We start from the raw sequence: 115,343 nt of genomic DNA, 5'->3' as shown, positions 1-115,343 counted from the left end.
TCCGGGCGGTTGCGATAGACCTGGTCGAGCATCGAGCCTGAGTCGAAGCCGTGGTCGACGCCGACCTTGAGACTGTTCGATAGCCTTGCGCCTTGCTGCAGCGCCTTGCGCAGCAGCTGCCAGTAGCCCTGCTTGATCCCGCTCTTGGGCAGCGGTCGAGCGAGGGCCTCCGCCTCGTCGCAGCCGTTGCCGCCGAGGTCGGCGTCCAGCCGGCCAAGGGCCGGGGAAGGGCGGCTGAACTGGCGGCGAATGAAGCGCTGCATCGGCGCCAGGGCCAAGTGGCGATCCCGCTCACCCAGGGTATCGTGGAAGAACCCCTCGAAGCGGTGACACTCCTTGTCCGGATGGGGCAGGCGAGCGAAGAAGCATTGTTGAACCCTGCGCTCGACCACCACATCGCGACCCGACAGCAGCAGTTGGATCGGGGTGTCGATGGTGGCGGCATCGGCGACCAGGCGATCGGAGGTGTCGCGCAGCCCGATCAGGATGCGTGCCGAAATCTGGCGGCTGATCAGGGGATCACTGTCGTAGCCTCGGCGACGTTCCAGATCGTGGGTAAGCAGGCCTGAGCGAACATAGCTCTTGACGAAAACGCTGTCGCGAAAGCGGGTCGCCAGGCGCAGCGCGGGAAGCGCCAGGGGCACATACAGCTTCACCCGGAAGGCGGGGGCTGCGAGGATCGCGCCGCGCACCGGGGGAGCGTAGTCGTGCAGCCAGCAGGTGGCGACCACCGCGCCCACGCTCTGGGCGACCACCAGCAGATCGGCCACCGGGGTGCCGTGCTGGTCCTCGATATGCTCGACCAGGCTCTGCACATCTCGTGCGTAGGTAGCAAAGTCGGGGGCGTCGCCCCGCTCGCCATCGGACAGGCCGTGACCGCGGGCGTCCCAGGCAAAGAACGCCAGATCCGGCAGGTCGAGCTCCTCGACCAGGTGTGCCATACGCCCGCCGTGCTCGTGGCCCCTGTGAAACAGCAGCACCGCACCCTTGGACACGTCCCCGGTCGCCGGCCAATGGCGGTAGGCGATGCGCTGGCCATCATGGGCGACAAAGGCATGGGACTGTGCGGTGCGGCTCATTGGGCATCACCTTGACGGTCATCGCCTTTACGAGCATCGCCCTGACAGTCATCTGCCGGACGCTTATCAGTTTTGCCGGCGTTTGCCTCGGCGATTCCGCGGCGCACCCGGTGTCTGAGCGATACCAGCATCAGCGCGCTCATCAGCCAGAACACCGTAGCCACCACCCAGGGGGAGGTGAGCCCCAGGGCGATGGCCAGGGCAAGCAGGCCGATGACCAGCGCGCGATCACTCTTGCCCATGGGGCCATCGTAGCGGCGGCTGGCGCCCACCAGCGGCCCCATGACACCGGCGTATTCCACGATCAGGGCCATCACCAGGGCCACCAGCACCGGCAGCGGATGGGCGTTGGGGAGAAGGGCGAAGGGGACGAACAGGGCGGCGTCGGAGACAACATCACAGAGCTCGTTGAGGTAGGCTCCCAGGCGCGTCTGCTGGTGGTGTTCCCGGGCCAGCATGCCGTCCACCGCGTTGAAGGCCATGCGCAGCGGCAGCCATAGCGCGATCAGCAGGAACCAGCCCCGCGAGGCGTCAGGCTCCGCCGCCGTCAGGGCGACCGCGCCCGCCACCAGCAGCGACAGCAGGGCGGCGGCTAACGTCACCTGGTTGGCGCTGACGCCGCGACTCTGCAAGCGGCGTACCAGCGGGCGCAGGAGCCCCTGAAAGCGGGGCTTCAAATCGTAGACCGAGGCCATGTCAAAGATCCTTTTGACGAAGCGGTGCTACCGGGTTTGGCAGCGTGCCGCGACCGCTTGCCAGCTTAGCATGGAGAGGCCTGGCCAGGGCCGGGGCATGTGCTCAGTCTAGCGGGGGAGGTTCCTGATCGCTGCCCAGTACGCTGTCGCCCGGCTGGATGCCAAGGGCGTCAGCGGTGCCGGCCAGCACTGCCTGGGCTGCACGGAAGGCGGCGTGGGGCTTGCGTGCTCGAATCGCTTCCATCAATTCGCGGTGACGCTCCAGGCTGGCCTCAGGGTCGCTGGCACTCTCGTTGGAGGATTCGATCAGCAGGTAGATCGATGGCCGCAGGATGTGCGACAGCTGGGACCATACGATATTGCGGGTGGCCTTGAAGATGGCCACGTGGAAGGCGATGTCATGGTCGCTGTGCAGCCGTTTGGCATCACCTTCCGCGGCGTTCATGGCCCGTTCCATGCCCTCGAAGGCCTCCTCGATCGCGACCAGATCCCGGGCAGTGGCGCGCTTGGCCGCGGTCATCGCCACATAGGGCTCCACGTCCAGGCGGAAGCTCAGGATCTCGCGCTGGATCTCGGGGCTTGGCGAGGCGTAGCGGGTCATCCAGTCGGTAACCAGCGGATCAAGGATGTTCCACTCCTCGACGCTACGCACCTTGGAACCGTGACCCGAGATGCGCTCGATGATGCCGACGTCGACCAGCTGACGAATATCGCTGCGAACCGCTGAGCGGTTCAAGGCGAACTGCTCGGCCAGATCGACTTCCTTGGGCACGAAATCTCCGGGTCGATACTGGCCCGAGAAAATCGCTTCGGCCAGGTAGTCTGCCACGCTGGGGCGCTTGGGGGTGGTGCGGGATGTGACGGCCACAGGGTGACTCCTGGCAAATGTGCTGCTGATCCTAGCGAATGTACAACATAGTGACAATGTCGACGAAGGGCGGAGGGGCTTCTCCGTGCCTAGAATCCGCTCTCGCGAATCGCCACCGCCGCAAGCCAGGTGAAGAACTGGCCGGCCAGGCTCTCTCGTTCGGCGTCGACGTGGACCTGAGCCCGGCTGCGCCTGGCCTCGGGCCAGGGAGACAGCAGGCGCACCTTTACCGCCACCCGGCCATCGGCCAGGCGCAGGGTGTCCTGGGTCTGGTCAGTGGCGGGTTGAGTGCTCAGCGGTCCCCCATGGCGGGCCGCCAGGGACGGATGGGCGAGTTCCGTGGCGCGGGTTGCCCCGACACTGACCAGCTCTCCCTCGAGGGGCGTGAGCTGTCCTTCGGCAAAGATCCGCACCTTGGCGCCAGGGGTCAGCCTGTGGGCGTCATCCTGGGGCAGGTAGGCATCGACGAGCCAGCGGGAAGGGTCCAGCAGCAGGCCCAGCGGCTGCTGGGGGGCGACCCACTGTCCCGGCGCCTGTTCGAGGTCGTGGCGTTGCCACACGCCGCTGAACGGTGCCCGCAGGGTGAGGCGAGACAGCTCCTGGCTGGCGGCTGCCTGATGACTCTCGTTGACGCGGCGCTGGGCCAGGGTTGCGGCGTCGCGGTCGAGCCCGTCGTCGGCGGCGAGCAGTCCGGCCAGTTCGGCATCCAGCCAGGCCATGGCCTGTTCACTGGAGCGTAGCTGGTGCTGGATATCCGGCTCCACCAGGCTGGCCAGGGCAGTGCCCTGGCTGACAGCACCTTCCGTCATAAGGCGCTCCAGGCGAGCGGGAAAGGGGGAATACACGGTCAGTTCGTGCTCGGCGTGAAGCAGTCCGGGACCGCTGACGCGAGTCTGCCAGGGCAGGCAAACCAGCACGACGGCCAGCGCCAGCGCCAACAGCCAGCCGAGGCGATGTCGGCGAGGGACGGCGCGGCGAGACGCCCACCAGTGAGAGAGTTCGCGAGACACGGGCATCAGGATAAACCAGGCAATTTCCACGGCGAAAAGGGCAATGCCCAGGGCCTTGAAGAACAGATGATAGACCGCCAGCGCAATCCCCAGGAACAGCAGCAGACGATAGATCCAGGTGGCGAAGGCGAACAGGATCAGGGCGCGGCGCTGGTGGGGCATGAACGGCTCCGGCCAGTCTTCGGACAGACCCAGCAGGCGGCGTCGTAGCCAGGTCCTGGCCTGGCCTCCGGCGCGCTCGTGCAAGTTGGGAAAGTCGAGCAGGTCGGACAGTACGAAATATCCGTCGAAGCGCATGAACGGGCTGGCGTTGATCGCCAGTGACAGCACCCAGCTGGTGGTCGCCAGATATAGCAGCGCGCTGTTGAGTGGGCCGGGCTCGGTCAGCACCCAGCCTAGGGTGGCAACACCGGCCAGGCCAAGTTCCACCAGCATGCCCGCCGATGAGATCGCCAGACGCGAGCGACTGCGCCTGAGCTTCCAGCTCTCGCCGGTATCGGTATAGAGCATCGGCCAAAGCACAATGAAGGCGACCCCCATATGCGCCACCCTGACCCCCAAGCGGGTCGCGACCAGGGCGTGGCCGAGCTCGTGGCAGGCCTTGGCCACCACCAGGGCCAGGGCGAAGCTGACGATACCGGAGAAGGAAAAGGCGTCCATCACCGCGTGGGTGAACAGGTCCCAGCGCTTGATTACCAGGATCAGCCCGATCAGGCTCAGGATAAGCACGGCGCCGACCATGGCTCGGGTGAACAGCCACGGCAGCCGTCTTACCATGGCCTCCAGGAAATGCTGTGGGCGCACCAGCGGCAGGCGAAAGAACAGGTAATGATGCAGCCACCAGGACAGGCTTTGCCAGGCGGCGCCACGTTGCGCCTGCTGGGCGAGGCGTTGGCTGACCTCCGCCGTCGCCCGCAGTAAACGATGGTGATCCAGGAAATCGACCAGCGCCAGGATATCGCCTACCTCGGGCGAGAGCGCGGTGGCGGCGTCGATCTCATCGCAGAGACGACGAGGGCTGTGGCCCCAGCGAGTCAGGCATTCGAACTCCAGCCAACCGATGCGATAGAAGCGATTGGTGACGGGGTCCTGGATCGACCACTGTGGCTCGCCCTGGGCGTCTCGGCCAGCGTCGTGCAGCTGCAGATCGTCGCGCAGGGGTGGCACCGGCTGGTGCTCGCGAGGATCTGCAGCCGTCATGCCCGGCGCGGTGGTGTCTAGCGTCACCGCTGCGGCCGAGGGCGTTCCGGCTGGGGCGGCTCCGCTGAAGGGCGGCGATGGGTGCATGATTACCACCCGGTCCAGGCCCGCAGGGTGGCCAGCGGCCGCCGCAGCAGGTAGTAACCCAGGCTGACGCGTTCACCATAGACCTTGGCCGTGCCGTGCAAGCCCAGGCGCGCCGGTGTGGTGTCGGCGTCGTCGAGTCGCGCCAGCAGTCGGTAGGCATCGATGCCGTCGGCGTCCGGCTGGGTGGCGTAGCTGGTGCGTGTCAGCGTCGCCTTGAGCGGTGTCAGCGGCTGGGCACTCAGGAATACGGTGACCTCGGCACCCGGTGCCAGCGCGATGGCATCGGCCGCCGCCAGCTGGATCTCTACCGCCGGCTGAGCGGGGTCTGCCAGACGCAAGATGCGCTCGCCGGTGGTGACCGGGCGTCCCTCCCAATCGTCGCGGTCAGAGTAGACGGCGACTCCCGCTGCGGGGGCAACGACAAGGGTGCGTTCGAGGCGGGCCTCGATAGCTGTCAGCTCGGCCTGGCGCTGAGCCTGTTGCCCGCGTAAACGGGTCATGTCAGCCAGTCGGCTCCGATCATCGAAGGCCAGGTTGCCGGCGGCATCGAGCTCGGCCCTGGCGACGTCAAGCTGGCGCTTGAGCACTTCTGCGCGACTCTCCAGCTCGCTGCGGTCCAGGCGCAGCAGTGGCGTGCCGGCGTCGACGGCCTGGTTGGGCTCCACCAGCATGTCAGCGACCACCCCATCCAGCGGACTGGTAATGGCGGTACTGTCGAGGGAGATGATCTCGGCCGGTGCCAGCGCGGACAGGCGTACCGGCAGCAGCAGGATGGCCACCACCGCCAGCAGTACCAGCCACCACAGACGTCGTCTTGGCAGGCGCAGCGCCCGTCGGCGCGGTGCCAATGCTTGCCAGCAGTAGCGCCAGCTGTGGGCGAGCCCGGCCAGCTGCGGCCGCAGCGGTTCAGGCGGGGCCTGCTCGAGCAGAAACAGCGCCCAGGCGCGACCTGCAGGTCCTCGCGAGGTGGCAGGGTCGGTGGGGCTCAATGGCACCAGCCACAGCACCTCAGGCCACCACTGGGCCCAGCCCTCTGCCAGCGATGGAGGAAGGTCCAGCTGCTCGCGCAGCAGCAGCCTGGCCTCACTGGGCGAATAATGCTGGTCGAGCCACACGCCCAGTGTCTCGACCCAGTTGAGAAAAGGCGTGCGCTCCTTGGGTGTGGCCAGCCCCGATACGCAATGGACTTGTACCTTGCTGGCGCTGCGCCGCTCCACCACCAGGGCCTGGCGAAAGCGCAGCAGGGGGTAGCTGTCGTTGGCGATGGAAAAGGCTAACTCCGTGCGCGTCGCGGCGGTCATGGCGCGGTCGCGCAGGGCCAGGACCAATGCCGGAAGCGACGCAGGTCGAGGCGTCTCGCTGGCACTCATGGGTTGTCCTGTGGCTCGGGAGTGGTGCTTTCCTGGGTGCTCTGGTCGAGGGTGCTCTGGTCGGGGGCGTCCAGCAGGGCTCGCCCGGTCATGCCCGCCACCAGTTCCGGGTGGGCCTGGTCAAGCTCGGCTTCCAGCTCGACGGTCTGGGCGACAGCATCGATCCGGGCATTGATGGCGCTGAGAGTGGCGGCGTAGTGCTTGCCGGTCTCGCTGATGTTGAGGGTCAACGGCTGGCCGACGCTGAGCGAGGCCAAACTCGAGGACGGAGCGTTGAGGCGTACCTTGAGCGGCCCGTCGGCGACCAGGTCCAGAATCGGTGTGCCTGCCGACATGGTCTGAAACGGCTTCACATGCACCGCCGCGATGCGACCGCTGAACGGCGCGGTCAAGGTGCAGCGATCGCGCTGTGCGGCGGCCAGGTTGAGGGTGCTCTGGGCCTTCTCGACCTCGGCGCGGGCCAGCGCCACCTCGAGATCACCCACCGCGTCCAGTCGCCGCAGGCGGTCCTTGGCCTGGCTGTTGAGCCGGGCCACGCCCAGCTCGGTATTGGCCACGTTGACTCTGGCCTGCTCAATCCGACAGTCAAAGCGGGCCAGGGTATCGCCCTTCGCGACCTGGACGCCCAGGCTAACCGGCAGCTCAGACAGGGTACCCTCCATCTGGCTGGACAGGGTGGCATCGGTGTGGGGCGCGAGCAGGGCGCGCATGGCGCCCTGATTGTCACTGGACTGGGCCCAGGCGCCGCTGATGGTGGTACCCGCCAACAGGGCCGTGGTGATGAGCGCTGACAGCCGCGAGGGATGTCGTCTATACCGCATCGTTGGCACCTCCCTGGCCGTCGACAGCGGGCACCGGACGCGGCTCAAGGGTCGGCCCCGGGGTGGTCGCCGCGGGTTGTCCTGGATGAGGCGCAATGATGCCCTGGCGCTCATGGGTGGTCATGGTGTTCTCGATCTCGCGCGCCAGGGTCTGAATGTCATGCTGGGCGATGGTCTCGGGCATCACGTCCAGTCCTACCGAATTGAACAACCGTCCCCAGGCCGCCTGGGCACGGGAATAGGCGGCTTCACGCTGGTACTGGGACAGCAGGTAGCGGCTCTCGGCGCGGATTACCTCCAGTTCGGAGCCGATGGATGAGCTGGCGGCTGCCTTGGCGTAGGCCAGCAGATCCTCGTCTACCTCAAGGCTTTCATCGCTGTACTGGAGTTCCTCGCGGGCCAGGTGGTAGCGCAGGGCGCCAACGCGAACCTGGGTCAGCACGGCCATGGACAGCGCGGTACGCCTGAGATCATCGACACCGCCCTGGGTTTGCTGGGCATTGTCCAGATCCGGGTAGGACAACAGCTTCAACAGATTCAGCGAGACGTTGACGCCGGTCTCGGTCCAGTCGTTGTTGTACAGGTAGTCGTTGGAATCGTACTGCACCCCAGCACTGACGGTGATATTGGGCCACAGGCGCAGCTTGGCCGCCTCCAGATCGTTCTGGTTGACCCGCTTGCGATACCACTCTTCCATGATCTCAGGACGGTGCTGCAGCGCCAGTTGCTCGAGACGCTCGATGTCGGTGACCTCGGGAGGCAGCGGCATCTCTGGCTCGTCGGCCAGGATCAGGCGAGTGCCGGGAGGCAGCGACATCAGCGCCGCCAGCTCGGTCTTGGCCAGCTCCAGGTCCTGGCGGCGTGCGGTCAGCAGGGTGGTGGAATCGAGCAGCGCTCGCTGGTAGGCCAGCACCTCCTGGCGGGGCAGCAGCCCCTGCCGCTGGGCTTCGCGGGCGGCGTCCAGAGCCACCTCGGTGCGCGCCAGCAGGACGTTCAACTGGGGAATCAGACGCTGGGCGGCCAGCGCTCGCCAGTAGGCGTTGCGCACGTCGCGCAGCACATTCTGGGCGACCTTGCGGCGACGCTCTTCGGCCATCAGCATCTGATCGGCCTTCTGCTGATTCTCGTAATAGGCCAGGCCGAAATCCAGCAGGCTCCAGGACAAGCCGAGACCCGCGGTGGAGCGGTAGCGCTCCTCGGAGGTCGAGGGGCGCAAGCTTTCTTCGCCATCCTCGATACCGATGGAGGTGCCCCCTGAATCGTTGCTGCGGTCGCTGTACCCGGCTTCGGCAACGATCTGCGGCAGCAGCTCGTGGCGCGATACGTCCCGCAGGTTCGACGCCAGCGCACTCTCCATCAGCTTGAGGCGATAGTCCAGGTTGTACTTCAGCGCGCGGGCGGCGGCTTCATAGAAGGTGACCGGCTGGTTCAGCGGCTCCTGCAAGCGATACATCTGAGCCTGATCGCTGATCGCCCGCTGGCGGATCTGATCGGCGTCGTAGGGCTGTGGCTCCAGGTTTGCACAGGCGCTGAGACCCAGGCCGGCGGTGACCGCCAGCGCCGGGAGGGTGAGTCGGTACATGCCGTTTCCTTGTCGTGACACTGTCATTGTTACGGGTCTCCGCGCAGTGGCGCAGTGGTGTCCGCCATGGCCAGCAGCTGCTGGCGGAAGCCACTGGCGGTCGCCGGTGCGGCGTCCTGCCGCTTGTCGGTGGCGTCGCTGGGGTCGCTATCCAGGGGAGTGTCGGCCAGCCATTGTGCTCCCTCGGGCAACGGCGGGCGACCGTCGAAGCGCTGTTGTTCGGTGGCTTGCGTGGGCGCTTGCTGTGCGTCCCCGGTGGCAGAGGAAGTGGCCGTGGTAGAGGGAGTGGCCGTGGCAGAGGAAGCGTCGGCATTGCCCAGTAGCTGCTCTCGCGTGGGGGCATACAGCGAGGGATCGGCCAGCAGTCCATCGGCGGTGAGGTCGGTACGGCCGTGCCGGCCCAGCAGCTTGATCTGGTCGAGCTCGGCGAAGGCCCGACTGAGCGCCACGCCATAGGACACGTACTGGCCTTGAACCTGACCCAGGCCTTCTGCCAAGGACGCAATACGCGTTTCGAAGGGACGTACCAGCAGCGGTTGGCCACCATGGGACAGCCGCAGGTAGTCGGTGACCTCGCGGTTGTTGCGCTCGACCTCTGGGGTGACAAAGACTACCGGATCGAGGTCACCGAGCCCCTGGGTGCTGGGGGTGAGGCCTTCGCGATGTTGAAAATGGGGCCCGATATCGCCGCTCTTGATCGGGATGTAGGGGGCCGCAATGTCCAGGGTCAGCGTCAGGGTCGCGGTGTCGGTGGCTCCGGCGCGGTCCACCAGGGTGTAGACAAACGCCTCTTCAAGCACCGGGCCAAGGCCGCTGGCCCGCAGCACCTCGGGGTTGGTGCGATCAATGAAGTAGCGATAGCTGCCATCGGCCTCGATGATCAGGGTGCCGTAGCGACCCTGCAGCGGCTCGCCGGCCTGGGCCGATACGCCTTGCTGGGAGACCGAGGCGACACGCTGGGTTTCGCCGTTCGCCGTGGCGTCAGGGTCGCTGTCGTTGGGCAGCACATTGCCGACGGCATCAGGTCGGCCAGCCCCACCTCCGGTATCGATGGCCTGACCGGCGTCATCGCGGGCGGTGGGGTCGTCATTGCGACCGTCGATTGTGATGGTCAAGGTGGCACTGCTGGCGCCTCCCCAGCGATCCGTCAGGGCGTAGGTGAAGCTTTCGCTCAAGGTCTGGCCGCTGACACGCAGGGCCTGGACCCGTGGATCATCGTCGTCGACCGCATAGCGATAGCTGCCGTCGGCATTCATGATCAGACTGCCGTAACGTCCCTTGAGGGCGTTACCCAGGCTGCCCGCGGTGCCGTCGCCCGTCGCCACACCAGTGACGCTAAGGTTGGGGCCCAGCAGGTCGATGCCCAGATTGATATCACCGTCCACGTCGATATCGTTGGTCAGCACGTTGCCCACCGCATCCTGACCGGCCGTGGCGTTGTCGCGACCGCCGGCTTCCACCGCCAGGCCGTTGTCGTTGACCGGGTCCGGTGCCTGATTCTGGCCGCGGACGAAGACGGTCAGCTCTGCCAGGTCGGTCAGGCCAGCCAGGTCGCGGGCCTGATAGGTGAAGATATCGCGACGGAACTCCAGCGGGCCGAGACCGAGGATCTCGGCGTTGTTCTGGTCCACCTCGTACAGGTAGCTGCCATCCCGGTTCAGGGTCAGGGTGCCGTATTGGCCCACCAGTACCACGCTGCCCCCGCTCAAGGTCGCCAGGCTGCCGCCGGACGCCTCGCTACCAGGGCGGCCGCCGCTGACCGCCAGCCGGTCGCCGGCATCGATATCGCTGTCATTGGTCAGCACATTGCCGCTGGGGTTGCGCGCGCTGCCGTCCTCGTTGCGGGCCACCGCCAGGGCGATGTTATTCGATGCCACCGGGGCGTCGTCGCGGCCCTCGATGGTGATGGTCAAGCGGGCCGAGGTGGTCGCGCCGAGCGGATCGACCGCACGGTAGATGAACACGTCGGTGAGGGTATCGTTGGCGGTCCTGAGGGCCTCCACCTGCGGATTGCTGTTGTCGACGACGTAGGTGTAACTGCCGTCGCTATTGAGCGTCAGCGTACCGAAGCGACCCGCCAGCGCCTGCCCGGCAGACACCGTTGTGGTAGCGAAGCGCACCTGATCGACCGTGATGGCCTGGCCGTCGACATCACTGTCGTTGGTCAGCACGTTGCCGCTGGGGTCGGTGCCCAGGGTGCCATTGGCGGTGCCGCCGGCTTCTACCGCAACGGCCTTGTCGGCGACCAGGGTGGGCGGGTCGTTGGCACCCACCACGGTGACTACCAGCTCTGCCAGGTCGGTATTGCCCGCACTGTCACGAACCTGATAGGTGAAGATCTCATTCAGGGTGTCGCCCACGGCCAGAGCCTGGACAGCGGTGTTGCCGCCATCGACCACGTAGCGATAGCCGCCATCAGCGGTAACGATCAAGCGACCGTACATGCCGTTCACGCTGGCACCGGCGCTGCCGACGACGCTGAGGCTACCGCCAGCGCTCTCGCTGCCCGCGCGAATCCCGGCCACGCGCAGGGCGCCCTGGTCGACCGTGTCCACGTCGCTGTCGATGCCGTCGCCGTCATTGTCAGTGATCAGGTTGCCGCGGCCGTCCACCGCCGCGGTCGACCCGTCGGTGGATGGCGCTTGAGCGCTGGTGCTGTTGTCGGTGGCGATGGGGGTGTCCTGAGCGCCGCGAATGGTGATGGTCAGCACCGCGGCGCCATCCAGGCCCAGGGCATCGGTGACCCGGTAGGTGAAGGTCTCCGACAGGGTGTCGCCGCTTGCCAGCGCCTCGACATCATCAAGGCTATCTTTGATGACATAGATGTAGGTACCGTCAGGGTTGATGGTCAGGATGCCGTACTCACCCTCGATGTCGGTCGCGCCGCCGACGTCCACGAAGGAGCCCAGGATATCGTCGCCTTCACGGATACCGGTGACGACTTTCGTCTCACCGAAGGCGTCCACGTCGGTATCGTTGTCGAGCACATTGCCAGTGCCATCCTGCCCGCCGGTGGCATTGGCGACGCCGCCTTTTTCGACGGCCACGGCGTTATCATCGACACCCACGGGAGCGTCATTGGCGCCCTTAATGGTGATGGTGACCGTGGCCTGGGATGACACGCCAGCACTGTCGTTGATCACATAGTCGAACTGCTCCAGCAGGGTATTGTTGCTCTGGCGGAGGGCTTCGACGGTCGCATTGTCATTGTCCAGCAGGTACTCCGCCGAACCATCGGCCCCGATCACCAGGGTGCCGTAGCTGCCCTGGATGCGGGTGGGCTGGGTCGGATCGTCGTTGACCGCTTGCAGGGCACCGCCACTGACGCCTGCCTGAACCACCGTCAGCACGTCGGGGTCGGCATCGTTGAGGTCCACGTCGGTGTCGTTGGCGACCACAAAGCCGTTGGGATTTACCCCATTGGTATTGAAGCGTCCCCCGGCCTCGATGGCGATGGCGGTATCATCGTTGGCGGTTGGCTTGTCATTGACCGCCAGCACCCTCAGGGACAGGCGGTCGGTGATAGTGAGGGCGTCTTCGGGGTCCTCGCCCGGGGTGCCGTTGGGACTGTCGGGGCTGTCTCCGGTGTTGGCGTTGTCGTCTGTGGTAATGGTTAGCGTCACATCACCGTTGGCGTTGGTGGCGCTCTGATAGCGCAAGGTGGCAAGGGCTGCGTTGATATCAGCCAGGGTGCCCTCGATAGTGATCGTGGTGCCGCCACTGCCGCTGATCGTGGCGGCTCCGCCGCCCTGGTCCAGGGTCAGAGTGCCAGCGGGTACGCTCAGGGTCGTGGTCAGTACGCTGGCGGCGAGGGCGTCCGGGTCGCTGACGCTGATACCAGGGATGGCAAAGGATTCATCCTCATTACCTTCGACCGGTGCGCTCGGCAGGGTATGCACAGGACCGTCGTTAAGGCTGACGTAGCCGATATCCGCAGCGCGATTGTTGCTGCCACCGGCGCTGACGCTGACGTCGACCCGGGACAGAGTGCCGTCGCCAAAGCTGCCGCCGTCGGAGTCGATACGTGCCCGCAGTCCGCCCAGGTCGTCGTCGGTCAAGCTCTCGCTGGCCGAGATGCGATAGTTGCCCGAGGGCAGCACCCCGAAGGAGTAGTTGCCGTTTGCGTCTGTCAGGGTGGTAAAGGTGAGGTCATCGACGTCGTCGAAGTCGCCGTCGTTGTTGCCATCCCAGGTCAGGGTGACGGTGACACCGTCAAGGCCTGCACCATCCGGGCTGGCATCGCTGGTAGCCGTAAGCGTGTCATCCCACAGGGTGCCGCTGATCACGCCTAGGCTGGCGCTGGCGGACAACACGTAGTCATTGAGGCCTCCGTTGCCGTCTTCGCCGGTGCGCTCGCCATCTGCCTCGCTGTCGGTACCCACGCTGCTTCCGCCAAAGTCGGTAAAGGCGCCGCCGTCCGCCTCGGCGGCGTCGGGTAGGCTCGACCAGAGCAGCTGTGCCTGGGCGTCGACGACCACCGTGTTATTGGGTACCTCGACACGATAGACGACGCTGACCTCGGTGCCGGGATCGAGCTGGGCAAAGGTCACGTTGATGCCTGACCCTGAGGCGGTGGCGGTGACGCCATCCGGCAGGTCGGACAGGGAATAGGTCTGGCCGTCGATGACGATGCGGTCGATGACGTAGTTGCTGCCCGAAGGAAAGGCGTCGGTCAGCACCACGTCGTAGGCCGGCATGCCGCCGTCCTGCTCGAAACTGACCTGAACGGTCGCAGAGCCATCACCGCCGCCAATGCTGGGGTTGAACGCCTCCACGGTCTTGGCCATGTCGCTAAAGGAAGGTTCGGCGATCACCTGGGTCAAGGTCTGGGAGCCGAAGGCTGTGCCATTGCGGTTCTCGGTGACGGTCAGACCAAGTTCCGTACCTGCCTGGTTGGTACTGACGTTGTCGACGCGGACATTAAACTCCAGCGAGATGCCTTCCCTGTCGTCATCATTGTCGGCGTTGGTGATGGTGCCCAGGTTGATGGTCAGAGTTCTGCCATCGCTGCTGATGGTGTAGCGGTCCGAGTTGAGCTCGCCGGTAGGACCGCCGGTGAGCCCAGGATTGATTAACCCGGCTTCGGAGGACTGGCCATTACCGGTGACGACGTTTGCCCCGGTGACAAGATCACTGCTAAGCCCGCCTTGATTGCTGATGACCGCCATCAGTATCTGATTGGCGGTCTCCGGGAGAATCGTCAAGCCCTCATCGACCTCAATAACGAGCTGATAGTCGGTGAAGGTGCCTTCCGGCAGCAGGGCTACGACCCGATAGCGGATGATCTCACCTACCGCGACATCTTCGAACTCGGCGTTGGTGGGATCCGCGGCATCTGTGCCCTGCATACCGCCAACCCGGGACACCTCCAAGGTCTGAGCCACCGGCACCTGCAAGCGATCGTTGTACTGATAGTCGTTGAGATCGCCGCCGTAGAGAGCACCATCTGCACCGGTGCGCTCCTCACCGGCGCTGGTGGTGGTCTGGTCGTCGAGACTGGTCCAGGTGACTTGAGCGTTGGAGGTCAGGTTGCGCACGTCGGCGGCACTGGCGCTGACGGTGGCGCTGATGGTCAGGGTGATCGACTCGCCGGAGCGCAGGTCCAGCGTGGTGTTGGTCAGGCGAATGGTATTGCCGTCGATCTCGAAATCCCCGATGACCGCTCCCGAACTGCCGACCACGGTCACTGAGTCAAGGGAGATTCCCGTCAGCTCGCTCGGCAGGCTAAACTCGAAGCCCAGGTCGAAGCCTGCCAGAACCGACGAGTTATCGAGGACGACCTCGTACACCAGCGCATCCCCTTCATCGACCCCAAGCCCCGGGTCGGCGGGGGAGACCAGACGTTGCTCGACGGTAATGGTGGGTTCCTTGATGGTCGTCACCGGGCCGTCGCCGGTCTGGGCGACGTCCCGGTCTACCGCAGTGCTGCCGTTGACCTCGTCGCCGTCGCTATCTTGATAGCTCAGGCTGGACGTGTGTTCGTGGGTGAAATTGGGGTCGCTGTTGTTAGCGTTGTCCTGGTTGTTAAGGGTGTTCGTGGCAATCAGCCGCACGCGCAGCACAAAGGTATTGTTGCCGGCATCGTTATCGGCGCTGGCACTGGCGGCGGTGAAGGTAAACAGACCATCGATACCTTCATTACCCAGGGTTCCGCCGTCACCGGTGAACCCGCTGATGGTCAGGGTGCCGGCAAAGTCGGCGCTGAGATTGCCGCTGCCGGCGGCGTCGGTGATCAGCAGATAGCCGGCGTCGCCATTGAAGGTGGTGTCCAGCGCCATGCCCGGCGGGATCAGGTCCGAGATGCGCAGGTTCTGGGTACCGCCTTCCGGCAAGGTGACGACGATGTCGTAGAGCATGGACTCGCCAACCACCAGGTTGGCGCCGCCGGTGTGGGACTCGCTGGAATCGTCGGCGGTGGCGCTGCCGCCGTCGGCAAAGGTGGTGGTGATGGTCGGTGCCGCCACCTGCTGGGTAGCGACGTCACTCAGATCGGTGGCGGTGAAGTCGGGACCGCCATTGGTGCTGGCGTAGTAGTTCAGGGTGGCGGTGGTGCCGAGGGTACGGCTGGCGGCCACCGCCGAGGCCACGATCACATCGTAGGTGATGACGATGATGTTGCGGCCGGCGTCGTCGCTGGCGCTACCAGCGCGCCCCGCCTGGAGCGTTGCCTGTTCTCCGGCGTCCAGCAAGGTTATGGTGGTGCCACTGACGCTGTAGTCCGTGCCTTCGGTGAGCAGTGTGCCGTCGCCCAGGGTCAGGATCAGATTGGCGGAGGCCAGGCTGCCGCCCACGAATGCCAGGTCGGCGGGGAGCTCGATCGAGGTCGCCACATCGAAGGCGCCGCCGCCGCCGGTGTTTTCCAGCAGGGTGGCCAGACGCAGGGTGTCACCGGCGTCGATGTCGGTGACGTCGCCGTCCACCGCCGCGGGATCAGTGATGCTGCCGGTGAACGGCGCCCCCGAGGTGCCCGGGGCATTCCAGCTACCGCTGGTCCCGCTGACGCTGCCGTTGGTCGAGGACACCACTCCGTGGGTGATGGAGACGACCGGCTCGGCCACCGACTGCACCTTGACCACGTCCTGGGAGATCAGTTCGGTCTTGTCGATTGTGGTGGTCTGGCGCGATTCGGCCAGCACATCCAGCGAGCGGCCATCGGCGAAGGGCTGGTTACCTACCGTCATGGTAAAGCTGACGGCGATGGTGCTGGCCTGGGTGGCGCTGATATCCTCGAAGGTGAAGATGATCGAGTTGCCGGGCCCGCTGGTGACGCTTACTACGGTGCCCGGCCACGTATTATCGCCCGCGAAGGACCAGCTGCCAGCTCCACCGCCCTGGGACCAGCTGATGCCACTGGTGTCCAGCAGCGGTAGTGGCAGGTAGGCGATAAGCTGGAATCCCTCGTGGTCGCCGGTGACCAGGTCATAGCTAAGGGTGAAGGTGACCTCATCGCCGGGGGCCAGCTCGGTCACGCCTCCTTCAATGGCGATATCCACGTCGCTGACCGGAACGGTCAGGTTGGTGCTGGAATTATCGGCTTCACTGAAGCCTGTCAGGTTATTGGCATCGTAGAGCAGGGTGGCATTCACCTGCGCCGAATTGCCGATGCTGTCGCCTTCGTTGATATCTGGGTGGTCAGCGACGCCGACGTAGGCCTGATCCACCACCGCCCGATAGCCGATGACGGCCCGGGTGGCACCGGCATCGATCACATTGTCGAAGGCCGCGTCGCCCGCCAGCCAAGCCTGGTCGGCCAGGGCGTCCTGGATCGACTGGGCGATGTCGAAGACCAGGGTGGTGGTGCCGTCAGCGTTGGTGGTGGAGGTCACGACCAGGTCGATGGTGGTGGCATTGGTGCCGTTGTATAGCGTCAGGGTCGGAGCACCGGTCAGCGTCTGTCCGTTACCGAGCGAGTCGGTCACGATAAACTGACCTTCCAGCTGGGTGTCCTTGCCGAAGGCGAAGTAGTCCGACAGCGCCACCTCCAGCTGGTATTCCAGGGTATCGCCAGGCGTCAGACCGCTGGATCCGGTATCCACCACCACTGACGCGCTCTTCTCGACGGTCAGCGACTTGGCGACAAAGGTGATCTCATCGCCGGTACCCGCAAAGCTGACCTTGCCGTCAGGATCGTTGGGGTCCCTGTCTCGGCTATCCAGGGGAAGCCAGACACCGGCGCCGCTGGGGGCGTCGAAGGTGATGGTCTCTTCATTGCCGTTGGCCGGATCCAGGATGGCGTTACCGTCGGCATCGTACTCCGGCACAAAGAAGTCCACCCGACTGGACTGGGCCTCGGTGAGACTGTCATAGGTCACGGTGTAGGAGGTGATAAAGGCATCGCCATCGATGGCCCGTTGGATCAGGTCAGGACGCACCAGCGTCAGTCCACTCGCCAGGGTGATCGAGGTCAGGGTGCCAGCGCCGGGGTCGATGGCGGTGACTTGCACATTGGTCGGGATCGGCTGGGTGATGACCACGTCGGTCAGGGTCTGAGCGGTAATACCGGCGCCGGCCGGCCGCACCGTGGTGACCAGGCTGTGAGGATAGTTTTCACCGGTGGTGGTATCGCCCTCGCTCATGTTGAGGGTCTGCTCCACCGCGATCACCGTGGGGGTGATGGTGAAGGCGACCGCGCTGCCAAGCAGGGTGGGATCCTGCTCGGGGTTCGACTGGGCATCATTGCCAAGCTCGAAGCCAGCCAGGGCCTGGATCACCAGATCCGGACTGCCATTGGTCTGGGCGGTGTCGGCCAGGGCGCTCAAGCGGCCGGTAAAGGTCACCTCGATATTAGGCTGCTCGGCGGTCAGACTGGCAAAGGGAAGGGCGACGACGATAAGGGTATCGCCGGCGCGAGCACCGAAGTCTGCCGCATTGATGACCAGTGGCTGGCCGTCACTGCCGCGGGCCAGAGGATGCTCTGCCTGGCCGTTGGCGTCGAAGGTGACGCTCAACAGATCCAGCTGGCCTCCCAGGTAACTCGCTGAGGTGATGGTGATACCGTCATCCACCGCGGCGCCAGCGCCGTCCTTGCCGGTGGCTGGTACCACCAGCTGAACGAAGGGCGCGTAGCCTTCCTGGGCACTGGAGGCGTTGGATACATTGACGCTGAACTCGAAGGTTTCGCCGAGGGGCACCTGAGCGCTGGAGGTCGGCAGGCTGGCCACCGGCTGCGCATCTGCCAGCAGGCCATCGAGGCTTGCGAGGGCCGCGACCGCCACCCCACGGTCGTCGTCTAGTTCGCCCAGCTGACGCTCGAGGACCCAGTCGCCTCCCTCCAGCGTACTGCCGGTATTGTCGCTGGAGGCGCCGACGTCCATGCCGGTGGCCTCGGACAGATTCTCGAGAAAGGCCACGCCATGGTCGCTGGCCGCGACCCGACAGCCGTACAGCAGAAGGTCAGCGTCGGCGCTGAGGGCATCGCGCCATTGGCCAAGCTGTTGGTTGAATTCCGACAGGGTCTGGCTGCTGATCAGGGTATTGCCAAGCTGGAACTGGCCATCGCTTCCGTGACTGAAGATCTCGATGCTCTGCACCTGATCCATACCGGCCAGGGCGGAGGTGATGGCGGCCACGCCGTTCTCATCGCTATCTACCACTATCCATTCGGCGTCATCGGCAAGGCCGTCGCGAATCGCCTGGCGCTGCTGATCGCTAAGACGGGCATCCAATACCACCAGATGTCGCGCACTCGTGCTGCGTGCTCCCTCGCCCTCGCTTTGACTCGCAGGAGTGACGGCGACCTTGTCCTTGTCGCCAGTGTCCTGCTGCTGGTCGCTGTCAGCCTGATCGGCGCTGGCGGCCATGGCGCCGTCGAACAGCAGGCGTGGCTCCAGCGCGATACGTCGTGTACGAGATCCCTTCATACGGTCTCCTGCCGTCTTGGCTGGTCATCTTGCACACTAAAGATGACCATTATGGTGCAGTGCGGATTTATTATGCCGCATTTGGCAGTAAACATAGCGTGATTCGATAGTTCTTTGCCACAACATGCATATGTCGCGAAAGTTATCGGGTGAATGAGCGCTATAGTAGTGCCGTTGCTGTGCCTGCCATGTAGCGCAAATGAGGGAGAGATGGCACCGTGAAGTAGGTAGGCTGCTGCGCTGAGTTCTGCACACTTTGAGAGGCTCAGGATACCTTGAAGGGGCCCATGATGGTTCGCAAGGAAAGCGTCTCGGCCACAGCACCTTGGCAGAGATGTGAGTCGTAAGAGAACAGAGTAAATAAATGTGCAGCAGAGGGAGCCAACCGCAAAGAACAGTCGCCCGCGCTGAGTCTAAAAACAGTATGAGTTTTGCACAATAAAACTGACGCGCTGGATAAATCCGTCAAACCGGTGTACGCCCAGCCTACCGTTTATGATGCAGCCGCCAGCGGCAGCCGTATTTTTGCGTTTGATGTCACGCTGGCTACCACGCTTTATTTCTCCCCCATGGCGGGGTGAGTGATCTGGGGTGACTGTTAGTAGAAGCGTCGGCGGAAGCGGGCCCGGTGATATGGCATATGGGCAACGTTGCCGGAGCGCTGTCTCCCGTAGTGAACATGCAGGGGCCCAGTCGTCGTGCTCAGGCTGTCCTTAGCCATTGTCTAAGCCATTGTCCGAGCCGCTGTCTGAGCCCCGCTTGGGTCTTACCCGTGTCTTGCCTGTGCCCACCAGCGAAAGCGTCGACGCTGTGGCTGCACGCCGGGGAAATGACGTTCCAGCTGCTGCAATACCAGAGTCAGATTGATGGTCAGCAGCAGGTAGATGGCCGCGATGAGCAGTAGCGGCTCGTAGGTCAAGAACGTTTCGTCACGGATGATATTGGCGGCCTGCAGCAGGTCCATCATGGCGATGGTCGAGACCAGCGGTATCGATTTCAGCAGAAGAATCATCTCGCCGGTCAGGGTGGGTAGGCACAGCTGCACGGCTCTGGGTAGCCATAGGTGGACGAATACCTGCCATGGAGTAAAACCATAGGCACGTCCCGCTTCCCGCTCGCCCGGCGGCACGTTGAGCAGCGCGCCACGCAGGATTTCGCCGCTGTAGGCACCCACCGACAGGGTAAAGGTCAAGGTGGCGTAGAAGAAGGGGTCGCGCAACAGGCCCCAGAAGATGCTGTCCTGGATGCCGGGGATGCCTTCCAGCAGGCGACCCACGCCGTAATAGAAGAAGAACAGTTGCACCAGCAGTGGCGTGCCGCGAATCACCGCCGTGACGCCTGTGGCCAGCCAGGCAAGGGGGCGCGGACCCTTGATACGCGCCATGGCCATCGCCACCGCCAGGATCAGGCCTGCCACAGCCGATACCAGAAGTAGCCATAGCGTGTTGATCAGCCCTTCTACCAGATATTCCTGATAGAAGGGATCGCTCAGCCAGCTGAAATCCATGTCAGTGCTCCTGAAGCTGGGGGAGGCCGCGCCGTGCACGCCGCTCAACGACGGCAAAAAGCCAGTTGGACGTCAGCGTCATGGCCAGGTAAAGCGCCCCTGCCGCGGCATAGAACAGGAAGTGGGCTCGGGTGCTGGCGGCTGCTTGTTGAATGGTGAAGAACAGCTCGCTATAGCCGATCACGCTGATCAGCGCGGTGTCCTTGATCAGAATCAGCCATAGGTTGGACATGCCGGGCAGGGCATTGGGCAGCATGGCCGGCAGGGTGACTCGGCGAAAGCGTGCCCAGGGGGAGAAGCCAAAGGCATCGGCGGCCTCAAGCTGACCGCGAGGTATGGCGCTGATGGCACCGCGAAAGACCTCGGTCATGTAAGCGCCTTGAACGAAGGCCAGCACGCCCACGGCGGTCACGAAGCCGTTGATGGCGACCTGGCCGGAGAGTCCCAGCGCATGAGCCGCGGCGGTCAATGCCTGGGAGCCGGCGTAGTACAGCAAAATGATCAGCAACAGCTCCGGCACTGCCCTGACGCCGGTGGAATAGCCTGCGCCAATGCCGCGCAGCCAGGCTTGCCGGGAGAGCCGGCAGGCGGCGCCGACAAGGCCGAGCAGGACGCCTATGGCATAGGCCAGCAGCGCAATCTCCAGGGTGGTGAGGGCTCCTTCAAGGATCGGACCCGCCCAATCGACGAGGCCCTCCTGGGAGGCGATAGACATGAAAAGACTCCTTGGCGTGGCCAGTTTTACAGCCTTGCGGCGGTCCCTGCGTCGCAGCAGGGACCGCCCGGGCCATTGACGTCAGCTGACGCAGACGTCAGTGCCGAAGTACTTCTCGGACAGCTCGGTGCAGGTACCGTCCTGATTGACCTGCTCAATGGCGGCGTTGACGGCCTCGGTAAGGGCATCGTCCTGCTGGCGCAGCCCGATGCCGACGCCTTCGCCGTAGGCCGCATGGTGAGGCGCCGTGGCCTTGATCTCGAAGTCGCCAGCTTCATCACGCTCGGTCAGTTCCACCATGGCGATCTCGTCGGCCAGAATGACGTCCAGGCGGCCTGACAGCAGATCCCGGTTCACCTGTTCTGCCTGGTCGTACAGGCGGATGTCGACGCCGGTGTCCCTTAGCGCCCGACGGGCATAGGTGGCGTTGGTGGTGGCGCTCTGTACGCCCAGGACCAGACCATCGAGGCCCTCGGGGGGATCCAGCTCCAGCGAGCGGGCGGCGACATAGGCGCCAGGGGTGTAGTAGTAGGGGGCGCTGAAATCGATGACCTGAAGACGTTTTTCGGTGATCGACATGGAGTTCATGATCATGTCGATACGGCCTGACTTGAGCGAGGGAATAATGCCGCTCCAGCCGGTCGGGGTGATCTCGCATTCCCGAGCCATCTGTTCGCAGATCGCTGCGGCCAGCTCTATCTCGAAACCGGTCCAGTCACCGTCTGAGGAGGTGTAGGTAAAAGGCGGGTAAGGTTCTGCCGAGATGCCGATCTTGAGGGGCTCGCCCGCGGAGGGGGTGTCCGTCTGGTCGGTCGCATGGGCGCTGCCGATGGCGGCGGCACCGAGGGTCGTGGCCAGCGCGACGCCCAGGCCAAGGCGGCGAGCGAGATCGACTGACGGGCGCAGGGAAGGGAAGACGGTCATGGAAACTCCTGGTTGTTGTGGGACGGGCAGTCAGGCGGCAGGGGCGATGAAGCGCCGGCAGCGTTCGTTGTCGCTTTGTTCGAAGATGCGCTCGGGAGAGCCGGCAGCGCCGACCACTCCACGGTCGAGAAACACGATCTGGTCGGACACGTCGCGGGCGAATGCCATTTCATGGGTGACCATCAGCATGGTGCGCCCTTCATCGGCCAGCCCGCGGATGACGCCGAGCACTTCATTGACCCGCTCTGGGTCGAGCGCCGAGGTGGGTTCATCGAACAGCAGGATCTGTGGCTCCATGGCCAGTGCGCGGGCAATCGCCACACGCTGCTGCTGTCCGCCGGACAGAAAGGCGGGATAGGCGTCCGCACGTTCGGCCATGCCGACACGCTCGAGATAGTGCATGGCCAGGGCGTTGGCCTTGCGTCGACTGATCCCCTTGACCCGCACGGGCGGCTCGCTGACGTTGCCCAGCACGGTCATGTGAGGCCACAGGTTGAACTGCTGAAAGACCATCGCCACCTTGGCGCGCAGGCGCTGCAGCTGGTGGCGGCTGATGGGCATGTCGGTGTGGCCGCTGCGGGGACCTTGTGCGGTGAAGCGCATAGACTCGTCGGCGATGGTCAACTGACCCTGCTGCGGGCGTTCCAGCAGGTTCATGCATCTGAGCAGGGTGCTCTTGCCGGAGCCGCTGGCGCCGATAATGGTGGTCACAGTGCCTTCGGCGACGGATAGGGACACGTCGCGCAGCACGTCAACGTCGCCATAGCGCTTGACCAGGTGCCGGGCCTCGACCACGGCGGAAGATGGCGGGGTATCGTTACAGTCTGAGGAAGATGGCGTCATAGGCGGCTCATGGGTGGGTGGCAAGACAGGCGTCGGCGAACTCACGAAGCCGTTGCGCGGCATCGGCCAGGGTGTCGGCCTGGTGGGTGAGTCCCAGCCGAATGAAGCCAGCGGCCGAGGGGCCGAAGGCCTCGCCAGACAGTACCGAGATGCCGCATTGATCCAGCAGGCGATCAGCAAACTGTGCCGATGACAGGCCGGTGGCGCGAATGTCGACCATCACGAACATCCCGGCGTCGGGACATACGGCTTTGGCGGCCTGACTGCCCGCGAGAGCGGCACACACGCTGTCGCGCCGAGCTTGGTAGGCGGCGTGCATGGTCGCCAGATCGTCGCCAAGCTGACCCTGCTCGCCCGCGAGAGCGGTGATGGCGGCGTCCTGAACGAAATCCGGGCAGCCGTACAACATGCACAGGGCCAGATGGCTGAGGTGCTCGATCAGCATCGGCGGGGCGATCACCCAGCCGAGTCGCCATCCGGTCATGGCATGTGACTTGGACAGACTCGAGATCACCACGCTGCGCTCGGCCATCTCCGGCAGCGCCAGCGGGCAGGTATGGGTGCCATCGAACATCAGCTCGGCGTAGACCTCGTCGGAGATCAACCACAGATCGTGCTGCTGACAGAGTGCCGCCACCTGCTCCCATTGTTCGCGGGTCAGCGACTGTCCCGTGGGATTGTGGGGACTGTTGATCAGGATCGCCTTGGTGCGGTGGGTGATGGCCGCCGCCACATCATCCACATTCAGCCGAAAGCCCCGGTCCGCCTGCAGTGGCACGCGGGAGAGTGTGGCGCCGGTGGCCTGGATCACCGCTTCGTAGGTGACGTAGCTGGGTTCGGGCACGATGACCTCATCACCGGGATCGAGGAGGCATTGGGCCGCTGCATACAGGCCGCATTGGGCCCCTGCCATCACGATCAGGCGATCCGGCGTCAACTCGACGTGGCCAAGACGCTGGCTGCGACGGTAGTGGGAGACGATGGCCTCACGCAGCGCCAGCTTGCCCTGTACGTCGGCGTAGTGGGTGGCGCCCTGGTCCAGGCTGTGCTTGGCGGCCTCGACGATACTGCGCGGCGTGGTGAAGTCGGGGTCGCCCACCGACAATACCGTGATGTCCTCGCCATTGGCCTGGCGCGCCAAGGCTCGACTGTGGATATCCCAGGCGGCGGCGCCTTCGCCGGCGATTCGCTGGGTGAGACGGGAGACGCGAGTCATGGGCTGTCCTCGAGCGCGGGAGCATGTAGGCCCAGGCGACGCAGCTCGGCGCGCCAGGCGAGATCGGTGCCTTGTGGGCTGGCGGCCCAGGCGTCGTACTGTCGGGCGACCTTGTCGCACAGGGCATGCGAGGCGCTGACCAGGGGCCGCCCGGTGGACTGAGCGGCCAGCTGTGCCTGGCAGGATCGTTCCAGGTCGCGCATACGCAGGAAGGCATCGCCGACGCTGGTGCCAACCACCAGCACACCGTGCTGGCGCAGGATCATGCTCATATGTGGGCCGAGGTCGTCCACCAGGCGCTGGCGCTCGTCCAGATCCAGCGCGATACCCTCGTAGTCGTGGTAGCCGATGCGCTGATAGAACTGCATGGCCCATTGGTTAAGCGGCAGCAGACCCTCTTCGAGGCAGGAGACGGCCACGCCCGCGACGGTATGAGCATGCAGCACGCACAATGCGTCGCTGCGGGCTCCATGGATGGCGCTGTGTATCGTGAAACCCGCGGGGTTGATGCCAAGCCCTGTAGGGTCATCCAGCACATTGCCTTGCTCGTCCACGCTGATCAGGCTGTCGGCGGTGACTTCTTCGAAACGCAGGCCGAACGGGTTGAGCAGAAACCTGTTGGCGTCAACCCGTACCGAGATATGCGTGGAGATACCGTCGTCCATGCCATCCAGCGCCATCAGTCGATAGGCGGCCGCCAGATCCTGGCGCAGCTGTTGCTGTCGATGGTCCATCAGCGCGTGTCCTTGAAGCTTGCCAGGGCCTCGCCGCCATCGCGGCTGGTGACGCCGTCAAGAAAGGCGGACACCTTTTCCGGGTGCGAGGCAAGCCATTCGCTGGCGACCTGCTCAAGGTCTTGCTGCTCCAGGCTATACGCCTTGATGAAGTCGCTTTGCTGCTGGGCGCTGAACACCACCTGATCGAGCAGTCGCGTGAGGTTGGGGTTAGCCTCGGCGAACTCCTTGGCGACGACGGTCTTGACATCACTGCTGCCGTTGTCGGGCCCAAACACGTTCTCACTGTCGTCCAGGATGCGCACATCGTATTCGGGAATCATCCAGTGCGGGGTCCAACCGTAGAAGGCGATCCAGCGTCCCTCGTCCACCGCCGCCTTGACTTCACTCAGCATGCCCGGCGTGGAGGAAGACATGACCTCCCAGTCGCCAAGACCATGGGTATCGGCTTCCACGGCGGCGTCGATGAAATCGGTGACGGTAGAGCCGCTTTCGATGGAATAGAAGGTGCGCTCAAAGCGCTCGGCGTTGGCGGCGTCCCCGAGCTGAGCGGCGTCGGTGATGCCGGCGTCCGCCACGTAGCCAGGCACGGCAAAGCCCATGCGAGCGCCGGTGACATTGTTGCCGAGGTCGATGATGGCGTCCGCTTGCATGGCAGCGTCATAGCTTTCCTGCTGGGCCGGCAGCCAGCCTGCCAGGAAGGCATCACTGTCGCCGCTGGTCAGGGTCTTGTAGCCCACCGTGGAGCTGACCTCCAGGCGCTCGACCTGGTAGCCGAGGGGTTCGGCAAGCTGGGCCAGGATCTCGCTCTTGACGGTGACCCCAGGCCAGGGCGGGACCACCAGGCGAAGACGCTCGTCCCGATCTTCCGCCAGGGCGATAGAGGAGGTGGACAGGGTCGCGACCAGCAGCGCTCCGGCCAGCCACGGTGGCAGTGAGCCGGCAGGGATTCCGGGGCGACGCGTCGGCAGCAGCAGGGATGTCGTGTGGTGGGTTCGGGTCACGGGGAACTCCTTCGTTATTATCAGGGTTTGCTGTCCCGGCCAGCTCAGGACTGGCTAGGCGCTGATCGTCTCTGTAGCGGGGCCGTTGTCGCCGCCTTGACGTGTGTCTATAGCGCGCCGCGGCCACCGCACCGGCACGCCAAGGGTTTTCCTCTGTCTCCTCGACACGTCTCCTCAACAGCCGGTGGCAGGCTGCTCCAGTGATGCTTGCCAGGCAAGGGCGTCGACCTCGATGACCAGCGGCGAGGCGGCTTGGTCCAGTGTTGTCAGGGCTTCTCGTAGCGCTTCTGGTGCGTTGACGCTGATGTATCGGCAGGCGAAGGCATCACATAGGGGAGCGAAGGACGGCGGCTGCAGGTTGACGCCGATGTGAGCGACGCCATCAGCACTCATGTAGCGACGGATTTCGTCGTAACCGTCATTGTTCCAGATGATCAGCACCAGGGGCTGGACCTTGTCGGAGGCATCAGGAGCTTGAGCAAGATCGCGCGCGGTGGCGAGTTCGCCGAGCACGAACTGCAGACCACCGTCGCCGACCAGGGCAACGACGGGAAGCTGAGGCTTGGCCAGGGCGGCTCCCAGCGCGGCGGGCAGGCCATAGCCCAAGGTGCCGAACCCGGTGGCGGCATTGAACCAGCGGCGAGGCGCCGAGCGTCGAGCGATGACGTTGCCGGCGTACACGGGCCCCGTGGAGTCACCGACGATGATGGCCTCGGGCAAGGCGTTATCGAGGATATCGAACAGGGGCAGATAGGGCTTCAGCTCCGGGTCTTCGTACAGCGCCAGGTCACGACGAATCGCGCGGCAGCGCTCGGCACCCGCGCGTAACTGCTCAGCACACTCGGAGCGTGACGGACGACCAGGCGCCGCTGATTCGCTCAGAGCGCCGAGCAGCGCGTCTGCGGCGAGACCGACGTCGGCGACCATCGCCAGCTCTGCGGAGCGGTTACGGGCAAGCTGCTCGACGTCCAGGTCAACACGAATCACGCGGCCCTGAAGGGCGAAGCCATCGTTGAAGACCAGGTCGTAGTCGGTTTCGCCAAGCTCGGTACCCAGGGCAAGCACGACATCGGCGTCACGCGCCAGATGGCGTACCGGTGCCAGGCTGGCGGTGGTGCCAAGATCCAGGGGGTGATGACTGCCGAGCACACCACGTGCATTGACCGTGGTCAGCACGGGAGCACCCAGGCGCTCGACCAGGGCCTTGACGGACGCTGCGGCGGAGCAGGCACCACCACCCACCAGGACCAGCGGCCGTTGGGCTTGGTCAAGCCAGCGGGCGGCCTCATGCACGGCCTGCGGAGCTGGCGCCGGCGGGAAGACACGGATCGGCCGGCCTGGCGCGCGGCTTACTGGCGCATCAAACAGGTCGATGGGAATCTCGATGTGAACGGGCCCGGGCCGGGCGCCCTGGAAGATGGCGAAGGCCCGCGCCAGCACTTCTGGCAGGGCCTCAGGGTCGAGCAGGGTATGGCTGAAGCGCGCGACACCGGCAAGCGTCGCGCTCTGCTGAGGCATCTCGTGCAGTCGGCCCTGGCCCCGGCCCAGGGTCGCCACGCGATTGACGCTGGATATCACCAGCATCGGCACCGAGTCTGCCAGGGCCTGGCCCATGGCAGTGGCGATATTGGTCATACCGGGGCCGGTAATGATAAAGCAAGCCGCGGGCTTGCCGCTGGCTCTGGCGTAGCCATCGGCCATGAATCCTGCCCCTTGCTCATGGCGGGGTGTAACATGGCGCAGGCGGGCCCCCTCGAGACCACGGTATAGCTCGACGGTGTGCACGCCGGGAATGCCGAACACGGTATCGACGCCATAGTCTTCCAGCAGCGTGATCAGGGTCTGGGCGCAGGTCCTCATGAGCGCTCCTGTGGATCATCCACGACGTCAGGCAGGCCGCCAAAGGGAGGGCGTTGCATGACCCGCTGAATCATCGGCAGAAACGCTGACAAGGGCAGGGTGTCATAGTCGGGATCGAAGCTGGTCTGGTCCCACTCATCGCAGAACCTGACGGTGCGAGCGTAGGCTGGATGGTCGCGATAGGCCTCACGGGCGTGTCGGTCCTGGCCAAAGAAATGGCGGTAGTGGTAGCCCTGAAACAGCTCATGATGCCGAATCATCCACACGTTGAGAGGATCGACGAAGGGTTCAAGGATCGCAGCCGCAATCTCGGCGTGGTTGGCCGGGGCCAGGTCGTCGCCGATATCGTGAAGCAGCGCACACACGACCATCTCTTCATCGGCACCGTCGCGCAGGGCGCGGGTGGCGGTCTGCAGGCAGTGTTCGTAGCGATCTACCGGATAGCCGTGGGTATCGCCCTTCAATCGCGCCAGATGATCGAGCACGCGGCGGCAGGCGTCATCCTGGTAGGCGCGGAAATGCTGGTCGATCAGCCGCCACTCGGCGGCGGTGCTCTCATCGAAGCGGGCAAACGTGGCTTGCTCTGTTTGCTTGGCTTGCTCGGCTTGCTTGGCTTGGCTGGAGAGGGTGCTGTCGGTCGCTGTCATGAGGTGACTCCTGCGAGGTGACGGCTCAACACCAGGCGGCGGCTGGCGGTGCTGTCCCGATCGACGTAGCCCTGGCGCAGATGGCGCACGCCACCGTCAAGGGTGAACGAGGTGCGGCCATGCAACAGGCGGTAGTTGTCCATGATCAGCATCTCGCCTGGCGACAGCTTAAGGCGCAGGGTAAGCGCCTCGCTGCGGATCAGATCGTAGAAGGCCTTGCGTGCGGCGTAGTAGCGTCGCAACTCCTGGCTCTCCATGGCATCGACCCGTTCGGTGCGATTGGAGTAGCGCACTCTTACCACCTCGCCATGGGGGTCACATTCGATCAGCGGCCCGCGGCTTTCCAGGTGGGTGGCGTCGTCCTGATAGCGAAAGCGGGGGCTTACCCGGGTGAGGCAGTCGAAGGCCTCGGGGTCTTGCTGTCGCAGGCGGCGTGCCGCCTCGAAACCGTCTACCAGCGTGCTGTCGCCTCCCTCGGCGGCGTTGGTCAGGCAGTGCAGCCAGATATAGCCGGGAATCGGGTCACGATAGGGATTGTCGGTGTGTGGCTCGAGTCCGCGTTGGGTCATGGTCAGGTCATAGGCGTTGGCCACCGACTTGACGTCGGCAATGCCGCCCCAGTTGGTGCGTCGCAGAGGGCCGATGCGATCGATCAACGGCTGCATGGCGTCGGTGTCGTCCGGCAGCCCTGACACGTGAACAAAGCCAAAGCGCTCCAGCTTGAGCAGCAGGGTCAGCAGCGCCGCGTCGCTGGTGAGCGCCTCGCTGAAGTCGACGCTGGGAGGGACCTCTAGGGCAGCATCCCACAGCTCGCGGGGCGGTGTGTCTGCGCGGCCAGTGCTGGCTGACCTGGCCAGCTCCGCAAGAGGGAAGCGCCCCTGCTGACCGTCGGAGAACGCCAGTGCCAGTTCGCCTTCCTCAGCGCTGGCAGCGGTCAGCGCCAGGTCCAGGGGCAGCTCGGCGGCCTCGATCAGCCGCTGACCGGTCTGGGGGTCGAGCGTATCCGCCTGTGGCAGGCGCTCGCGTAGCCATAGCGCATCGAGATGAAGCTGGCCGTTGGACAGGAACAGCTGTAGCTGGCGTCCATTGTCGGCAAGGGCAGGGGGCGTCTGCAGGATCATGGAAAACCGTCTCCGAGGGCCGTCGAACGTGCCGAGTCAGCGCCACCGAAGGGCCTGGCTCAGCGGTTTGTTCAGAGTTTTCCTTAGGTTACTGTGCGGGTTCGGTTATCATTTGATGAAATTCGCCATCTTGTTGATAAAATTCGCCCCATGACGTCCACCGACTGGCCTTCCAGCCATCCCTATCCCCGGCCTGACTCACCCCCGCTGCTCAGCCCTGCTCAGGCCGAGCACACGCTGGACGTGTGGCTGGTGCCCAAGTTCTCGATGTTGACGCTGGTGTGCCTGCTTGAGCCGCTGCGAGTGGCCAATCGGTTTGGCCGGGATCTGTTTGCCTGGCGGCTGTTGTCCAGCGATGGCGAGCCGGTCATGGCCAGCAATGGCGTGCGCATTGATGTGGACGGGCGCCTGGCTGAGGTCACCGAGGCTGACTGGTATCAGGGCATCGCCTCCAGCGGCCGCCTGATGGTGGTGTCGTCCTATGAGCCTGAAGCGATGGTGACCGTGGATGACCTGCTATTGCTGAAACGCCTGTCGGCCTATGGGGTGTGGTTGGGTGGGCTGGATACGGCGCCCTTCATTCTGGCACGAGCGGGGGTCATGGAGGGCTATCCGGTGGCGCTGCACTGGGAGAGTGTGCCGGCATTTCGTGAGGAGTTTCCTGGCCTGGAGGTGCGCCCCGACAGCTATGTGTGGGAAGGGGCAAGACTGACCGGATCCGGAGGCTCAGCCAGTATCGACATGATGCTGGAGTGGGTGACGACCCTTTACGGTCCTGCACTGGCAGAGGCGGTTGGAAGACAGATCATGCACTCCCGCCCCCAGGGCGACGGCCACTCTGCAGGCCACATCGATCCCGTCGACAACCCCGCTGTGGGCGGCGGATTGCCGCGCCCGGTGTTGAAGGCCCTGGCGGTGATGGAGGCCAATCTGACCCAGGCGTTGTCGATTCCCGATGTGTGTCGGTTGGCAGGCCTGTCCCAGCGGCAGCTGACCCGCCGGTTCATGGCAGAGTTTGGCGAAACGCCCAAGCAGTGCTACCTCAACATGCGTCTGGATCAGGCTCAGCGGATGCTCGCGGACAGTCGCATGACCGTTACGGCGGCAGCCGTCGCCGTGGGCTTTACGCATCTGGCGCACTTCTCACGGGCCTACCGTCGGCGTTTTGGGGAAGCGCCCAGTGTGACCGCCCGGCGTGGCTTGGGACCGGGCGGCAGGCAGGACAGCTAGGCGCTTGCTAAAGGGCGTCAGGCGTCGCTGAGGCTGCGCTCTCGTTGACGACGCTGGAGCATACGATAACGGGAGCGGACCTCATCACGTTCGAGGTAGCAGCCCTGTAGCCAGCGATGCCCGGAGTCGCCCTCGAAGGCGTCGCGGGCGTGCAGCAGACGCCGGTTGTCGAAGATCACCAGGTCTCCCGGTGCATAGGTAAAGCGCAGCGCGAAGCGGGACTGACGCAATAGCCCCTGCAGCGCCATCAGGGCGCGATAGGCCTCTTCGACCAGGTCGAAGTCTGTCATCAGCGGCCCTCGCAGGAAGTCGGCAATGCGCACTTCGCTGAGCTGGCCCTGATCATCCAGCACGATCATCGGCGAATGCCAGACATAGTCCGTGGTCTTGGCGGTGTTGGCGTAGCGCCAATGTACCTGGGTCAAGGTGGAGAAAGCCTCAGGGTCTTCCTGGCGCAGGGCGTCCGCCACCGCAAAGCCATCGAGCATGACCGCCTGTCCACCGGCGACGCTGTTTTCGAGGCAGTGCAGGCACTGCAGGCCAGGATGGTATTCCCGCGTGGGCAGATCCACGTGGGGAGGAAGCGCAATCGAGGTATAAGCGTTGGAGTCGGGGTCAGGCTTGGCGCGCACGTCGAACAGGGTGCCGAAGTTGGTGGCTCTTACCGGGCCGATACGCTCGGCAACGCTGGCTAGTGTCCCAGGCTCCGTGGGCAGGCCGCGCAGGCGCACCAGGCCCTTGCGCAGCAGTGACTCCAGTGCCGGCTCCAGCGTCGAGGCTTCTTCCGGGCTATCGATGGCGGTGGTGGTGAAGGTGCTGGCGTCCAAGGTGTCAGGCGCCGCGTCCGCTCCTCCCAGCCAGGTCTCCACGGCGACCAGTGGAGCCAGTGGATCCTTGCAGTTGTCATAGTCGTGGGCGCGCAGCCAGCCCGGATGAAAGCGCAGTGTGCGCTGTTCAGGACTCATGATCAGTTCCACGGCTCCGCTGTCATCGAGCCGCGCAGCCGCTATCTGCGGCCAAGCCTCCAGGCACGACAGGTCGAGAATGCGCTCTCGTGTGGCGGGATTGATGGTGCTGTCATCGGCGGCATTTTCTCTCAGCCAGATGCTGTGGTAGCGGCTGACGCGGCCATCCTGCCAGGTCACGGTCAGTACCCGAGAGTCGCTAGTCACCTCGGCGATGGCCACCTCTACTGGCCAGCTATCGTAGTCGGGCGTCGGTGGCAGCGCTGACGGCGGTGTGGCGGCGGAGGATGCGGTGGTGAAAACAGAGGAAGTAGAGGAGTTAGCGGACGGTCGAGACGTCTGCGCGTGCATGGAGCCTCCTTGAGCTAGCCTGGACGAGTCGTCGGAAAGCGACGTGTGGGTGACGCAACTCAGCAGGCAGGCATTCAGCCAGCCCCCTGCAGTGGGTCACGACGATGGCCACAGCATGGCGCCGGTGGGGCTGAGGCATCGTGCAGAAATCGACAATTATCGTGCAGAATCCGACATCGGAGGGGTGGGCTGACGTCGCAAGGCGCTAGGCGAGGCACCGTGGTGTTGGCGAAAGGCGCGGGTGAAGCTCGAAGCTGAGGCAAAGCCGCTGGCCAGCGCGATATCCATGACACTGTGTCGGGTACTGGTGACCAGTTGATGGGCGAGGCTCAGACGCCGCTCCAGGTACAGCTGCCCTGGGGTGCGGGACAGATGCTGCTGGCACTCCCGCTCGACCTGGCGCTCCGATAGTCCGATGGCGGAAGCCAGCTGGGGAATGGATAGGGGGGATTCCAGGTGGGCATCCATGATCCCGATAAGGGTGGCCAGGCGCTGTGGCAGTCGCTCCTGGTAGCGAACGTCACGCTGTCGGCTGGCCGGCAGCCGCCGATGGTCATGCACCAGCTGCTCCTTGACGCGGCGGGTCAAGGCGTCGCCGTGGCGGCGTCGAATGGTGTCCAGTGCCAGGTCGATGGAGGCGCTGGCCCCAGCCCCGAAAAAGCCGCTGGGTGTCACTTCGTAAAGCGACTCCACCGCTTCTATATGGGGGTGCTGGCGCCTGAATTCGGGCAGGCTCTCCCAGTGCAAGGTGACGGTGTCGTCGATCAGTCCGGCGGACGCAAGGCAGAAAGCCCCCGTATCCAGCGCCCCCAGGCAGGTGCGCTGCTCGCGACGTTGCGTCAGCCAGGTGGTCAGGCTGTCATCGACGGCGGCCATGGGCTCAAAGCTGGCGCAGACGGCAAGGCTGGGCAGCCATGGGGTGTCCTCCAGTGCGTGCTCGACCGCCAGGGGAATGCCGTTGCTGGCATGGACCGGCAGCCCATCCCTGCTGATCAGGTGCCAGCGAAATAGCGTCTCACCGGACAGTCGGTTGGCAATGCGCAGAGGATCGATGGCGGAGAACAGCGCCACCATGGAAAAACGAGGCAACAGCAAAAAGCCGATGGCTTCCGGACTCGGTCCCTGGTAGGTCAGGCGCACGACGGCTTCCTCCGCATCGCCTGGGCCTGGGCATGAGCCTGATGCCGACGGGGCGACGAGTCGTGAGAATGGGAGTGGAGCATGGCGCGCCGCCAGGGCCTCTCGATAGGATGGCGTAAAAGCATGACAGCGCAGGCGACCCGGCTCAAGCCCGGCCCTCGCCTTGGGGCTGCGCGCTATGCTGGGGCTTGTACGTAAAGTGTCTGCGCTTGGTGATACGGTGTTAAACATCGGCTGGTACGCCAGCCCGGTTAAAATGCTCAGTTACACCTCGTAAACTGCGCTTTCTCACCGATTTCTGCCTTGTCTAACCTTCGCTCGTCGACGTTTCGGACAACGCCTAGGCTTGGCGATCGGTCGCACACAGTAGAAAGCGTAAAGGAAGATAGCCATGCAGACTTGGCCAGGCCAGGGGCAGATCCACATGGAGGCTAGCGATCAGCCCCATGGGCGGGGCAAGGACGGCCACCCTGATGAGGGCCAGGGGCGTCATCCTCACGCTGACACCACCGCTGACACCACCGCTGATGGCTCAGGCGACAACGAACCCATGTTCTCGGCATCGACCACCAGCGAACGCATGGGTTTTCTGTTATTGCCCCAGTTTTCGATGATGGCGTTCTTCTCGGCGGTAGAGCCCTTGCGCATCGCTAACCGGATTGCCGGTCGTCCGCTCTACGAGTGGACGGTGATCGGGCTATCTGGTGATCCTGTCACCGCCAGCAATGGCATGACGCTGATGGTGGACCATGCTATCGACCAGGTGCGCCACTTGCCGTCGTTGGCGGTGTGCAGCGGGTTTGATCCAGAGCAGTGGATCGGTCGTGGTCTGAGTGCCTGGCTCAACCGCCTGGACCAAGGAGGCTGTCGTATCGGGGCCCTCGACACCGGTGCGGTGGTGCTGGCCGAGGCCGGGTTGCTGGCCGGAGAGACCGTTACGCTGCATTGGGAGACGCTACCGGCCTTCAACGAGCGTTATCCCACCATTCGCACCTGCGATGAGCTCTTCCTGCTCGGCCAACGACGTTTTTTCTGTGCTGGTGGGGCTGCTGCCATGGACATGACCCTGGAGATGATCGCCAGACAGCATGGGATGGGGCTGGCGGTAGACGTGTCGGAACAGCTGATTCACGACCGTTTGCGGTCCCGTACCGACCAGCAGCGCATGAGCCTGGTGCGTCGATTGGGGACCCACCAGCCACGCTTGATCGATGCCGTGTCACTGATGGAGAGTCATCTAGAGGCACCCCTTGAGCTTGCCGAGATTGCGCGGCGCAGTCAGATCTCGTTGCGTCAGCTGCAGCGCCTGTTCGCCGACGAGTTAGGGGAGTCGCCCACCGGCTACTATCTGGGACTGCGGCTGAACCGTGCCGCGTCACTGCTCAAGGACACCGATCTGGACGTGCTCGCCATCGGGCTAAGCTGCGGCTTTGGCTCCGCCTCGAGTTTCAGCCGTGCCTTTCGGCGCCACTATGGTTGTTCACCCCTGAGCTATCGACGCCAGGACGAGAGCAGCTGACGCCAGTGGATGGGGCTTAGCCCTGGTGCAGGGGATCAGATGTCGGCCCACATGCGCAGCAGGTTGGCCAGGCTCTTGGAAATGGCGTCAAAGTCAGCGGTCTTGCCATCGCGTTCAAATATCTGGCGCCGGGTCGTGTCCAGGTCAAACAGGATCTCCCGTTGCTCCGGCTGACGCACCTGGCTTTGCAGCCATCCCACCGCGGCCAGTCGCTCACCCCGGGTCACAGGGTCCACCCGGTGCAGGGTCGACGACGGATAGAGGATCATGGAGCCCGCCGGTAACTTGTAGCGCTGCTCACCCTGGGGGGTGTCCATGATCAACTCACCCCCATCGTAGTGGGCTGGCTCCTCCAGAAAGAGGGTGAAGGACAGGTCGGTACGCATGGGCCCCTGGGGCGTGGGCATGACCGCATCATCGACATGGTTGCCGTAGGTCATGCCCTGCTGATAACGACTGAACATCACCGGCTTCATGCGTCGGGGCCTGGCGGCGATCTGAAACAGCGTGTGGTTGGCCAACGTCTTCATGACATCGTCGCGCAGGCTGGCGATGGCAGGGTCCTGGCCGCTCGCCTGCTGATTCTGTTTCACCGTGCGTGCGTGCCAGCCCGCTGTTTCCTTGCCGTCGCGGAAACGGGCTTCGCCCAGGGTCTGGCGAATGCGTGCCAGCAGCTCGTTGGAGAGCACTTGGTCGATACATAGAATCATCGTTGCCCCTCGCAAATGGTGAATTGTACCCTAGTGTTAATCATTTGCATTACACTTGGTCACATGTCGCGTCCAGGATAGTCATGGACCATTGGCGGAACCTGCCGCCACCCTTAGCGCGCGTAGCCCCCTAGATGGCAACAGGCGCGTAAAACCGACAGCAGCCACAACGAGGATGTTCATCATGACCCAAGAGACCCGCACCAAACTGTGGATCGGTGTAGGCACCAGCCTTTTGCTCGGAACCGGCACCGCCTGGGCCGATCATCATGGCGACGAGGAAATGACGCAAGACGGCGTTGTGCACGAAGCGGGGCAAGCTGGCCACGGCGGCGAAGGTGGTGAAGGCGGAGAGCACGGCCACGGTGGTGAAGGTGGTGAAGGTGGCGAGCACGGCCACGGTGGTGAAGGCGGCGAAGGTGGTGAAGGCGGAGAGCACGGCCACGGTGGTGAAGGTGGCGAAGGTGGAGAGCACGGCCACGGCGGTGAAGGTGGTGAAGGCGGTGAAGGTGGCGAGCACGGCCACGGCGGTGAAGGCGGCGAAGGTGGTGAAGGTGGAGAACACGGCCACGGCGGTGAAGGTGGTGAAGGTGGTGAAGGTGGCGAGCACGGCCACGGCGGCGAAGGTGGCGAAGGCGGCGAAGGCGGCGAGCACGGCTCCTTGGCTAGCGACCCCTACGCGGTATTTGCCTATTTAACTGCTACTGCCGGCGGTGAAGGCGGTGAAGGTGGTGAAGGCGGTGAAGGCGGTGAAGGTGGTGAAGGCGGTGAAGGCGGCGAAGGCGGCGAAGGTGGTGAAGGCGGCGAAGGTGGCGAAGGTGGTGAAGGCGGCGAGCATGGCCACGTAGACACGGCCAATCCTGGTATCTACACCACAGAACTCGCCCTGATGCTGGGGCACCTTCAGGTGGCCAAGGAGCTCTACACCGAAGGTTCAAAGACCGCTTCCTACCCGCATTTCGGTCATCCCTACCATGAGGTCTATCCGGGCATCGCCAAGGCGTTGGAGACCCGCGGAATCGAGGCCTTCGACGAGACCTTGGAAGACTTTTCTGGCCAGGTCCAGCAGGGCGGAGACTGGAGCGAATACGAGGCAGAGTATGAGTCGCTGCGCGCTACCATCGTGGCCGCCATGGGCGACGTGGACGATGAACTCGAGAAGGATGCTGGCTTCCAGGCCAAGGTCCAGCTGGCGCTGTTGCAGACTGCGCTGCACGAGTACGAAGAAGCGGTCGACGACGGTGAGTTCGTCAATGTAGTGGAGTATCAAGATGGCCGTGGATTTGTGCTGACGGCCCGTGAGTCGCTGGAGCGACACGCTGAGCTGTTTCGCGAAGCAGGCGCTTATGCTGCCCTGGAGGAGGGCTACGAGGGCTTGCTGAAGGCCTGGCCGAGTGCCAAGGCGCCGGCGTCACCGGTCATGAGCGTGGGCGAGCTATCCGCCGCCATGTTCCCGCTCGAGGCTGAGCTGGGCAAGTTCTAATGGCGCTTTGCCGCTAGCGCCTGAGTGAAGGTGTTAGCCAGAGTGCTACAGGGCGCCATGGCACTCGCCATAGGCTGCAGACAGGGCCTGACATCAGGCCCTGTCTGCGTACACGCTGCTCTAACTTGTCACCTGAGCCTCATAGGCTCTGGGCTCTTCGTTCCGGGCTCCGGGCGCCCCACGCCGTTCGGCTGATGACGTCAGCGCTTGCTTAGCCGTCGCCCTGATTGGGCAATGGGGTGTGCTGGCCTCGAAGGCGTAGCAAGAAGGCCGCTACCAGCGCAAAGATGCCAAAGGCCACCGGAATGGCCGCGACGGAAATCAGGGTCAGGATGACCTTGAAGATGTCACCTTCCAGCCAGTTGATCACGATCGCCAGCAACGACATGGCCACGATCCAGAACGCTCTGGAGCGTTTGACGGTCAGCATTTCGCAGACCAGGCCAGCGGAATCCGCGCTGGTGACGAAGAACAGCAGGATGTTCAGGGCCAGAATGGCCGAAAGAATGCCATGGCTATCCAGGGTGGCCATCAGCGCAAAGACGTCTTCTGAGCCTGTCTCCAATCCGCCGAGGCCGAAGGTCGTAAACCACAGACACGAGAATAGGCTCGGCACCAGCATGACGCCTAGCACGAGTTGGCGGAGCGTACGCCCCTTGGAGATGCGGGCGATAAACACCCCGGTGAAGATGAACCAACCGTACCAGGCAGCCTCGAAGGCATATAGCCAATCCGCGAGCCAGGCCTTGCGCTCAGGATCTCCCAGGCCAATATCGGTGGCCATCAGCGGATATTTCACCAGGTATTCCGGCAACAGGCGCGCCAGCGTCGAAACGATGTCCCAGGGGGATGTCAGCAGTAACACGCTGGTCAACAGTATCAGCGCGAATAACGTGTTGTAGTTGCTTAGCCATTTGATACCCCGCTTGAGTCCCGAGGCACTCGAGGCGATGGCAAAGATGGCCAGCACACTGATGATCAAGGTTGGGCTGGCCTGGATGCCAAAGAACTGCTCCAGGCTTTGCTTGAGGGGATCGGTGGCATAGGAGAACGTCAGCGAAAGCCCGATCACGGTGGAAACGACCAGGCTCACCAGGTTCAACTTGCTGAGGAAACCGCCTCCCAGCAAGGTCTCGGCAGGTTTCTCGATCCTCAGGTTGTACATGCAGTGGGCAAAGATGACGCCGATGGCAAGATAGCCTGCCCAGGCCAGTAGCCCCCAGTGATTGAACGCATATAGCAGCGCTTGATCCGAACTGTTCCCGGCCTCGACGTGATAGCGAGGCTCCAGCACTCCCCAGGTGACCAATCCAATACCCATGCCGGTGGCGAAAAGCATGCCTAGCCAGGCGAGCGTCGAAAATTCAGGCGGCTCATCACCGAATTTCAAGCGGCCCAGTGGGGTAAACATCAGGACGACAAACACGATGGAGGCGATAAAGGCCGGGTAGGTGAAGATGAAGCCCAGGTTGCCGATGACATTGACCTTGATGACATCAAGGATGGTCTGAAAGCTACCTGGGGCGATGGCAGCAAAGGCAATAAGCGTAATGACGGTGACCACGGTGGCCACCAATGTGGACATGTTCTGTTTCATTGGTGTCTCGTTGTCTTATTGAAAAGGAAGGACGGCGATCGATCGGTGGGAACCTCGCTGCAGTGGAGTGATAACGTCGTGACTGTGCTGCTTCAAACCCGATAAGTGCTTATGAATCAGAGGGCTAGAGAGGCGCTTCAACGCAAAGGATAGTCTAGGTGTCGCGCGTCGAGGTGACACGCGAGAGCACGACAGAACCCACGCCAGGTGATCGACAGCGGTGCCAGCTGCGCATGGGCGTGAAGCGCCCCGTGAAACATCCCCTCTGCCGTATGCAGGCCAACCTGCCGCCGCTGCTGACGCCATTGGTCAAGCGTCGCCAGTATCGCTGGGGTCAGGGGGTCGTGTTCCACGACCAGGCATTCCACTGCGCTGCTGACTGGGGGAGCGTCGCCCACGCGGGCAGCGTCGGAGGCAATCATCGCCCATGCGGCCTGGGCGTCCCGACGACTCAGCAAGGGCGCATCGGGTCCAAGAGATGTCTCGGACATGTCGCCGAGAAGCGGATAGATCATGCCGAGTGGATGTGGGTCCTTGGCGGCACGAGCCACGTCCAGCACCAGGCGACCTCCTGCGCTGTCCCCCACCAGGGCACAGGGCTGAAGCCAGCGGCGCACCCGATCGACGTCGTCGAGCTGGTCGCTGTAACGTGCCTCGGGCAGAAGTCGATACTGCACACTTACCACCTCTCGCCCGAGTGCTTCGGCAAGGCCCGCTGCGACGCCCTGGTGGCTGTCCAGCGAGCCGATGGTGAAGCCGCCACCATGGACGTAGAGCACGGTCTGACCAGTATCGGCGTGAGCGTGGGCGTGAGAAAGAGCGCTGTCTCTTCCTTCCACTCTCCCACTCTCTGTCCCTCTCTCTTTCCCTCTCACTCTCCCTGGCCGATATCGGCGCACGGGTACTCCAGCGATCCGCTCGTCGGTGACCCGCATGGTGGGGGGCAACGGCGTGGCGAAACTGGCGCAGAGCCGATCGTAGTCGCCTCTGGCCAGGGCGAGGGGCCTTGATGCCATGGCGTCGAGACCATGTTGGAAGCGCTTGGCAAAGTCGTCGATCGTCATCGCTACATCCGGATTCCGCCCGGCGTCTCCGAGCATTGCTGGTGGATGGCGCCCTGGCCCGAGCTGGTCTGGGCGGGCCTGAGCGGGTCTGGCTGGATATGGCCTGGCCAGGACGCCAAGCCTGTCAGTGCCGGCTGATACCGATCCGCCGTCCTAGCCCCTCGGGCGGGGGGGATGACAGGGGGGGCAATGTCGCCAAGGCATCAGAGAGCGCTGCGGGGAAGGCAGCAGGCCTGCCGCTGGTGGTATCGATGCCCATCAGCATTTGCTCGCTGGTAGCCAGCAGGTCCGCTCCACTGGTGAGTACAAACCACAGGTGCAGGCGCTTGGCATCTTGATCGACGACCTGAACCTCGACCTGCAGGTCTTGCCCCTCGTGGACTTCCTTCAGGTAGCGAAGATGGGTCTCGAGGGTATACAGGGTGTAGCCGAGCCGTTGCCGGCCCTCGTCGTCCAGGCCAATGTTCTCCATCAGCCTGTCCACCGCCAGGGAGAATACCCTGGCGTACTCGGCATCGTTCATATGGCCGTTGTAGTCGACCCACTGTGACGCCACCTGGGTGTTGAGCAAGGCCATTAGATACGTCCCTCGAGGCCTTCTGCTTCCGGCCAGTACTTGTTCACCAGGCCCAGCAATTCGACCAGGAAGTCATCGCGACGACGATCCAGCTCGGCCACGCTGCGGCCGGCCGCCTGATGCTCGCAGCCCTCGACCACGCGGTCGATCAGCTCATCGGTAAGCTCGGGCGCTTCCAGCTTGGTCCAGGGCAGCTTCAGCGCGGGTCCGAACTGCTCCAGCATATGGCGCATGCCCTGTTCCCCACCGGCCAGGTGGAAGGTCAGGAAGGTGCCCATCAGCGACCAGCGCAGCCCACAGCCGTAGACCACCGCAGCGTCGATTTCCTCGGTAGTGGCTACGCCGTCATTGACCAGGTGCAGTGACTCGCGCCACAGGGCTTCCATCAGGCGGTCGGCAATATGCCCTTCGATTTCACGGCGGACCACCAGTGGACGCATATCCAGCGCCTGATACAGGGCCTGCGCCTGCTGAGTCTGCTCGCTCGCCGTGGCTTGTCCTCCAACCAGCTCGACCAGCGGTAGCAGATAGACCGGGTTGAAGGGGTGAGCGACGATGATGCGCCCGGGTGACTTGGCACAGTCCTGCTGCAGGTCGGTGGGCTTGAATCCCGACGTCGAGGAGCCCACCAGCACATCGGCAGGAGCCGCGGCATCGATCTGGGCCAGGATGCTCTGCTTGAGCTCGAGTCTTTCCGGTACGTTCTCCTGGATCAGGTCGGCGCCGTCCACGGCGGCTTCCAGTGAGGAGGCAAAGCGCAGGTGGTCGATGCTGGCGCCGTCGGCCAGACCCAGGCGTTGCAGCGCAGGCCAGGCATTGTCCACAAACGCCCGGGTGCGCGCTTCGGCGGCGGGGTCCGGATCAAAAGCGACCACGCTCCAACCGCTGGCCAGGGCACGGGCGATCCAGCCGTTGCCGATCACACCGGTGCCGATGACAGATAGCTGTTTCATGCCTGTTCTCCCATGACGGTGCCGGTGTGTGGGTTGCGCAGCTTGAGGAAATCTCGGGTCTCTGCCGGTGTCATGACCTTGCCGCCCAGGTGGTTGATCAGGCTGCCGGCTTTCTCGACCAGTTGAGCGTTGGAGGCCAGCACGCCCTTTTCGAGGTACAGGTTGTCCTCGAGCCCAACCCGGGCATGGCCACCGAGCATCACCGCTTGAGCGGCCATCGGCATCTGGTGCCGGCCAATGCCGAATGCCGCCCAGTTGGCGTTGGCCGGCAGCTTGTTGCGCATCGCCAGCATGGTCTCGGTATCGGCTTCGGCGCCCCACGGGATGCCAAGGCAAAGTTGGTAGAGCGGGTCGCCGTCGATCAGGCCTTCAGCCTGCAGTTGGCGGGCGAACCACACATGGCCCAGATCGAAGCACTCCAGCTCAGGCTTGACCCCGGCAGCCTGCACCAGGCGGGCATGTTCACGCAGCCAGTCAGCCGAGTTGACGTAGATCATGTCGCCAAAGTTGAGGCTGCCGCAGTCCAGGGTGCACAGTTCGGGCAGCAGTTCCCCGACTGGCTCATGGCGTTGGGCCGGCGTCTGAATGTCGGTGCCCGGTCCGCCCCGAGTGGGGTCCTGGCTGTCAGGGATCCAGTCGCCACCGCCACCAGCGGTAATGTTCATGACGATATCGGTGTCGGCCTCGCGCACCCGCTCCATGACTTCACGGAAGTGGTCGAGGGAGTGGCTGACGCCGCCAGTTTCCGGGTCGCGCACGTGGATGTGCGCAATGCTGGCACCGGCCTTGGCCGCCTCGATGCAGTCGTTGGCAATCTGCTTGGGGGTTACCGGCACCTTGGGACTCTTGCCGGTGGTATCGCCGGCACCGGTCACGGCGCAGGTCAGGATGACGTTACGGTTCATGGAGGGCTCCTCTCGATCTCGGATGACGGGACGTCGGCCGTAGCCCCCAAGCCAAGTGGCTCGAAGGCGAGTTCACGCCGCCTGACAGGCCGGCGCCGTGGCGCAGACAGCGCCTCGTCACTCCGCGGCTGAATGAATCGAGAGGTAGTGTGGCGAAGTGACGGCGGTGCGACTTGGCGAAAAGCGCCATATTCTTGTCGTCAGGCGCCTTTGAGGTAGGGCGGAGTCGGCCCAGGGCAATAGGCAGGGCATCGCCGCCGATAGCCAGCAAGATGATACGGACTCGGATGTTCTCCCCTTAGAGCGTGAATCAGCCTGCCCCGCGAAGCGTGAATCAGCCTGCCCCGCGAAGCGGGAATCAGATAGGAGAATAGAGGGATCGGACGACGTCGCTGTGTCAGCGGACCAAGGGGGAAGGGCCCGTCATCGAGTCTTGGTGTGCGGCTGGTGTTGGCTCAGGCGAGACAGCTCGGGTGACGTTCCGCTGAGGAGGCGGAAAGCTGATTCGAGTGAGACAGAAGCGAGAGAGACAGAAATGGGCGGGCAAGAACGGTATAGCCAACACCGGGAGTGCTAGCTACAACCGCTGAAACGGTGCCTAGAGATCGGCGGCGCCCACGCCGTACAGCTCAAATGCCAGCTTTCGGCCAGCCTGTGTCAGGATCAGCCTGCCGCGTGGATTGTGGATGACCAGCGATTGCCGCAGCAGGCGACGCAGCCGGGACGCCTGGGAGCGGGTCCGGGTAAGGGCATCAAGGCGTGTGGCGCTAAGACCACGATCACTGTTGGTCAAGGCCTCAAGGACGTCGCCGTCGCGGTAAAGGTCCTCGATAAAGGCGGTCAGGTCGATGCGCTGAGCGGTGTCATTATGTTCGGCGAGCAGTGCCATGCGGCGATCTCTGACAGAAATATGGCGCAAGTATACGACATTAGTCTGATTAGACCAAAGTCTATTCCTTGTCCGCTTGCTAATACATGCCGTGGGTCATGGCCAGCCGTTGCAGGCGCTGTAGGTGTTTTGGTTCAAGCACTCGTTGACGTGGTGCCTGCTCAGCATGACTCGATGGGGATCCCAGGGCGCTGAAGCCCGCGTTGGTGTGGGTGGGGCGTAGCGAAAGAAAGGTAACAAGAGAAAGGTAACGAGAGGAATGAAACGGGAGGCGTGGATAGATGGCAGCGACTTAAGGGGGCGACAGGCCTTAGGCGTATCGCCAAGCCCTGCCGCGATATTGCGGCAGGGCCTTGCTGATAAGCAGCGAGTCGCCGGGTATCAGTGACTGACCTGACCCAGCATCAGGAACTCCAGCAGTGCCTTCTGGGCATGCAGGCGGTTGCCGGCTTCCTGCCAGACCACGGCGCGGGGATCATCCAGCAAGGTTTCGCTGATCTCTTCGCCGCGGTGAGCGGGTAGGCAGTGCAGGAACAGCACGTCCTTGTCCGCCGCATCCAGCATGGCCTCAGTCACCTGGAAGGCGGCGAAGTCGGCTTCTCTGCGCGCCTGCTCCTCTTCCTGTCCCATGGATGCCCATACATCGGTTGTCACCAGGTCGGCACCTGCGACGGCGGTCATGGGATCGCGGAGGATGGTCACTCGGTCTCCTGCGGCTGCCAGGATATCCTCGCGGGGCTCGTAGCCTTCAGGGCAGCAGATGCGCAGGGAGAAGTCGAACTGGCGTGCGGCATTGATCCAGGAGTGGCACATGTTGTTGCCGTCCCCGATCCATACCGCCGTGCGGCCCTTGACGCTACCCCGCAGCTCGGTCCAGGTCATCACGTCCGCCAGCAGCTGGCAGGGGTGGTAATCATCGGTCAGCGCATTGATGACCGGAACGTCGCTGGCAGCGGCGAACTCTTCAAGCCCCTGGTGGGAGAAGGTACGGATCATCACCGCGTCAACCATCTCTGACAGCACCCTAGCCGTGTCTCCAATGGGCTCGCCACGTCCTAGTTGAGTGTCCCTAGGCGAGAGGAACAGCGCGTGACCACCGAACTGAGCCATGGCGGTCTCGAAGGAGACACGAGTCCGTGTTGACGACTTCTCGAAGATCATCGCCAGGGTGCGGTTGGTAAAGGGCGCGTAGGTCGGGCCCTGGGCCTTGAGCCCATTCTTGATCGTGATCGCGCGCTGGATGAGGTAGCGCAATTCATCCTGGCTCAGGTCCAGTAGGGTCAGGAAGTGGCGGGCGGCCATGGCGTCTCTCCAACGAGGTAAAAAACGACCATCCTAGCCAGCGCGGAGGGGATGCGCAACGCGCCGCTGGGCCGTACAATGCGTTCAAGGAAAGGCCGAGCGTGGCAATCAGGTATTGTCTCGAAAGGGGTATCGATCCCGACGCGCATTGAAAAGTGCGGATGTTGACCCCATCGTATCGGCCGAAAGCGAACCGTAAGGGCATGCATCGTACCGTGAGGACATGCCAGACAAGCCCGAATCATTGAGGAGCCGTGATGAGCACCACCGTCGAGAACATTCAGCGCCAGATCAGCGAAAACCCCATTCTCATTTACATGAAGGGGTCTCCGCAGCTGCCGCAGTGCGGCTTCTCTGCGCAGACCGTGCAGGCGCTGATGGCGTGTGGCGAGCGCTTTGCTTTCGTCAACGTACTGGACAACCCCGACATTCGTGCCGAACTGCCCAAGGTGGCCAACTGGCCGACCTTCCCGCAGCTGTGGGTGGAAGGTGAGCTGGTCGGCGGTTGCGACATCGTGGTCGAGATGCATAACAATGGCGAACTTGAGCCCCTGATCAAGCAAGCCGCTGAACGTGCTCGCCAGAATGAAGAGGGCGGCGCCGAGTAAGGTGCAGCCTAGCATTCGATTGACCGGTCAGGGCCGGCTAGCCGCTGGATCGCCGAGGTGGTGAGGGTGTTACCGCGCCCCCGCGCGACGGATCAAACACGGTCATCTGACTGATCAAACGCAAGGCCCCGCTGGTGTGGACACCAGCGGGGCCTTGTCGTATGTCGAGAGTCTCTCTGGTGAGCAGCATCCTGCCGCAGTAAAAAGGCATGGACCGGTGTCAGTCCTCCTCCATTCCCTGTTCCTGCTGAGCCAGCCGCCAACCGCCCAGGTCCTTGTAGCGGTTGACCATCGCGCAGAACAGCTCGGCCGTGCGCTCGGTGTCATAGCGGGCAGAGTGGGCGGCGTTGTTGTCGAAGTCGATGCCGGCGGCACGGCAAGCTCGGGCCAGCACGGTCTGGCCGTAGACCAGTCCTGCCAGGGAGGCGGTATCGAAGCTTGAGAACGGGTGGAAGGGGTTGCGCTTGATGTCGCAGCGGTTGGTCGCGGCATTGAGGAAGCCATGGTCAAAGGCAGCGTTGTGGCCTACCAGAATGGCTCTGGTGCAGCCATGAGCCTTGATGGCCTTGCGCACTGGACGGAATATTTCACCCAGCGCCTCGGCTTCAGTCACGGCGACCTGCTGACGCAGGGGGTCGTCGAGACGAATGCCGGTGAAGTCCAGTGCCGACTGTTCGACGTTGGCGCCGGCAAACGGCTCGATGTGATAGGCAAAGGTAGCGTCGGGCAGCAGGTTGCCCTCCGGGTCCATGGTCAGGGTGACAGCGGCGATCTCCAGCAGGGCGTCGCTTTCGGGATTGAAGCCGCCGGTCTCGATATCCACCACCACCGGCAGAAAACTGCGAAAACGTTGCGCCATGAGTTCGCGGGCGATCAGCTCGCTCATGCACCTCTCCTTGTCGGGCCGTGGGGTAATGGGCCTGTGTGATGCAGGCCGAAACGGCGAAAGTCTAGCAGTTTGGCAGCGCGGCGTCCCGTAGCGGTATTCGACACCGGCCATGCGCGCTATACTCGGCCCTCTTCAAGCGCCATTCATGAAGGAATGCGCTGGTCACGTCATGTCTGTCATACAAGAAGGAGCCCCTAGCATGTCCGATGTCAAGAAGGTCGTGCTCGCCTATTCGGGCGGTCTGGACACATCCGTCATCGTCAAGTGGTTGCAGGAGACTTACCACTGCGAAGTGGTGACCTTTACCGCCGACATCGGTCAGGGTGAGGAAGTCGAGCCGGCCCGTGCCAAGGCTGAGGCCCTGGGCGTCAAGGAAATCTACATCGAGGACCTGCGTGAAGAGTTCGTGCGCGACTACGTCTACCCGATGTTCCGTGCCAACACCATTTACGAAGGTGAGTACCTGCTGGGTACCTCTATCGCGCGTCCGCTGATCGCTCGTCGTCTGATCGAGATTGCCAACCAGACCGGTGCCGATGCGATTTCCCACGGTGCTACCGGCAAGGGCAACGATCAGGTCCGTTTCGAACTGGGCGGCTACGCCCTGAAGCCTGGCGTCAAGGTCATTGCGCCGTGGCGTGAGTGGGATCTGAATTCCCGCGAGAAGCTGATGGCCTACTGCCAGCAGCACGATATTCCCGTCGACTTCAGCAAGAAAAAGAAGTCCCCTTACTCGATGGATGCCAACCTGCTGCATATCTCCTACGAGGGCGGCATTCTCGAAGATCCCTGGGCGGAAGCCGAAGAGGACATGTGGCGCTGGAGCGTGTCGCCGGAAGCGGCACCGGACACTCCGACCTACGTCGAGCTGACCTTTGAAAAGGGCGACATCGTGGCCATCGACGGCGTGCCGATGAAGCCCCACGAAGTGCTGGAGAAGCTGAACAAGCTGGGTGGTGACAACGGTATCGGCCGTCTCGATATCGTCGAGAACCGCTACGTCGGCATGAAATCTCGCGGCTGCTATGAAACCCCTGGCGGTACCATCATGCTGCGTGCTCACCGCGCCATCGAGTCGTTGACCCTCGACCGGGAAGAAGCCCACCTCAAGGATGAGCTGATGCCCAAGTATGCCGAGGTCATCTACAACGGCTACTGGTGGAGCCCGGAGCGTCGCATGCTGCAGGCCGCCATCGACGAGACCCAGAAGAATGTGTCCGGCGTTGTTCGCATGAAGCTGTACAAGGGCAATGCCATCGTGGCAGGCCGTCGCTCCGACGAGTCGCTGTTCGACGAGTCCATCGCGACCTTTGAAGACGACAAGGGCGCCTACGACCAGAAGGATGCGGAAGGCTTCATCAAGCTGAATGCGCTGCGTCTGCGTATCGCCGCAGGCAAGGGCCGTCGTCAGGACTAAGCGCTTGGCGTTCGACCATCAGATCCAGGAGGCGACATGTTCAAGAAGCTGATCGGCAGCCTTTTCAAGGGTGGAGGCGCCGCTGAATCGCGTTCCACGGAGGAGGCCGAGGCCGTGGAGTATCGCGGATTCCTGATCGTGTCTCGTCCGCAGGAGCAGGGCGGTCAGTATCGCGTCAGCGGCTTTATTCGCAAGCCCATCGAGGGTGGCGAGACGCTGGAACACGCTTTCGAGCGCTCTGACCTGGTGCCTGGGCGTGAGGCCTGTGATGCGCTGATGCGACAGAAGGCGGAACGCTACATCGATGAAGTCGGTGATGGCATGTTCTCGTCTGATTGAGACGAAGCGATGGAAACGGCGCCCCCTGGGCGCCGTTTCTGTTTCAGCCATGGGGTAAAGGAGACCACATGATCGTATTGCACCATCTCGAAAACTCCCGCTCTCTCAGAGTGGTCTGGCTACTGGAAGAGCTTGGAGTCGACTATGACATTCAGCTCTATCGGCGTGATCCCAAGACCATGCTGGCCCCTGAATCCCTCAAGCAGGTTCACCCGCTAGGCAAGTCGCCGCTGATCACCGACCAGCATCAGGCGGGCAGGGTCGTGGCAGAAAGCGGTGCGATCATCGAGTATCTGCTGCGCCATTACGACAGGGAGCAGGCGCTGTCTCCCTCCGTCGACAGTGAAGCCTACGATGACTATGTGTTCTGGATGCACCATGCGGAGGCCTCGGCGATGCCCCCGCTGGTGATGAATCTGGTGTTTGGCAGGCTCAGCAAGCCCCCTGTGCCGGCTCTGGTACGTCCTTTGGGCAAGATGTTCGCCAAGGGGGTAAAAGAGCAGTATCTCGGGCCAGAAATACGACGGCTGATAGGCTTTTGGGAGCAGCATCTGGCAGAGCACCGCTGGTTCGCGGGAGAGACGTTCAGCGCGGCGGATATCCAGATGAGTTTCCCGCTACTGGCGCTGGAAGGTCGGGGCATGTTGTCTGACCATCCGGCGCTCACGCGCTTTCTCGAGCAAACCCGGGCGCGCCCCGCCTATGGCCGTGCGACGGAAAAGGGCGGTGAGCTCTCACTCTAGGGCTTGGCTGAAAAGTGCCTGCGCTTGTCGACGTTTCGGACAGAGCCTCGACCGTCGTTATGGGAACAGGTTTGACCCGGTGGCTGATCGGTTTTGGTTATGAGCACGTAAATCATTATTCATGCCAAGCATATTGAGTTTGCAGCTGCGAGCAGGATAATGGGTTGATCTCCTACCCAAGAGGTCAACTTTATGCGCATCTTACTGACGCTTGCGGGGGCGCTGACGATGGCGAGCTCCGCGCATGCAGCCGATGTCGAGCCGCTGGTCAGTCCTGAGTGGCTTGAAGCGAACCTGGATAATGACGATGTGGTGGTGCTGGATATTCGCTCCAGCATCGACAATGGCGGTGACCGGTCAAGCTTCGAGGAAGCCCACATTCCCGGCAGTCTGTATTCGAGCTATACCGAGGACGGCTGGCGGGAAACCCGCGATGGTGTCACCGGCGTCATGCCGCCGGTGTCGAGTCTTGAGCGCTTGATCGGCGGCCTCGGAATCGATAATGACGATACCGTGGTGCTGGTGCCGGCGGGTACCGGCGCGACGGACTTTGGCAGCGCGGCACGGGTGTACTGGACCTTCAAGGTGCTGAGTCACGAGCAGGTGGCGATCCTCGACGGCGGCTTTGCCGGTTGGAAAGCGGCAGGCCTCGAACTGGCCAGTGGCTCGGCAGAGTACCCTGATCCGGTGCGCTTTGAAGGACGTCTGAATGAGGCTCTGCTGGCGACGACTGCAGAGGTAGAGGCGGCCCGCGAGTCCCAGGGTCAGCTGGTCGACGCCCGCCCAGAGGACTACTTCAAGGGCGACAACCAGTCTCCTGCAGCGACTGCTCCAGGTACCATTCCTGGCGCACGTAACCTGCCTCATCAGACGCTGCTGGCCGATGACGACGGCGCCTGGCGGTTGAATACGGCGGAAGTGACCTCGCGTATCCAGGCGGCAGAACTGGATGCGGATGCCAAGACCGTGGCGTTCTGCAACACCGGACACTGGGCAGCGACTGACTGGTTCGTGCTGAGTGAAATTGCCGGCTTTGATAACGTGGCGTTGTATGACGGTTCCATGGCTGAGTGGACCCAGGATGAGTCACGTCCGCTGGCGGTGGCGAAGCAGGGGCTTGGCAAGGTGCTGGACGCGCTCGGCTTTGGTGACGAGTGACCCTTGGATCCGTGATCCCTCGATAGGTGTCGTTTAGATAGTTAGCTTCTAGATGGCTATTGGCGATGCCTAGATGACCGCCGCCAGGACGCCGTGAATCAGTGGCGGCACCGGCGGCGGTGATACTCCTTCCTTTGAACAGATGCACTTCCATGACTCAGATGTCTTCACAGGCCGCTTCGGCCACCGCTAGCGACGCTGCTGGCTCCGCGCACAGGGCTCGGCCACCTGGCGCTGAGCAAAGCGCTGGACAAACTCCTGGACAGGCCCCCCTCAAGGTGGATCGTTTCGTCGTCAGCCTGGCGCTGATCGGCATGGTCGTGCTGGGCGGTCTGGTATGGCTTGAGACCGCGCCTTTTCTGGTGGTGTTGTTTGCCATTGGCATCGCGCTCGGCGTGGCGCTTTACCACGGTGCCTTCGGCTTTACCGCCGGTTGGCGAAACCTGGTCACCAAACGCCGCGGGGCCGGTATGCGCGCGCAGCTGATGCTGTTTGCCCTGACCTCGGCATTGATGATTCCTTTGCTTGGCAGCGGCCAGCCCGGTCTGGTCGGCGCGGTTGCGCCCATTGGCACCTCGCTTATCGTTGGCTCGTTTGTGTTTGGTCTGGGCATGCAACTTGGCGGAGGGTGCGGTTCAGGCACCCTGTTTACGGTCGGCGCGGGCAATCTGCGCATGCTGGTGACGCTTGCGTTCTTCATCATTGGTGCGGTGGTCGGCTCGATCCACCTGCCTTGGTGGCTGGACTTGCCCAGTCTTGATCCGGTCAGTCTGATCGATAGTGTGGGTGTGCCGGGAGCGATAGCGGTGCAGTGGGTCGGCCTGGGCTTGGTCGCGCTGTGGGTCAATCGCGTGGAGCGTCGCGCTCACGGTGAGCTTGAGCGTTCAGAGCTGCGCCTTCGTCCAGTAGAAGGGAGTGCATTCAAGGCCCTCGTGCAGGGCCGCTGGCCCTTCGTTTGGGCCATATTGGTGCTGGCAGTCGGCAACACCCTGACGCTGCTGGTGGGAGGCGCCCCCTGGGGCATTACCTTTGCCTTCAATCTGTGGGGAGCAAAGGCGCTGCAGGCCATCGGCGTGGACATGAGCCAGTTCGAGTTCTGGACCTGGGACTATCCGGCCATGGCCCTGGCCGACTCTGTGCTGGTCAATATCACCTCGATAATGAACTTCGGTCTGCTGCTTGGGGCCATGCTGGCAGCGGGCCTGGCCAATCGCTTCAACGAAGCCAGCCGCAAGAAGGTAGAGGGTCGTCAATTTCTGGCCGCGGTGGTGGGTGGCCTGCTGCTGGGCTACGGCGCCAGGTTGGGATTTGGCTGTAATATCGGCGCGCTGTTTTCGGGCTTGGCTTCTGGAAGTCTGCATGCCTGGGTGTGGTTCGCCTGCGCCTTTGTTGGTTCGTTGGTGGGTATTCGCCTGCGGCCCTGGTTCCGTCTGCCCAATTGAACAAGGAGTGCGCCATGCAAGCCGCTTACCGCCGTAGCCGCATCATCGCCATGTTGCTGGCCATCCTGGTACTGATACTTGCGGATCATCTCAGCAGCCCAACCTTTGCCTTCAACATGGGAGATGGTCACGCCCGTACATCCCTGAATCAGCGGGATGCCAACGCCTGCGCGCCCTGCGGAGCGCCCTGTCCGTCGACTCGGGAATAGCCTGGGTAGGCGCTGTCGAACAGGTGACAGAGGTGGATGGCAACAACGGAGAAGTAGGTAGAAAAATAGGTAGAGACAGTAGGTAAAGAAAAGGCGCTCCTGCCGTGGCAGGAGCGCCTTTTTCATGGCGTGATCGGGAATGGTGGCTCGTAGGGTCTGGCAGGGTATCTACCGACAGCGCAGGGGGCTGCGATGGGCGTTCAGTCGCCAGGGGACTGACGCCGCGGCATCTTGGGTCCCAGCGGCCCCAGCCAGAGCCACACTTGCAGGACCACCAGTACCGGCAGGAGCCAGGTCGGGGCGCCAACGGTCCACACCAGCACCTGGTGGATCATGAACGCGGTGATGCCGCCCAGCAGGCCCAGTACCGGGAACATCAGCGGACGTTCGGACCCGGGGCGGCGGCTCAAGCGGAACAGCGAGCCAGTAAAGGCGCCGAAGCTCGAGGCCATGGCCAGTGGTATCCAGAGTTCTCGCAGCACATCGTTCATGGTTGATCGCTCATATTGCAGCATAGAGCGCCAGCGTAACGTGTCCTGACGGTCTATGCGCTTCAACTTTGGCGTTAGCCGTGCCGTTGAGGAGTCGGACGTCAGGCTACAGATCGACCTTTTCCTTGAACTCGCACAGGTCCTCGATCACACAGCTGCCACAGCGTGGCTTGCGTGCCACACAGGTGTAGCGCCCGTGGAGGATGAGCCAATGGTGTGCATCCTGGCGAAATTCCTTGGGCACATGCCGCATCAGCCGTTCCTCCACCTCGATCACGTTCTTGCCCTTGGCGATGCCGGTGCGGTTGGAGACTCGGAAGATATGGGTGTCCACCGCAATGGTAGGCTGGCCGAAAGCGGTATTGAGAATCACGTTGGCGGTCTTGCGGCCGACTCCCGGGAGTGCTTCTAGCTCAGGGCGAGTACGCGGCACGTCGCCGCCATGCTGCTGGACCAGCAGATGGCAGGTCTTCATCAGGTTTTCGGCTTTGGTGTTGAACAGGCCGATCGTCTTGATGTGGTCCTTGAGGGCGTCGATACCCAGATCAATGATGGCCTGGGGCGTGTTGGCGACGGGAAATAGCCTTGCCGTGGCCTTGTTGACGCCGACATCTGTTGCCTGGGCAGACAGCAGCACTGCAGCCAGCAGCTCGAACGGGGTCGACCAATGAAGCTCTGTGGTGGGCTCGGGATTATGGGCCCGCAGTCGAGTGAAGATTTCGTGGCGTTTGGCAGCGTTCATGGGACTCCCGTAGCGAGGGTTGCGGTCACGCTCAATTGCGGCCTGGAGGTTGGGACTTGAGTCAGTGACTGGGTGTTGCGCTGAACTGAGTGATTGAGCCTAGTGAATGGTCCCGGTGACTCTCACCCTTCGCTGCTCGGAAGGGGGCTGCGAGGCGGGGCGGCGGCGAGCGGTGTGGTCGTCGATGGCGTTCTTGCCGGCAATCAGCAGGCCGGTTATCAGAAAGGCCCCAGGCGGCAGCGCCATAAACAGCATGTGGCGCTCCCCCGGTAGCTGGATCACCCAGTCAGCCGCGCCGCTACCCAGCAGTAGCTCCATGCCATCAAACAGTGTGCCCTGGCCGAGAGCCTCGCGCAGGGCGCCAATCACTATCAGCACCAGGGTGAAGCCTAGTCCATTCATCAGCGCGTCCAGCAGCGATGGGGCCAGCGGCTGGCGCGAGGCAAAGGCTTCTACTCGCGCAAGGATGGCGCAATTGGTCACGATCAGTGGCAGGAAGATGCCCAGCACCTGATAAAGCTCGTAGGCCATCGCGGCCATGGCGAGTTCTGTGCAGGTCACCAGCGCTGCAATGATCATGACAAAGGCAGGCAGCCGTATCTCGGGGCGGATGTGACCTCTTATCATCGATGCGCAGCCATTGGCGCCCAGCATGACAGCCAGCGTGGCAAGACCGAGTCCCAGGCCGTTGACGATGGTGCCGGATACCGCCAGCAATGGACATAGCCCCAATAGTTGTACCAGAGCAGGGTTGTTGTTCCACAGTCCGTTGGCGGCGATTTGGCGAGCCTGCTGGCGAGTCAGGGAGCTATTTGACGAGCTGTCTGACGAGCTATGCGAGTCGTCATTCATCAGGAGTCTCCCGCGGTGAGGTGGTGGCAGATGAGACTGCTGGCGTGGCGGCGACGACAGCGCGAATCACGGCCTCTGAGGTTATGGTAGCGCCGGTCAGTGCCTCGATGGGACCTGATGGTGTCAACGCCAGGGCGTCCTGATGGCGCCCCTCGAACTGATCCACCCAAGGACTCTTGCGTCGTTCGATCTTGTCCCCCAGACCCGGGGTTTCGTGATGCTCAAGCACGCGCACCGCGACGATCTTGCCTTCAGGGGTGAACGCGACCAACAGGCGTATCGCACCTCCGTATCCCATCGCCTTACCGGCGTGAACGGTGGCGAGTCGCTGGCCGTTAGGCCCCCGCGCTTCCCAGGAGGGAACGTCGTCGAGGGCAACGATCGATGCTGTCTGCGGCGGTACCAACTGCTTCAGCAGTTGCTGCTGATAGTGCTCGCGATTGGCCGCGATCGGGGCCTCACTCAGCCAGTGCGTTATCACGACGCTGGCTAACGTGACGACGGCAAGCAGTAGCAGCGTTGCGACCGCCCCCCGCGGGCTTGGTAAGGGTGGCGCTGTCGGGGCTGTCATGAATTCCCCCTGGGCGCATCGCTGGCTGAGCGGTGCGTCCCTGAGCACAGTTGATCGAGCAGCGGGGCCGAGAGGTTCATCAGCAGCACGGCGAAAGCGATGGCGTCGGGGTAGCCCCCGTAGCCCCGGATGAGCATGACCAGTGCGCCGATCGCGGCACCGAACACCCAGCGCGCGCGTCGATGGCCGGGAGCGCTGACCGGATCGGTGATGATAAAGAAGGCGCCCATGATGGTGGCGCCATTGAACAGATGAAATGCCACGGAGCCAGTACCCGACACCTGGTTTAACAGCGCTGCCAGGACTGCCATGGTGCTCAGCATGGCCAGCGGCAGTCGCCAGTCGATGAGACGCTGGGCCAGTAGTACCAGCCCGCCAGAAAGCCAGGCCAGGGAGATGATGGCCCAAGGTGAAGAGAGGTTGGCATCGCCGATGACCGAGGCGCCGGCAGGCTGACGCAGCGCATCGAGGGGAGTGGCGCCACTGACGGCGTCCAATGTGTTCGCGTCAAGTTGGCCGAGCCAGCCCTGCCACAGGTGGGAGAGGTTTTGGACATCGCCGGCGCCAAAGCCTGTGGCGTCCGGCCATAGACTCAGCGGTACCGGGAAGGACACCAGCAGCATCGCGTAGCCGACCATGGCGGGGTTGAAGATGTTGTGCCCCAGCCCACCATAGAGGTGCTTGGCCACGGCGATGGCGGCCACGGCACCGATCAGAATGAGCCAGACACTGATACCAGCGGGCAGCGCCGCGCCGAGCAGAATGCCGGTCAGCATGGCGCTACCGTCGGCCAGTGTTGGGCGCAGTGGACGTGATCTTGCGGCGAGCATCAGGGCTTCTACCAGACAGCAGCACAGGATGCCGGTCAGCACATTGGTGATGACACCGGCACCGAAGTACCAGGTCTGAGCGGCGATGCCGGGCAAGCAGGCCAACGAGACGCTGCGCATCACGCGGGCGCTGCTGGCGATAGGCGCTGTCTGGTGCAAGTAGCTCATGATGTCGGGGCTTCCTGGCGGGCGGCGGCCAGCTGCGCATTGGCAGCCTCTAGATGTTCGCGGGCAGTGCTCTGCTGAGACTCGAGGTCGGCCAGCACCTCGCTGGGTTGCTGCTGCTGGGCGGCACGCTCGAGCGCCTTCTCTGCCTTACGCAGCGCCGCCTTGGCCGCTGCCTGGGCGATGCGCAGGCTGCGCAGATCGGCGGGAGCCGAGGAGGTGGGCGCGTGGTCATCCGCTGGGGTCTTGGGAGCGGGACGTCGCAGCGCCGCCTTGCGCGCCTGGCGTCTGGCTTCACGCTCATTCTGTTCGCGCTGCATGCGCTCCTTGCGGGCATCGAAGCGAGCTCGGGCCTGGTCCGCCCTGGCCCTTTCGGCGTCGGCAACCCGCAGGCGGCGCTTGGCCTCGCCGAAGGATGCCGCCAGCGGAAGGTGGCTGGGGCATACATAGTCGCAAGCGCCGCACTCGATACAGGCAAGCAGGCCGTGGGCCTTGGCCCGTTCGTCATCTTCGACCCGCGTGTGCCACCACAGCTGCTGAGGCGCCAGGCCCGCAGGACAGGCGGGCACGCAGTCGTTGCAGCGAATGCAGGGCGACGGCGGGGGCGGGCTGGGCAGCTCTTGTTCGGTGGCCGCGATCAGACAGTGGGTCGTGGGGGTTGTCGCTGCGCTGGCAAGCGACCGGTGGTGCCCCATCAGTGGGCCTCCATCGATCAACTTGGCGAGCCTGGAGGTATCCAGTCCAGCGTCAGCCAACAGCGTGGCTGCCGGTGTGCCCACTCTGGCCTCAACGTTGCCCGGTGCACTCAACGCCTGACCCGCCAGCGTCACGATGCGGGTGATGGCGGGGAGGCCGCGAATCACCGCGTCGTGGATGGCGGCCAGGGTGGCGGGGTTGTGACATAACACCCCGACGTCAACCGGCAGTTGCTGCGGCGTCATCCTTCGCGCCAGCAGGCGGTCGATCAACTGACGCTCACCGCCGCTTGGGTAGCGGGTCGGGATGATCACGACGTCGGTCGGCAGTGCAGACATGGCGAGGGCGGCCGATAGCGCCTCGGCCGCCTCTGGCTTGTCATCTTCGATGCCGGCGATGATGCGGGTGGCACCGGTAGCGCGCGCGAGAATCAGCGCGCCGCTCACGACCCTTTCGGCGTCGTGACGCAGCAAGGCATCGTCAGCGGTGATGTAGGGTTCACATTCAGCGGCATTGATCAGCAGGGTGTCGATGCCGGCGCGGTGGGCGGCTCTGGCTTTCAAGGCGGCCGGAAAGCCTGCGCCTCCCATGCCTGCGATACCCGCCTCTGCGATGCGCTCAAAAATCTGCTCTGGAGATGCCTGCTCGGCTGCCAGCGGCCGCATGGTGAGGATCTGCTGGCTGCCTTCGGCAACGATGACAATGCCTGGTGCATCACTTACACGCTCCCGGGTGGAGGTGATGGCCGCGGCGCCAGACAAATTGACCCGTCCGCTGATGGGGGCATGCAGCGGCAGTGCCAAATGTCCCACCGGGCGGGCGATGCGCTGGCCCGCCCGAACCCAGTCACCGTCGTTCACTTCCAGCAGTGTTTCGGCCCACGGCTTGTGGGAGTTGTCATTGAGCGCCAGGGAGACCTGTGGTGGCAGCGGCGCGCGTCGAATGCCGAGATCACGGGTCTGGGCCTTGCGGGTGTCAGGGCGGATGCCTGGCGCACAGGAGCCGCCGAGACCCAGCCAGCGCCGCAGGCGTTCACGCGTTGACATGGTGTTCTCCCGATGGGCGGTCCGACGCGATGAGACGAACGGATTCGCCCATCGCCGGTGGTCTCTCCAGCAGGTCGATGCAGTCAACCGGGCAGGGTGCGACGCACAGGTCGCAGCCGGTGCACTCGTCGGCAATCACCGTGTGCATCAGCTTCGACGCCCCGATAATGGCGTCCACGGGACAGGCCTGGATGCACTTGGTACAGCCAATGCACTCATCTTCCCGAATAAAGGCCACCATGGTGGTGCTGGTTGCTTCGCCATCCAGGGGAACGGGATCACGTCCCAGTAAGGCGGCGAGTTCGGTAATGGTGGTGTCGCCCCCTGGGGGACACTTGTTGATCGCTTCGCCTTGCTCCACTGCCTCGGCATAGGGGCGGCAGCCAGGGTAACCACACTGGCCACACTGGGTCTGAGGCAGCAGCGCGTCGATCTGCTGGACCAGGCCGTCCTCGCCGGCGCCGAAACGTCGGTGCATCCATCCAAGCAGCAAGCCACAGCTGCCGATCAGGCTTACCAGCAGCAGCAGGCCGAGCAGTGAAGGGGCGGTCACTGGATTGCCCCCTTCGCCAAGCCGGCAAAGCCCATAAAGGCAAGCGACATCAGGCTGGCGGTGACCATGGCGATGGCAGGGCCTCGAAACGGGCGTGGTACGTCTGCAGCAGCCAGGCGTTCGCGCATGGCGGCGAGCATGATCAGCACCAGGGAGAAACCCAGCGCTGCACTGAAGCCGTACAGCACAGCACCGAAGAAGCCACTGTCACGCTGGAGGCTGAGCAGGGCGACACCGAGTACGGCACAGTTAGTCGTGATCAGCGGCAGGAAAATGCCTAGCACCCGGTGAAGCAGGGGGCTGGTATGCCTGACCATGATGTCCGTAGCCTGAACCACCACGGCGATCACCACGATAAAGGCAATGGTACGCAGGTACTCCAGCTCAAAGGGGACGAGCAGGTAGCGGTACAGCAGATGACTGGCGGCGGCCGCCAAGGTCAGCACGAAGGTGGTCGCCAGGGCCATGCCCAGGGCGGACTCCAGCTTGGAGGAGACCCCTAGAAAAGGGCATAGTCCGAGGAACTGCACCAAAACGAAGTTGTTGACCAGGGCGGTACTGACGAGAACGAGGAGAACGTCGGTCATGGCATGCACGGTATAGCGGCCGGCGGGCTAGAGCCCGCCGGCAGGGAGTAGCAGAGCACGAGCTTAGCTGACGCGCTGGCCCGGCTCGGCTCCACTGTGGGGTTCCAGCAGGTAGATGCCATCGTCATTGCCGGCGGCCAGCACCATACCTTCAGAGATGCCGAAGCGCATCTTGCGAGGCGCCAGGTTGGCCACCATGACCGTCAGCTTGCCTTCCAGGGCTTCCGGGGAGTAGGCGCGACGAATGCCGGCGAACACCTGGCGGCTCTCGCCGCCCAGGTCCAGGGACAGCTTGAGCAGCTTGTCCGCGCCGTCCACGTATTCTGCCTTGGCAATACGCGCAATGCGCAGATCCACCTTGGCGAAGTCGTCGAAGCTGATCTCGTCGGCGATCGGCGTTTCGGCTAGCGGGCCCTTGGGGGCTTCCTTGAGCTTCTGTTCCTCCACCAGGTCCTCCTTGGAGGCTTCGATCATGGACTGGATACGGTCGCCGTCGACGCGGGTCATCAGCGGCTTGAACTTGTTGATCGGGTGATCGCCCAACCAGGTTTCGCGGCTGTTCCAGTCAAGGCTGTGAAGGTTCATGAACGTCGCTGCCTGCTCGGCCATGGCGGGGACGACGGGCGCCAGATACACCATCAGCTGCCGGAACAGGTTGATGCCCATGGAGCAGATGTCCAAGACTTCCTGCTCGCGTCCCGCTTCCTTCGCCAGGGCCCAGGGGGCCTTGTCGGCGATGTAGGTGTTGGCGTCATCGGCCAGCTCCATCACCTTGCGCATGGCACGACCGAATTCACGCTGCTCGTAGTAGCTGGCGATTTCGTCTCCCGCTGCGATGAAACGCGCCAGCATATCCGGCTCCGCGCAGTGGGACGACAGCCGTCCGTCGCCAAGTTTCTTGACGAAGCCGGCGCAGCGGCTGGCGATGTTCACGACCTTGCCGACCAGGTCGGCATTCACGCGCAGGGCAAAGTCCTCGAGATTGAGGTCAAGATCGTCGACGCGTGACGTCAGCTTCGCAGCGAAGTAGTAGCGCAAGTACTCAGGATTGAGGTGCTCGGCGTAGGTCGCCGCCTTGATAAAGGTGCCACGAGATTTTGACATCTTGGCGCCATTGACGGTGACGAACCCATGGCAATTGACCGCCGTCGGGGTGCGCATCTCGGCGCCGTGCAGCATGGCTGGCCAGAATAAGGCGTGGAAGTAGACGATGTCCTTGCCGATGAAGTGATAGACCTCTGCCTGGGAATCCGGCTGCCAGTAGCTGTCGAAGTCCAGGCCCTCGCGGTCGCACAGGTTCTTGAAGCTGGCCAGATAACCGATGGGCGCGTCGAGCCAGACGTAGAAGTACTTGCCGGGTGCGTCGGGAATTTCGAAACCAAAGTAGGGCGCGTCGCGGGAGATGTCCCACTCGTTGAAGCCCGACTCGAACCACTCCATCAGCTTGTTGCGGATCTGGGGTTGGACGTGATCGTCCTTGATCCAGGCATTCAGGAAGTCCGCGAAATCCGGCAGCTTGAAGAAGTAGTGGGTCGAGCTGCGAACTTCCGGTGTGGCTCCCGAGATGGCCGACACCGGATCGATGAGCTCGGCAGGGGTGTAGGTCGCCCCGCAGGCCTCACAGTTGTCACCATACTGATCCGCCGTATGGCACTTGGGACAGGTGCCCTTGATGAAGCGGTCGGCGAGGAACAGCCCCTTGACCGGATCATACATCTGTTCGATGTCTCGGGTCGCGATGTGACCCTTGTCACGCAGGCGGGTGTAGATGAGCTCGCTGAAGCTGCGATTTTCCTCGGAATGGGTCGAATGATAGTTGTCGAAGGCCACTCCGAAGCGGGCAAAGTCCTGCTGGTGCTCGCGGGACACGCGATCGATCAGGGCCTCGGCGCTGATGCCTTCCTGCTCGGCACGCAGCATGATCGCGGTGCCGTGGGCGTCATCCGCGCAGACATAATGGCACTGGTGCCCCCGACTCTTCTGGAACCGCACCCAGATGTCCGTCTGGATGTACTCCAGCAGGTGACCCAGGTGGATGGCTCCATTGGCGTAGGGCAAGGCACTGGTAACCAGAATCTGGCGCTTGTCGGGTGCGGAAGTGGACATGATGTGACGTGATATCCCGTTGAAAATCAGGCGTCGATTGTAGCCATGATCGAGCGCTAGTGCATCCGCTATCGTGTGTGAGCGCCTGAGTTCAGGCAAATGCTGATGGGATGTCGTAAGCGCGCCAGTTTATGCCGCGTCGCGCTTGCTTCGAGCCAGCAGCACGCCTACTCGCGGCAGACCTTGATCCTTGAGGGATAGCGCCTGCAGGCGGCTCATGATGCCTTGGTCGCAGTACAGCAGATAGCGGGAGTCCCGAGACAGCGCAGCGGCTCGGGTCGCCAATTCATAAAAAGGCACCTGCTCGACCTCGTGGCCCGCAATGGTCAGTGGCCGTCGAGCTGCTTCATCCGGTGAGCGCACGTCGATGACGCGGATAGTGGCGTCAGCTGCGGCGGTGAGCTCCGCAATGGTGAGTTCATCGAGGGGCTGGCATGGCGTTAGCTCAGCCTTACCTGGGTCATCTGCGGAAAACTGGCGCATCCGGCTCAGGGCGTCGTCAAGTAGCTCAGCTGGCAGCCTGGCTTCGGCTTCTTCCAGCGCTGCCAGGGACGTCTTCACCAGTGGTCGAGCTGACATACCCCCACAGTACTCCGGCATCTGGCTTGACGCTTGTGCGGTGCCAATACGCCTGGCTTCGTCGATGATGGACTGTTTGTCTTCTGTCAGCAGGGGGCGCAGCACGGGCAAGTGGCTGGCTTTGTCAATCAGCCCCAGGTTGCTCAAGGTTTGGCTGGACACCTGGGCGATCACCTCGCCCGTGACCAGCGCGGGAATCCGGGCGCGCTGGGCCACCCGAGCAGCGGCAGCCACCATGTGGCGTTTCAGTACCAGGGACACCAGGCCGTCGGGCACCTCACGGGTGAGCTGGTCGACAACCTTTTCGAAGGGAACGCTGGTGAAGCTGACCTTGTGTGACGCGCTGAAGCGTCGCCAGAGGTCATGGGTCAGCTGTCTGACGGCCTGCTCCTGTGCCTCTCCGCCGAAGCGAAACAGAATGAAGTGGCACTTTATCCCGCGCCTGAGCATCCGGTAGGCGGCGACGGGCGAGTCGAAGCCACCTGACATCAGCACCAGTGCCTGATCCTGTGTGCCCAGAGGGAAACCGCCGACGCCCGCCGTAGTAGCCACTTCGTCAATCAGTTCAGCGCCGTCGAGCCTTAGTGAAATGGTGAGGTCGGGATGCGTGAGATTGACCTTGGCGTGGCGCGTGTGGCGCAGCAGCTCGGCGCCCAGGAAGCGCTCTGCATCGACGGAGTTGAAAGTGTGCCTTCCCTTGCGCCTGACCTTGATCCTGAACTCGCGTCCCTCCACCTGCTCGGCCTTCTCCAGGGCGAGCCCGGCGAGGGTCGCTCGCCAGTCAGCCAATTCACGCCGCTGGATGTGGGCTATCTTCTGAATGCCGGGGGTGCTCGCCAAAGTGTCGAGTGCCCATGTGTGCTGGGCGTTATCCACATGGGACGGGAGTCGTACGACTAGATGGTCATGTGTAGTAACCACCTTTGACCCTGGCAGCTCCCGGCGCAGTGCATTGCGGACGTTGGTGGCTAGACAGCGCCCCATATGGCGCCTGACAGAGGCTGACTTGGTAGAAACGTCAGCGGAGAGCGTAAGACGAAATTCCATGGTGTGAAGTTCGGTGCGTGAGTGTAAGAATGGCAATAGTGATCTAGATCAATGTTTGCATGGATATTAAAAAAAACGCTGACCGCCAGGGGGGAGGTCAGCGATGGTGATTGCTACGCCGTAATGTGCCTGTCAATACAGCGCTTTTTCCTCTTGCACTACCTCTTTTAGGAGTTCGAGGAAGAGACGATCGGCCTCGGAGTGTTCGTCAGCACTGTCAGGAATGTGAATGCTGGTGGTATCAGAAATTTCGTTGGCGATGTCCGCCATGACGCCGCTGTCACTGCCTTTTTCGAGGTGACGCCGGGCAATCTCCAGAGAGGTTTCCAGGATCTTGGGGTCCTGCAGCAGTTTCTTGATGAATCCCGTCAATTCATTGATGACGCGGGTTTTTTGGATTTCGGATGAGGCCATCTGAGACTCCTGAAATGGGTACGTGATGCTGGCTTCTACGATAGCATGATTGAGCCAGTGAACGGGATTCATGACTTTTAGGAGCAGTTCATTTGTCTGTGTCAAGCATTCAATCGCCCCTGGAATGAGTGTTTGGAGCTTTTGGTGTTACAGAATGTGATCGTTTGTGCGAGTATTGTAGCGGGTGATGGGGTGGGGCGATCGCCAACAATGTTGCTGGATGCTTGGCGTTGAAGGAAAAAAGCTGGCCACCCATACCGGGATGATGAGTCTGGTAGCGCCGAGTCAGCATGACGGGTTCAACGGTGAATTGGGTTGTTGAGCTAGTTCGTTGGTACTAGATTCACTTGTACTGGCTGCGGCCATTGATAATTAAGGGAACACAGATGAACAGTTACAGCCGAGAAGCTCGCTCCGCTCTGTTGCGGCCTTTGGTGCGAGCCGTTGCGCTGACCACGTCAGCGATGATGGTGGCGCCTGTTGTACTGGCGCAGGATGCACAGTCATTGCCAGCAGGCACGTCTTCACCGGGCGCAGCGACATTGCGCGATGTGGTGGAGCAAACGATCAATACCAATCCTGAGGTATTGGCAGCCTGGAATGGCTTCCAGGCCGCAGGACACGACGAGCGAGTCGCCTTCGGTGGCTATCTGCCTCAGATCGATGTCAATGCTGGCGTTGGCCTGGAAGACCGGCAGAACGACCAGCAGGGGAGCTACGACACCGATTACGTCGAGATGACGCTCAATCAGATGATTTATGACGGCTTTGCCACTGCTAGCGAAGTGGAACGCCTCAGTCGTGCCGAGCTGGTACGTTACTACGAACTGCTGGGCGCGAGTCAGGACGCCGCTCTTGACGCGACCAATGCCTATCTTGACGTTCAGCGCTACCGTCGCCTGGTGGGGCTGGCCCAGGATAACTACCAGAAACACTTGGAAGTGTACCAGCAGATTGAGGCGAGGGCGCTATCCGGTGCCGGTCGCCGGGTTGACCTGGAGCAGATAAGCGGTCGTTTGGCGCTTGCCGAGTCCAACTTGATCACCGAAGCGTCGAACCTGCATGACGTGTCTGCGCGCTTCCAGCGGCTGGTCGGCGAGCTCCCTCCGGAGTCTCTGGCCCCGGCGCCCACCTTTGCCGAGCTGCTCCCGGCCGATGTTGCTCAGGCGCTGCAGCTGGCATATGACGGCAATCCTGACTTTCATGCGGCCATCGAGAACATTGAAGCCTCCAGAGCCGAGCGTGAAGGCACCAAGGCGCCGTTCCACCCTCGATTGGACCTGGTGGGTCGTACCGGTACCTATAAAGGTAGCGACACGGACGGCGACTTCATCTCGGACAATGAACATGAAGACCGCCACAGCATCGAGCTGGTGGGTAGCATCAATCTCTATCGTGGGGGCAGCGATCTAGCGTCGTTTCGTGCCGCCAGTGACCGCGTCGAACAGGCTATCAACCTGCGTGATAAGGCCTGTGTGGACATTCGCCAGACGACCACGATTGCCTTCAACGACACCCGCCGCCTGCGTGACCAGTTGGCTTACCTGAATGAGCACCGTCAGACCACTGACCGCGTGCGTGGCGCCTACAAGCAACAGTTCGATATTGGCCAGCGCTCGCTGCTCGACCTGCTTGATATCGAGAACGAATATTTCGAGGCAAGTCGTGCTTACGTGAACGCCCAGTTCGATGTGGCATTGGCGGATGCGCGCACCCTGCGGGCTACCGGTGAGCTGCTCGAAGTACTTGAGGTTCGCAAGGATGGACTGCCGACGCTGGCCGACCTGGACAGCAACGGCGTTGCCATTACGCCCGATATCGTCTGTCCCGCGGTGGGGCCGCGTGCCTATACCATCGATGAGTTGACCGGTACGACCCGTGCCCCGGATGTGGTGATGTCTGCCGATGCGCTGTTCGAAGTCAACAGCTATGTACTTAGCGAGCGTGCCCGTCGCGAGCTTGGACAGCTGGCTGCACAGCTGCGCGCGCGCAATGATCTGGTGCGTATCTTTGTTGCTGGGCATGCTGACAGCACCGGAAACGATGGAATCAATGACCCGTTGTCGCGTAATCGTGCGGCTGCCGTGGGCGACTATCTGATTAGTGAAGGCGTAAATCCTTCACTGATTCAGACTCAGGGTTTTGGCTCCCACCGCCCGGTGCAGTCAAATGATACGGTTGAGGGGCGGCGCCAAAATCGGCGTGTGGAAATCACCCTTGAGCGCAGCGGCGAGAACTTGGACCTGGGCTCGGTTCACCCGGCAGCTGGCAATGATGTAGTGTCTCTCGCCTGGGCGAAAGACCATCGTGCAGGTAGCGTAAAAGGCTGATGCCAGGCGCGGGGAGCATGACGATAGTGTCGTCGTGCTCTTCGCATGGATGTCGAACGTCGCCGGACACTGAAGCGCAGTGATCTCGGCACCGAAGTGATAAGCGTAGCGTGCCTGCTCGCCGGCGGGAGCGCTACGTTTCAGTTATCGGCAATGCTATCGGCCTACAGAAGAGGTACATGTGGACGATTCTCGAGTCGCAGCGGATGCTGCACCGTCTGAACCGGAAACGCAGGAAGGGAGTGGTTCCCCCGTCAAGGATGAACTTCTCGAAGTGCTGCTGGCGGTAGCTCATTACCATGATCATGACGTCAACGCAGATTCCTTGACCGCAGGCCTGCCCCTGGAAGATGGGGCACTGACGCCGGGGGTTTTTCCCCGAGCGGCGGAACGTGCCGGCCTTACGGCGAGAATCATCAAGAGCCGCCTTGTGCAATTGAATCCGGCTCTATTTCCGGTGGTCCTGTTGCTCGAGCCTGGGCGAGCCTGTGCTCTTGTTGACATGAACGTGAAAGCGCGAACGGCAACTGTCGTGTATCCCGAGTTGGGTCAGTCTGCTGTCGAGATTGGCTTGGATGAGCTGCACGAGCGCTACAGCGGGACGGCCATCTACGTTCGCCCCAGATTCCGTTTCGACGCTCGCACCAAGGACGTGAACGAAAAACGTTCGGGGCACTGGTTCTGGGGGGTTATCAAGGAGAATCGTCGCCTCTACAGGGATGTCATCCTGGGTTCCATCGCCATCAATATCTTTGCGCTGGCGATGCCGCTATTTGTGCTCAACGTTTATGACCGTGTAGTGCCAAACCACGCCACCGAGACGCTTTGGGTGCTGTCGGCTGGGGTGCTGATTGTGTTGGCGTTCGATCTGACGTTGCGCTTGATGCGATCGAGTTTTGTCGACCTGGCGGCGAGCAGGGCTGATGTCAAGCTATCGTCCCGCATCATGGCACGGGTGATGGGTATGCGCATGGAGGCGAAGCCGGCCTCGACGGGGTCCTTCGTGGCCATGTTGCAGTCCTTCGAGTCCGTGCGCAGCTTTATCGGGTCTGCCACTGTCATCGCCATGGTCGATCTGCCTTTTGTGATCATGTTTATCGCCATTATCGGCCTGATCGGTCCGGCGTTGGTCATCCCCATTGTTGCTGGGGTGATCTTCATTTTGCTTTACGCCCTTGGTGCTCAAGGCAAGCTACATGACCTTTCGGACACCACGCTCAAGGTCGGCGCTCAGCGCAACGCCACCCTGGTTGAGTCGGTGTCCCAGCTGGAAACCGTCAAGTCGCTGCGTGGCGAGAGCCGGATTCAGGGGCAGTGGGAGCAGGCCAGTGCGTTTCTATCTCGTACAGGCGCACAGCTGAAATTTCTGGGAACATCGGTGACTAGCATTGCCCAGTGGACGCAGAACACGGTCGGCATCTGCGTCATCTTGATCGGCGTGTATCTGATCATCGAGGGCGATCTGTCCCAGGGGGGCCTTATCGCCGCCTACATGCTGTCGTCGCGGGCTCTGGCCCCGGTCAGCCAGGCAGCAGCGCTGCTGGCTCAGTATCACCAGTCCGCCACGGCGCTCGAATCGCTGGATCGCGTGATGGAAATGCCGGTCGAGCGCGAGAACAAGAGTTATATCGACCGGCCTGCCGTCAAGGGGCTGGTGAAGTTCGACAAGGTGACCTTTCGCTATCCCCAGGCCGAGACGGACAGTCTGCGCGACATCAGTCTGTCCATCGCTCCGGGTCAGAAAGTCGCCTTGCTGGGGCGTGTAGGCTGTGGCAAGACCACGCTGCAGAAGCTGTTGCTGGGGTTGTATCAGCCAACGGCGGGCTCGGTGCTGATCGATGATGTCGATATTCGCCAGCTGGACCCTCTGCAGCTCAGGCGGCATATCGGCTATGTCCCGCAGGACGTGCGTCTGTTTTTTGGCTCATTGAAGGAAAACATCGTTGCCGGTGCCGGTAGCGAGGGTGTCGATGACGACCTGCTGCTCAAGGCGATTCGTATCAGTGGCCTGGACAGCCTGGTCAGCACGCACCCCCAAGGGGTGGAGCTGCAGGTCGGGGAAGGTGGACAGATGCTATCTGGAGGACAGAAGCAGGCCGTGGCGATCGCACGGGCCATCGTGCACGATCCCTCGATTCTCCTTCTTGATGAGCCGACTAGCGCGATGGACCATGCCAGCGAGGAGGCCTTCAAGCGCAACCTCAATGAGTTTGCAAGTGGCAAGACGGTGGTCGTGGTGACGCATCGTACCTCGCTGCTGTCGCTGGTAGATCGTATCGTGGTTATTGATTCTGGCAAGATCGTGGCGGATGGAGAGCGTGACAGCGTCATGGATGCGCTGCGCAAGGGCCAAATCGGGAGGGCCAGCTGATGTCTGCCAAGAGTGCCGAGCAAAAAGGATTCGAGGGCGTCGGCCGAGTTTCCCGCTCGGGAGGAAAAGTCTTTCGCCCCTTTATTGATCGCCTGTTTGCCCGTCGGGTCAGTGCCTCGCACTTGAATCGCGATTGGGCCAGCGACGCCGACTGGGCGCGCATGCAACAGGACCCCCTTCGGGCGCGCCTGATGCTGTATATGGTCGTGGTAGCGATTATCTGCGTCATCGTGTGGGCGTGTTTTGCCCCCATTGACGAGGTGACCCGTGGCAGCGGCAGGGTGATACCTTCCAGTCAGTTGCAGCGAGTGCAGAGCTTCGACGGCGGCGTGGTGCAGGAAATTCAAGTGGCCGAGGGTGACTTTGTGGAGGCCGGTGATCTGTTGATGCGCATTGACCCCACCCGATTCCTCTCCAATTTCAATGAGAACCGTGCCAAGGCCGAAACCCTGCAGGCCAAGGCGGAGCGTCTGCGTGCGCTGGCTACGGGGTCTTCTTTTGATCCTTCGGAGGAGTTGATCGAACAGGCGCCTAACATCGTCTCGAGGGAGCGGGAGCTGTACCAGAGCAGTCTGGAGACACTGGACGAGCAGAAGCAGATTCTGCAGCAGCGCTTGGAGCAGCGCAGGGCAGAGCTGAATGAAGCGGCAGCGCGCCGCAATGCCGCTAGCCGAGAGCTCAACCTGGCCAGTCAGGAACTCAACATGACCCGTCCACTGCTGTCGAGTGGCGCGGTATCTGAGGTAGAGGTACTGAGATTGCAGCGGGAAGTCTCCCGTGCGAGTGGTGAACGCAATCAGGCCGCGGCACAGGTGTCTCGACTCGAGGCCGCTATTGTAGAGGCGCAGGGCGAGCTGCGGGAGGTTGAAGCCAAGGCGCGGACAGAATGGCGCCAGGAGCTCTCGGCGACCCTGGGCGAGCTTTCGGCGCTGAATGAATCAAGTGAGGGCCTAGAGGATCGTGTCCGCCTGTCCGAGATTCGTTCTCCGGTGGATGGGGTGGTTCAGCGCCTTGCGATCAATACTATCGGGGGTGTCGCCCAGCCTGGCCAGGAAGTGGTGGATATCGTGCCTACCGATGATGCGCTGGTGGTCGAAGCCAAGATTGCGCCTCAGGATATTGCCTTCCTGCGGCCGGGGCTTCCAGCGACCATCAAGCTGACTGCATATGACTTCTCGATATATGGGGGGTTGGAGGCAGAGCTCGAGCACATTAGCGCCGACACCACGACCGATGAAGAGGGTAATACCTACTACCGGGTGCGTGTTCGCACGCAGGACGAAGAGGCCGCCAGTGAGGTGGAAGTCATCCCGGGCATGACCGCTCAGGTGGATATCCTGACGGGTAAGCGCACCGTCATGCAGTTCTTGCTGAAGCCGGTGCTGCGGGCGTGGGGTAACGCGATGGGAGAGCGGTGATGACGCGATACTTGGTCTATCAAGGAAGTAGCGAGGTACCGCGTTGGAGCGATACCTTTAGCGATCTGGAGGTCGTGGCGCCCCATAGCGTATTGGATCATGCGATCAAGGGAGATGTTGCCTGGATCGTTGTCGAGGCCGGTGACTGGACGGGGCTTTGCTCTCGTCTGACGGCCAAGGGTGTGTTGGTGGCGGTGCTGTCGTTCAATCCTTATTCTGCAGAGGCCTATCAGGCCTTTAACGCCGGTGCCAGGGGCTATGTGCACGCGCTGTCCACCCCGGAAGTACTGCGTCAGGTCGATATCGTGGTGCGCCACCGCGGAATCTGGTTATGGCCTGAACTCATGGATAGCCTGGTTGGCGGGGTGTTCAAGGCGATGGGCGGGGCGCCTGCGGTTCATCAGGATGTGCTGGAAGGACTGACCGAGCGAGAGAAGGATGTTGCCCTGGCGGTGGCTGAAGGCCAGAGCAATAAGCTGGTGGCCAGGGAGCTCGGTATCACCGAGCGCACGGTAAAGGCACATCTTGGTGCAGTTTTCCGCAAGCTGGGCGTCAAGGATCGCATGCAGTTGATTTTAAGAATGTCTCGAGATCGTTGACGCATCCCCTTTACGTGAAGTTCCACGAAGCCCGAAGACCGCAAGGTGTTCGGGCTTTTCTGTGCCGTGTCGTATACCGCCGTCCGTAAAGTGAACCAGTGGTTCCTGACCGTACGAGGATTTGGCCTAGAAGAAAGATTCGCGTGAGCTTTTTAAGCTGTCGTTATTGGTGTTTGAAAAGTCGTCTATTGGCTATTGAACGGCTGTCTTATGTCGCCTTTGCGTGACCCATAACTCGTACTAAATATGCACTAAAGATTTTTTATCCGCGCATTTACCCGCCACTGACCATCTAGACACTACCGTCACAAAGCCGCGCGCCCTAGTTTGCTCCTTGAATGACTAATCAACAGCAAGACGCAGGGTAGAAACCATGAATATCACTTCTGTTGAAGGTACGGTCTGGATTATCGATGTGACCGGGGAGCGCACACTCGCACGGTCGGGGGACATCCTGTTGCCGGGCCAACGGCTCATGGCCGGAGAAAATGGGCATGCGACAGTGGCGAGCCCAGATGGACAGGGGGCGCTGGATCTGGCTGCAGGTCAGTCGCTTGAGGTTCCTCAGAATGCTGCAGGAGAGGACCTGGTCGTCGAGTTTGATGAAATCCTCCGCTCGCAGGTATCCGCCGACCTTGCTCAGGAAAGCGTCCTCGGTGACAGCCAGCTTGAGGCCTTGCTGACAGCACTAGATGCTGGCGAGGATCCCTTCGATGTTCTTGAGGACCCTGCCGCAGGGCTGGGGGGCGGAGCGGGAGCGAACAACGGGCATTCCTTCGTCCGTTTGCTACGCGTCCTCGAGCAGGTATCGCCCCTCGCATACGACTACGGCCTTAACAGCGGTGACAATCAGGAATTTCCTTTGTTTGTCGGTGATATCGTTGACGGCGATACGGATGAAACTCCTGACAATGGGGTGTCGTTGGGAGGCTTGGTCGGAGGGCCCGACGGGAGCGGCCTTGGCGGTGGGTTGGAAGATATCGATGGCTTGCCGCCTGGCATCGGTAGTGCCGAGTTACTGGTGCTTGAGTCGGGCTTAACGGGCGGCAGCGATCCGTCCGGTGGTGCCGCCCAGCAGGAGAGCAGCTTCACCTTCAGCAGTGAGGATGGGTTGGGTACGCTTGTGGTGGCGGATGTGGCGCTTACGCTCGCGGACCTGCTGGCCTTATCGTCTGGGCCCCAGTCCATCGAATCTCCCCATGGCGTTCTCTGGTTGGATGCATTTGCAGGTGATGGCACAGGCGGAACCGTCTTTTATCACTACGAGTTACTGTCAGCGGTAGACAACGATACCGTTCCAGGGGCGACCGATGCAGGTTTGATCGAGAGCTTTGTGGTGACGGTCACCGACGTGGATGGGGATACTACGACGGGGAGTCTTGACGTGCTCATCCTGGATGATGTGCCTGACGTCACTGTGACAGGCCCTATCATCGTATCGGAAGGTGAAGAGGTCTCAGGGGTTTGGCAAGAGGTAGAAGGCGCTGATGCCATCGTATCGACACAGGTGGTGGTAGAGGGAGTCGCCGGTACTTTTGCGCTGGGTGATGAGATTGAATTGCCGGATGGTGTGCTGGTCATTCATGCAGATGGCACCTGGACATTTACGGCCACAGACGGGCGCGACCAGACGCTTGAGCGCGCCGTCGAATTCACGATCGTGGCAACGGATGGCGATGGTGATCAGGCCGTGGCAGACCACCGCATTGTGATTCAGGACGCCGCAGAGCCGACCACGCCTGGCGATGGCGGGGATCCTGCTTCGGCCCCTGGAGAGGTGGTGCTCGACGAAGAAGGTCTGCCTGGTGGTGTGATCGGTGGTCCTGGGGACGTCGCTGGGGAAGTCGTCAGTGTCAGTGGGCAGCTGGGATACGACTTCGGCGAGGATGGGCCCGCCACCGGTGGTGGCTTCACATGGTCACTGGAGGGGTTGCCCCAGCTGACGTCGCAAGGCGAACCATTGACCTATCGGCTGGAGGGTGACGGCCAAGTGCTGCTGGCGGAGACGCCGGATGGCGAAGAAGTGTTGCGCGTTGCGGTGACAGATGTTGCGAGCGGCACATTTGAGGTGGTCTTGTCGGGTCCCCTGGACCATCCGCTAGGCGACACAGAGGACGATATCGTCGTGGCGGTGGGGTATACCGTTACCGACATCGATGGCAGCACTGCAGATGGACAGTTGGATCTGCGTTTGGATGACGACTCACCTGTCGTGAATCTCTCGGTTGATGAGGGCACGACGGTGGTGGATGGACAGGTGCTTGCCAGCGAAGGCGAGACCGTCACCGGTTCATGGGCGATAGAGCCGGGCGCCGATGGCGTTGGTGTGATCGAGGTGATGGTCAATGACACGCCGCTGACCTTTACCAGCCTGCCGAATACCAGCGATGAGGTGACGGTAGCGCTGCCCCAAGGTGACCTTACCCTGCGAGGCGATGGCAGCTGGTCCTTTACCGCTGCCACGGGGCTCGATAACTCTCAGGAGCAGGCCGTCAATGTGGTCCTGCGGGTCACCGATGGTGATGGTGACGTCAGCGAAGTCGATATCAGCGCGTCGATTCTCGACGCGGCGGCACCGACCACGCCGACTGACGGTGGGGATCCTGGCGCTGGGCCTGGTGAAGTGGTGCTTGATGAGGATGGTCTTTCGGGTGGCAACGCCGGTGGCGTGGGAGACGTCGCGGGCGAAGCCATTCGGGTCAGCGGGCAACTGGGTTATGACTTTGGTGATGACGGCCCCGCTGCCATTGGCGCTTTCGCGTGGTCGTTGAGTGGGCTGCCTGCGTTGACGTCGATGGGCCAGGAGTTGGTGTATCGCCTGGCCGATGACGGCCAATCGCTTGTGGCTGCCACCGATGCAGGGGTTGAGGTACTGCGTGTGGCGTTGACGGACCTGGCAAGCGGTAGCTTCGAGGTGCTGTTGTCTGGCCCCCTAGATCATCCCCAAAACTCTGAGGAAGACGATCTGTCGATGCGCCTCGGCTATACCTTGACCGACATCGATGGCAGTCAGGCCACGGGTGGCTTGGATATCCGTATCGACGACGACACACCGGTCGCTACGGTCGCACCCGATACCGGCACCCTGGTCGTGGACGGCGTGGTGCAGGCAACGGAGGGGGAGACGGTCACGGGAACATGGAGTATCCAGCCCGGCGCCGATAGTCTTTCCAGTATCGAGGTGTTGGTCAATGGTATGCCGTTGCTGTTTGATCGTCTGCCCGCCGCCAATGAAGAGGCTAGCCTGGCCCTGCCGCAGGGCGAATTGACACTGCGGGGTGATGGTAGCTGGGCGTTTACTGCGGCCGATGGTCTCGATAACTCGGTGGATCAGGTCGTTGACGTGGTGCTGCGCGTGACCGATGGCGACGGTGATATCGTTGAGGTAGATATCAGCGGTGAGGTAAGGGATGCCGCGCGCCCAACGACGCCAACGGATGGCGGCGATCCGGCCGCTGCGCCCGCTGAAGTGGTGCTGGACGAAGACGGCCTGGCGGGGGGAATTGCGGGGGGAGCCGGTGACGTAGCGGGGGAGGCCACCTCGGTGACAGGCCAGCTCGGTTATGACTTTGGTGATGATGGCCCCGCTTCATCCGGAGCGTTTGCCTGGTCGCTGAGCGGCTTGCCGGCATTGACGTCCATGGGACAAGCCGTCGCATTTACCTCGTCCAACGATGGCCAGACGCTAGTGGCCGCCACCCAGGCTGGGGATGAGGTGCTACGCGTCACGCTGACAGACTTGGCGACGGGTGCCTTCGAGGTTCGCTTGGCAGCGCCGATCGATCACGCTGAAACCTCGGTTGAAGATGATGTGTCCCTTAGCCTCGCTTATACCCTGACCGATGTGGATGGCAGTCAGGCGACTGGTGGCCTGGATATTCGTATTGACGATGACATGCCGGTGGCAACGGTGGCGCCTGATGCGGGTACCACAGTGATAGGTGGTGTGATTCAGGCTGACGAGGGTGAAACGGTTACCGGTCAGTGGAGCATCCAGCCGGGCGCCGATGGGCTCGGCAGTATCGACGTATTGATCAATGGTTCGCCGCTGTCCTTTGATCGTTTACCCGCTACCAGTGATGAGGTTTCGCTACCGTTACCACAGGGTGAGTTGACGCTGAAAGGCGATGGAAGCTGGTCATTTACGGCGGCTGTCGGGCTCGACAACTCTGTTGCTCAGACTGTCGATGTGGTGCTGCGGGTGACCGATGCCGATGGCGATGTGGTGGAGATCGACGTCAGTGGTGCCATTAATGATGCTGCGTCTCCCACTACGCCCAGCGACGGTGGCGACCCGAATGCGGCACCTGCCGAGGTCGTGCTGGACGAGGATGGGTTGGCGGGTGGCGTTGCGGGCGGTAATGGTGACGTGCCTGGTGCGGCTACGCTGGTTAGCGGGCAGCTTGGCTACGACTTTGGTGATGATGGCCCTGCTGCCAGCGGGGCCTTTGCGTGGTCATTGACAGTACTACCGGCGTTGACGTCTCAGGGGCAGGCGCTGACCTATCGACTGGCCGATGACGGACAGACTTTGGTGGCCGCCACTCAGGAGGGAACCGAAGTACTTCGGGTGTCCTTGACCGACCTGGCCCTCGGGACCTTTGAGGTCAGCCTGTTGGCTCCCTTGGATCACCCGGAAAACTCGGTCGAGGACGATCTGTCGCTAAGTCTCGGCTATACCTTGACTGACCTTGATGGCAGTCAGGCGACCGGTGGACTGGATATTCGCATTGATGATGACATGCCTGTCGCCTCCGTGGTCGCAGATGAAGGTGTGGACGTGGTTGATGGCGTCATCCAGGCGGATGAAGGCGAGACAATCTCTGGTCAGTGGAGTATTCAGCCGGGTGCGGATGGCCTTGCCGGAATTGAGGTGGTGATCAATGGGTCGCCTTTGGCGTTCGATCGCCTGCCCGACAGCAGCGATAGCGGGACCCTGACGTTGCCACAAGGGCAATTGACCCTGAATGGTGACGGTAGCTGGACCTTTACCGCCGCTACCGGGCTCGACAACTCGGTGGGCCAGCTGGTTGACGTCGTGCTTCGGGTCACCGATGGCGATGGCGATGTGACGGAAATTGATATCTCCGGTGAGGTGCTTGACGCCGCTAGGCCAACGACACCGTCTGACGGTGGTGATCCGGCAGCGGGTCCCGGCCAGATAGTGCTGGATGAGGACGGATTGGCAAGCGGTATTGCCGGGGGGGATGGTGATGTCGTTGGAGAAGCCACCCAGATTTCCGGGCAGCTGGGCTATGACTTTGGCGATGATGGCCCTGCCCGGGATGGTGCGTTCACCTGGTCTCTTGATGGGTTGCCGGTGCTCACCTCCTTGGGTGAGTCGGTGGTGTATCGTCTGGCGGACAATGGCTGGACCGTTATTGCCGAGACAGCGTCTGGCGATGAGGTGCTTCGGGTCGCGCTTACCGACATGACGACTGGCGATTTTGAGGTCACGTTGTCCGCTGTTGTCGATCATCCTCAGAACTCGATCGAAGATAGCCTATCCCTTGCGGTCGACTATACGTTGACCGACCTGGATGGTAGCACGGCGACGGGAACGCTCGACGTGGTTGTCAATGACGATACTCCCACAGCGTCTGTCACGACGTCCGATGGTACCGAGATTGCCGGGACGATTGAGGTCGATGAAGGTGCGACCATCTCTGGCCAGTGGGCTATCGCGGGTGGCGCTGATGGCTTGGCTGCCGTCGATGTTGTGGTAAATGGCACGTCCTTGCCGTTCACGGCTCTTCCTGGGCCGGCTGATGAGGAAGTGCTGACGTTACCCCAGGGTGATTTGACCCTCAGGGGTGATGGCAGCTGGTCCTTCACCGCAGCGACTGGCCTGGATAATTCCAGCCCACAGGAGGTCAATGTTGTATTGAACGTCACGGACAGCGACGGTGATGTGGTGATGATCGACATCAGCGGGCAGATTCGCGATGTGGCTACGCCGACAACGCCGACGGATGGCGGAGACCCGGCAGCGGCTCCCGCTGAGGTAGTCCTGGATGAGGATGGCTTGGTCGGTGGCAATGCCGGCGGTGACGGCGATGTGACAGGTGAGACGACGTTGGTGAGCGGCCTGCTCGGGTATGAGTTTGGCGATGACGGCCCAGCTGCCAATGGTGCCTTTACTTGGTCAGTGAGCGGTCTGCCGGAGCTGACATCTGACGGCGAAACACTGGTCTACCGTTTGGACGATGATGGGCAGACGTTGCTTGCGGAATCCTCCAGTGGCGATGAAGTGCTGCGCGTCGCCTTGACGGATGTGGTCGCCGGCACCTTCGAAGTCAGCCTGTCCGGCCCGCTGGACCATACTGAATCGCTTACTGAGGATGATCTGGCATTTACGGTGAGCTACACCGTCACTGACATCGACGGCAGCACCGCGGATGGGCACCTGGACATTCGTATCGATGATGATACGCCGGTCGCGTCGGTGACGCCGGGCGCCGGCACGACAGTAGACAATGGCGTTATTCAGACCGAAGAGGGCGCCACTGTCACCGGTGTCTGGTCCATCCAGCCAGGTAGTGATGGTCTCGGCGCTATCGAGCTGATGGTCAACGGTTCACCGCTCACCGGGGTCACCCTGCCAGGACCTGGTGAGTCCACGACATTGACCTTGGAGCAGGGTGAACTCACCGTCAATGGTGATGGAGGATGGTCGTTCACCGCCGCCAAGGGGCTCGATAACTCGCTGGATCAACGTATTGATGTGGTTCTGCGGGTCATCGATGGTGACGGTGATGTGGTGGAAGTCGATATCAGTGCTGACATAGGTGACGCGGTGGCACCGACGACACCTACGGACGGCGGAGACCCAGATGCGGCACCAGCGGAAGTGGTGCTGGACGAGGAGGGGCTTCCCGGCGGCATCGCCGGTGGTCCAGAGGATGTGGCGGGTGAGAGTACTAGTTCTTCAGGGCTCCTCGGTTACGACTTTGGTGAGGATGGCCCGGCCACCAGCGGTGCCTTCACTTGGTCACTGTCGGATTTGCCGTCACTGACCTCAGGGGGGCAGGCATTGACCTACCGCCTTGCCGACGGCGGGCAGAAATTGGTTGCAGAGACCTCGGCGGGAGAGGTGGTCCTCACTGTTGCATTGACAGACCTTGCCACCGGTGCCTTTGCGGTAACGCTGACAGGCCCGCTGGATCATTCGTTGAGTTCGGTGGAGGATGATCTTGCCTTTACGGTGGGCTACACGCTCACGGATCTGGATGGTAGTACGGCAACCGGCGAGCTCGACCTGCGTATCGATGATGACTCACCAGTGGCATCAATCACCCCGGATGACGACGTCACCGTCGTGGACGACGTGATTCAGACGGCTGAGGGCGAATCCGTCACCGGTAGTTGGGTCGTTGACGCTGGTGCCGATGGTCTTGGCGCTATCGAAGTGGTGGTCAACGGCTCGCCCTCGACGTTCACCCGGCTTCCTGCCATCGATGAAACGACGACGATCAGCTTGCCTCAAGGCGAACTGGTGATCGCTGGTGACGGTCAGTGGATCTTTACGGCCGCCACAGGCCTGGACAATTCAAGCGATCAGCGCGTCGATGTCATGCTCCGAGTGACTGATGGCGACGGCGACGTCACCGAAATCGATATCAGCGCAGATATTGCGGATGCGGCTACACCTACAACGCCCACGGATGGAGGCGACCCTACAGCCGGGCCGGGAGAAGTTGTCCTCGATGAAGATGGCCTGGAGGGGGGGATCTCTGGCGGAGACGGTGATGTACCCGGACGGGTCACCCTGGTAAGTGGTGTCCTGGGCTACGATTTTGGTGATGATGGTCAGGCCAGCGCCGGGGCATTCAGTTGGTCGACCTCGGGGCTTCCTGCGTGGACGTCAAAGGGCGAAGCTCTGATCTATTCACTGGCCGACGGTGGGCTGGTGCTTTTGGCGTCAACCGCTTCCGGGAGCGAAGTGTTGCGCATCGCTCTGGTAGATGTTGCGACTGGCGCTTTTGAGGTGACCCTTTCAGGGCCGCTCGATCATCCGGTCAATACGACGGAGGATGATCTTGCCCTGTCCGTCGGCTATGTCGTGACCGATCTGGATGGCAGCACGGCCAACGGCGAACTGGAGGTGCGCATTGATGACGACACTCCGGGGCCAATCGTCGCGGAGTCCGGCGTTATCAGTGAAGATACCCGTGGGTCACTGGGCTTGGATGGCGGATATGGAGCAGATGGCTCTGGTGAGTCTATCGGTTTTCAGGATGGGATCGATGGTACCCCCGTTCTCGATATCCAAGGCAACATCATCCTGTTCAACGGCGACGCCTTAGGCTGGCAGTTGTCTGCTGATGGGAAAGAACTGGTTGCCCTCACGAGTGATGGCGCTATCGGCTTCCGAGTGGTGCTGGATGAGGCCAACGATAGGTATCTCTTGCAGACTGAGGATGGGGAACGTTCCTTCTTCACGCGTCTGGCTGTCCCTATCGACGGTGTCGACACGGTCACGGGGGGCACTGAGGCTATTCTCGATCTTGGAGAACCCGATCTGGACTCTCAGGTGGTGTATTCCGCCACCAACGGTGTGTCTCTGCTGGACGGTGGGCTAGTTGTGGGGGCCGGGCAGATCAGCGATGGCGATGTGGTCCGAATTGACATGGTAGAAGGTGCCTCACGTGGTTCGGCCGGTGTTACCTGGGATAGCGCGATCCGTGTCGGCGCGTTCAGTCAGACGATCCACGTCGATGGGGTCGCCAATGCGAGAGCTACGTTGATTCTAACGGCTGAGGAGTTCACTCCCGGCGGCGGTACGCCCAATGATCTTGCGCTGGGAGCCGACGATTTACGGATTTTGGATGGGCGCGGGATTGATGTATCCAACGAGGTTCGAATAACGGAGACCACTGAAGGTCTTAGGGTTGAAGGTATCCAAGATGGTTGGACCTTCGTGTTGGTTCGTCTCGAGGGCATGCAGTCGGTCACGATCAAGGAGGGCAACGGTGAGCCCTTCCGATTGGGCGATGTCGAGATTGTCCGTGGTGCCGCTCCGGGTGATGCCTACCTCAATCTGGGGTTAACGGCCACTGATGGTGATGGTGATCAGACCTCAGGTGAGTTGGCGCTTGTAGTGCCTGGCGCAGGTGAGTTCGTGGTGGCGAGCAATGCCAACAACACCATTACCACCAGTGGTGGGGATGATGTGGTCATTGCCGATACGGGCGGCTCCTTTGTCATTGTGAACCCTGCGGGAAATTACAACCTGTCTTTCATACTTGATTCATCAGACAGTATGCTTACAGAGGTTGATACGTTGCGTCCCGATGGGGCGGGTAACTATACACGTCTGGAACTGTTGCAGGCGGCCATGGTTCGACAGTTGGAGACGTTGGCTGATTTCGAAGGGATCGTCAATCTGCAGTTGATTGACTTCGACGGTCGTGTTCGTAATCCGGTAATATTTGAGGATTTTGATCGCGATAACCTGCAAGATGCAATCAGTTATGTGATGGGTATGCAAGCCTCAGGTACTACAAATTTTGAGGCTGGACTGCGAGCTGGGACAGGATTTCTGGAAGATATGTCGCTGGTGAATAGTTATGAGTCCACCGCTATCTTTGTGACTGATGGGCGTCCAGTGGCCTGGGTGGATGATGCCGGCGAGATTGTGATTCCTAAGCCGGTCCAGGAGGGATCTCTTACAGCTATGCAGGAGGCCGTGGATGCCTATAAAGACCTTCTCCAGTATGCTGATTCCGTGCATGGTATCGGTATCGGTGAAGGCAGTCTTGTAGACTACATACGTTATTTTGATAATACTGATGTGTCGGGAGAGGATGTCGAACTTACACTTCTGGACGGCAATGTCTTCACTGGTACGGCTGGTGAGGCGGATATCGTAAATACAGAGGAGGGGCTCAACCTTGCCTTGGATACTGGTTCCAGTGAGTCCGGTCTTGAACCGTTAGGTAATGACTTAGTCTTTGCCGGAGCAGGGGATGACCTCGTGTTTGGCGATACGGTAAATTCTGACGCTCTCTCTTGGACAGACGGGGATACCGGAGAGGTATTCCTGGCCGGCGAGCATGACGGAATGGGATATCTAGGCCTCTATGAGTTCCTAAAATGGTCCGCGGAGCATGGCGATGGTGAGCCTCTTAATCAGGATGAGATAAAGCGTTATGTCCTTGATAATGTCGATGAACTCATGAACTTGAGTCGAGAGGATGGGGGTAACGACACGCTGTATGGGCAAGGGGGGAATGATGTCTTGATTGGCGCCGCGGGGCAGGATGTTCTTGTCGGAGGCCGGGGCGATGACGTGATGTGGGGCGGCTTGGGACAGGATAGTTTTGTGTGGGAGGATGGTGACATCGTCCCGGATGTTCCCGAGGTGGACCGTATTGAAGACTTTGTGCTTGGTTCGGATGACGAGGCCGATAGACTTGATCTCAGTGGCATTCTGAGCGATGGCGCTGCAGCGGATATCTCAAGTTATCTTGTCGCCGTTAACGAAGGAGATACGCTCGTCCTCAAGGTGAAGTCTGATGGTGGGATTGATGCTTCTGGAAGCAATGCTGACCTGACGATTGAGCTGGCAGGTTTGGGGGGCAGTGGGACGGGGGGTGACATCCTTCAGCGAATGCTGGACGACGGACAGTTGATCGTTGAGTAGCGAGCCAAAGAGGTAAATGGAAGGGGCCTGATGATCAGGCCCCTTTTTTTATGAAGGGCAAGGGGCCTTGGTTGTGGTCCAGTTGATTCGACTTTTCTGGTAACTGGAATAGATGTTGATCTAAGAAAATTGCTGTTGAAATGCTATTTTGCCGAATCGGTTGTGTGCGGCTAAAAATGGAAAAGCTAGTCCTTAAGTACAGTGTGGTTTCGCATATTCCTTACTTATCTTGTTGGTAACTAATGAAGGCCATCGAAGATAAGGAAAGGCACATGGAAGATGCAGTTATTGTAGCGATTGTTGGTGAGGCGTGGATTCGTGATGCCTCTGGAAATACTCGCCATGCAAGAATCGGAGATCGCTTGGATGGTGACTGCGTACTGATCACTGGAGCCGCGAGCTCTGCTACTGTCGATACCGGGAATGGAAGCCTCCCTCTGGTTCTGGAGGCTAGCCAGCAGCTCAGTCTGCCGACATCTCAAGGCGATGCCGAAAACGATGTTTTCGGCGAGCCTCTGGATGAGGAGCAGTTGGATAAACTACTGAACGCCTTGGATTCTTCAAATGATTCTAACAACGACCTTGCCCCTCAAGCAGGTTCTGTTGGCGCGGGCGGAGGAGGGAACGAGGGGCACGGGTTTGTAAGACTCCTGCGTATCGTGGAGCAAGTCAGTCCTCTGGAGTATGCCTTCAATGGTTTAGTCGGCGATGATATTTCTCCCAGGGCTGGCGGTGCGAATACCCATGACGGGGACACTGAAAATCGTCGTGATGAGACCCCACCTAGGTCTCTAGGTCTGAACGTTGTATTAGATGAAGATGGGTTGCCTGGAGGTATTGCGGGCGGTCCGGAGGATGTGCCAGGCATTGCTGTCTTTGTGACGGGCACACTTGGGTATCGCTTCGGTGCCGATGGGCCTAATGCCAGTCAGGCCTTTACCTGGACCACCGCTGGTCTGCCCAGCGTGACCAGCGGTGGTGAAGCGGTCACTTGGTCGGTGTCCGAAGACGGTCTGACCCTGAGCGGTACCGACGCCTCTGGCAATGCGGTGTTGACGGTTGAGGTCACCAATGTTGTTACCGGAGCTTATGAAGCTACTCTGCGTCAGGGGCTGGATCACAGTGACCCAGCGGTAGAGGATGATATCGATCTTGTTCTTAAATTTACGATTACTGATGGAGATGGTGACAGTGTCAGTGGCTCCCTCAAGCTGACCGTCGATGACGATATACCGGTAGTGAGCATCACGGGTCCTGACGAAGCCGATCCGGACGGCGGTCTGAGCGGTGGCTGGACGACCTCCGGCGGTGGCGATGGTCAGGGTGAGGTGGTGATCACCGTGCCCGGCGACACCACCGAGTATGCGCCCGGTACGCCCATCGACACGGGCACCGGTACCTTGACCGTCAACCCGGATAATACCTGGACCTACACCCCGGACAGCGGTGACGGGGGCGGCGAACTGCCGGGCTTCGTGATCAGCGTGACCGACGGCGATGGTGACGTGGTCACCGGCAGCTACACGCCGCCTGGCGTGGACACCGTGCCGACGACTCCGGACTCCGATGGCGATCCTGCCACGCTGGCACCGGTATCGACCCTGGACGAAGACGGTCTGCCGGGCGGTATTGCCGGCGGTATCGAGGACGTGGCCGGCGAAGCGGTCACGGCCACCGGCACCCTCGGCTATGACTTCGGGGATGACGGGGCGGCCAGCAGCGGCGCCTTTAGCTGGAACACCAGCGGTCTGCCCAGCGTGACCAGCGGTGGTGAAGCGGTCACCTGGTCGGTGTCCGACGACGGTCTGACCCTGAGCGGTACCGACGCCTCTGGCGACACGGTGCTGACCGCGGTGGTGACCGACGTGGCCACCGGTGCCTACGAGGCGACCTTGCACCAAGGGCTGGATCACAGCGACGACAGCAAGGAAGACGATATCAACCTGTCGCTGGGTTACACCGTCACCGATAGCGACGGTTCCACTGCCGACGGCAGCCTGGCGTTGGTGATCGACGACGATATGCCGGTAGTGAGCATCACCGGTCCTGACGAAGCCGATCCGGACGGCGGTCTGAGCGGTAGCTGGACGACCTCCGGCGGTGGCGATGGCCAGGGTGAGGTGGTGATCACCGTGCCCGGCGACACCACCGAGTATGCGCCCGGCACGCCTATCGACACGGGCACCGGTACCTTGACCGTCAACCCGGATAACACCTGGACCTACACCCCGGACAGCGGTGACGGGGGCGGCGAACTGCCGGGCTTCGTGATCAGCGTGACCGATGGCGATGGTGACGTGGTCACCGGCAGCTACACGCCGCCGTCACCCGACACCGTGCCGACGACCCCGGACTCCGATGGCGATCCTGCCACGCTGGCACCGGTATCGACCCTGGACGAAGACGGTCTGCCGGGCGGTATTGCCGGCGGTATCGAGGACGTGGCCGGCGAAGCGGTCACGGCCACCGGCAGCCTGGGCTATGACTTCGGTGATGACGGGGCGGCCAGCAGCGGCGCCTTTAGCTGGAACACCAGCGGTCTGCCCAGCGTGACCAGCGGTGGTGAAGCGGTCACCTGGTCGGTGTCCGACGACGGTCTGACCCTGAGCGGTACCGACGCCTCTGGCGACACGGTGCTGACCGCGGTGGTGACCGACGTGGCCACCGGTGCCTACGAGGCGACCTTGCACCAAGGGCTGGATCATAGCGACGACAGCAAGGAAGACGATATCACTCTGTCGCTGGGTTACACCGTCACCGATAGCGACGGTTCCACTGCCGACGGCAGCCTGGCCTTGCTGATCGACGACGATATGCCGGTGGTCAGCATCACCGGGCCTGACGAAGCGGATCCGGACGGCGGTCTGAGCGGTGGCTGGACGACCTCCGGCGGTGGCGATGGTCAGGGTGAGGTGGTGATCACCGTGCCCGGCGACACCACCGAGTATGCGCCTGGCGATGACATCACGACCGATGGTGGCGTGCTGGTGGTCAACCCGGATAACACCTGGACCTACACCCCGGACAGCGGTGACGAGGGCGGCGAACTGCCGGGTTTCGTGATCAGCGTGACCGACGGCGATGGTGACGTGGTCACCGGCAGCTACACGCCGCCTGGCGTGGACACCGTGCCGACGACCCCGGACGCCGATGGCGATCCTGCCACGCTGTCACCGGTATCGACCCTGGACGAAGACGGTCTGCCGGGCGGTATTGCCGGCGGTATCGAGGACGTGGCCGGCGAAGCGGTCACGGCCACCGGCACCCTCGGCTATGACTTCGGTGATGACGGGGCGGCCAGCAGCGGCGCCTTTAGCTGGAACACCAGTGGTCTGCCCAGCGTGACCAGCGGTGGTGAAGCGGTTACCTGGTCGGTGTCCGACGACGGTCTGACCCTGAGCGGTACCGACGCCTCTGGCGACACGGTGCTGACCGCGGTGGTGACCGACGTGGCCACCGGTGCCTACGAGGCGACCTTGCACCAAGGGCTGGATCACAGCGACGACAGCAAGGAAGACGATATCAACCTGTCGCTGGGTTACACCGTGACCGATAGCGACGGTTCCACTGCCGACGGCAGCCTGGCGTTGGTGATCGACGACGATATGCCGGTGGTCAGCATCACCGGTCCTGACGAAGCGGATCCGGACGGCGGTCTGAGCGGTGGCTGGACGACCTCCGGCGGTGGCGATGGTCAGGGTGAGGTGGTGGTCACCGTGCCCGGCGACACCACCGAGTATGCGCCCGGTACGCCCATCGACACGGGCACCGGCACCTTGACCGTCAACCCGGATAACACCTGGACCTACACCCCGGACAGCGGTGACGGGGGCGGCGAACTGCCGGGCTTCGTGATCAGCGTGACCGATGGCGATGGTGACGTGGTCACCGGCAGCTACACGCCGCCTTGGGACACCGTGCCGACGACTCCGGACTCCGATGGCGATCCTGCCACGCTGGCACCGGTATCGACCCTGGACGAAGACGGTCTGCCGGGCGGTATTGCCGGCGGTATCGAGGACGTGGCCGGCGAAGCGGTCACGGCCACCGGCAGCCTGGGCTATGACTTCGGTGATGACGGGGCGGCCAGCAGCGGCGCCTTTAGCTGGAACACCAGTGGTCTGCCCAGCGTGACCAGCGGTGGTGAAGCGGTCACCTGGTCGGTGTCCGACGACGGTCTGACCCTGAGCGGTACCGACGCCTCTGGCGACACGGTGCTGACCGCGGTGGTGACCGACGTGGCCACCGGTGCCTACGAGGCGACCTTGCACCAAGGGCTGGATCACAGCGACGACAGCAAGGAAGACGATATCACCCTGTCGCTGGGTTACACCGTGACCGATAGCGACGGTTCCACTGCCGACGGCAGCCTGGCCTTGGTGATCGACGACGATATGCCGGTGGTCAGCATCACCGGTCCTGACGAAGCGGATCCGGACGGCGGTTTGAGCGGTGGCTGGACGACCTCCGGCGGTGGCGATGGTCAGGGTGAGGTGGTGATCACCGTGCCCGGCGACACCACCGAGTATGCGCCTGGTGATGACATCACGACCGATGGTGGCGTGCTGGTGGTCAACCCGGATAACACCTGGACCTACACCCCGGACAGCGGTGACGAGGGCGGCGAACTGCCGGGCTTCGTGATCAGCGTGACCGACGGCGATGGTGACGTGGTCACCGGCAGCTACACGCCGCCGGCACCCGACACCGTGCCGACGACCCCGGACGCCGATGGCGATCCTGCCACGCTGGCACCGGTATCGACCCTGGACGAAGACGGTCTGCCGGGCGGTATTGCCGGCGGTATCGAGGACGTGGCCGGCGAAGCGGTGACGGCCACCGGCAGCCTGGGCTATGACTTCGGTGATGACGGGGCGGCCAGCAGCGGCGCCTTTAGCTGGAACACCAGCGGTCTGCCCAGCGTGACCAGCGGTGGTGAAGCGGTCACCTGGTCGGTGTCCGACGACGGTCTGACCCTGAGCGGTACCGACGCCTCTGGCGACACGGTGCTGACCGCGGTGGTGACCGACGTGGCCACCGGTGCCTACGAGGCGACCTTGCACCAAGGGCTGGATCATAGCGACGACAGCAAGGAAGACGATATCACTCTGTCACTGGGTTACACCGTGACCGATAGCGACGGTTCCACTGCCGACGGCAGCCTGGCCTTGGTGATCGACGACGATATGCCGGTGGTCAGCATCACCGGTCCTGACGAAGCGGATCCTGACGGCGGTTTGAGCGGTGGCTGGACGACCTCCGGCGGTGGCGATGGTCAGGGTGAGGTAGTGATCACCGTGCCCGGCGACACCACCGAGTATGCGCCCGGCACGCCTATCGACACGGGCACCGGTACCTTGACCGTCAACCCGGATAACACCTGGACCTACACCCCGGACAGCGGTGACGTGGGCGGCGAACTGCCGGGCTTCGTGATCAGCGTGACCGACGGCGATGGTGACGTGGTCACCGGCAGCTACACGCCGCCTGGCGTGGACACTGTGCCGACGACCCCGGACGCCGATGGCGATCCTGCCACGCTGTCACCGGTATCGACCCTGGACGAAGACGGTCTGCCGGGTGGTATTGCCGGCGGTATCGAGGACGTGGCCGGCGAAGCGGTGACGGCCACCGGCAGCCTGGGCTATGACTTCGGTGATGACGGGGCGGCCAGCAGCGGCGCCTTTAGCTGGAACACCAGTGGTCTGCCCAGCGTGACCAGCGGTGGTGAAGCGGTCACCTGGTCGGTGTCCGACGACGGTCTGACCCTGAGCGGTACCGACGCCTCTGGCGACACGGTGCTGACCGCGGTGGTGACCGACGTGGCCACCGGTGCCTACGAGGCGACCTTGCACCAAGGGCTGGATCACAGCGACGACAGCAAGGAAGACGATATCAACCTGTCGCTGGGTTACACCGTGACCGACAGCGATGGCTCGACGGCAGAGGGTTCGCTTACGCTGGCCGTCGACGATGACAGTCCGACTATCACTATGTCGGTTGATGGAGGGGCCAAGAGTGTAGTGGAAGGTACCGTCACTACCGGTAAATGGTCATACGACCCTGGAGCCGATGGAAGTGCCAAGGAAATTGTAGGTAGGGTGCCGACGGAAAACGGATTCCGTGTCTTTGCACTGGGCGAAGAGGTGGTGACAGAAACAGGAACCTTGGTGGTGGATGCCGACGGAACTTGGACATTCACTGCGTTGCCGGGACTTGACCAAACCACGAAGCCAACTCTCGAATTTACTCTGGAGCGTCCGGATGCCGACGGTGATGTCGCGGCCAACACTCTGATGGTGGATATCATTGATGGTTCGGTACCGGTCACGCCAGACTCTGACGGAGATCCGGATACGGGGTCAGCTGCGGTGACGGTGGACGAGATGAAGCTTTCAGGAGGAAGCGATAGCGCGACGACCAATCTTGCTTTTGATTATGGCCCTGATGGCGCAGCTGAGAACGAGGCGTTCAAATGGGATCTCAGTACCCTGGACAGCATTACCAGCCGTGACAAGCCGGTCGTTTTCACTGTCAGCGACGATGGCATGTCGGTGTTCGGCGAGGCCGATGGTACTCGGGTGTTGACCATTACCCTGACAGATGACTCCCAGGGCGATGTCAGCGTGATGTTGTCAGATCCGATCGATCATCCCACTGACGGTGGCAACAACCTGACATTGACGGTGGGTTACACCATCACTGATAAAGATGGGTCGCAGGCGAATGGTGTGCTTGATGTTACGGTCCTTGATGACGGCCCCTCTATCGGTGTCATTGACCTCGGTAGAAGTGCAGTGAGGCCGCAGGCCTTGCTGTTAGAAGATGAAGAGCCACTACTACCTGTGGAGCTTGCGGCTGAGCTAGAGGATGAACCCAGCTATAGCGCGTTGGTGGCGATCGATGAGGAGGGTGTGGCTCTCGATATCGGCGAGCTTCTGGATGATCTAGACCACCTCGAGGGCGGTGAACAGGTTCTCGCCGTGCCGAACGGCGGTGATACTGTCTTGCATGTCAAACTCGATGGAGGTCTTAGCCAAGATGGCAGCAATGCGGATCTACAGGTAACTCTGCCAGGTGTCGCGATGGAAGGGGATAGTGATGCCTTCCTTGCCAGACTATTGGAGTCTTCGCAGACAGGCATTGAATAAAGGCTAAAGGCCTTACAAAGAAAGCGCTCGGCCTCGGAGGCCGGGCGCTTTTTTTTGTGGAGGGACAAGCGTGGAATGAGACTGGAAACCATCGATGTAGAGTAGGGGAGGGACGCGGCTTCCCTCACCCTGATAACTCGATGAACCAAGCATTAGACGGATAGTGGCCTGCGCCTACAGGAGGGTCGTGACGAAATGGCCGCCGCCGGTCCCAGCTGGTGCTGTCAAGCTGCAGATAGACGTTGAATCATGTGCGACACCATCCGGCTTGAGTGATCGGCTGCCTGGATCAGGAACTCCTCGAACGACAGGTGATTGTCTCCTTGTCCAGCAATGTCCGACAGCGCGCGAATCACGACGAAGGGGCACTGGTAGAGGTGGCAGGTTTGGGCGATGGCAGCGGCTTCCATCTCGGCTGCCAGCATGGCAGGGAAGCGAGCGCGGGTCCTGGCGACCAGATCGGGGCATGCCATGAACACATCCCCGGTGGCGATCAGCCCTTCAGTGACGTTGACTTCACCCATGGCTTCAATGGACTCTCTGGCAACAGCGACCAACTGCGCGTCGGGAAGGTAAGCCGCCGGCATGCCCGGTACCTGGCCCGCTTCATAGCCAAACACCATCGCATCGACGTCGTGGTGCCTGACTTCACGTGAAATCACGATATCGCCAATCGACAGGCCCTCTCCAAAGCCGCCGGCGGATCCGGTGTTGATGATGGCCTCGGGCGCATACTGTTCCAGCAGTTGGGTAGTACCCACCGCAGCATTGACCTTGCCAATTCCAGATTGCAGCAGGACAACGTTCATACCGTGCAGGCACCCCGTGTGAAAGGTAGAGCCCGCGTGGGACCTGGTCTCCCTGTCCTCCAGTTGAGAGGCAAGCTGCGCGACCTCCTGAGCCATGGCCCCGATGATTCCGATGCGTTGCATGGTAGTCCTTAGTCGTTTGTTCCAATGAAAGGGGATGCGTTGCCAGGAAGTCGGGGCCTGCGTATTTAAGCTCATGCAGCACAGACCTTGCTGTCGAGCGCTGGGCGAGGGGGGCACAACACCTGCTCCCCAAGCCATTGAGCAAGTCTGCGATCTCTTCCTGGGGCCGTATAAAGTGCGTTCAGCCGTCGTTAGCAGTCTGGCCGTCGTGGATATCGGCTGCCATTAACGTATTTTCCAGCAAGCTTGCCACGGTCATAGGGCCAACGCCGCCGGGCACGGGGGTGATGTGAGCGGCTCTGCGTGCCGCCTCCTCGAAGTCAACGTCTCCGACAAGACTGCCGTCATCCTGACGATTGATACCCACGTCGATGACGATGGCGTCGTCGCGAACCCATTCGCCTTTCACCAGTCCCGGCTTGCCAACGGCGACCACCAGCAACTCAGCGCTTCGAACGTGCTGCTCCAGGTCACGGGTAAAACGATGGCAGACGGTCGTGGTGCAGCCTGCCAGCATGAGTTCCAGCGCCATGGGGCGTCCGACGATGTTGGACGCACCAACAACGGTGGCATTGAGGCCGCGTACCGACAGGCCGCTATGATGAAGGAGGGTCATCACCCCCTTGGGTGTGCAGGGGCGCAGAAGCGGCAGTCGTTGAGCCAGCCTGCCCAGATTGTAGGGATGAAAGCCGTCCACGTCCTTGCTGGGCAAGATTCGCTCCAGAATGGGCCTGGCGTCGAGGTGTTCGGGGAGCGGAAGTTGAACGAGGATGCCGTCGATGGAGCGATCCGCGTTGAGCTGGTCGACCAGGGACTCCAACTCCTGTTGGCTGGTAGACGCAGGCAATGCGTGCTGAACGGAGGAGATGCCAGCCTGCTCGCAGGCACGGTGTTTATTGCGCACATACACATGGGAGGCGGGATCATCGCCGACCAGAACCACTGCAAGGCCTGGCGTCCGCCCGCCGGCTTGGCGGCGTGTCTCGACTTGGCGAGCAACCTGCTGGCGGACGGTGGCGGCAATGGACTTGCCATCGATGAGCTGGGCGGACATTGGCTTCCCTCAAAGTACGAATGAATGGGCGGTGGAAGGAGTGGGCACGGATTTTCGCATGCCGGGGCGGTCAGGCAAAGCAGAAGCCCGTTGGTGGAAAGGAAAGTTCAACTAGCGTGTTGACTTGTCAGGAAAGTTCCGTAGAATACGCATCGCTCGCCGGGACAGCTGAAACGGTTTCGGCGGCATTGCAACAGGTCGTCGGGGTGTAGCGCAGTCTGGTAGCGCGCCTGCTTTGGGAGCAGGATGTCGGGGGTTCGAATCCCTCCACCCCGACCACAAGCGATTGTTTAGAAAAGGTTTTTCTTGGCTTTCGGGTTGTGGTTAAGATTTCGGTTGTGTAGAATGCGCCCATAGCTCAACCGGATAGAGCAACGGCCTTCTAAGCCGTAGGTTGCAGGTTCGAGTCCTGCTGGGCGTGCCAGCAAAGCGTGGCGCCTGGTTAGGCTTGGGTTTGATCTGTAATGCTTGTATGTGGTGGATGTAGCTCAGTGGTAGAGCCCCGGATTGTGGCTCCGGTGGTCGTGGGTTCGATCCCCATCATCCACCCCACTCCATGCATTGCGGTGAGGCTTGAATCTGTCGTCTAGCGGGAAGGTTGCTGGTTGCGCTGGTGTCTGGTTGTAGATGTGAAGTGTTCAGGTTGTGGTGGATGTAGCTCAGTGGTAGAGCCCCGGATTGTGGCTCCGGTGGTCGTGGGTTCGATCCCCATCATCCACCCCACTACCTGAAGCGCGCAAAGTCGTATCTAGAATATGTCGTTATCGAATCAGCTGACTGCCACAGGGTGGGTCGGCTTTTCTTGTTGTTGCCTTCTTTGCTCTCTCCTTCCTTGAACATCGACCATCTAGCTGTCTTGCGAGCTCGGCCTTCAGTGGTTTAGGGAGCGGCCGCGAGGATGGATTGCGCGATTGCCCTTGTAAATTGTCCGAAAAGCCCCATCTAAAGGGCGTTGGCGCTTGCCAGTGCCCTGCGGGATTCTTAGAATCTCCCTTTTGACGTTTTCACAGTTTCAGTTTGCCCCCAGTCGGTAGAGGATTTTTCATGCAAGTTTCCGTCGATACGACCTCCCAGATCGAACGCCGCATCAACGTCCAGGTGCCGGCCGCCGAGATTGACGAGGCCGTCGCCGCCCGTCTTAAAGACGCTGCCAAGAACGTTCGTCTCGACGGTTTCCGCAAAGGCAAAGTGCCAATGTCCGTCATCCGCCAGCGTTACGGCAGCGATGTTCGTAACGAAGTGGTGGGCGAAGTGATGCGTGAGCGCTACGTCCGCGCCATCACGGATGAGAAGCTCAATCCGGCAGGCTTCCCGCAGATCGAGGCCAAGGTCAATGAAGCCGGCAAGGATCTCGAGTTTACCGCAGTGCTCGAGGTGTACCCGGAGTTCGAGCTGTCCACCATTGAAGGTACTGAGGTAGAGCGTCCGGTCGTTGAAGTGACCGACGCCGACGTGGACGAGATGATCGAAACTCTGCGCAAGCAGAACGCGTCCTGGGAAGAAGTGGAACGCGCTGCTGAAGACGGCGACCAGGTGAATATTGATTTCCAGGGCTTCCTGGGTGACGAGCCCTTCGAAGGTGGCAGTGCAGAGGGCCACGATCTCGTGTTGGGGTCAGGCAGCTTCATTCCTGGCTTCGAAGACCAGCTGCAGGGTGCCAAGGCGGGTGAGGACAAGGTCATCAACGTGACCTTCCCCGAGGACTACCAGGCCGAGCAGCTGGCGGGCCAGGAAGCTACCTTCAAGGTCAAGGTAAATGCCGTCAAGGGCCAGGCGCTGCCTGAAGTGGATGCTGCCTTCATCGAAAAGTTCGGAGTCGAAGGCGACGACGTCGATGCCTTCCGCGCCGAGGTCAAGAAGAACATGACGCGTGAAGCTGGCCAGGCGGTGGAGAACCGCGTGAAGCAGCAGGTGCTCGAGTCGCTGAAGCAGGCCAACGACATTCCTGTTCCCGATGCCCTGGTGCAGCAGGAAGTGGACGGCCTGAAGCGGCAGGCAGCCCAGCAGTTCGGCCTTGGCGAAGACTTTGATGTCAGCCAGCTGCCGAATGAGCTGTTTGCTGATCAGGCGCGCAGCCGTGTTCAGGTCGGACTGTTGCTGGCTGAGGTGATCAAGGTCAACGAGCTCGAAGCCTCTGATGATGAGATCAAGGCCAAGGTTGAAGAGCTCGCTCAGCAGTACCAGGATCCGGAGCAGGTCGTTGAGTACTACATGGGCAATGAGCAGATGAAGACCCAGGTCAAGTCTGCACTGCTGGAAGAGAAGGCGGTTGATAAGCTGCTCGATCAGGCGACGGTCAAGGACGTGGAAATGTCCTACCAGCAGGCTCTCGCCGCGGCACAGCAGCAGCCGGGCGAAGAGGCAGAAGAGGGCGAGGACGCTTAAGCGTCTTGCCGAGCCGGCCCGAACGGGCCGGCTTTGTCGTTTTGCCACACACGGATGCGAGGACACATCTCCATGAACACCGAGTTCGATATACATGCTGCTGGCGGCCTAGTGCCCATGGTGGTCGAGCAGAGCGCTCGCGGCGAGCGCGCCTACGACATCTACTCGCGCTTGCTCAAGGAACGGGTGATCTTCCTTGTGGGGCCCGTAGAAGACTACATGGCCAACCTGCTGGTGGCGCAGCTGCTGTTCCTTGAGTCCGAGAATCCCGACAAGGACATCCACCTCTACATCAATTCTCCGGGTGGATCGGTCACCGCCGGGATGTCGATCTACGACACGATGCAGTTCATCAAGCCCGATGTGTCGACGGTCTGCATCGGACAGGCCGCCAGCATGGGTGCTCTGTTGCTGGCCGGTGGTGCCGCAGGTAAGCGCTACTGTTTGCCCAACTCGCGCATGATGATTCATCAGCCGCTGGGTGGCTATCAGGGGCAGGCGTCGGACATCGAGATCCACACCCGTGAAATTTTGGGGATCCGCGAGCGACTGAATCAGATCCTGGCACACCATACGGGCCAGGATATCGAGACCATCGCCAAGGATACCGATCGCGACAACTTCATGAACGGAGCACAGGCTGCCGAGTACGGCCTGATCGACGCAGTGCTGGATAAGCGTCCTGCATCCTGATAGCGTGATAGTTTGCGCGATGACTACGTGATTACCGGTGGCCCTGCGGGGCTTCCGCTGCCAGAGAGGTACGCGAATGGCCGACGGCAAAGGCAAGGACGACAACGGTAAGCTTCTGTATTGCTCATTCTGTGGCAAGAACCAGAATGAAGTGCGCAAGCTGATTGCCGGTCCGTCTGTATATATCTGCGATGAGTGTGTCGATCTGTGTAATGACATCATTCGCGAGGAAGTTCTCGATGCCGATGCCGAGAGCGACGAGGAGCGTCTGCCCGTTCCACGCGAAATTCGACATACTCTCGATGACTACGTGATTGGTCAGGACCGCGCCAAGACGGTGCTGTCCGTGGCCGTCTATAACCACTACAAGCGTCTTCGTCATAGCGGCAAGGACGACGTGGAGCTCGGCAAGTCGAACATTCTGCTGATTGGTCCTACCGGCAGCGGCAAGACGCTTTTGGCCGAGACGTTGGCGCGCCTGCTCAACGTGCCGTTCACCATCGCGGACGCCACCACCTTGACCGAGGCTGGCTACGTTGGTGAAGACGTCGAAAACATCATTCAGAAGCTTCTGCAGAAGTGTGATTATGATGTCGACAAGGCTGAGCGCGGTATCGTCTACATCGATGAGATCGACAAGATTTCTCGAAAGTCCGATAACCCGTCCATCACTCGCGATGTCTCCGGTGAAGGTGTCCAGCAGGCCTTGTTGAAGCTGATCGAGGGCACTACGGCCTCGGTGCCGCCCCAGGGTGGTCGGAAGCATCCGCAGCAGGAATTTCTCCAGGTGGATACCGGTAACATCCTGTTCATCGTTGGCGGTGCGTTCGCCGGTCTGGACAAGGTGATACGTGATCGCGCCGAGACCGGTGGCATCGGCTTCAACGCTGAGGTCAAGAGCAAGGACGAGTCCAAGGGAGTGGGTGATCTGCTGCTCGAGGTCGAGCCCGAGGATCTGGTCAAGTTTGGTCTGATTCCCGAGTTCGTCGGACGTTTGCCGGTGATTGCCACCCTGACCGAGCTGACCGAGGATGCGCTGATACAGATCCTCACGGAGCCCAAGAACTCTCTGGTCAAGCAGTATGCTCGCCTGTTCGATATGGAAGGCGTCGAGCTGGACTTCAGAGAGGACGCCCTGCGCGCCGTGGCGCACAAGGCGATGGCTCGCAAGACCGGAGCACGTGGACTGCGCTCTATTCTCGAGTCCGTATTGCTTGACACGATGTATGAGATTCCCTCCCTTGAGGGCGTCAGCAAGGTGGTCATCGACGCGTCTGTCATTAGTGGCGAGAGCGATCCGCTGCTGATCTACAGCCAGAGCGAAGATACCGAGGAAGCCGCGCGGGTGGATGGTACCGACGGCTAACCTGCCGCTGTCGACTCGCGACGCCGACAAAGGGGCCGCTGATGCGGCCCCTTTGTCTGCCGGGCTTGATATCCGGGCATGGTCCTCGGGCATTGCCTTAAGGAGACTGTCTCAAGGGCATGGTCTTAAGGGCATGGTCTTAAGGGCATTGTCTCAAGAGATGTGTCCTGCGAGCCTAGTCTTTCGCTTTCTGGTCGACGGGCTTCGACTGCCGGTGGCAGGTATCACAGCATTCCGGCAGGTGTTTCCCCTTGCAATACCTCGGGGGTGCCCCCATCCCTCAGGTTTCACCCGCTAAGTTTGAGGAACGTCTGCGATGCAGCAGAACGCCGAACAGACTATGAGTCTGCCCCTTTTGCCACTGCGTGACGTAGTGGTATACCCGCAGATGGTCATCCCGTTGTTTGTCGGCAGAGAAAAGTCGATCCAGGCACTGGAAGCTGCCATGGCGGATGACAAGCGGGTCCTGCTGGTTGCTCAGCGCGAGGCCAGCAAGGACGATCCGGACAACGAAGACCTGTTCGCCATTGGTACCGTTGCCGAGATCATGCAGCTGTTGAAGCTGCCCGACGGTACTGTGAAGGTCCTGATCGAGGGTGAGTCTCGCGCAGACATTCGCGACATCTCCCTTGCCGAGGACGGCCACTCTCGGGCTGAGGTCGTGTTGCGCTCCAGCGAGCCACTGAGCGAGCGCGAGCAGGAATCGCTGGTACGCGTGCTGCTCAATCAGTTCGAGCAGTACGTCAAGATGTCGAAGAAGGTACCCAACGAGGTGCTGAATTCGCTGTCTGGCATCGAAGATCCCAGCCGGCTTGTGGACACCATCTGTGCCCACCTGTCGTTGAAGATCGGTGACAAGCAGGAGCTGCTCGAAATGGATCGCGTGCGCGATCGTATCGAGCACCTGATGGCACTGATCGAGGCGGAAATCGACCTGCTGCAGGTCGAGAAGCGTATTCGCTCGCGCGTCAAGGACCAGATGGAGAAGTCCCAGCGCGAGTACTATCTGAATGAGCAGATGAAGGCCATTCAGAAAGAGATGGGCGAGCTCGAGAACGCGCCGAACGAGGCGGACAAGTACGAGCAGGCCATCAAGGATTCCGGTATGCCGAAAGAGGCTGCCGACAAGGCCAACCAGGAGCTGGGCAAGCTGCGTATGATGTCGCCGTCCTCCGCCGAGGCGACGGTGGTGCGCTCCTATCTCGACTGGTTGGTCTCAGTGCCCTGGAAGAAGCGTACGCGGGTCAAGCACGATCTGCTGAACGCGCAGAAGGTTCTGGATGAAGACCACTATGGTCTTGATGAAGTGAAGGAACGCATTCTTGAGTACCTCGCGGTGCACAAGCGTGTGAAGAAGCTGAAGGGACCGGTGCTATGTCTGGTTGGGCCGCCCGGTGTGGGCAAGACCTCCCTTGGCAAGTCGATCGCTCGAGCCACCAATCGTAAATACGTGCGCTTGGCACTTGGCGGCGTGCGTGACGAGTCCGAGATTCGTGGCCACCGCCGTACCTATATTGGCTCGCTGCCTGGCAAGCCCATTCAGCGTATGGCCAAGGCAGGGGTAAAGAACCCGCTGTTCCTGCTTGACGAGGTCGACAAGGTCGGCATGGATCACCGCGGTGACCCGGCGTCGGCACTGCTCGAAGTGCTTGATCCCGAGCAGAACAACGCCTTCAGCGATCACTACCTCGAGCTCGACTACGACCTCTCTGAGACCCTGTTCATCTGTACCGCGAATTCGATGAACATCCCCGGGCCGCTGCTCGACCGGATGGAGGTGATTCGCCTGCCGGGCTACACCGAGGACGAGAAGCTGGCGATTGCCACCCGTTACCTGGTGCCCAAGCAGCTTGCTGCCAATGGCTTCAAGGAAGACGAGCTGGTGTACAGTGAAGCGTCGCTCCTTGAGTTGATCCGCTACTACACCCGCGAGGCAGGTGTTCGTGAGCTGGAGCGGCAGATTGCCAAGGTCAGCCGCAAGGTGCTGCGTGAGCGTCTCGAGAAAGAAGGCAAGGAAGGGGCGCTGGGCTCCCAGACGCTGGCGGCAGAGGATATCGAGACTTACGCTGGCGTGCGACGCTACAGCTACGGTCTGGCCGACAAGCAGGATCAAGTGGGGCGGGTGACCGGCCTTGCCTGGACATCGGTAGGCGGCGAGCTGCTCAACATCGAGTCGGTAGTAACGCCTGGCAAGGGGCGCATCAACAAGACGGGCTCTCTTGGCGATGTGATGAAAGAGTCCGTCAGTGCTGCCCAGACCGTCGTCAGGGCCCGTGCTGAAGCGCTGGGGATCGATCCGGAGCGTTTCGAGAAGGAAGATCTGCATATCCACGTGCCTGAGGGAGCGACTCCCAAGGACGGTCCCAGTGCTGGCATCGCCATGGTCACCGCGATGGTGTCCGCCTTCTGTAATCGTCCTGTGCGCTGTGATGTGGCCATGACGGGCGAAGTCAATCTCCGTGGCGAAGTCATGCCTATCGGTGGGTTGAAGGAGAAATTGCTGGCCGCCAGGCGTGGTGGTATAAAGACGGTGCTAATACCGGAAGAGAACCGCAGAGATCTCAAGGAAGTCCCTGATAACATCAAGGACGCCCTGACGATTCATCCGGTTCGCTGGATTGATGAGGTGTTGGAGGTCGCGCTGTCAAAAAACACGGATCATAATTCCGATGATTCGGTTTCGACGGATTCGACTGCAACTCACTCAATGGTCAGTACACACTAGTGACATTTTTTCCATGATTCCGGCCTGGAAATGCCGGAATCATGCGGATTGGCAAGGAAGGTTGCTTGACAGGTCTTTCGTCGCATTGCTATAAATTGTCGCCATGCTGCGATCGTGCCTGTCGGCCAAAAAATCGCCGTTTTGTATCTTTTTCTGTAATAGTCAAGGGGTGAAGTGTGAACAAGTCCGAGCTGATTGATGCCATTGCCGCGTCTGCCGATATTCCGAAGGCTGCTGCTTCCCGTGCGCTGGATGCCATGGTCGAGTCCGTGACCGAAACCCTGAAGAAGGGCGACAGCGTTTCACTGGTTGGCTTCGGCACCTTTTCCGTCAAGGATCGTGCCGCACGCACCGGTCGTAACCCGCAGACGGGTCAGCCGATCGAAATCAGCGCTGCCAAGGTGCCTAGCTTCAAGGCCGGCAAGGCTCTGAAGGATTCCGTCAACTGATTGACGAGTGACTGGCCCTGGGCCAATCCTCGCAACGTTGACACGAGCGTAGTGTCATCCGCTGACACTTCTCTCGCCAAGGGCGCATCGCTATCGCGGTGCGCCTTTTTCATGAGTTTGGGTGTGGTACCTTGACCGTTGTTGCCAGGCCAAGCGTAACCCCCAACCTTTCGCAGAGGCTTTCATGCTGCAGAGTATTCGCGACCGATCCCAAAGTTGGATCGCAAAGATCATTATCGGGGCCGTGGTCGTTACCATGGCGCTGTTCGGCGTAGAGTCGCTGATCGGTTTGTTTGGCCAGTCCGGTGACGAAGTGGCCAAGGTCAACGGCCAGCCAATCAATCGTCAGCAGGTCGAGGTTAACGTTCAGCGTGCCATGCGGGCCAACCAGGTGCCGGCTGACCAGGAGAGAGCGCTGCGTCGTGAGGTGCTTGAAGGGTTGATCAGCGATCGCCTGATGATCAGCTACGCGGAGTCCGGTGGTCTTGCGGTGTCCGACAATCAGCTGGATCAGCTGATCGTCAGTCGCCCCGAGTTTCACAATGCCGATGGTCAATTCGACCAGGAGCTATTCCGTCAGCGCCTTGCCAGTGTTGGGTATACACCGCTGTCGTTCCGCGAGCAGCTGAGCCGAGACGTGATGCGTGGCCATATTCAGCAGGGGTTGATCGCCAGCGACTTCACCTTGCCCGCTGAGCAGCAGCGTCTTGCCCAGTTGCAGCGTCAGACGCGTACCTTCCGCTACCACACCATGGATGCTGGTGAACTGGACCAGCAGGTCAGTGTCAGTGATGCTGAGATGTCTGCCTATTACAGTGAGCATCAGCAGGACTTCCTGCGCCCTGAGCAAGTCCAGCTTGCCTACGTGCTGCTTGATCAGGAGGCCATGGCGGCGGACGTGGAGGTCTCCGAAGACGAGCTCCGCGCGGCATGGGAAGCAAGCGCCGAAAACGCGGACCGTCGCGTTTCTCACATCATGGTGACGTTTGGTGACGAGCGTACGCGGGATGAAGCCGAAGCGAGAATCGCCGACGTGCAATCGCGTCTGGCTCAGGGAGAGGATTTCGAGACCCTGGCCGCAGAGTTTTCCGATGACACTACGACCAGCGATGCCGGCGGTGACCTGGGTGTCATCACCCGCGGCATTTTTGGTGATGAGTTCGAGCAGGCGGCCTTTGCCCTTCAGCAGGGCCAGGTATCTGACGTGGTGGAAACCGACAATGGACTGCACCTGATCAAGGTGACGGAGCTGGACCGCCCTGACTTCGAGCAAGAGCGTGATCGACTCCGTGATCGCTTGGCTCAAGAGCAGGTCAGGGACGACTTCAACGACAAGGCTCAGCAGCTGATCGACGAGAGTTTTGCCGCAGATGATCTGCAAAGCGTAGCGGACGCCATCGGGGTGGATCTGGTCACCACGGACTGGGTCAGCCGCGATAGCGCCGAGGGCGTGTTGGCGGAGCCCGGCGTCATGGATCAGGCGTTTTCCGAGGAAGTGCTGGACGAAGGCTTCAATAGTGAAGTCATCGAGTTGGACGGCTCGCGTCGCCTGGTTGTGCGGGCGCTGGATCACCGCGATGCCACCACGCTGCCGCTGGAAGAGGTCAGCAGCGACGTCGAGGCGGCCGTTCGTGGCGCCAAGACTCGTGATGCGCTGATCGAGTTGGCATCCGAGCGTGTTGCTCAACTGCAGGGTGGGCAGTCGCTGGAACTTGATTGGCAGCAGGCTGATGCGATCAGCCGGCAGGACGCGCCCAGCGTGCCGGACGCCGTGCTGACGACGGCCTTCAAACTGCCTCATCCCCAAGAAGGTGGTGTCGTTTACGGTCGTGCAGTGGATGGTGATCAGGTCACCCTGATCGCGCTGGATGCCATCGGCGAAGCACAGGGCAACCCGCAGATGGAGCAGTTTGTCTCCAGTATGGCCGAGCGCCTTCGCGCCCAGGCGATTCTTGATGGGCTGCTCAGCCACCTCGAGGAGGTGGGCGATATAGAGCGCTATTGAGCCAAGGTGGTGGGAGACGGGTGATACGGCCCCCGCCGCGACGGAGAACAAGGAGCACCCTAGGGTGCTCCTTTTCTATGGAGGGTTGATCCATCGAAGAGCATCATCGTCCCGGTGTTTAAACCGAGCGACAGTGGATGGTCACGGCGGGCTGTCACCTCGTTGCGGTGGTGCGCGAGCGCGATGGACCGTGACAAGGTGACAGTCGTGAGAGGGCTCTGGCCATGCTTTATACCGTTATCTTCGCTAGCTGCCCATGGGCTTGAGGAGACCTTGTGTTAACCATGAAACCACTGAAAAGCGTGCCGACACACGTTGTCACGGGCTTTCTTGGCAGTGGCAAGAGTCAATTGATTCGTCATTGGATCGAGCAGAAGCCCGAGCATGAGCGCTGGACCATTCTGGTCAACGAGTTTGGTCAGGTCGGGGTCGATCAGGCGCTGCTTGGGAAGACGCCCGGTGTACATGTCCAGGCAGTGCCTGGAGGCTGTCTGTGCTGCCAGGTCGCCACGGTGTTTCGCTCGGTGCTGGTTCAGACACTCCGGCGTGAGCGTCCAGATCGACTGTTGATTGAGCCGTCCGGCCTGGGTCACCCCGCGGGGTTGCTCGAGGTATTGAGATCCGGTGACTTGGCGGACGCGCTAACGCTGCAGGCAGTGGTGGCGGTCCTAGATCCTCGTCGAGTTGCTGACGCTCGGGTGGTGGCACATGACACCTTCAAGCAGCAGCTAAGCGTGGCCGATGCCTGGGTGCTGTCAATGACGGATCTTGTCCGTTCAGACGATCGTGCGGTCTTTGAGCGTTGGCGAGCATGCCAGTCCCAGGTGCCAGACGTCGTCATCCAGAGTGACCACCACGGGTTGCCGTTGAGTTGGTTGCTGGATCTTGCGCCACGCACTCCGCTTGCGGGTGCGCGTGGGGGAGCGAGGCCCGCTGAACACGCACTGGTGGCGCGGTTGCCCAGCGAGGATGTCGAGTCAGTCTTGCCCTTGGCGGGTCCTGGGACTCGCCGTGAGGGGCAAGGACTAGGCTATCGTTCGGTCAGTTGGTGCTGGCACCCTGATGAATCTTTTGAGGAGCAAGGTCTGCATGACTGGTGGCAGGGCTTGCCATCGCCATGTCGTGGCAAGGGGGTCATGCGTACCCTCGCTGGCTGGTTGGTGTTGCCAGCAGGGGAGCAGCGAGAGCGCTGGGGACAGTGGCAGCAAGACTCGCGGCTAGAGCTCATCTGGCCCGTTGATCTGCCGATGGATATCGACGCCTTGAGCTCGGCGCTTGAGGCCTGTCGTGTGACGAAGTAAGGGAGGGCGTCAGCGTTTCTTGCCCATGGGAGCCGCTGGCGGCGTGTTGGTGCCGCCAGTGGTATCTCGCCGGTGCAGACAGGCGGGGCCTGCGCACGATCGGTGCCTTGCTCAGAAGGTGAAGCGATTGAGAGCAGGAGCGCCATCGCCGTCGATGCGTACTTCCCACCCTTCGTTGCTCGACCAGTCGCCGATTACCATGCGTTGGCCCTGGGTCTTGCTGCCATCCGCCGCGGTGAGCGTCAGTGGGTGCACGTCGGGCCTGTGCGTGTGGCCGTGGATCAGGCGCTTTACATCATGCTGTTGCATCGCCGACAGGACTTCGTCAGGTGTCACGTCCATGATGTCGGCGGCCTTCGTGCTATTGGCTTCACCGGATTGCTGACGGAGTTGGCTGGCCAGCGCCAATCGCTCGGGAATCGGCATCGCAAGGATGGAAGCCTGCCACTGGGGATCCCTTGCCTTGGCCCGGAAGGCCATGTAAGCCTCGTCCCGGGTGCAGAGGCTGTCACCATGCATCAACAGCGTCGGTTCACCGCCAAGCTCGATCCGCTGAGGGTCACTCAGCAAGGTGGCACCGGCTCGTTCGGCAAAGTCGCTGCCGAGCAGGAAGTCTCGATTGCCGTGCATCAGGTAGATGCGCGTGCCCCGATCGCTGGCTGCCTTGAGCTGTTCGGCGACCTCGCAGGCGAGGCGGGCATGGCCACTGGGGTCAGCATCCCCCAGCAGCATCAGGTCATCGCCGATCCAGGCGTCGAAGATATCGCCAAGCAGATAGAGATCGACGTCGGTGCCGCGATTTTCCTCGAGCCACGCCAAAAATCCACGGGTAATGTCAGGCGCACCGGGGTGCAGATGGAGATCCGAGATCAGAAGTGTCGTCTTGCCCATGGCGTAATCCTTGACCCTCCAGGCCAAGAGTGGGCCTGGAGGGGCTGAGGTGGGTGTTTAGGCGTCGTCCTTGATATAGGCGCGCTGAATGATCACATCCTCGGCCGGGACGTCAGCGTGCATGCCGCGACGAGTGGTGGAGACACCCTTGATGCGATTGACGACTTCCATGCCCTCGACCACGCGGCCGAAGACGCAGTAGCCCCAGCCTTGCATGTTCTTGCCGGTATGATTCAGGAAATCATTGTCGGCAACGTTGATAAAGAACTGCGCAGTGGCAGAGTGGGGGTCCTGGGTCCGCGCCATGGCGAGGGTGCCAGTCACGTTCTTCAAGCCGTTGTCGGCTTCATTTTCGATCGGAGCGTGGGTCTGCTTCTGCTCGAAGTTGCTGTCGAAGCCACCGCCCTGGACCATGAAGCCGTCGATCACGCGATGGAACAGGGTGCCATCGTAAAAGCCTTCGCGAACGTACTGCTCGAAGTTGGCAGCGGTTTTCGGCGCTTCGTCGTGGTTGAGCTCGATCGTGATGTCGCCGAAATTGGTCTGCAAGATGATCATTGAGTGGTCCTGTTGGGTATGTTGTGCCTGTTGGCACCTTTCTCGTTCTCTGCACGGCTTGGCGCCGTGCCCTAGCGTGACGCTATAATAGCGGTTTTGCTTCGCAGCGCGAAGTCGGGGGGCGACCGCTAGCCCCTCAACGCCCGTACACCACCAGAGGTTGATCCATCAACATGACCACCGAGACAAGCAGCGCGCCGAATTTCATTCGCAACCAGATTCGCGAGGAAATCGAGAGCGGACAGTCGCAGAAGATCGTGACGCGCTTTCCCCCGGAGCCCAATGGCTTTCTGCATATCGGCCACGCCAAGTCAATCTGTCTCAATTTCGGGCTCGCGGAGCAATTCGGTGGTGACTGTCATCTGCGCTTTGATGACACCAACCCGGCCAAGGAAGAACAGGCCTATATTGACGCCATCAAGGAAGACGTCAGCTGGCTTGGCTTTCAGTGGGCGGGAGACATTCGCTTCGCCTCTGACTACTTCGATCAGCTGTACGCCTGGGCGCAGTATCTGATCCAGGAAGGCAAGGCCTATGTGGACGATCTGTCACCAGACGAGATTCGCGAATACCGCGGTACGCTGACCGAGGCTGGTCGCCCAAGCCCGTATCGCGACCGCAGTGCCGACGAGAATCTTGATCTGCTGGAGCGTATGCGCCAGGGCGAGTTCGCCGAAGGCGAGAAGGTGTTGCGGGCCAAGATCGACATGGCGTCGCCCAACATCAACCTGCGCGATCCGATCCTCTATCGTATTCGGCATGCCCATCACCACCAGACCGGAGACAAGTGGAAGATCTATCCTTCCTACGACTTCACCCACGGTCAGTCCGATGCCATTGAGGGCATTACGCACTCTGTCTGCACCCTCGAGTTCGAGGACCACCGTCCGCTGTACGAGTGGTTCTTGAATCAGCTGCCAGTGCCGACCAAGCCGCGCCAGATCGAGTTCGCTCGACTCAACCTCAACTACACGCTGACCTCCAAGCGTAAGCTCAAGCTGCTGGTGGACAATGGCATCGTCGAGGGCTGGGACGATCCGCGCATGCCGACCATCTCCGGCATGCGTCGGCGGGGCTATACCCCTGCGTCTTTGCGCAAGTTCTGCGAGATGATCGGGGTGACCCGCGCTGACGGCGGCCTGGTCGATATTGCCATGTTGACCCATGCCATCCGGTCGGATCTCGAGGACAATGCACCCCGCGCCATGTGCGTGCTCAACCCGCTCAAGGTGGTGCTGACGAACGTGGAGGAGCACCACGAGGAAGTCTACGAGGTGCCTGGCCACCCCGCCCGTGAAGATATGCCGGTGCGCAAGATTCCGTTTAACCGGGAGCTGTGGATCGACCGCGACGACTTCATGGAAGAGCCGCCCAAGAAGTTCTTCCGTCTGGCGCCCGGGAAGGAAGTGCGCCTGCGCAACAGTTACGTCATACGTTGCGATGAGGTTATCAAGAACGCGGAGGGCGAGATCGAGGAACTGCGCTGCAGTGTTGACTTCGATACCTTGGGCAAGAACCCGGAGGGACGTAAGGTCAAGGGTGTCATCCACTGGGTAAGCGCGCGTCATGGCGTTCCTGTGGAAGTTCGCTTGTACGACAACCTGTTCCTGGTCGAGCAGCCAGACAAGGACAAGGACGCGGATTTTCTCGATCACCTGAACCCTGAGTCGCTGGTGACCGTGAAGGGGATTGGTGAACCGAGCTTGGCCAATGCCGACAATGAAGACCGCTACCAGTTCGAGCGAGTGGGGTACTTCTGCGCCGATCGTCACGACAGCCGTCCAGACCACCTGGTGTTTAACCGCACGGTCGGTCTGAAAGACACCTGGGCCAAGATGCAGAAGAAGGGCTGACATGCAGATTTACAACACGCTGACCCGCACCAAGGAAGTCTTTACACCGATCGAGCCCGGCAAGGTCCGGATGTATGTCTGTGGCATGACGGTGTATGACTTCTGCCATCTTGGCCACGCTCGCGTGATGGTGGCCTTTGACGTCATCAGTCGCTACCTGCGTCATCGTGGTTATGATGTCACCTATGTCCGCAATATCACGGATATCGATGACAAGATCCTGCGTCGCGCCGAGGAAAACGGCGAAAGCATCGGCGAGCTGACCGAGCGCATGATCGATGCCATGCATGAGGACGAGGGCCGCCTGTTCGTTCAGCGTCCTGACCAGGAGCCGCGAGCTACCGGTCATGTTGCCGAGATCATTGCCATGATCGAGGTGCTGATCGACAAGGGCTTTGCTTATGCTCCGGGCAACGGTGATGTCTATTACCGGGTACGCAAGTTCGAAAATTACGGCAAGCTCAACAACCGTAACCTGGATGAGATGCGTTCGGGCGCCCGCGTCGAGGTGGACGAGCACAAGGAAGATCCTCTCGACTTCGTGCTGTGGAAAGGGGCCAAGCCCGGCGAGGCCAGCTGGACGTCGCCCTGGGGCGAAGGTCGTCCCGGTTGGCACATCGAGTGCTCTGCCATGTCCACCTGCTGCCTGGGCAATACCTTCGACATCCATGGTGGGGGGCCGGATCTTACCTTCCCTCATCACGAGAACGAAATCGCGCAGAGCGAGGCGGCTACCGGCCAGCGCTACGTCAACACCTGGATGCATGCCGGGGCGGTCAGGGTCGATAGCGAGAAGATGTCCAAGTCCTTGGGCAACTTCTTCACGATCCGCGAGGTGCTCGAGCAACACGACCCCGAGGTCGTGCGTTTTCTGTTGGTGGCAAGCCATTACCGCAGTGCTATCAACTATGCGCCCGACGCCCTGGGTGAAGCGCGCAAGTCCCTCGAGCGCTTTTATACCGCGCTTGATGGCATCGAGCTTCCTGCAGAAATCGAAGTGGGGCCGGGTGACTATGCCGCGCGGTTTACCGCTGCCATGGATGACGATTTCAACACGCCCGAGGCCCTGTCTGTGCTGTTCGAGCTGGTGCGCGAACTCAATCGTGCCCGCAAGGAGGCGGAGCAGAGCGATGCCAGCACCACGAGCGCTGATGTGGCCGGTCTGGCCCTCGAGTTGAAGCGACTGGGGGGAATACTGGGGCTGTTGACGCAGGAGCCGGCTGCGTTCTTGAGAGGGGGGGCTGTCGATCTGTCTGACGATGAGATCAATGCCCGGATCACTGCGCGCGCCGAGGCGAAGAAGGCTCGCGATTTCGCTGAGGCGGATCGTATTCGCGATGAGCTGGCGGCTCAGGGGATCATTCTCAAGGACTCCCGTGAAGGCACCCACTGGGTGGTGGATCGCAGCTGACTGTCGGCCTGGCGACAATGGCGTCAGGCCGGGCCTCGCGGTGGTAGTGGTACCTGGTGAGGCCAGCTGTCGTCGACCACAAAGATGCGTCGTCCGCTCAACGCGGACGGCGCGTTTTTGTAGGTAGCTTGCCTGCCGCCATCGATGGCAAGAATGTCCTGCTCCACACGGGCAGGGTCATCACACAGCATGACCTGCACGGGAAAGGCGTAGGTGGCGAAGTGGGCGGCCAGGGATCGACTCAGAGTGCTGCGCGGCATCCATTGTGTCGGTGGAGGTGGCGCCAACCAATGGGGCTTGGTCAGGCATGCGCCGAAGCGCAGCGTGTCATGCTGGCGGCATAGCTCGCTCCAGTGACGCCAATGACACCAGATACCCTCGAGAACATGATCGTTCGCCTGTCGAGGAGGCGGCATGTGATGCTGCCATGGGTAAAAAAGCACGCCTGGCATGGCCAGACGGGCCTTGATGGTGTCCTCGACGGGGAGTGGGTTGGTAGCACCGCCTGAATGTCCCGTGTTGCTCGCCAGTGCATCATGCAACAGCTGTCGCCGGTGTGGTGTGGACAGTAGCGCAAGTTGATGACGCTCCAGGTGGGTCAGCTTCAGGGCCAGACTGTCCAGCCCCCCGGGGCCGATCCATCTGCTGGTGTCATCCTGGCGGCCTGGCCCTTCTGGCAGGCCGAGAAAATACTTGATGGCGACCTCCAGATGGATCAGGCCGCCGGCGGTATCACGATAGAGCAGGTCCAGCTCGCCAAGGGTCCGACGGTCCTCTCGAATAGGCACATTGTGTGCCACCAGTTCGGTGCCCGGTGCCGTGGCCAGCAAAAACTGCCAAAGCGCTTCATGATATTGTCCAAGCCGAGGTAACGACCCCAAGTGGTTCCCCGTGGTCGTAATGGGCAGTGAGTCATGTGCGTGTAACAGCAGCTGGTGGCGGGCTGTGCGGGTGTTAAGGCCCAGCTCATCAAGGGTCGGGCGGCCACCCCAGCGTGAGCGCACCAGGTCTGGTGCTTCCAGCAACCAGGCCAGATCGCGGCCGGTCGGCGTCAGTGAGCTAAGCGCACTCGGCTTGGGGGAATGCGGCGTTGACGATTGACGGGGCGCGTGTCCCGGCCGATTGGCGCTTGCGGTCTGGCGTGGTGGCATGGTGGACTCACGTTGGCAGAACGTCCTGCAGGCGTTGGGTCATCTCCATATACTTCAGCATACATTCACATGGAATCAGGTGAGAATAATGAAGCGTCCCTTAGTGTCGGCCGCAGTGGTGGCCACGATGTTGAGCTCTGCCGTGGCCTCGCAGACCTACGCAGATGATGCCTTGGTAGTGTCGTCCAAGATTGATACCGAAGGGTCCGTTCTTGGACAAATGATCCTGCAGCGTCTGTCGGCGGCTGGCCTGGAGGTCGAGGATCGACTGCAGCTAGGCGGCACCAGCATCGTGCGTGAGGCGCTGCTCAATGGCGAGATCGACATTTACCCGGAGTACACCGGAAATGGCGCCTTCTTTCATGACATGACCGACAGCCCCGTGTGGCACGATGCGCAGCAGGCCTACGATACGGTGAAGGCCAAGGATGCCGAGTTGGGCCTGGAATGGCTTACTCCCGCGTCGGCCAACAATACCTATGCGATCAGCGTGCGCGGCGACGTCGCCAGGGAAAACGGACTCGAGACCCTGGAGGACATGGCGAGCTTTATCAATGGCGGCGGCGACTACAAGCTGGCCGCCAGTACCGACTTCGTTGAATCTGCCTTCGCCCTGCCTGCCTTCGAAGCGGCCTACGGTTTCTCCCTCGACGATGACGACCTGCTGGTGCTTTCCGGTGGTAATACCGCTGCCACCATGCGGGCTGCGGCGCAACAGACCAGCGGCGTCAATTCAGCGATGACCTATGGCACCGATGGGGGCCTGCAGGCGCTGGACCTGGTCGTGATGACGGACACCAAGGGGGTGCAGCCGGTGTATCAGCCAGCTCCGGTGATTCGGCGTGCCGCCCTGGATAACCACCCTGAGATCGCCGAAGCTCTGGCACCTGTATTCGAGTCGCTGAGTCTGGAAACCTTGCAGCGCCTGAATGGGGATGTGGCCGTCAATGGCCTCGATCCTGCCAAGGTGGCAGCAGATTATCTGGCGACCCTCGAGGACTGATCCATTATCACGACAGTGGCAAGCCGCCGTGGCGGCAATATTGTGTTGCTGACGTTGATGGCGCTGGGCCTGCTCGCGTGGTGGAGCTTGCCGGTGGCCAGCAGCGCTCCCAACCGCATCGTCCCGGGTGACGCTGTCTATGCCTGGCAAGTGGCGGGGCCGGCGATGGCTGTGTTGGCGAGTCTTCCCATGGCCTTGGCGGGCTGGGTCGCGCGCCAGCCCGATCCTGGATGGCGTTCACTGGGACTCGTCCTGCTGGCACTGTTGGGCCTGCCGTTATGGCTAGTGCTGTGCGTTCATCAACTTGTCGACCCGCAGCTGCCACAGGCGCGCTTGGGTATCGGCGCGGGGGCCTGGTGCACGCTGTTCGTGCTGTTGCTGGCGCTGTTGGATCTGAGGACTCGCCAGCGCTGGCCTGCAGGGCTCTATATCGCTTGCCTCTGCGTACCGCTGGTTGTCACCGCGCTATGTCTTCCTCTTGGTCTCGATCGTCTGGCCCTGTGGCAGGAGTATCGGGGGCGGGCGGACGACTTCTGGCTAGCGGTGGGGGAACACCTGTTGCTGGTCGGGGCGACGGTGGCGCTTAGCCTGGCATTGGGCGCTGCACTGGCCCTGTTGATGCGTCGCCTTCCAGCGCTGCAGCGCACCGGGTTTGGGGTGCTCAATTTCATGCAGACGATTCCCAGCCTGGCCCTGTTTGGACTGCTGTTAGGGCCCCTGGCCTGGGCCGCGCAGCGTTTTCCGTGGCTGGATCAGCTCGGTATCAGTGGCATCGGTTGGGCGCCGGCCTTGGTGTCTCTGGTGGCCTATAGCCTGTTGCCGATGGTGCGTAATACCTTTGTGGCGCTAGAGGGTGTCGATCGTGGGGTGATTGAGGCTGCACGAGGCATGGGCATGAGTCGAGGGCAGATGTTCTGGCAGGTGCGCTTGCCATTGGCGCTGCCGGTGCTGCTCGAAGGCGTGCGGATTACCACGGTGCAGGCTATCGGCCTGACGGCGGTGGCCGCGCTGATCGGTGCCGGTGGGCTTGGACGTTTTATTTTCCAGGGATTGGGGCAAGCGGCTATGGACCTGGTGCTGCTCGGAGCACTTCCCATCCTGGTCATGGCCATGCTGGCCGATGGTGTGTTGGGTAATCTTTCACGGCGTCTTGGTCGGGGAGTCACACGATGATCGAACTCATTCATATCACTAAGCGGTTCGATCATACCGTGGCGGTCGATGATGTTTCGCTGAAAATAGACGGCGGTGAGTTTTGCTGTCTGGTGGGGACGTCAGGCTGCGGTAAGTCGACCACGTTGAAGATGATCAATCGATTGATTGAACATAGCGAGGGTGAGATTCACATCGACCAAAAGCCCATTCGCAGTTTTCGCGAGGACGTGCTCAGGCGCCGTATTGGCTATGCGATTCAGAGCACTGGGCTGTTCCCTCACTGGACGGTCGCTCGCAATATTGGTCTGGTGCCGCGTCTGCTCAAGTGGCCGAAGTCGCGCATCGATGCTCGGGTAGAGGAGTTGATGTCGCTGCTTGGCCTGTCCATGGCCGACTACGCCAACAAGTATCCGGACCAGCTGTCCGGGGGACAGGCTCAGCGAGTGGGCGTGGCCAGGGCATTGGCAGCGGACCCGGACATTCTGCTGATGGACGAACCCTTTGGCGCCCTGGATCCGATCACCAGGGAGACACTGCAGCTGGAGCTGCGGGACCTCCAGGCGCGGCTGGGCAAGACCATTGTCTTCGTGACTCACGATATGGATGAGGCGCTGCGGCTGGCGGATCGCCTGGTGGTGATGCATGAAGGTCGCATCGTTCAGCAGGGCCATCCGCTGCAGCTACTGCGCGAGCCTGCCAATGACTTTGTCGCTTCGCTGTTGGGTGGGGAAGATCGAGGTCTCAAAGAGGCTGCGCTGTTGCCCGTCAGCGAGCGAATGGTGCCCCTTGGGGCAGGTGGGGTGGCTCGTGAACGCATCGATCAGACCGCTTCGCTTCGCGAGGCACTGTCGGTCATGCTGTGGCGGCGAGTCGAGCGGCTGGCGGTCGTCGATGACGACGACATCCCGATCGGTGAGCTTAACTTCCGTCGCCTGGTGGGAGCCCGCGTCAATGACTGATGTCCTGACACGACGTTGGCTGATGCCTTTCGTATGGTGCGCGCTATTGCTGGTCGGCTGTCTGGCGATGTCCTTGTTCGAACCCGTCTTTCGTTGGCTTGAGCCCGACAGCCGAGACGTGGTTTACGCTCGGGTGGACTTTCTCGTCTTGCTGGGCCGTCATTTGTTGGTCGTGACCATCGCAGCTGCGTTGGCCACGCTGTTGGGCGTGCTAGGCGCGATTGCCGTGACCCGCCCGGCCGGGCGAGAGTTTCTGCCACTGGTCGCGCAAGTGGCATCGCTGGGCCAGACGTTCCCCCCCGTGGCGGTGCTGGCGCTGGCGGTACCGGTACTTGGCTTTGGCACCTTGCCCATCGTGGTGGCGCTGTTGCTTTACGGTCTGTTGCCCATCGTGCGTAACACCCTGGCCGGTATCGAGGGTATCTCACCTTCGGTACTGGAGGCGGCCCGGGGGATGGGCATGACCGGCGGCCAAATCCTACGCCAGGTGGAGCTTCCGCTGGCTGCGCCGGTCATCCTGGCGGGTATTCGCACCTCCGTGACGATCAATATCGCGACGGCAGCCCTGGGAGCCACGGTCGGTTCGAGCAACCTCGGTGATCCCATCATCTCTGGCATCGTGAACGGCAATACGGCTTACATCGTGCAGGGTGCCTTGTTGATCGCACTGCTGGCGTTGGCAGTCGATAGCGTGTTCGCACGACTTTCCTCGCGTTAGATGCTCTACGCTCGTTAGACGTTTCCCTACCGTTCGACGTTCTTCTTCTCCCGCTGGCGCACCGACGGCCTGCCTTGCAGGCTGTTTGGACGGTGCGTCTGTTCGTAGGCTGCCGGAGCTATTGCTGAAGGCTGGGTGGTTACCAGCATGATGTTCTGGCTATCACGCTAGCGACCGCTGTTATCGCCTAGATTTTCGACCAAAGTCGTGGCTAGTCACGTGAATCAGTTTACGTTAACGTCAACAACGTGCGTTGACCCCACTATGGGCGATCCCCTGGTAGGGGGAAGAAATAACGACAACACTGCCCCCATAAGGGGCAAAGGAACAGCGCGATGACAACGACCGCACAAACGCACAGCCCGGACTTCCTGGCTGGCGACGAATACTCGATTGCGACCTATGCCGTTCTTTCTCAGGACGGCACCCTGTACGACGGCGCCGAAGGCCCGGCACTGGAGCGTGACCAGGCATTGCGTATCTATCGTGCCATGCTGGCCACGCGGGTTCTGGACGAGCGTATGTTGGCGGCTCAGCGCCAGGGACGCCTCAGCTTCTACATGCAATGCACCGGGGAAGAAGCCGCTGTCATCGGCAGCGCCGCGGCCCTGGATGACGCTGACATGATCATGGCCCAGTACCGTGAGCAGGGCGCCCTGATGTACCGAGGGTTCAGTTTTGATGAGTTCATGAATCAGCTGTTCGGTAACGAGCTGGACTATGGCAAGGGACGCCAGATGCCGATCCACTATGGGTCGCGCAAGCTGCACTACATGACCATCTCGTCGCCGCTGGCGACTCAGATTCCCCAAGCCACGGGTTTTGCCTATGGGCAAAAGTTGGCCGGCGATGGCCTGTGCACCATTGTCTATTTTGGTGAGGGTGCCGCGTCAGAGGGCGACTTCCACGCAGCCCTCAACATGGCTGCAGTGCATGAAGCGCCGGTCATCTTCTTTTGCCGCAATAACGGCTATGCCATCTCTACCCCATCCGTCGAACAGTTTGCCGCCGATGGGGTGGCACCTCGAGCCCTGGGTTATCGCATGCATGTGATCCGGGTCGATGGCAATGATGTGCTGGCGGTCTACCGGGCCACCGAGCTGGCCAGAAAGATCGCGGTGGAAGACAACAAGCCGGTATTGATCGAAGCCATGACCTACCGTCTGGCGGCCCACAGTTCTTCGGATGATCCCTCCGGCTACCGCTCGCGCAAGGAAGAGGACGCCTGGCGCGCCAAGGATCCTATCCGTCGCATGCAGCTGTGGCTCGAAGCCCAGGGCTGGTGGGACGAAGAGCAGGAGAAGGCGCTGCAGGACGAACTGCGGCGTGAGGTGCTCGACACCATGAAGCGCGCCGAGAAGCGGCCGCCACCTCCCATCGACTCGATGGTCACCGATGTATATGCCGATGTGACGCCTGCCTTGCAGCGTCAGCTTGATGAGTTGAAGCGGCACGTCCGTCGCTATCCCGATGCGTACCCCCGGGGAGCACGTTCCCTGGATCCTGCGTTAGGCCAGGATGATGACAGCCAGGGAGGAGACTGACATGCCTACCATCAACATGCTGCAGGCCATCAACCAGGCACTCGACATTGCCATGGCCGAAGACGACAACGTGTTGTGCTTCGGCGAGGACGTGGGAGGCTTTGGCGGGGTCTTCCGTGCCACCAGTCATTTGCAGGAAAAGTACGGCAAGGCGCGCTGCTTCAACACCCCGCTGGTCGAGCAGGGGATCATCGGCTTTGCCAACGGTCTCGCTGCCCAGGGCTCGGTGCCAGTGGCCGAAATCCAGTTCGCCGACTACATCTTTCCGGCGTTCGACCAGATAGTGAATGAAACGGCCAAGTTTCGCTTTCGTTCAGGGGACCTGTTCAATGTCGGTGGGATGACCATTCGGACTCCCTACGGCGGCGGCATTTCAGGCGGGCTCTATCACTCCCAGTCCCCTGAGGCTTATTTCGCCCACACCCCGGGGTTAAAGATTGTCGTACCCCGTAATCCCTACGAGGCCAAGGGACTGCTGCTGGCTGCAATCCGGGATCCGGATCCTGTGCTGTTCTTCGAGCCCAAGCGCCTGTATCGCGCCTCGACCGGTGACGTGCCTGAAGGTGATTATCAGCTGCCTATCGGGGAGGCTGAGGTGATCAAGGAGGGAGCCGACGTCACGGTGCTGGGCTGGGGCGCCCAGATGGAGGTCATCGAGCGTGCGGTCGAGATGGCAGAGAAGGAAGGCATCTCCTGTGAGGTCATTGACCTGCGCACCATTCTTCCCTGGGATGAGGACACGGTGGTCGAATCCGTGCTCAAGACCGGCCGGCTGGTGATTACCCATGAGGCGCCTCGCACCGGTGGTTTCGCCGGCGAGATTGCGGCGACGATCCAGGAGCGCTGCTTCCTCTATCTGGAGTCGCCGATTCGACGGGTGACCGGGCTGGATACGCCATTTCCGCTGATCCTGGAGAAAGAGTACCTGCCCGATCACTTGAAGATCTATGAAGCCATCACCGCCTCACTTCACTACTGAGACGGCGCCGGGAGAGTCACGAAATGACGGAATTCAAGCTTCCTGACATCGGCGAAGGGATCGTCGAGTGTGAGGTCATGGAGTGGAAGATCGCCGAGGGCGATCGCATCGAAGAGGATCAGCCGGTCGTCGAGGTGATGACCGACAAGGCGCTGGTGGAGATTACCGCTCCCGAGGCTGGCGTGGTCACTCGCCTGCATGTGGCCAAGGGGGAAATGGCGCGTGTTCATGCCCCGCTGTTTGCCTATCAGGGTGACTCGGAGGCTGCTGATGGCGATGCCAACGAGGCGGGCGGTGATGCGCTCAATGGACAGCAGGACGCGGCCTGCTCCGCAGAGACTGCGCCTTCTGCCACGGCGTCGAACAGACGCCGGGTGGACTTTGTGCTGCCGGACATTGGTGAGGGCATCGTCGAATGTGAGGTGGTCGAATGGCACGTGGCCGTCGGTGACTCGATCTGTGAAGACCAGCGCCTGGTCGACGTCATGACCGACAAGGCTATGGTCGAGATCACCGCCCCCGAGGACGGTGTGGTCGAGGCGCTGTATGCAGAGAAGGGCGACATGGCGAAGGTACATGCGCCGCTGTTCGGGTATCTTGCCGATGGCGTGGAAGAAGGGCCCGCTGGGCCAGCCGCGCAGGCAGCTCCCGCTGACAGCGCCAAGTCCCGGCCCACCGCTGAGGGATCGAGCGCATCAGCAACCATCGCTGGCGCGGCCACTCGCGAGCAGAGCGCTCATGAAACGCGGGGTGCTGGGCGCGGAGCCTTCGGCCGAGTGCCGGCCAGTCCGGCAGTGCGCAGGCTGGTGCGGGAGCATCAACTTCGTCTGGAAGAGGTGCCAGGCAGTGGTCGCGACGGTCGGGTGCTCAAGCATGATGTACTGGCCTTCCTGGAGCAGGGGCAGCAGGTGGACGACCAGCAACACCGTGACGCCTCGAATCAGCCCGTCCAAGCGGACCGCTCTGAGTCGTCGGCGGTGGAGCGCAGCGAGCCATTGCGCGGCGTGCGTGCAGCCATGGCAAAGCAGATGGTCACGGCGGCCAGCACGGTTCCCCATTTTCAGTATGGGGAGGAGATCGATGTCACCGAGCTTCTGGCGCTGCGTGAGCGGTTGAAACCTGTCGCGGAGAAGCAAGAGATACGGCTGACAGTGATGCCATTCTTCATCAAGGCGCTGGCGCTGGCATTGAAGGACTACCCGATTGTGCAGGCGAGACTTGATGATCAGGTCACGCAGATTCTTTACCCCAGCCAGTGCAATGTGGGCATGGCGGTAGATGGCAAGGCCGGCTTGATGGTACCGAATATCAAGGGGTGTGAACGCCTGACGCTGCTCGAGATTGCCGGTGAGGTACAGCGACTTACCTCCGCGGCGCGGGAAGGGCGCGTGTCCGCGTCAGATCTCAAGGGCGGGACCATCAGTATCTCCAATATTGGCGCGATCGGGGGCACCTATGCGGCGCCTATCATCAACGTACCCGAGTCTGCGATTGTTGCCATCGGCAAGACCCAGTGGCTACCGCGTTTTGATGACGCGGGCAATGTGATGCGGCGCGCCATCATGACGGCGACCTGGGCGGGCGACCATCGCTTGCTTGACGGTGGCACCATTGCACGCTTCTGCAACGCCTGGAAGGGGTATCTTGAAGCCCCTGAAAGCATGTTGCTGCACCTGGCCTGATCAGGTTCACTGTAGGCTACCTGGGGCCAGGCGTGAGGCGCGCCTGGCGCCTGGGGTAGGGTGGAGGAAGCACCATGGCCCCAGCACCGTTGCAGCAGTTCTACATTCCGGAAGATCAGTCCATCTACCTGTTGAGTCAGGACGATGCACGCAAGCTGAAGGAATGGGTCGCGCTGTGTCAGCAGCAGCTGGAGCAGCTGGGCTATCGACAGATCGAGCTGATCGGCAAGGGTGCCTACGGGTTTGTCTTCGCCGGCATCAGCGCCGAGCAGCACCACTACGTCTTCAAGTTCACCCGGGTAACCTTGCCCCAGCACCTGCAGGACAGGCTGGAGGAAGAAGCCTTCATGCTTGAACAGGTGGTCCATCCCCGAGTGCCTGCCCTGGTGGCCTATCAGCGGGTGCGGCATCAGCCCATCCTGGTGATGGAACGTGCACCAGGACTCAATCTCGAAGAAGTCTCGCTGCAACAAGGGCGCCTGTCGCCGCGTCTGGTGATACGGATTGCCACTCAGCTGGCCGATATCCTGCGTGAGCTGCGACGGGAGACATCTCCCGCGGGGGCGCCACGGCGGCCAGTCGTGCATGGCGATATCAAACCCTCCAACCTGGTCTTCGATGCCCGCGACGAGACGGTGGCGCTGATCGACTGGGGCTCTTCGGTCTTTGCCCAGCTGGATGCCCGACGCCAGTTTGTCAGCGCCAATGTGATGGAACTGATGTCAGACAACCTGCAGCAGACCAATGCCCGTCTAGGCGACGTCTACTTCATCGGTGAAGAGCAGTTGGGAGGGGCTCTGTCATCGCCGCGATTTGACGAGCAGGGCGCCGCCGGGACCCTGTATGCGCTGGCGTCCGCACAATCCTGCCGGTTTGGTCATCGCGCTATTCCGGCCACCTCGTTGGGTCTTCCGATGGAGTTTGCCAGGACCCTGGATGGCATGCTTGACCCTGATCCGGAGGTCAGGCTCAAGGCGGGTGATCACTTTATCGCCGAGATGCCGCGGATGGGACGCCTGGTCATGCTGGAGCTCCCGTTGCCACAGGAATCACCGCTGGTGCCGGTGTGGAGTCGTCCCGCCCGACGGGAGATTGACACGGTGGTCTATAGCTCACGCAAGGCCTTTCTGCGCGAGGAGGGGGTCGAAGAGACGCTGGCCGACGTCAACGACGTCCAGCTTGACCGCTATTACCGTAACTTCATGCAGGGCATGGGGGAGACGGAGAAGGCGTTTCTGGCAGCGGTCAGCCGGCTAGGCAAATACCCGGTCGTAGGAGGACTCGCCGTTCGTTGGGAAGCGGATGGCGTCTACATCGACTCGTCGCTGAACGTACATGACCCGCAGGTGAAAGTGGCGTTCGTGGCCGCCGTCAACAACATGGTCACGCTGGCGCGCGCGATACACCGCCGGGGCATCTTTAAAAGCTGTCTGTTCAACGCAAGAGACACCTTGCACCTGGAACGCAGCTCTCCCGAACATCCTTTCGTGGTGGACCCGGGGCTTGCCCTGTCCTACGAGGTCAGTGCCGTCCCTGAGCTGGAGGATCGCTCTCGCCTGCACAGCTACTTTGAAGATGGTCCCGATCCTGAAGAGCTACTGGTGTTACCCGACGCCATCATCAGTTCGCTGCAGGCGCTCAATGAGATCCATCACACCGGAATGATCATCTTCGAGGTGCTGCCTTCACACCTGAAAATTCATCATCACTACCGATTGCTGGATCCATCGAGAGAGCAGCAGTTCAGGGACTGTCTGGAAGATATTGTGGATGCGGTGAAACTGATAGAAGGGTTGGGCATCTCAGGATTCATGAAGATGCCGTACAAGGATACCCGGTTCTTCCCCCATGTGGCCCGCCAGCCCGAACGCTACTATCCCCGAGACCCCCGTGCCGCTCTGGCGCGAGCGCAAGAGTCCCGGGAAAGGACGACGCTGGCGAAAGGTCAGGCGCCTAGCCCGCTTTCTCGCAGCAGTTGATCAATGGAGCGTTCGGCGCGTTCGCTGCCGGCGCCCTGCTGTGCCAGCTCTGCCTCAAGTACCTCGGCACCCTCGCTGACCAGACGCTCGATCAGAGCCGCCTTGGTCATGCCCGTGCGCTCTGCCAGTAGGTCCAGGCGAGCCTCCAGCTCCCGTGAAAATCTCAGTAAGTGGGGCATGATGTCTCTCCGGTGGCGACGCAAGCGTCATACATGTTCATGGAAAGCATAGGATTACCCGATGACACTGCGGTGACAAGCCCTAAGGAAACAATGAATGCCTGCACCGCCGATTCGCTGCGTCACGCGCTGCTCGAACTCCCCATCTCTACCGCCTAGGCTCCGGATTCTGCGCGGCGCGCGATTTTTGCTGCTCAGCTGATGCACGCAGCGCTACCCTAGCGATGATGGACCTTGCAGTCGCCGCTGTCTTCCTCACCTCTGAGGTAGCAGCGCCGGCCCAGTCGGGGGGAGTCAGGCTTCAGCTCAGTCCACGTTTGGCCATCACGTCGGTGATGATGGGTACCGGGGTCATCAAATGGTCCCGCATCATCTGTCGCGCTTTCTGCGTGTGTCGTGACAGCACTGCCTCGGTCAGTGCTGCGTGCTCATCGCGTTTGGCGGCCAGGGCCTGGCTCGAGAAAACGGTCTCGCGCAGCCACAGGTGTCGATAGCGCTCTACCTGGTCGAACAGTGCTTCGCGCACCTGCATCAGGTGAGGTGAG

At 61.8% G+C, this 115,343-nt stretch carries 81 protein-coding genes, 4 tRNA genes and 1 pseudogene (2 of these 86 only partly in view); 38 read left to right on the top strand and 48 right to left on the bottom strand.

Going from position 1 to position 115,343, the window contains the following annotated elements:
- The 18 genes from KUV72_RS12265 to KUV72_RS12180 all read right to left on the bottom strand — a co-directional run.
- On the bottom strand, positions 1 to 1,079 hold the 5' portion of the coding sequence (locus KUV72_RS12265; protein ID WP_222238600.1) for a bifunctional alpha/beta hydrolase/class I SAM-dependent methyltransferase. The gene continues 697 nt to the left of window position 1, outside the view; the window shows 1,079 of its 1,776 coding nt (coding positions 1-1,079); its start codon is at positions 1,077 to 1,079; its stop codon lies off the left edge, out of view.
- Positions 1,076 to 1,774 carry a CDP-alcohol phosphatidyltransferase family protein gene (locus KUV72_RS12260; protein WP_222238599.1) on the bottom strand — a complete coding sequence of 233 codons (699 nt, stop codon included), beginning with the start codon at positions 1,772 to 1,774 and terminating at the stop codon, positions 1,076 to 1,078. Before KUV72_RS12260 ends, KUV72_RS12265 begins: the two co-directional genes overlap by 4 nt.
- Positions 1,775 to 1,877: 103 nt before the next feature.
- Positions 1,878 to 2,642: a FadR/GntR family transcriptional regulator gene (locus KUV72_RS12255; protein WP_222163727.1), complete on the bottom strand. Its 765-nt coding sequence runs from the start codon at positions 2,640 to 2,642 to the stop codon at positions 1,878 to 1,880.
- Positions 2,643 to 2,731: 89 nt separating this feature from the next.
- Entirely contained in the window at positions 2,732 to 4,939 is a 2,208-nt protein-coding gene (locus tag KUV72_RS12250) for an HlyD family efflux transporter periplasmic adaptor subunit (protein ID WP_222238598.1), read from the bottom strand.
- Between the two features lie 2 nt (positions 4,940 to 4,941).
- Positions 4,942 to 6,309, bottom strand: a complete 1,368-nt coding sequence (locus tag KUV72_RS12245) for an HlyD family efflux transporter periplasmic adaptor subunit (protein ID WP_222238597.1) — start codon at positions 6,307 to 6,309, stop codon at positions 4,942 to 4,944.
- On the bottom strand, positions 6,306 to 7,130 hold the full coding sequence (locus tag KUV72_RS12240; protein ID WP_222238596.1) for an efflux RND transporter periplasmic adaptor subunit: 825 nt from the start codon (positions 7,128 to 7,130) through the stop codon (positions 6,306 to 6,308). The genes KUV72_RS12245 and KUV72_RS12240 overlap by 4 nt, the downstream gene beginning before the upstream one ends.
- The gene (locus tag KUV72_RS12235; RefSeq protein WP_222238595.1) at positions 7,120 to 8,712 is read right to left on the bottom strand and encodes a TolC family protein; all 1,593 of its coding nucleotides are present in this window, start codon (positions 8,710 to 8,712) and stop codon (positions 7,120 to 7,122) included. The genes KUV72_RS12240 and KUV72_RS12235 overlap by 11 nt, the downstream gene beginning before the upstream one ends.
- A gap of 29 nt (positions 8,713 to 8,741) precedes the next feature.
- Positions 8,742 to 18,572 carry a VCBS domain-containing protein gene (locus KUV72_RS12230; protein ID WP_222238594.1) on the bottom strand — a complete coding sequence of 3,277 codons (9,831 nt, stop codon included), beginning with the start codon at positions 18,570 to 18,572 and terminating at the stop codon, positions 8,742 to 8,744.
- A 766-nt stretch (positions 18,573 to 19,338) separates the two neighbouring features.
- Positions 19,339 to 20,079, bottom strand: a complete 741-nt coding sequence (locus KUV72_RS12225) for an ABC transporter permease (RefSeq protein WP_222238593.1) — start codon at positions 20,077 to 20,079, stop codon at positions 19,339 to 19,341.
- 1 nt (position 20,080) lies between these two features.
- The gene (locus KUV72_RS12220; RefSeq protein ID WP_222238592.1) at positions 20,081 to 20,794 is read right to left on the bottom strand and encodes an ABC transporter permease; all 714 of its coding nucleotides are present in this window, start codon (positions 20,792 to 20,794) and stop codon (positions 20,081 to 20,083) included.
- An 81-nt stretch (positions 20,795 to 20,875) separates the two neighbouring features.
- Complete coding sequence (locus tag KUV72_RS12215; RefSeq protein WP_222238591.1) at positions 20,876 to 21,718, bottom strand: transporter substrate-binding domain-containing protein; 843 nt, start codon at positions 21,716 to 21,718, stop codon at positions 20,876 to 20,878.
- 30 nt (positions 21,719 to 21,748) lie between these two features.
- Entirely contained in the window at positions 21,749 to 22,561 is an 813-nt protein-coding gene (locus KUV72_RS12210) for an amino acid ABC transporter ATP-binding protein (RefSeq protein ID WP_222238590.1), read from the bottom strand.
- A gap of 7 nt (positions 22,562 to 22,568) precedes the next feature.
- The gene (locus tag KUV72_RS12205) at positions 22,569 to 23,777 is read right to left on the bottom strand and encodes a pyridoxal phosphate-dependent aminotransferase (protein ID WP_222238589.1); all 1,209 of its coding nucleotides are present in this window, start codon (positions 23,775 to 23,777) and stop codon (positions 22,569 to 22,571) included.
- On the bottom strand, positions 23,774 to 24,511 hold the full coding sequence (locus KUV72_RS12200) for a class II aldolase/adducin family protein (protein ID WP_206939423.1): 738 nt from the start codon (positions 24,509 to 24,511) through the stop codon (positions 23,774 to 23,776). The genes KUV72_RS12205 and KUV72_RS12200 overlap by 4 nt, the downstream gene beginning before the upstream one ends.
- Positions 24,511 to 25,434 (bottom strand): ABC transporter substrate-binding protein, encoded by a 924-nt coding sequence (locus KUV72_RS12195; RefSeq protein WP_409995891.1) that lies wholly within the window; start codon positions 25,432 to 25,434, stop codon positions 24,511 to 24,513. The genes KUV72_RS12200 and KUV72_RS12195 overlap by 1 nt, the downstream gene beginning before the upstream one ends.
- A 255-nt stretch (positions 25,435 to 25,689) precedes the next feature.
- Complete coding sequence (locus KUV72_RS12190; RefSeq protein WP_222238588.1) at positions 25,690 to 27,375, bottom strand: 5-guanidino-2-oxopentanoate decarboxylase; 1,686 nt, start codon at positions 27,373 to 27,375, stop codon at positions 25,690 to 25,692.
- Positions 27,372 to 28,022, bottom strand: a complete 651-nt coding sequence (locus KUV72_RS12185; protein WP_222238587.1) for an HD domain-containing protein — start codon at positions 28,020 to 28,022, stop codon at positions 27,372 to 27,374. Before KUV72_RS12185 ends, KUV72_RS12190 begins: the two co-directional genes overlap by 4 nt.
- The gene (locus tag KUV72_RS12180; RefSeq protein WP_222238586.1) at positions 28,019 to 29,143 is read right to left on the bottom strand and encodes a TauD/TfdA family dioxygenase; all 1,125 of its coding nucleotides are present in this window, start codon (positions 29,141 to 29,143) and stop codon (positions 28,019 to 28,021) included. The genes KUV72_RS12185 and KUV72_RS12180 overlap by 4 nt, the downstream gene beginning before the upstream one ends.
- 150 nt (positions 29,144 to 29,293) lie before the next feature.
- Here KUV72_RS12180 and KUV72_RS12175 point away from each other — a divergent pair, with 150 nt between their 5' ends.
- Positions 29,294 to 30,373: a GlxA family transcriptional regulator gene (locus KUV72_RS12175; RefSeq protein WP_206939407.1), complete on the top strand. Its 1,080-nt coding sequence runs from the start codon at positions 29,294 to 29,296 to the stop codon at positions 30,371 to 30,373.
- A 17-nt stretch (positions 30,374 to 30,390) separates the two neighbouring features.
- Here the strand turns inward: KUV72_RS12175 and KUV72_RS12170 are convergent, their stop codons facing one another.
- Positions 30,391 to 31,689, bottom strand: coding sequence for a TauD/TfdA family dioxygenase (locus tag KUV72_RS12170; protein WP_222238585.1), 1,299 nt, complete (start codon positions 31,687 to 31,689; stop codon positions 30,391 to 30,393).
- Positions 31,690 to 31,845: 156 nt separating this feature from the next.
- Positions 31,846 to 32,829, bottom strand: a complete 984-nt coding sequence (locus KUV72_RS12165; protein WP_222238584.1) for a GlxA family transcriptional regulator — start codon at positions 32,827 to 32,829, stop codon at positions 31,846 to 31,848.
- 550 nt (positions 32,830 to 33,379) lie between these two features.
- Here KUV72_RS12165 and KUV72_RS12160 point away from each other — a divergent pair.
- Entirely contained in the window at positions 33,380 to 34,348 is a 969-nt protein-coding gene (locus tag KUV72_RS12160; protein ID WP_222238616.1) for a GlxA family transcriptional regulator, read from the top strand.
- Positions 34,349 to 34,383: 35 nt separating this feature from the next.
- Here KUV72_RS12160 and KUV72_RS12155 read toward each other — a convergent pair whose 3' ends face one another.
- Positions 34,384 to 35,058 (bottom strand): Fe2+-dependent dioxygenase, encoded by a 675-nt coding sequence (locus KUV72_RS12155; protein ID WP_222163741.1) that lies wholly within the window; start codon positions 35,056 to 35,058, stop codon positions 34,384 to 34,386.
- Between the two features lie 130 nt (positions 35,059 to 35,188).
- Positions 35,189 to 35,713: a hypothetical protein gene (locus tag KUV72_RS12150; protein ID WP_222238583.1), complete on the bottom strand. Its 525-nt coding sequence runs from the start codon at positions 35,711 to 35,713 to the stop codon at positions 35,189 to 35,191.
- Between the two features lie 6 nt (positions 35,714 to 35,719).
- Here KUV72_RS12150 and KUV72_RS12145 point away from each other — a divergent pair, with 6 nt between their 5' ends.
- The gene (locus KUV72_RS12145; protein WP_222238582.1) at positions 35,720 to 36,541 is read left to right on the top strand and encodes a hypothetical protein; all 822 of its coding nucleotides are present in this window, start codon (positions 35,720 to 35,722) and stop codon (positions 36,539 to 36,541) included.
- A gap of 211 nt (positions 36,542 to 36,752) precedes the next feature.
- On the opposite strand, the gene KUV72_RS12140 is transcribed toward KUV72_RS12145, so the two are convergent.
- The 7 genes from KUV72_RS12140 to argF form a co-directional block, all read right to left on the bottom strand.
- A complete protein-coding gene (locus KUV72_RS12140; protein WP_261317468.1) occupies positions 36,753 to 38,126 on the bottom strand; it encodes a BCCT family transporter in 1,374 nt (457 codons plus the stop codon).
- A 149-nt stretch (positions 38,127 to 38,275) separates the two neighbouring features.
- Positions 38,276 to 39,202: an alpha/beta hydrolase fold domain-containing protein gene (locus KUV72_RS12135; protein WP_222238580.1), complete on the bottom strand. Its 927-nt coding sequence runs from the start codon at positions 39,200 to 39,202 to the stop codon at positions 38,276 to 38,278.
- Positions 39,203 to 39,326: 124 nt separating this feature from the next.
- Positions 39,327 to 39,779: a thioesterase family protein gene (locus KUV72_RS12130; RefSeq protein WP_222238579.1), complete on the bottom strand. Its 453-nt coding sequence runs from the start codon at positions 39,777 to 39,779 to the stop codon at positions 39,327 to 39,329.
- Positions 39,779 to 40,732 carry an L-carnitine dehydrogenase gene (locus KUV72_RS12125; RefSeq protein ID WP_206939380.1) on the bottom strand — a complete coding sequence of 318 codons (954 nt, stop codon included), beginning with the start codon at positions 40,730 to 40,732 and terminating at the stop codon, positions 39,779 to 39,781. The genes KUV72_RS12130 and KUV72_RS12125 overlap by 1 nt, the downstream gene beginning before the upstream one ends.
- Entirely contained in the window at positions 40,729 to 41,637 is a 909-nt protein-coding gene (locus tag KUV72_RS12120; protein ID WP_222238578.1) for a 3-keto-5-aminohexanoate cleavage protein, read from the bottom strand. Before KUV72_RS12120 ends, KUV72_RS12125 begins: the two co-directional genes overlap by 4 nt.
- Positions 41,638 to 42,235: 598 nt before the next feature.
- Entirely contained in the window at positions 42,236 to 42,526 is a 291-nt protein-coding gene (locus KUV72_RS12115) for a hypothetical protein (RefSeq protein ID WP_222238577.1), read from the bottom strand.
- A 381-nt stretch (positions 42,527 to 42,907) separates the two neighbouring features.
- Positions 42,908 to 43,828 carry an ornithine carbamoyltransferase gene (gene argF, locus KUV72_RS12110; RefSeq protein WP_222238576.1) on the bottom strand — a complete coding sequence of 307 codons (921 nt, stop codon included), beginning with the start codon at positions 43,826 to 43,828 and terminating at the stop codon, positions 42,908 to 42,910.
- A 257-nt stretch (positions 43,829 to 44,085) separates the two neighbouring features.
- Between argF and grxD the strand changes: the two genes are divergently transcribed.
- A complete protein-coding gene (gene grxD / locus KUV72_RS12105) occupies positions 44,086 to 44,436 on the top strand; it encodes a Grx4 family monothiol glutaredoxin (RefSeq protein ID WP_206939372.1) in 351 nt (116 codons plus the stop codon).
- A gap of 220 nt (positions 44,437 to 44,656) precedes the next feature.
- On the opposite strand, the gene rnt is transcribed toward grxD, so the two are convergent.
- On the bottom strand, positions 44,657 to 45,322 hold the full coding sequence (gene rnt, locus KUV72_RS12100; RefSeq protein WP_222238575.1) for a ribonuclease T: 666 nt from the start codon (positions 45,320 to 45,322) through the stop codon (positions 44,657 to 44,659).
- A gap of 202 nt (positions 45,323 to 45,524) precedes the next feature.
- Between rnt and KUV72_RS12095 the strand changes: the two genes are divergently transcribed.
- The 6 genes from KUV72_RS12095 (at position 45,525) to KUV72_RS12070 (ending at position 50,633) form a co-directional block, all read left to right on the top strand.
- Positions 45,525 to 46,742, top strand: coding sequence for an argininosuccinate synthase (locus KUV72_RS12095; protein WP_206939363.1), 1,218 nt, complete (start codon positions 45,525 to 45,527; stop codon positions 46,740 to 46,742).
- Positions 46,743 to 46,778: 36 nt separating this feature from the next.
- On the top strand, positions 46,779 to 47,081 hold the full coding sequence (locus tag KUV72_RS12090; protein ID WP_206939361.1) for an HlyU family transcriptional regulator: 303 nt from the start codon (positions 46,779 to 46,781) through the stop codon (positions 47,079 to 47,081).
- Between the two features lie 68 nt (positions 47,082 to 47,149).
- The gene (locus KUV72_RS12085; protein WP_222238574.1) at positions 47,150 to 47,824 is read left to right on the top strand and encodes a glutathione S-transferase; all 675 of its coding nucleotides are present in this window, start codon (positions 47,150 to 47,152) and stop codon (positions 47,822 to 47,824) included.
- 192 nt (positions 47,825 to 48,016) lie between these two features.
- Positions 48,017 to 48,982, top strand: a complete 966-nt coding sequence (locus KUV72_RS12080; protein WP_222238573.1) for a sulfurtransferase — start codon at positions 48,017 to 48,019, stop codon at positions 48,980 to 48,982.
- Positions 48,983 to 49,260: 278 nt separating this feature from the next.
- Positions 49,261 to 50,424 (top strand): YeeE/YedE family protein, encoded by a 1,164-nt coding sequence (locus KUV72_RS12075; protein ID WP_315857893.1) that lies wholly within the window; start codon positions 49,261 to 49,263, stop codon positions 50,422 to 50,424.
- A 14-nt stretch (positions 50,425 to 50,438) separates the two neighbouring features.
- Entirely contained in the window at positions 50,439 to 50,633 is a 195-nt protein-coding gene (locus KUV72_RS12070; protein ID WP_206939357.1) for a hypothetical protein, read from the top strand.
- A 200-nt stretch (positions 50,634 to 50,833) separates the two neighbouring features.
- On the opposite strand, the gene KUV72_RS12065 is transcribed toward KUV72_RS12070, so the two are convergent.
- From KUV72_RS12065 to KUV72_RS12015, 11 genes are all read right to left on the bottom strand, one after another.
- On the bottom strand, positions 50,834 to 51,124 hold the full coding sequence (locus tag KUV72_RS12065) for a hypothetical protein (protein WP_224907623.1): 291 nt from the start codon (positions 51,122 to 51,124) through the stop codon (positions 50,834 to 50,836).
- 106 nt (positions 51,125 to 51,230) lie between these two features.
- Positions 51,231 to 51,866, bottom strand: coding sequence for an endonuclease III (gene nth / locus KUV72_RS12060; RefSeq protein ID WP_206939354.1), 636 nt, complete (start codon positions 51,864 to 51,866; stop codon positions 51,231 to 51,233).
- Positions 51,867 to 51,965: 99 nt separating this feature from the next.
- Positions 51,966 to 52,718 (bottom strand): electron transport complex subunit E, encoded by a 753-nt coding sequence (locus tag KUV72_RS12055; protein ID WP_222238572.1) that lies wholly within the window; start codon positions 52,716 to 52,718, stop codon positions 51,966 to 51,968.
- Positions 52,711 to 53,289, bottom strand: a complete 579-nt coding sequence (locus tag KUV72_RS12050; protein WP_222238571.1) for an RnfABCDGE type electron transport complex subunit G — start codon at positions 53,287 to 53,289, stop codon at positions 52,711 to 52,713. Before KUV72_RS12050 ends, KUV72_RS12055 begins: the two co-directional genes overlap by 8 nt.
- A complete protein-coding gene (locus KUV72_RS12045) occupies positions 53,286 to 54,287 on the bottom strand; it encodes an RnfABCDGE type electron transport complex subunit D (RefSeq protein WP_222238570.1) in 1,002 nt (333 codons plus the stop codon). Before KUV72_RS12045 ends, KUV72_RS12050 begins: the two co-directional genes overlap by 4 nt.
- Positions 54,284 to 56,026 (bottom strand): electron transport complex subunit RsxC, encoded by a 1,743-nt coding sequence (gene rsxC / locus KUV72_RS12040; RefSeq protein WP_222238569.1) that lies wholly within the window; start codon positions 56,024 to 56,026, stop codon positions 54,284 to 54,286. The genes KUV72_RS12045 and rsxC overlap by 4 nt, the downstream gene beginning before the upstream one ends.
- A complete protein-coding gene (gene rsxB, locus KUV72_RS12035) occupies positions 56,013 to 56,579 on the bottom strand; it encodes an electron transport complex subunit RsxB (RefSeq protein WP_222238568.1) in 567 nt (188 codons plus the stop codon). The genes rsxC and rsxB overlap by 14 nt, the downstream gene beginning before the upstream one ends.
- Entirely contained in the window at positions 56,576 to 57,166 is a 591-nt protein-coding gene (gene rsxA / locus KUV72_RS12030; protein WP_222238567.1) for an electron transport complex subunit RsxA, read from the bottom strand. The genes rsxB and rsxA overlap by 4 nt, the downstream gene beginning before the upstream one ends.
- Before the next feature lie 63 nt (positions 57,167 to 57,229).
- Positions 57,230 to 59,272 (bottom strand): methionine--tRNA ligase, encoded by a 2,043-nt coding sequence (gene metG / locus KUV72_RS12025; RefSeq protein ID WP_222238566.1) that lies wholly within the window; start codon positions 59,270 to 59,272, stop codon positions 57,230 to 57,232.
- A 129-nt stretch (positions 59,273 to 59,401) separates the two neighbouring features.
- Positions 59,402 to 60,691 (bottom strand): thiazole biosynthesis protein, encoded by a 1,290-nt coding sequence (thiI, locus tag KUV72_RS12020; RefSeq protein ID WP_222238565.1) that lies wholly within the window; start codon positions 60,689 to 60,691, stop codon positions 59,402 to 59,404.
- A 339-nt stretch (positions 60,692 to 61,030) separates the two neighbouring features.
- Positions 61,031 to 61,312 carry a hypothetical protein gene (locus tag KUV72_RS12015; RefSeq protein ID WP_206939306.1) on the bottom strand — a complete coding sequence of 94 codons (282 nt, stop codon included), beginning with the start codon at positions 61,310 to 61,312 and terminating at the stop codon, positions 61,031 to 61,033.
- Between the two features lie 386 nt (positions 61,313 to 61,698).
- Here KUV72_RS12015 and KUV72_RS12010 point away from each other — a divergent pair, with 386 nt between their 5' ends.
- The 7 genes and pseudogenes from KUV72_RS12010 to KUV72_RS11985 all read left to right on the top strand — a co-directional run bounded on the left by KUV72_RS12010 (position 61,699) and on the right by KUV72_RS11985 (position 85,826).
- The gene (locus KUV72_RS12010) at positions 61,699 to 63,642 is read left to right on the top strand and encodes a TolC family outer membrane protein (protein ID WP_261317467.1); all 1,944 of its coding nucleotides are present in this window, start codon (positions 61,699 to 61,701) and stop codon (positions 63,640 to 63,642) included.
- A gap of 181 nt (positions 63,643 to 63,823) precedes the next feature.
- Positions 63,824 to 66,013 (top strand): type I secretion system permease/ATPase, encoded by a 2,190-nt coding sequence (locus KUV72_RS12005; RefSeq protein ID WP_222238564.1) that lies wholly within the window; start codon positions 63,824 to 63,826, stop codon positions 66,011 to 66,013.
- Positions 66,013 to 67,431: an HlyD family type I secretion periplasmic adaptor subunit gene (locus tag KUV72_RS12000; RefSeq protein ID WP_222238562.1), complete on the top strand. Its 1,419-nt coding sequence runs from the start codon at positions 66,013 to 66,015 to the stop codon at positions 67,429 to 67,431. Before KUV72_RS12005 ends, KUV72_RS12000 begins: the two co-directional genes overlap by 1 nt.
- Positions 67,431 to 68,030 (top strand): response regulator transcription factor, encoded by a 600-nt coding sequence (locus KUV72_RS11995; RefSeq protein ID WP_206939299.1) that lies wholly within the window; start codon positions 67,431 to 67,433, stop codon positions 68,028 to 68,030. Before KUV72_RS12000 ends, KUV72_RS11995 begins: the two co-directional genes overlap by 1 nt.
- Positions 68,031 to 68,403: 373 nt before the next feature.
- Positions 68,404 to 78,675: a retention module-containing protein gene (locus KUV72_RS11990; RefSeq protein ID WP_222238561.1), complete on the top strand. Its 10,272-nt coding sequence runs from the start codon at positions 68,404 to 68,406 to the stop codon at positions 78,673 to 78,675.
- Positions 78,676 to 78,917: 242 nt separating this feature from the next.
- Positions 78,918 to 79,358: pseudogene (locus KUV72_RS20075) on the top strand (retention module-containing protein); the annotation flags it as partial.
- 195 nt (positions 79,359 to 79,553) lie between these two features.
- The gene (locus KUV72_RS11985) at positions 79,554 to 85,826 is read left to right on the top strand and encodes a DUF5801 repeats-in-toxin domain-containing protein (protein WP_315857891.1); all 6,273 of its coding nucleotides are present in this window, start codon (positions 79,554 to 79,556) and stop codon (positions 85,824 to 85,826) included.
- A gap of 224 nt (positions 85,827 to 86,050) precedes the next feature.
- Here KUV72_RS11985 and mtnN read toward each other — a convergent pair whose 3' ends face one another.
- A complete protein-coding gene (gene mtnN / locus KUV72_RS11980) occupies positions 86,051 to 86,758 on the bottom strand; it encodes a 5'-methylthioadenosine/S-adenosylhomocysteine nucleosidase (protein ID WP_222238557.1) in 708 nt (235 codons plus the stop codon).
- A 181-nt stretch (positions 86,759 to 86,939) separates the two neighbouring features.
- Entirely contained in the window at positions 86,940 to 87,812 is an 873-nt protein-coding gene (folD, locus tag KUV72_RS11975) for a bifunctional methylenetetrahydrofolate dehydrogenase/methenyltetrahydrofolate cyclohydrolase FolD (protein WP_206939061.1), read from the bottom strand.
- A gap of 202 nt (positions 87,813 to 88,014) precedes the next feature.
- On the opposite strand from folD, the gene KUV72_RS11970 reads away from it, so the two are divergent.
- The 11 genes from KUV72_RS11970 to KUV72_RS11920 all read left to right on the top strand — a co-directional run bounded on the left by KUV72_RS11970 (position 88,015) and on the right by KUV72_RS11920 (position 98,736).
- Positions 88,015 to 88,091 (top strand) — tRNA-Pro (locus KUV72_RS11970).
- A gap of 68 nt (positions 88,092 to 88,159) precedes the next feature.
- Positions 88,160 to 88,236: transfer RNA gene (locus KUV72_RS11965), tRNA-Arg, on the top strand.
- 53 nt (positions 88,237 to 88,289) lie between these two features.
- Positions 88,290 to 88,364, top strand: a tRNA-His gene (locus KUV72_RS11960).
- 96 nt (positions 88,365 to 88,460) lie between these two features.
- A tRNA-His gene (locus tag KUV72_RS11955) sits at positions 88,461 to 88,535 on the top strand.
- 321 nt (positions 88,536 to 88,856) lie between these two features.
- Positions 88,857 to 90,197, top strand: coding sequence for a trigger factor (gene tig, locus KUV72_RS11950; RefSeq protein ID WP_222238556.1), 1,341 nt, complete (start codon positions 88,857 to 88,859; stop codon positions 90,195 to 90,197).
- A gap of 72 nt (positions 90,198 to 90,269) precedes the next feature.
- On the top strand, positions 90,270 to 90,890 hold the full coding sequence (gene clpP, locus KUV72_RS11945; protein WP_206939051.1) for an ATP-dependent Clp endopeptidase proteolytic subunit ClpP: 621 nt from the start codon (positions 90,270 to 90,272) through the stop codon (positions 90,888 to 90,890).
- Positions 90,891 to 90,966: 76 nt separating this feature from the next.
- A complete protein-coding gene (gene clpX / locus KUV72_RS11940; protein ID WP_206939049.1) occupies positions 90,967 to 92,256 on the top strand; it encodes an ATP-dependent Clp protease ATP-binding subunit ClpX in 1,290 nt (429 codons plus the stop codon).
- 316 nt (positions 92,257 to 92,572) lie between these two features.
- A complete protein-coding gene (gene lon, locus KUV72_RS11935) occupies positions 92,573 to 94,981 on the top strand; it encodes an endopeptidase La (RefSeq protein WP_222238555.1) in 2,409 nt (802 codons plus the stop codon).
- Between the two features lie 176 nt (positions 94,982 to 95,157).
- Positions 95,158 to 95,430: an HU family DNA-binding protein gene (locus KUV72_RS11930; RefSeq protein ID WP_206939045.1), complete on the top strand. Its 273-nt coding sequence runs from the start codon at positions 95,158 to 95,160 to the stop codon at positions 95,428 to 95,430.
- A 184-nt stretch (positions 95,431 to 95,614) separates the two neighbouring features.
- Entirely contained in the window at positions 95,615 to 97,435 is a 1,821-nt protein-coding gene (locus tag KUV72_RS11925) for a SurA N-terminal domain-containing protein (RefSeq protein WP_222238553.1), read from the top strand.
- 284 nt (positions 97,436 to 97,719) lie between these two features.
- Positions 97,720 to 98,736: a CobW family GTP-binding protein gene (locus KUV72_RS11920; RefSeq protein WP_222238551.1), complete on the top strand. Its 1,017-nt coding sequence runs from the start codon at positions 97,720 to 97,722 to the stop codon at positions 98,734 to 98,736.
- Positions 98,737 to 98,847: 111 nt separating this feature from the next.
- Here the strand turns inward: KUV72_RS11920 and KUV72_RS11915 are convergent, their stop codons facing one another.
- Positions 98,848 to 99,627, bottom strand: a complete 780-nt coding sequence (locus tag KUV72_RS11915) for a UDP-2,3-diacylglucosamine diphosphatase (protein ID WP_222238549.1) — start codon at positions 99,625 to 99,627, stop codon at positions 98,848 to 98,850.
- Positions 99,628 to 99,684: 57 nt separating this feature from the next.
- A complete protein-coding gene (locus tag KUV72_RS11910) occupies positions 99,685 to 100,185 on the bottom strand; it encodes a peptidylprolyl isomerase (RefSeq protein WP_206939037.1) in 501 nt (166 codons plus the stop codon).
- Positions 100,186 to 100,358: 173 nt separating this feature from the next.
- Between KUV72_RS11910 and KUV72_RS11905 the strand changes: the two genes are divergently transcribed.
- Positions 100,359 to 102,038, top strand: a complete 1,680-nt coding sequence (locus KUV72_RS11905) for a glutamine--tRNA ligase/YqeY domain fusion protein (RefSeq protein WP_222238547.1) — start codon at positions 100,359 to 100,361, stop codon at positions 102,036 to 102,038.
- Position 102,039: 1 nt separating this feature from the next.
- On the top strand, positions 102,040 to 103,449 hold the full coding sequence (gene cysS, locus KUV72_RS11900; RefSeq protein WP_222238546.1) for a cysteine--tRNA ligase: 1,410 nt from the start codon (positions 102,040 to 102,042) through the stop codon (positions 103,447 to 103,449).
- 23 nt (positions 103,450 to 103,472) lie between these two features.
- On the opposite strand, the gene KUV72_RS11895 is transcribed toward cysS, so the two are convergent.
- Positions 103,473 to 104,600, bottom strand: a complete 1,128-nt coding sequence (locus KUV72_RS11895; RefSeq protein WP_222238545.1) for a DUF1853 family protein — start codon at positions 104,598 to 104,600, stop codon at positions 103,473 to 103,475.
- A gap of 88 nt (positions 104,601 to 104,688) precedes the next feature.
- Here KUV72_RS11895 and KUV72_RS11890 point away from each other — a divergent pair, with 88 nt between their 5' ends.
- The 8 genes from KUV72_RS11890 (at position 104,689) to KUV72_RS11855 (ending at position 114,619) form a co-directional block, all read left to right on the top strand.
- Positions 104,689 to 105,603, top strand: a complete 915-nt coding sequence (locus KUV72_RS11890) for a glycine betaine ABC transporter substrate-binding protein (protein WP_222238544.1) — start codon at positions 104,689 to 104,691, stop codon at positions 105,601 to 105,603.
- Between the two features lie 15 nt (positions 105,604 to 105,618).
- Entirely contained in the window at positions 105,619 to 106,776 is a 1,158-nt protein-coding gene (locus tag KUV72_RS11885) for an ABC transporter permease (RefSeq protein ID WP_315857890.1), read from the top strand.
- The gene (locus KUV72_RS11880; RefSeq protein WP_222238543.1) at positions 106,773 to 107,717 is read left to right on the top strand and encodes an ABC transporter ATP-binding protein; all 945 of its coding nucleotides are present in this window, start codon (positions 106,773 to 106,775) and stop codon (positions 107,715 to 107,717) included. The genes KUV72_RS11885 and KUV72_RS11880 overlap by 4 nt, the downstream gene beginning before the upstream one ends.
- A complete protein-coding gene (locus tag KUV72_RS11875) occupies positions 107,710 to 108,435 on the top strand; it encodes an ABC transporter permease (protein WP_206939025.1) in 726 nt (241 codons plus the stop codon). Before KUV72_RS11880 ends, KUV72_RS11875 begins: the two co-directional genes overlap by 8 nt.
- Positions 108,436 to 108,770: 335 nt before the next feature.
- Positions 108,771 to 109,979 carry a thiamine pyrophosphate-dependent dehydrogenase E1 component subunit alpha gene (locus KUV72_RS11870; protein WP_206939022.1) on the top strand — a complete coding sequence of 403 codons (1,209 nt, stop codon included), beginning with the start codon at positions 108,771 to 108,773 and terminating at the stop codon, positions 109,977 to 109,979.
- Between the two features lies 1 nt (position 109,980).
- Positions 109,981 to 110,958, top strand: coding sequence for an alpha-ketoacid dehydrogenase subunit beta (locus KUV72_RS11865; RefSeq protein WP_206939020.1), 978 nt, complete (start codon positions 109,981 to 109,983; stop codon positions 110,956 to 110,958).
- A gap of 23 nt (positions 110,959 to 110,981) precedes the next feature.
- Entirely contained in the window at positions 110,982 to 112,640 is a 1,659-nt protein-coding gene (locus KUV72_RS11860) for a dihydrolipoyllysine-residue acetyltransferase (protein ID WP_222238542.1), read from the top strand.
- Between the two features lie 74 nt (positions 112,641 to 112,714).
- Positions 112,715 to 114,619: a protein kinase domain-containing protein gene (locus KUV72_RS11855; RefSeq protein ID WP_222238540.1), complete on the top strand. Its 1,905-nt coding sequence runs from the start codon at positions 112,715 to 112,717 to the stop codon at positions 114,617 to 114,619.
- Here the strand turns inward: KUV72_RS11855 and KUV72_RS11850 are convergent.
- Positions 114,586 to 114,798, bottom strand: a complete 213-nt coding sequence (locus tag KUV72_RS11850; RefSeq protein ID WP_222238538.1) for a hypothetical protein — start codon at positions 114,796 to 114,798, stop codon at positions 114,586 to 114,588. The genes KUV72_RS11855 and KUV72_RS11850 overlap by 34 nt on opposite strands.
- Before the next feature lie 301 nt (positions 114,799 to 115,099).
- Positions 115,100 to 115,343 carry the final stretch of a DNA-binding transcriptional regulator CsiR gene (gene csiR / locus KUV72_RS11845; RefSeq protein ID WP_206939004.1) on the bottom strand. Its footprint extends 443 nt past the window's final position, so 244 of the gene's 687 nt are visible here — the last part of the coding sequence; its start codon lies beyond the right edge, outside the window; it ends in the stop codon at positions 115,100 to 115,102.

It is taken from the genome of Halomonas sp. DP4Y7-1 (genome assembly GCF_019800705.1).
Classification (GTDB): domain Bacteria; phylum Pseudomonadota; class Gammaproteobacteria; order Pseudomonadales; family Halomonadaceae; genus Halomonas; species Halomonas litopenaei_A.
The sequence above is the reverse complement of the archived record's forward strand: the minus strand, read 5'-3'. Positions and strand labels throughout refer to the sequence as shown.

Coding starts and splice junctions, on each gene's coding strand:
- KUV72_RS11855 (WP_222238540.1), top strand. CDS start 112,715: ATGGCCCCAGCACCGTTGCAGCAGTTCTACATTCCGGAAGATCAGTCC.
- grxD (WP_206939372.1), top strand. CDS start 44,086: ATGAGCACCACCGTCGAGAACATTCAGCGCCAGATCAGCGAAAACCCC.
- KUV72_RS12240 (WP_222238596.1), bottom strand. CDS start 7,130: ATGCGGTATAGACGACATCCCTCGCGGCTGTCAGCGCTCATCACCACG.
- KUV72_RS12045 (WP_222238570.1), bottom strand. CDS start 54,287: ATGAGCTACTTGCACCAGACAGCGCCTATCGCCAGCAGCGCCCGCGTG.
- KUV72_RS12050 (WP_222238571.1), bottom strand. CDS start 53,289: ATGACAGCCCCGACAGCGCCACCCTTACCAAGCCCGCGGGGGGCGGTC.
- KUV72_RS12170 (WP_222238585.1), bottom strand. CDS start 31,689: ATGCACGCGCAGACGTCTCGACCGTCCGCTAACTCCTCTACTTCCTCT.
- KUV72_RS12070 (WP_206939357.1), top strand. CDS start 50,439: ATGCAAGCCGCTTACCGCCGTAGCCGCATCATCGCCATGTTGCTGGCC.
- nth (WP_206939354.1), bottom strand. CDS start 51,866: ATGAACGCTGCCAAACGCCACGAAATCTTCACTCGACTGCGGGCCCAT.
- KUV72_RS11905 (WP_222238547.1), top strand. CDS start 100,359: ATGACCACCGAGACAAGCAGCGCGCCGAATTTCATTCGCAACCAGATT.
- argF (WP_222238576.1), bottom strand. CDS start 43,828: ATGGCCGCCCGCCACTTCCTGACCCTACTGGACCTGAGCCAGGATGAA.
- KUV72_RS11850 (WP_222238538.1), bottom strand. CDS start 114,798: ATGCCCCACTTACTGAGATTTTCACGGGAGCTGGAGGCTCGCCTGGAC.
- KUV72_RS12065 (WP_224907623.1), bottom strand. CDS start 51,124: ATGAACGATGTGCTGCGAGAACTCTGGATACCACTGGCCATGGCCTCG.
- KUV72_RS11890 (WP_222238544.1), top strand. CDS start 104,689: ATGAAGCGTCCCTTAGTGTCGGCCGCAGTGGTGGCCACGATGTTGAGC.
- KUV72_RS11895 (WP_222238545.1), bottom strand. CDS start 104,600: ATGCCACCACGCCAGACCGCAAGCGCCAATCGGCCGGGACACGCGCCC.
- lon (WP_222238555.1), top strand. CDS start 92,573: ATGCAGCAGAACGCCGAACAGACTATGAGTCTGCCCCTTTTGCCACTG.
- KUV72_RS12130 (WP_222238579.1), bottom strand. CDS start 39,779: ATGGCCTTGCTCAACACCCAGGTGGCGTCACAGTGGGTCGACTACAAC.
- KUV72_RS11870 (WP_206939022.1), top strand. CDS start 108,771: ATGACAACGACCGCACAAACGCACAGCCCGGACTTCCTGGCTGGCGAC.
- KUV72_RS11915 (WP_222238549.1), bottom strand. CDS start 99,627: ATGGGCAAGACGACACTTCTGATCTCGGATCTCCATCTGCACCCCGGT.
- KUV72_RS11990 (WP_222238561.1), top strand. CDS start 68,404: ATGAATATCACTTCTGTTGAAGGTACGGTCTGGATTATCGATGTGACC.
- KUV72_RS12250 (WP_222238598.1), bottom strand. CDS start 4,939: ATGCACCCATCGCCGCCCTTCAGCGGAGCCGCCCCAGCCGGAACGCCC.
- KUV72_RS12210 (WP_222238590.1), bottom strand. CDS start 22,561: ATGACGCCATCTTCCTCAGACTGTAACGATACCCCGCCATCTTCCGCC.
- KUV72_RS12235 (WP_222238595.1), bottom strand. CDS start 8,712: ATGTACCGACTCACCCTCCCGGCGCTGGCGGTCACCGCCGGCCTGGGT.
- KUV72_RS11920 (WP_222238551.1), top strand. CDS start 97,720: ATGAAACCACTGAAAAGCGTGCCGACACACGTTGTCACGGGCTTTCTT.
- KUV72_RS12140 (WP_261317468.1), bottom strand. CDS start 38,126: ATGTCCACATTGGTGGCCACCGTGGTCACCGTCATTACGCTTATTGCC.
- KUV72_RS12090 (WP_206939361.1), top strand. CDS start 46,779: ATGTTCAAGAAGCTGATCGGCAGCCTTTTCAAGGGTGGAGGCGCCGCT.
- cysS (WP_222238546.1), top strand. CDS start 102,040: ATGCAGATTTACAACACGCTGACCCGCACCAAGGAAGTCTTTACACCG.
- KUV72_RS11995 (WP_206939299.1), top strand. CDS start 67,431: ATGACGCGATACTTGGTCTATCAAGGAAGTAGCGAGGTACCGCGTTGG.
- metG (WP_222238566.1), bottom strand. CDS start 59,272: ATGTCCACTTCCGCACCCGACAAGCGCCAGATTCTGGTTACCAGTGCC.
- rnt (WP_222238575.1), bottom strand. CDS start 45,322: ATGAGCGAGCTGATCGCCCGCGAACTCATGGCGCAACGTTTTCGCAGT.
- KUV72_RS12185 (WP_222238587.1), bottom strand. CDS start 28,022: ATGACAGCGACCGACAGCACCCTCTCCAGCCAAGCCAAGCAAGCCGAG.
- KUV72_RS12125 (WP_206939380.1), bottom strand. CDS start 40,732: ATGAAACAGCTATCTGTCATCGGCACCGGTGTGATCGGCAACGGCTGG.
- KUV72_RS11925 (WP_222238553.1), top strand. CDS start 95,615: ATGCTGCAGAGTATTCGCGACCGATCCCAAAGTTGGATCGCAAAGATC.
- KUV72_RS12120 (WP_222238578.1), bottom strand. CDS start 41,637: ATGAACCGTAACGTCATCCTGACCTGCGCCGTGACCGGTGCCGGCGAT.
- KUV72_RS12190 (WP_222238588.1), bottom strand. CDS start 27,375: ATGAGGACCTGCGCCCAGACCCTGATCACGCTGCTGGAAGACTATGGC.
- rsxA (WP_222238567.1), bottom strand. CDS start 57,166: ATGACCGACGTTCTCCTCGTTCTCGTCAGTACCGCCCTGGTCAACAAC.
- KUV72_RS12160 (WP_222238616.1), top strand. CDS start 33,380: ATGTTCTCGGCATCGACCACCAGCGAACGCATGGGTTTTCTGTTATTG.
- KUV72_RS12200 (WP_206939423.1), bottom strand. CDS start 24,511: ATGGACCATCGACAGCAACAGCTGCGCCAGGATCTGGCGGCCGCCTAT.
- KUV72_RS12225 (WP_222238593.1), bottom strand. CDS start 20,079: ATGGATTTCAGCTGGCTGAGCGATCCCTTCTATCAGGAATATCTGGTA.
- rsxC (WP_222238569.1), bottom strand. CDS start 56,026: ATGTCAACGCGTGAACGCCTGCGGCGCTGGCTGGGTCTCGGCGGCTCC.
- tig (WP_222238556.1), top strand. CDS start 88,857: ATGCAAGTTTCCGTCGATACGACCTCCCAGATCGAACGCCGCATCAAC.
- KUV72_RS11875 (WP_206939025.1), top strand. CDS start 107,710: ATGACTGATGTCCTGACACGACGTTGGCTGATGCCTTTCGTATGGTGC.
- KUV72_RS12205 (WP_222238589.1), bottom strand. CDS start 23,777: ATGACTCGCGTCTCCCGTCTCACCCAGCGAATCGCCGGCGAAGGCGCC.
- KUV72_RS12175 (WP_206939407.1), top strand. CDS start 29,294: ATGACGTCCACCGACTGGCCTTCCAGCCATCCCTATCCCCGGCCTGAC.
- KUV72_RS11880 (WP_222238543.1), top strand. CDS start 106,773: ATGATCGAACTCATTCATATCACTAAGCGGTTCGATCATACCGTGGCG.
- KUV72_RS12135 (WP_222238580.1), bottom strand. CDS start 39,202: ATGACGATCGACGACTTTGCCAAGCGCTTCCAACATGGTCTCGACGCC.
- KUV72_RS12010 (WP_261317467.1), top strand. CDS start 61,699: ATGAACAGTTACAGCCGAGAAGCTCGCTCCGCTCTGTTGCGGCCTTTG.
- KUV72_RS12220 (WP_222238592.1), bottom strand. CDS start 20,794: ATGTCTATCGCCTCCCAGGAGGGCCTCGTCGATTGGGCGGGTCCGATC.
- KUV72_RS12115 (WP_222238577.1), bottom strand. CDS start 42,526: ATGGCACTGCTCGCCGAACATAATGACACCGCTCAGCGCATCGACCTG.
- KUV72_RS12245 (WP_222238597.1), bottom strand. CDS start 6,309: ATGAGTGCCAGCGAGACGCCTCGACCTGCGTCGCTTCCGGCATTGGTC.
- KUV72_RS12180 (WP_222238586.1), bottom strand. CDS start 29,143: ATGATCCTGCAGACGCCCCCTGCCCTTGCCGACAATGGACGCCAGCTA.
- KUV72_RS12080 (WP_222238573.1), top strand. CDS start 48,017: ATGCGCATCTTACTGACGCTTGCGGGGGCGCTGACGATGGCGAGCTCC.
- KUV72_RS12095 (WP_206939363.1), top strand. CDS start 45,525: ATGTCCGATGTCAAGAAGGTCGTGCTCGCCTATTCGGGCGGTCTGGAC.
- KUV72_RS12055 (WP_222238572.1), bottom strand. CDS start 52,718: ATGAATGACGACTCGCATAGCTCGTCAGACAGCTCGTCAAATAGCTCC.
- KUV72_RS11865 (WP_206939020.1), top strand. CDS start 109,981: ATGCCTACCATCAACATGCTGCAGGCCATCAACCAGGCACTCGACATT.
- KUV72_RS12155 (WP_222163741.1), bottom strand. CDS start 35,058: ATGATTCTATGTATCGACCAAGTGCTCTCCAACGAGCTGCTGGCACGC.
- KUV72_RS12260 (WP_222238599.1), bottom strand. CDS start 1,774: ATGGCCTCGGTCTACGATTTGAAGCCCCGCTTTCAGGGGCTCCTGCGC.
- KUV72_RS12015 (WP_206939306.1), bottom strand. CDS start 61,312: ATGGCCTCATCCGAAATCCAAAAAACCCGCGTCATCAATGAATTGACG.
- KUV72_RS11910 (WP_206939037.1), bottom strand. CDS start 100,185: ATGATCATCTTGCAGACCAATTTCGGCGACATCACGATCGAGCTCAAC.
- KUV72_RS12230 (WP_222238594.1), bottom strand. CDS start 18,572: ATGAAGGGATCTCGTACACGACGTATCGCGCTGGAGCCACGCCTGCTG.
- clpX (WP_206939049.1), top strand. CDS start 90,967: ATGGCCGACGGCAAAGGCAAGGACGACAACGGTAAGCTTCTGTATTGC.
- folD (WP_206939061.1), bottom strand. CDS start 87,812: ATGTCCGCCCAGCTCATCGATGGCAAGTCCATTGCCGCCACCGTCCGC.
- KUV72_RS12215 (WP_222238591.1), bottom strand. CDS start 21,718: ATGACCGTCTTCCCTTCCCTGCGCCCGTCAGTCGATCTCGCTCGCCGC.
- mtnN (WP_222238557.1), bottom strand. CDS start 86,758: ATGCAACGCATCGGAATCATCGGGGCCATGGCTCAGGAGGTCGCGCAG.
- KUV72_RS11860 (WP_222238542.1), top strand. CDS start 110,982: ATGACGGAATTCAAGCTTCCTGACATCGGCGAAGGGATCGTCGAGTGT.
- clpP (WP_206939051.1), top strand. CDS start 90,270: ATGAACACCGAGTTCGATATACATGCTGCTGGCGGCCTAGTGCCCATG.
- KUV72_RS12085 (WP_222238574.1), top strand. CDS start 47,150: ATGATCGTATTGCACCATCTCGAAAACTCCCGCTCTCTCAGAGTGGTC.
- KUV72_RS12000 (WP_222238562.1), top strand. CDS start 66,013: ATGTCTGCCAAGAGTGCCGAGCAAAAAGGATTCGAGGGCGTCGGCCGA.